This is a genomic window from Herbiconiux sp. FW305-C-125 (assembly GCF_058783455.1).
Genome location: NZ_JBYSYO010000009.1, coordinates 1 through 115,343 on the forward strand (window position 1 = coordinate 1; position 115,343 = coordinate 115,343).

Consider the following 115,343-nt stretch of genomic DNA (forward strand, 5'->3'; position numbering starts at 1 on the left):
GGCCGACACCGACGGCGACGACGACCACGCCATCGCGCAGACGCTCGGCGGCACCGGCCGCATCCGGGGCGTGCTGGTGGCTCGGCGGCCGCGGCCGTTCGACCGCACCGACCTCTCGGTGCTCACCACCCTCACCGCTCTCGCCGAGGTCTCGCTCGAGCAGGGCCAGGTGGTGCGCACGAGCCTGCGCTCGCTCGCGACGCAGCTGTTCGAGCTGCTGCTCGACGGGCAGCAGGCAGTGGTGCGCCGCGCGACCGAGTCGATCCCCGTGTCGCTGCCAGGCGAACGGATGCGCGTGCTCTCGCTCCCTGCCGCACCCGACGTGTCGCCCGGCCTTGTCGACCAGCTCGAGCGCCGCGCCTTCACCCCCGGCAGCGGCCTGTTCCTCGCCCAGCGCGCCGAGCGGCTGGTACTGCTGGTCGACGAGCGGCACTGGGAGCCGGTGCGCGGGATGCTCACCGCCCGCAATGCCCGGGCGGGCGTCTCCGACGTGATCGGCTGGGCCGCGCTCGAGGCCGGGGTCGCTCAGTCGGCCCGCGCCCTCGACGCCGCAGGCGCCGGAGAGATCGGGGATTTCGGAGAGTTGCGCGCGCGCAGCTTTCTCGGCCTTTTCGACGCGGATGCGGTGGCCCAGGCCGCGCGCGTGCGCCTGCACCCCGTGCTCGCCCGGCCCGACGGCGAAGAGCTGCTCGCCCAGGCCACGGTGTGGCTGCAGCACAACGGGCTCTGGGAACCGGCGGCCCGCGAGCTCGGCCTCCACCGCCACAGCCTCAAGGCTCGCATCGCGGCACTCGGAACGCTGCTCGACCTCGATGTGGAGGCCTTCGCCGGCCGGGCGGAACTGTGGGCGCTGCTCACCGCAGCCGCCCCGCCGGTCAGCGCTCGACCAGGTCGGAGGTGATGAGGTCGGCCCCGGCGTGGGCCAGTTCGGCGATGGCGGAGCGCGACACCTCGGGGCTCACCCCGGCCACGAGATCGGTGAGGATGCGCACGTGCCGTCCGTGCTCGATGGCGTCGAGCGCCGAGGCGCGCACGCAGTAGTCGGTGGCGAGCCCGGCGACGTCGATGTCGGTGATCCCGTTGGCGTCGAGCAGCTGGTGCACCGAGCCGCCCTCCTCGGTGATTCCCTCGTAGATCGAGTAGGCCGGTTGCCCCTGCCCCTTGCGCACGTGGTAGTCGATGGCCTCGGTGGTGAGCTCGTCGTGGTATTCGGCGCCGAAGGTGCCGGCCACGCAGTGCACCGGCCAGGTCGAGTAGTAGTTCGGCTCGTCGGTGGTGGCGAAGTGGCCGCCGTTGTCGTTGTCGGGGTCGTGCCAGTCGCGGGAGGCGATGACGAGATCGTAGGCATCCGGATGCGCGGCCAGCAGCGCCGAGATGCCGTTCGCGACCGCGGTGCCGCCCTCGACGCCGAGCGCGCCGCCCTCGATGAAGTCGTTCTGCACGTCGATGATGAACAGCGCCCTGGACATGCCTCGATTCTACGCTCGGCACGGGCAGGCGGGGCGGGCGCCTCCGCCGCCTCAGTTGTTGGAGAGGCCGTTGCCGCACTCGTAGACGCCGGTGGTGAGGGCGTCGATCGCGGTCTTCGCGCTGTCGTCGACGTCGTCGAGGGCGAAGAAGGCGAAGGTGAGCACGGTGCCGTCGGCGGCGTTCACGATGCCCGACAGCGTGTATCCGGTGTCGATCCAGCCGGTCTTGGCGATGACGTTGCCGGCCGCGGGCGACCCGCCGAAGCGCCCGACCAGGGTGCCGCTCTGCCCCGCGACCGGCAGCCCGTCGTAGATCACGCCGAGGTTGCCCTCGCGGGCGTTGATCTTCACGAACAGCTGGGTGAGAAAGGCCGGCGAGACGCCGTTGTCGTCGCTGAGGCCCGATCCGTCGACGATGGTGAGGCCACTCGTGTCCAGACCGTAGGTGGCGAGGGCCTGCGGGATGGCGGTCTGCAGCGCGGCGAAGTCGTTGCCCACGCCGAGCTGCACCGCCACCAGCCGGGCGAGCATCTCGGCCTCGGTGTTGTCGGAGCGCTGCAGCGCATCCGGGATCATGGTGGAGACGGGTGCCGAGAGCACCTGGCCGAGCACCGCCGCGCCCGGGGCGGCGAGCCCCTCGGCCGGCGCGGCGTTCGGGGCGTCGAGCGCGAGGGCGAGCGCCTGGCCGGCGCGGAGCACCGCGTTGTCGCTGCGGGTGCTGACGTTGGCGCCGGGTTCGGCGCGGTCGCCGTCGACCTGGAGGCCGGTCACCTCGGAGGAGTAGCCGTCGGCCTGCTCCTTGCGGTTCCAGGACGGCTGCCAACGATCGCCGGAGAACACGCTGGCGTCGAGCACGATGGAGCTGATGGGAGTGCCCGCGGTCGTGGGGTCGGCGGCCCAGGCTGCGTTCACCTGGTCGGCCAGGTCGAGCATGCTCGCCGAGTCGACGTAGATGTTCGAACCGCCGCTCGCGAGCGTGATGTCGCCGCCACCGACGAGCACGACCTGGCCGGGCTCGGCGCCCTTCACCACGGTGGTGGGCACGCGGTAGTCGGGCCCGAGCACGGCGAGAGCGGCGGCGCTCGTCAGCACCTTCATGACGCTCGCGGTGCGCGCGAAGGTGGCGGCCCCGCGGTCGAAGAGCACCTCGCCGGTGGCGGCGTTGCGCACCGCGCCGAGGAAGGTGCCGAGCCGTGGGTCGGCGGCGAGGTCGGCGACCGAGCAGGTGCGGAGGAGGGCGGGGCCGGGAGCCGCGGCCGGTTGGGCACGCGGGTCGGGGGTGGGGGTCGGGGTGGCCGTCGCGGTGGGGGTGGCTGTGACGCTCGTCGCGGCAGCTACGGGCGCAGGCTCCTGGCCGGTCGAGGCGATGGCGGCGCCCGCGGCGAACGCCCCGCCGCCGAGCACGAGCACCGCTGCGGCACCCGCAGCGGCCGCCCAGGCGCGCGGATGACGGCGCACGCGGGCCCAGAGACCGCCGGTCGACACCCCTGCTCCAGACACCTCAGCCATGGTACCCGCCGGGTGGCGCCCCGTCACTCGCCGGGGTAGCGGAGCCCGATCTGGCGGCGCGCCTCGTCCATCGTGCGCATGATGGCCACCGTCTCGGCGAGCGGCAGCAGGGGGCTCTCCGTCTCGCCCGCGCCGATCAGGCGCTCGAGCTCGAAGGCCTGGAACTGCATGCCGCGCGAGGTGACCTCCTGCTCGAAGCGCTCGACCACGATGCCGGTCGCGTCGTACACCGTGAAGCTCGTCGGGTTGTACCACCAGCGGTCGATCTCGACCCAGCCCTCGGTGCCGATCACCGCGGCCTTCACCGGCCCGGGAGCGTCGAGGGCGCTGTGCGACATCGACTGGCGGCCGCCCTCGTGCTCGAAGATGAGGGCGGTCTGACGGTCGACGCCGGTCTCGGTCATGGTCGCGTTGGCGATGACCGTCGTCGGCACACCGAGCAGATCGACCGCGAACGAGATCGGGTAGACGGCGAGGTCGAGCATCGAGCCGCCGCCGAGGTCGGGGTTGTTGATGCGGTGCTTCGGGTCGGCGGGGAGCTTCTGATCGTGGTCGGCGATGACCGTGCGCACATCGCCCAGGGTGCCGGCGGCGATGATCTCGCGCAGGCGCGCCATGTGGGGCAGGAAGCGGGTCCACATCGCCTCGAGCACGGCGACCCCGGCCTCGGCGGCGGCGTCAGCCACCCGCTGCGCCTCGTCGCCGTTCAGCGTGAACGGCTTCTCGACCAGCACGTGCTTGCCGGCGCCGATGGCGAGCAGGGCGTTCTCGGCGTGCAGCGGGTGCGGGGTGGCGATGTAGATCGCGTCGACCTCGGGGTCGGCGGCCAGCGTCTCGTAACTCGCGTGGGCGCGGGGAATGCCGAAGCGCTGGGCGAACGCATCCGCCGACTCCTGGCTGCGCGAGCCGACGGCGCTGACGGTGAGGCCCACCGCGAGCAGGTCGGTCACGAAGGTCTCGGCGATCCACCCGGTGCCCAGGATTCCCCAACGAACAGGCTGCGACATCGACTCTTCCTCTCGATCGGCGCCTGAGACGACAGAAGCCCGGGGATTCCGGGCTTCTGGTCTCATGCGAGGGCCGCCTCCGGGAATCGAACCCGGGACCTATTCATTACGAGTGAATCGCTCTGCCGACTGAGCTAAGGCGGCCTGGCCGGCACGAATCGCGCGCGGCACAGCAACAAAGCATAGCCGATCCGCGTGGGCTTCGCGGACAGCTCAGACGCGCTCGCGCACCCCGGCGACCTCGCGCATCCGCTCGTACGACCGCATCACGAGCTCGGGCAACGAGGCGGTGTCGGGATGCTCGGCCCAGCTCACCCAGGCCGCTCGCGCCAGCGTGAGCGAGAGCAGACCGATCATGCGCGACCGTTCGGCCACGTCGGCGGGATCGACGGGGTCGCCGCGCTTGACCGCATCGTTCTCGAGCCGGCGGGCGACGGATGCGCAGACTTCCGCCTCGAACTCCCGCATGCGGTCGACCTTGAGCGCGAACAGCTGCGGGTACTGGGTCATCAGCGCACGACGTAGCTCGTGCAGCTCGGGGTCGACGCCGCCGTCTTCGGCTGCCTGAGCGGCCATGATGACCATCAGGTCTTCGAGCGGATCACCGTCGGGGCCGGCGTTCTCGAAATCCTCCGCCACGTCGTCGGTGAGCGCGAACGGCGCGTCGCCCGCCAGCGAGGCCTCCTTCGAGGGGAAGTAGTTGAAGAAGGTGCGCGGCGACACCCCGGCGTCGTTGGAGATGCCCTCGACGGTCACCTGGTCGAGGCCGCGTTCGGCGGTGAGCCTCAGCACGGCCACCTGGATGGCGCGTCGCGTCGCCCTCCGCTTCCGCTCGCGCAGGCCGATCTCTTCGGTGTGCGGCCTCGACCGGTTATCGATGCTCATGCATCAATTGTCGCAGTTCGGGTCGCTCGCGGGCACTGTTCCGTCGAGGAAGTAGGCATCCACCGCATCCGCCACGCAGCGGGAGGAGTTGTAGGCGGTGTGCCCCTCGCCCTGGAAGGTCACGAGGTGCCCGTTCTCGAGCTGCGACGCGAGCGCCTCGGCCCACTTGTACGGGGTGGCCGGGTCGCCCGTGGTGCCGACGACGAGAATGGGCGCCGACCCTGCCGCGGTGACCGGCGCCGGCACCCTGCGACTCGGGTAGGGCCACTGCGCGCAGGTGATGTCACCGTAGGTCCAGTACGGGCCCACGGTCGGCGACGCCTTGACGAGCTCGTCGTTCTGCTGGGCGATGACCGCCGGATCGGTGACCGCCGGGTAGTCGGCGCAGGAGATGGCGTTGAACGACTCGATCAGGTTGTCGGCGTAGCTGCCGTCAGAGTTTCGGCTGTTGTATTGATCTGCCAGCTGGAACGCGAAATCCGCCTGACCGTCTTCGACCGAGCTGAACAGCTGGTCGAGGTACGGCCAGTTCTCCTGGCTGTACAGCGGGTAGAAGATGGCGGTCAGCAGGTTGGAGGCGCCGAGCTCGCGGCCGTCGCTCGAACGCAGCGAACTCTTCTCCACCTGGGCGAGCAGCTGCTGCACCTTGGCGAGCGCCTGGTCGGCGTTGCCGTCGAACCAGCAGTCCGAGCCGCTGACGCACGCCTGCAGGTACGACTTCAGCGCGTTCTCGAAGCCGGCGGCCTGGGAGATGGTGATGTCGAAGCCGCTCGAGGTCGGGTCTTCCGCCCCGTCGAGCACCATGCGGCCGACCTTCTCGGGGAAGTTGCCGGCGTACTCGGCGCCGAGGAAGGTGCCGTACGAATAGCCGAGGTAGTTGAGCTTCTGGTCGCCGACCACGGCGCGCAGCATGTCGAGGTCGCGGGTCGTGCTGTCGGTGTCGATGAACTCGAGCAGCGGCCCGGTGTTCTGGGCGCACTTGTCGGCGAAGTCCTTGGCCGCGGCGGTGTACGCGGCGATCCACTCCTGCGAGCCGCGCTCACCGGGGATGATGTCGTAGAGGTAGGCGTCGCGCTCCTTGTCGGTGAGGCAGTGCACCGCATCCGAGTGCCCGGTGCCGCGCGGGTCGTACCCGATGAGGTCGTAGCTCTGCTGCAACGACGGATGCGCGGCGAAGTCGGCCGACTGCTGCACGAAGTCGAAGGCGGAGCCACCGGGGCCGCCCGGGTTCACGAACAGGCTGCCGAGCTTGGTGCCGCCCGAGGCCGGCTTCTTGATGAGCGCCAGCGAGATCGTGTCGCCGCCGGGATTCGACCAGTCGAGCGGCGCGGTCGCGGTGGCGCAGAGGAAGCCGTTGCCGCACGACTCCCAGTCGAGCACCTGACCGTAGAACTTCTCGAGGCCGGCCGGCACATCCTCCCCGGTCGGCGACGAGGTCTCGGGCGCGGCCGTCGTCTGCCCGGAGAAGCCGTTGTACGGCCCGGTGAACCAGGTGGCGCACCCGGAGAGGGCGAGAACCGCGGCCGTGACGATGCTGAGCACGGCGAGCCCGCGACGGGCGTACGTTCGGGGGCGGATGCGGGGTGGTCGGCTCACGGGGCAACCTTTCGTGATGCGGAGCGGCCCGCCTCGGCGAGCGTGATCAGCATGGCTTCGAGCGCGAGGGCCGGAGCCACGTTAGCGGCAATCCTGCGTCGCGCGTCGGCGATCGCGTCCATCGCGGCGAGGGTCGATGACGAATCGTTATCCTCCGCGCGCCGGCGCACCTCGGCCGAGATCGCCTCGTTGACGAGCTCGACCCGCGCGCCCAGCTGCAGCAGCACGATGTCGCGGTAGAGCGAGAGCAGGTCGGTGAGGATGCGGTCGATGCCGTCGCGCAGGCTCCGGGTGGCCCGGCGCTTCTGGTCGTCTTCGAGCGCCTTGATCTGCGAGCGCAGGGCGGGCGGGATGGCTTGACCCGGCTCGACACCGAGCGACCGCAGGGCTGCGGCACGCTCCTCGGCGTCGCGTTCTTCGGTGATGGCCTGGGCGTCGGCGCCGGCGATCTCGAGCAGGGTCGCGGCGCCGCGCACGGCGTCGCCGACCGTGCTGACGGAGAGGGCGAGTTCGATGGTGTCGGCGCGGCGGGCCCGCGCCTCATCGTTCGTGGCGAGGCGGTGCGCCATGCCGATGTGGCTCTGCGACTCCCGGGCGGCACGCTCGGCGGTCTCGGCGTCGACGCCGTCCCGTTTGACGAGCAGGGCGGCGACGTCGCTCGTCGACGGCACGCGCAGCCGTACCGAGCGCACGCGCGACCGGATCGTGGGCAGGAGGTCGGCTTCGCTGGGGGCGCAGAGAATCCAGACGGTGCGCTCGGGCGGCTCTTCGAGCGCCTTGAGCAGCACGTTCGAGGTGCGCTCCGCCATGCGGTCGGCGTCTTCGATCACGACCACCCGGTAGCGCGCGACGCTCGGCGAGAACTGCGAGGCCGAGACCAGGCGGCGCACCTCGTCGATGGTGATGACCACGCGGTCGGTGGCGAGGATGGCCAGGTCGGGGTGCGTGCGGGCGGCGACCTGGCGGCAGTCGGCGCAGTGACCGCATCCGCCGTCGCGACACAGCAGCGCCGAGGCGAAGGCGTAGGCGAGATTGGAGCGGCCCGAGCCGGGCGGGCCGGTGATGAGCCAGGAATGCGTCATCGAGTCGGGCGCGGCGGCCACCGGCCCGGCATCGCCCGTGGCCGCGGGCACGGCGCTCGTCGTGGGTGCCGCGGAGCTCTCCGCGGCGGCACGGAACACCTCGATGGCGGCCGCTTGGCCCGTGAGGTCGTCCCAGACGGTCATGATGTCAATCTACTGGGAGCGTCTGACAAGGAGCTCTTCGACCCTCGCGCGGATGACCTCGGCGATCTCCGCGGCCGGACGCGCCGCGTCGACCACGAGGAAACGTTCGGGCTCTGCCTCGGCGAGCTCGAGGAACGCTGCCCGCACGCGGGCGTGGAACTCGCCCTTCTCGGCCTCGAGGCGATCGAAGCGCTTGTTCGCGCCGTCGAGTCGGGCTCGCGCGACGTCTTCGTCGAGGTCGAGCAGGATCGTGACGTCGGGCAGCAGACCTTCGGCCGCCCAGAGGGAGAGCTCGCGCACCTCGGTCGCGTCGAGCACGCGACCCGCCCCCTGGTAAGCGACGGAGGAGTCGAGGTAGCGGTCTTGCACGACCACCTCGCCGCGCTCGAGGGCCGGGCGCACCTTCGTGGCGATGTGCTGCGCCCGATCGGCGGCGTAGAGCAGGGCCTCGGCGCGCGGCGAGATGTGGCCGCGGCTGTGCAGCACGATCTCCCGCACCTCCACGCCGAACTCCGTTCCGCCGGGTTCGCGGGTGCGCACCACCGTGCTGCCGCGCTCGGTGAGCCACGCTTCGAGCAACTCGGCCTGGGTCGACTTGCCGGAGCCGTCTCCGCCTTCCAGCGTGATGAACACGCCGGTCACTTCTTCGGGGCGGCCTTCCGTGCGGGCGCTTTGCGGGCAGCGGGCTTCTTCGCGGCACCGGCGCGGGGCTTCGCCGGCCCCTTGGCACGCTTGTCGGCCAGCAACTGCACGGCACGGTCGAAGTCGATCTCCTCGACCGTCTCGCCGCGCGGGATGGTGGCGTTGGTCACCCCGTCGGTGACGTACGGGCCGAACCGGCCGTCCTTCACCTTGATCGGCTTGCCGCTCACCGGGTCGGCGTCGAACTCCTTCAGCGCCGAAGATGCCCGGCGCGCGCCGTACTTCGGCTGGGCGAAGAGCTCGAGGGCACCGGGCAGGTCGATCTCGAAGATGAGGTCTTCGTTCTCGAGCGACCGGGTGTCGGTGCCCTTCTTGAGGTAGGGGCCGAACTTGCCGCCCTGGGCGGTGATCGGCTCGCCGGTCTCCGGGTCTTCGCCCACCGTGCGGGGGAGGTTGAGCAGGCGCAAGGCTGTGTCGAGGTCGATGGTCGCGAGATCCATCGACTTGAACAGGGACGCGGTGCGGGGCTTCACCGCGGCCGCCGACTTCTTCGCCGGCGCTTTCTTCGCCGGAGCCTTCTTGGCGGTGCCGGCGTCGGGTGCAGCAGCGGACGCATCCGTCTGCGCCGCGGCGGGCGCGCTCTCGGGCACGACCGGGTCGAGCTCGGTGACGTACGGGCCGAAGCGGCCGTCCTTCGCCACGATCTCTTTGCCGTTCTCCGGGTTGATGCCGATGACGCGATCGGTCACGACCGGTGCGTCGACGAGTTCGCGGGCCTTCTCGGGCGTGAGCTCGTCGGGCGCGAGGTCCTGCGGGAGGTTCACGCGACGGGGCGGCGCATCGAGGTCGCCCGACGGGTCGAGCACCTCGAGGTAAGGGCCGTACTTGCCGATGCGCAGGGTGATGTCGTCGGTGATCGCCACCGAGTTCACGGCACGGGCATCGATGTCACCGAGGTTGTCGATGACATTGCGGAGGCCGGGGTGGCCGTCGCTGCCGAAGTAGAAGCCGTTCAGCCAGTCGACGCGGTCTTCTTCGCCGTCGGCGATCTTGTCGAGATCGGCCTCGAGCGCGGCGGTGAAGTCGTAGTCGACGAGGTCCGAGAAGAAGTCCTCGAGCAGGCGCACGACCGAGAACGCCGTCCAGCTCGGCACGAGAGCCTGGCCGCGGGGGGTGACGTAGCCGCGATCGATGATGGTGGAGATGATGCTCGCGTAGGTCGACGGCCGGCCGATGCCGAGCTCGTCGAGCGCCTTCACCAGGCTGGCCTCGGTGTAACGCGGCGGCGGCGTGGTGTCGTGGCCGGCGGCGTCGATCGCGACGGCGGCCAGCACCTGACCTTCCTTGAGCGGCGGAAGCTTCGCATCCGCCTGCTCGCTGGAGGCGTTGCGCTCCTCGTCGCGGCCCTCCTCGTAGGCGTGCAGGAAGCCACGGAAGGTGATGACGGTTCCGGATGCGGAGAACTCCGCCGTCGTCTGGCCGCCCAGCTCGGGGACGGTGACCGGCCCGGCGCTGATGGTGACCGAGGCGGTCGACCCGCGCGCATCCGCCATCTGGGAGGCGACCGTGCGCTTCCAGATCAGTTCGTAGAGCTTGAAGTCGTTGCCACGGAGCGCCGACGACACCTCGGCGGGGGTCTTGAAGACTTCGCCGGCGGGGCGGATCGCCTCGTGCGCCTCCTGGGCGTTCTTGCCCTTGCCGGTGTAGAGGCGCGGCTTGTCGGGGATGGTGTCGGCGCCGTAGAGCTTCGTGGCCTGCGCGCGCGCCGCAGTGATCGCCTGCTGCGAGAGCGAGGGCGAGTCGGTGCGCATGTAGGTGATGTAGCCGTTCTCGTAGAGCGACTGTGCCACGCTCATCGTCTGCCGCGCCGAGAAGCGGAGCTTGCGCGACGCCTCCTGCTGCAGAGTCGAGGTGGTGAACGGGGCGGCGGGGCGGCGCGTGTAGGGCTTGGACTCGAGGTTGGTGACCGCGATGGCGACGCCGTCGGCCGCGAGCGCGTCCTTCAGGGCGGTGGCCGCGGGCTCGGCGAGCGCGATCGCCTTGCTCTTCAGAGCACCCTTCTCGTCGAAGTCACGACCGGAGGCGACCCGCTCACCGTTCAATCGCACCAGGCGGGCTTCGAACGCGTCGGTCTCGGGGGCCGCTGCGCTCGGAGCGAGCTGCGCGGTGAGATCCCAGTAGTTCGCGGAGGTGAAGGCCAGGCGCTCGCGCTCGCGGTCGACCACGAGGCGGGTGGCGGCGGATTGCACGCGGCCGGCCGACAGGCCCGGGCCGACCTTGCGCCACAGCACCGGGCTGACCTCGTAGCCGTAGAGACGGTCGAGGATGCGCCGGGTCTCCTGCGCGTCGACCAGGGCGTCGTCGATCTGCCGGGTGTTGTCGCGGGCGGCCTCGATGGCCTCACGGGTGATCTCGTGGAAGACCATGCGGTGCACGGGCACCTTCGGCTTCAGCACCTGCAGCAGGTGCCACGCGATGGCTTCGCCTTCGCGGTCTTCATCAGTGGCGAGATAGAGTTCGTCGGCGCCGGCGAGTGCCTTCTTGAGTTCGGCGACGGTCTTCTTCTTCGCGTCGGAGACCACGTAATAGGGCTCGAACTTGTTCTCGACATCGACGGAGAACTTGCCGAGCGAGCCCTTCTTGAGTTCGGCGGGCAGGTTCTTGGGTTCGACGAGGTCGCGGATGTGCCCGACCGATGCCATCACGTCGAAGCCGTCACCCAGGTATTGGGCGATCGACTTCACCTTCGTCGGCGACTCGACGATGACGAGCTTTCTCGGGCTGGACAACTGTTCTCCTTATATATATGTCAGACGATTGGTCGTCAGGCACACCATACACATACCCTCCCGGGGTGAGCCTAATCAGGGCCCCCATTGCGCCTGCAGCGTAAGGGGGGACAATGGTCGTGACCACGTCTCGTGGCACTCGATGGAGAGGAGCTGGGCACAATGGCGACGACCGACGATTCCCGCGGCACGGAGAGCTACACGGCGAAGTTCACCGACGGGCCGCTCGAGGGTAAGACGATCCGCACCGACTTCACGGGCTCCGGCGAACCGCAGCCGCAGTTGACCATCCCGGTGGCCGCAGGCTCGAAGAAGTACCTGTACCGTCGCTCGTCGGGCCTCGAGTTCGGCGAGACCGAACGCCCGAGCGCGGTCGACTACCGCTACGTGGAGGCCATCGTCGGCTGACCGCCGAGTGCGGTCGGCGGACCCGCGCGCGGTCGCGTCGATCTCGATGCCGAATGCGGTCGGCGGACCCGCGCGCGCAGTCGCGGCAACACCGAGGCCGAGTGCGGTCGCCGTGACGCGCACGGTCGCCACGCCCTCGGCGTCGACCTCGCACGAGCTGACCGTGGCCCCGTCGGCAGCCGCCACGCTCGCCGCCACCTCGCAGGGTGTGCCCGGTACCCTGCCCGACGCGGTGTCGGCGGCGGCGAGCGCCGCGGCGTCGGCCGCCCCTTGCAGCTGCTGACGGGTGGCGAGCGCGCCGCCGATCGGTGCGATGCCGACGAGCAGAGCGCACAGGACGCCGAGGACCGCGATACCGGCGATGCCGCCGCTCCCAGTCTCGTTCGCGAGCCCCGGCTTCCGCGCCGAGACCGGCAGCGACCCGCGCCGGAGCGTCACGTCGCCGGCGCCGTCGTGTCGTCGAGAGCGCACCCTCGCCCTGCGAACGGAAGCGCCGTACCGAGAACGCCGACCGAGGCGTCGGCCCACGCCGTCACGCACACCACCAGCCCGAGGTGCTCCACGCTCAGCCGCGCTCCCGGCTGCGCCTCGCTGACCCGCGTCGCGGCCGCAGCGGAGTCGCCCCGGCCGATCAGCCGGGCGGCGTCGGCCGCTGCATCCGTCAGACGCACCTGCACGGCTCCGAGCTGACACACCCCCACCCCCAGGGCGAGCACGACCGCGATCGCGGGGAAGATCATCGCGAACTCCGCGGTGACCGAACCGGACTCGTCTCGCCATCGTTCAGATCGAGATCGACAAGGCATGGTGGATGATGTCGGTCAGCATGCCCTTGATGTCGTCGCCCCGCAGCACGACGACGAGCAAGCCAGCGAATCCGACAGCCGCGAGGGTGGCGATGGCGTACTCCGCGGTGGCTGCTCCGGACTCGTCGCCGAGGACGGCGGCAGCGCGGCGGACGGCGGCGGCGCGGCGGACGGTGGCAGCGCGCCGGCCGAAGGCCGGCCCGCCTCCCCACCGGTCAGGGAGCTGAGCGGCGGCGTGTGTTGTTGTGTTCATGGTGTTCCTTTCGGGTGGGGGCTGGAGTGATGCAATGAGTCGCGGGGAGGCGCGTCGAGCTGGTCAGTGCGGCGGTCAGATCGACGAGGTGCTGCTGAGGATGCCAAGCAGCACGGGAGCAACCGCGAGGAGCATGAACGCCGGGAGAACGCAGACACCGAGCGGCAGCATCAGCCACGTGCCGAGGGCTGCGGCTCGCGACAGGGCCTGAGCCACCGCGTCGCGCCGCACCCGAACAGCCTCCCCGCGGAGGAGTTCGCCGGGCGGTGCACCAGAACGGGCCGACAAGGAGAGCACTGACTGGATCGCTGTCTCGTCGCGCGAGGCATCCAGACCCGCCCGGTCGAGGACCTCCGCGACGAGACGTCGCGCGTGCGGCAGCGAGCCCCCGCCCGCCACGGCGACCGAGACGAGGTCGAGGGCGAGACCCGGAGCCGGGTCGATGCGTCGAGCCCGCCGCAGCAACGCATTGCTCCACAACCGCCCTGCCGCCATCAGGGTCAGACCAAGCCCGAGACAAGCGAGACCCGCGGGAGAGCCGAGCAGCGCAGCTCCCGTGTCGATGCCGAGGAGCCAACCGGAGGCCAGCGAGATCAGCGGCAACACCGACACGAGCTTGGTGGTGGCGGCCGGCCCGGCCAATGCGGCGTCGGTCTCGCGTTCGACCTGGCCCGCCGCCCGCAAGGAATCCGCGATCTCGCCGAGACAGCGGGCCAGTGGCGCTCCGGCCTCGGTCGCGACCGACCACGCGGCCGCGAGCACCCACCAGGCACTCACGGAGGAGTCGCGAGAGGCAGACATCGACCGTCGATCACCCATGCCGTCCGCCGGTCGTCTGCCAGCACCCGCGGCGCGGCCGCCGATGCTGGCCGCGATGGCGTCGGCGACCGCAGCACCATCGGCGATGCGGCGCGCGGCGGCGAGCAGGACGGGATCGTCGGCGCCCTCGGCGGCGTAGCCCCACACGGCTGCGGGCGCGACACCCGCACCGATCAGGACAGCTACCCGTTCGACGGTCGCGCCGATCCGCTCCGCCTCAGGTCGCCGCACCCCGCGCCCGGCACGCCGCTCACGCCCGGCTGCCATCACGACCCTCCTCCGGCCCAGGCGGGGTCGAGGCGTCGCGCCCAACCACCTCCGGGTCAGCCGAGGTCGAAGCGTCGCGCCCCGCCACCTTCGGGTCAAGCGGGGTCGAGGCGTCACGCCCCACTACCTCCGAGTCAAGCGGGGTCGAGGCGTCGCGCCCCACCACCTTCGGGTCAAGCGGGGTCGAGGCGTCACGCCCCGCCACCCCCGCGTCGGCGCCTGCCCGAGCAGAGCCACCGCTCCGCGGCCGGACGCGACCGGGTGTGGAGGACTGCCGCCGTCGCCCCAAGCGGGTCTCGCTCGGCGGCGTCTCGGCATGCTCGAGGACGCCGGCGATCGACGGCACTTCGACGCCCTCGACAACGCCGTCCCCCGGCCGCGCGCGCCCTCGACCGGAGAACTGACCCTGAGTCGACGACCGGGCATCGGCCGCCGGCGTCTCGAGGCTAACGAGCGCCTGCACACCGAGGTGGTCGCGGGCATCCAGCACCAAGCGCCCGAAGCCCTCGATCTGGCGGCCGGCGGACGTTCGGCGGAGGTGGCAGACCAGGCCGATGGCGCTCACCGCCTGACGGGCGATGGCCTCCGCCGTGAGGCCGGCGAGCGCGCCCAGGGCTTCGAGCCGGGCCGGGACGTCATCGATCGAGTTGGCGTGCAGCGTTCCCGCGCCGCCGTCGTGCCCGGTGTTGAGGGCCGACAGGAGCTCCCGGATCTCGGCGCCGCGGCACTCCCCCAGCACGAGCCGGTCGGGGCGCATCCGCAGTGCCTGGCGCACGAGCTCCGCGAGCCCGACCGCACCCGCCCCTTCGAGATTGGGTTGCCGCGCTTCCAGACCGATGACGTGCGGATGCTCGACCCGCAGCTCACTCACGTCTTCGATGAGCACGATGCGGTCGGCGGCGTCGGCCTCGGCGAGCAGCGCCGACAGCAGCGTCGTCTTCCCGCTGCCGCCGGCGCCCGAGATCAGCAGGTTCGTTCGTTCGCGCACCGCCTCCTCGATGATCACACGTCGCCAGGCGCCCGCCTCACCCGCCCCGAAGAGCCCGCGGCGGTCGAGCTCATCGAGGCGCGGATGCCCCCGTTGCGGCGCCCGCACGGAGATGAGGGTTCCGCCGGTCGAGATCGGTGGCAGCACCACGTGCACCCGCCGCCCCTCCAGCCGAACGTCGACGCACGGCGTCGACTCATCGATGTGCCGGCCGCCCCGCGCGACGAGCCGCACCGCGAACTCGCGCAGCCGCTGCTCGCTGGGACACGACCACGACGGATCCCGCTGGGCACCGCCTCCGCGATCGACCCAGAGTTCGCGGTGCCCGTTGACGAACACATCGGTGACCGAAGGATCGGCGAGGTAGCTCGCGAGTGGGCCGAACGCCGGAGCGCCCGACGAGGCGGCCACCGGCGCAACTGCGGACGCGGAGGCGGATGCGGATGCGGAGGGCGAATTCATGCCCCGAATCTACGAACCCGAACCCCCGCGCCGGCGGCCTCGCCGAGATCGGTGGAGAACCACGGCCGCGCATCCGCCTGTGGACAACGAGCGAGTCGTTAAAAAGAAGGGGGCGGCACCCAATGGGGGGAAAGGGTGCCGCCGCAGCAACGCTGGATTGGGGGGAATCACTAGTGCGTTGCATCCAAACGCGAGGCTTGGTAGGTCTGAGTTTACCCGTTGGAAACATGCGTGCAAATCACTCCAGCGAATTCCCAGCGACCTCGCTATGGTCGAAGAAGTCGGCGGGCGAAGGAGCACGGGAAGCATGGCCACGAACAACATCGACAACCTCCTGCACGAGTCGCGGCGGTTCCCGCCGAGCGACGACTTCGCCGCCCGATCGGAGTCCGCCCGACAGCTCTATGCCGACGCCGACGCCGACCGGCTGGGCTTCTGGGCCACCCAGGCGCGCCAGCTCGTGCACTGGCACAAGCCGTTCAGCCAGACCCTCGACTGGTCGAACCCGCCCTTCGCCCGCTGGTTCGCCGACGGCGAGCTCAACGTCGCTTACAACTGCCTCGACCGCCACGTGCTGGCCGGGCACGGCGACCGCGTCGCGCTGCATTGGGAGGGCGAGCCGGGCGACACCCGCACCCTCAGCTACGCCGAGCTCACCGCCGAGGTGAAGAGGGCGGCGAACCTCCTCGCCGCCCTGGGCATCGAGGCTGGCGACCGGGTGGCGATCTACCTCCCCGTCATCCCCGAGGCCGTCATCGCGATGCTCGCCGTGGCCCGGCTCGGCGCCATCCACTCGGTGGTGTTCGGCGGGTTCAGCGCCGAGAGCCTGCGCGCCCGCATCGACGACGCCGAAGCCAAGCTCGTCATCACGGCCGACGGCGGCTACCGCAAAGGCAAGGTCTTCCCGCTGAAGGCGGCGGTCGACGACGCACTCGCCCTGAACGGCGGCGACAGCACCGTCACCAACGTCCTCGTCGTCCGGCGCGGCGGGAACGAGGTCACCTGGACCCACGGCCGCGACCTCTGGTGGCACGACGAGATCGCGCAGGTCGACGCCGAGCACACCGCGAAGCCGTTCCCCGCCGAGAATCCGCTCTTCATCCTCTACACCAGCGGCACCACGGGAAAGCCCAAGGGCATCCTGCACACGAGCGGGGGCTACCTCACCCAGGTCGCGTTCTCGCACAAGACCGTCTTCGACCTGCAACCCGAAAAGGACGTCTACTGGTGCACGGCCGACGTCGGCTGGATCACCGGCCACAGCTACGTCGTCTACGGCCCGCTCGCGAACGGCGCCACGCAGTTGCTCTACGAGGGCACCCCCGACACTCCGCATGCGGGCCGCTGGTGGGAACTCGTCGAGAAGTACCGCGTCACCATTCTCTACACCGCACCCACCGCCATCCGCACCTTCATGAAGCTCGGCCGGCAGATCCCCCAGCAGTTCGACCTGTCGAGCCTGCGCCTCCTCGGGAGCGTCGGCGAGCCCATCAACCCGGAGGCCTGGATCTGGTACCGCGAGGTCATCGGCGGCAACCGCACCCCCGTAGTCGACACCTGGTGGCAGACCGAGACCGGCGCCATCATGATCTCCGCACTCCCCGGCGTCACCACCCTGAAACCCGGCAGCGCGCAGGTGCCGCTCCCCGGCATCTCCCTCGACATCGTGACGGATGCCGGCACCCCGGTCGGCCGCGACGAAGGCGGGCTGCTCGTGGTCACCGAGCCCTGGCCCTCGATGCTGCGCGGCATCTGGGGCGACCCCGAGCGCTTCAAGGAGACCTACTGGGAGAAGTTCGGCGACAAGTACTTCGCCGGCGACGGCGCGCGCTACGACAAGGAGGGCGACATCTGGCTCATGGGCCGGGTCGACGACGTGATGAACGTCTCAGGCCACCGTCTCAGCACGGCCGAGATCGAGTCGAGCCTGGTGGCGCATCCGATGGTCGCCGAGGCCGCCGTGGTGGGCGCGAGCGACGAGACCACCGGACAGGCCGTCGTCGCCTTCGTCATCACCCGGGCCAGCCAAGCGGATGCCGCCGGCCAAGCCGATGCCGTCGCCGTGCTGCGGGCGCACGTCGCGCAACAGATCGGCGCGATCGCGAGGCCCCGTCAGATCTTCCTCGTCTCCGAACTCCCGAAGACGCGAAGCGGCAAGATCATGCGCCGCCTCCTCCGCGACGTCGCGGAGGGCCGCGAGATCGGCGACACCACCACCCTCGCCGACACGTCCGTGATGACCCTCATCTCGGAGACGATGCGCTGACCCTCCGGGCGCGGGGCTACGCGAACTCGACGATGAGTTCGACCTCCACCGGGGAGTCGAGGGGCAGTACTGCGACGCCCACGGCCGAGCGGGCGTGCACGCCGCGCTCGCCGAAGACCTCGCCCAAGAACTCCGAGGCGCCGTTGATCACGCCCGGCTGACCGGTGAACGACGGGTCGGATGCGACGAAGCCCGTCACCTTCACCACGCGCGTCACGCGGTCGAGCGAGCCGAGCACGTTCTCGACCGCGGCGAGCGCGTTGAGGGCGGCGATCTGCGCGAACCCCTTCGCGTCGGCAGGCGAAACGAGCCCTGTGCCCTCGCCGACCTTGCCGGTCTCGGGCAGCGCTCCACCGACGAACGGCAGCTGACCGGCGGTGAACACCAGGTTCCCCGAGATGAGCGCCGGGATGTAGGCACCGGCCGGCGCCGCCACCTCCGGCAGGGTGAAGCCGAGCTCCTGCAGACGCTCCGAGATCTCCCCCACCGGGCTCACTCCCCCGACCCGGCGACGGGCCGCTTGAGGTAGGCGACGAGCCCGCCCTCGGGACCGGTGACGACCTGAACGAGCTCCCACCCGTCCGACCCCCAGGTGTTCAGGATGGCCGCGGTGTTGTGGATCATCAGCGGTGTCGTCACGTATTCCCAGGCGGGCACGGGCGCCCCTTTCTCGGCTTTTTATAGGTTTGTCGCTTACCCTGGATTCTATGTCTGCCCCGAAAGCCACGGCTAGCGGTGTGGTCGGGGCCATTCTCGGCATAGTAGGGATGAGCGCAATCGCGGGAATCCTCGTCACTGCCATGGTCACGCCCGCGCTCGCTGTCACCGGCATTGCCGCGAACAACTCCATCGGTATGTTCGAGAACCTCCCGAGCTACATCAAGCCGGATGCGCTCGCCGAGAAGACCAACATCTACGCCACCAAGAGCGACGGCACCCCGGTGCTCCTCGCCTCCGTTTTCGAGCAGAACCGTGAAGAGGTGGGCTGGGACCAGATCTCCCAGTACGTGAAGGATGCGGTGATCGCCACCGAAGACCCGCGCTTCTACAGCCACGGCGGCGTCGACATCGCGTCGACCCTGCGTGCAGCGGCGGGCAACGCCCTCGAGACCTCCGCCAGCGGCGCGTCGACCATCTCGATGCAGTACGTGCGCAACATCCTCGTACAGAAGGCCGAGGCCATCCAGGACGAGGCGGAGCGTGACGCGGCGTATGCCGAGGCCACCCGCACCTCGGTCGACCGCAAGCTCAAAGAGATGAAACTCGCGATCGGACTCGAGAAGGAGTACTCGAAAGACGACATCCTGCTCGGCTACCTCAACATCGCGCCGTTCGGCGGCCGGGTCTACGGCATCCAGTCGGCCGCGCAGTACTACTTCGGCGTGAACGCCTCCGACCTCACGGTCGCCCAGGCCGCCAGCCTCATCGCGACGGTGAACGAGCCGAACGGCCTGCGCATCGACCAAGAGGAGAACATCCCCGACAACCAGGCGCGCCGCGACAAAGACGTGCTGCCGGCGATGCTCAAAGAGCACAAGATCACCCAGGCGCAGTACGACGAGGCCATCGCCACTCCGGTGACGCCCAACATCGTGCAGCCCTCGACCGGCTGCCAGACCGCCAACCCGCTCGGCGCCGGCTTCTTCTGCGACTACGTCACGCACATCGTGAAGAACGACCCGGCCTTCGGCGCCGACGAAGACACGCGGTGGAACAACTTCAAGACCGGCGGCTATCAGATCTACACGACGCTCGACGTCGACCTGCAGGGCGCCGCGAAGAACGCCATGGACAGCTGGGTGCCCTACACCTACGACTTCGACCTCGGTGGTTCGCTCGTCACGGTTCAGCCCGGCACGGGCAAGGTGCTCGCGATGGTGCAGAACAAGGACTTCAGCGATGACCCGGAGGTCACCGCCACGAACCTCGGTGCGAGCGCCATCAACTACAGCACCGACTACGAGTACGGCGGATCGACCGGCTTCCAGGTGGGATCGACCTACAAGATCTTCACGCTCGCCGAATGGCTGAAGACGGGGCACTCGCTCGGTGACGTCATCAACGGAAACGCCGGCACGCTGAACCTCGCGCAGTTCAAGGACAGCTGCACGGGCGGCAACGGCGGCACCTACTCGGTGAAGAACGACGGCGGGTCGAACCCCGGCAACGTCACCGTCATGCAGGCCACCGCCCAGTCGGTGAACCTCGCGTTCCTCCGCATGGCCCAGAAGCTCGACCAGTGCGAGATCCGCAAGACGGCCGAGGCGTTCGGCGTGCATCGGGCCGACGGCAACCCGCTGGGCGAGAACCCGGCCGACGTGCTCGGCACGAACGAGATCGCGCCGCTCACCATGGCCGCCGCGTTCGCCGCAGTTGCCAACCAGGGCACCTACTGCTCGCCGATCGCCATCGAGAAGATCCTCGACTCGTCGGGCAACGAATTGCCGGTGCCCACGTCGACCTGCTCGCAGGCCGTCGACCCGAGCATCGCCGCCGCCATGGTGACCGCCCTGAAGGGCGTCGTCAACGGCGGCACCGGGTCGCAGTCGAACCCGAACGACGGCATCCCGCACTTCGGCAAGACCGGAACCACCGACTCCGAGAAGGACACCTGGTTCGTGGGCGCTTCGACGAAGCTCGCCACGGCCGTGTGGATCGGCAACGTGGTGGGCACCGTCTCCATCCGCAACACCTCCATCAACGGGGAGAGCGGCGGAAACGTGCGCCACGACGTGTGGAAGCAGTACATGACGGATGCCGACGGCAAGTACGGCGGAGACGAGTTCCCGACCGCAGACAGCACCCTGGTGAACGGCGTGAAGGTCGCGATTCCGAACGTGGCCGGCATGTCGGTCGACGACGCGAAGGCCGCCCTCACGAGCGCCGGCTTCGACTACGAAGACGGCGGCGTCATCGACTCGACCCGCGCGGCGGGCGTCGTCGATAGCAGCTCGCCGAGCGGCAGCGCCACGAAGGGGTCGACGGTCACCGTCTTCACCTCGAACGGCGAACTGCGCACGGTGCCGAACGTGGTCGGCATGAGCCCCGACGACGCGAAGAAGGCCATCACCGGCGCCGGGATCGACGCGGGCCAGATCGCCTTCGACGGCCCATCGTCGGGCAACGCCAAGGTGACCGCGACCAACCCGGGGGCAGGCCAGCCGATTCGCTTCGGCACCGACAGGCTCAGGGTCACCACGAAGGCCGGCTAGGGTGACGGCAGTCACCAGGGCCACCGCGTCGGCGCTCGGCGTCGTCGCGGTGGCCGGAGCCTCCGCGTTCGCCTACGGCACCTTCGTGGAGCGCAAGCTCTACACCTTGCGCCGGGCCCGGGTGCCCGTGCTGCCACGCGGCGCAGCCGACATCCGGGTGTTGCACATCTCCGACCTGCACATGGCCCCCTGGCAGGCCGACAAGCAGGCGTGGCTGCGCGGCCTCGCCCGGTTCGACCCCCACCTCATCGTCGACACCGGCGACAACCTGGGGCACCGCGACGGCATCGAAGGCGTGGAGGCCGCGCTCGGCGTGTTCACCGGCGTGCCGGGGGTCTATGTCAACGGCTCGAACGACTACTACGGTCCGTCGTTCAAGAATCCCCTGCGCTACTTCATGGGCCCGTCCAAGCACAAGGCCACCACCGAGCGGCTCGACACCGAACGCCTCGAGGCCTACTTCGACTCGCTCGGCTGGAAGAACCTCAACAATCGCGCAGCCACGCTCGAGGTCAACGGCACCATCATCGACTTCTTCGGCGTGGATGACCCGCACCGGCACCTCGACAAGCTGGAGCGCATCCCGGGCGCGCTCGACGAACTGCGCGAAGAGGATGACCGGGGCCCCCGAGTGACCATCGGCGTCGCCCACGCGCCGTACCAGTACGTGCTGAACTCGTTCGTGACCCACGGCGCCGAGGTGGTGTTCGCCGGTCACACGCACGGCGGACAGGTCTGCGTGCCCGGGTTCGGCGCCATCGTCACCAACTGCGACATTCCGCGCAAGCAGGTGAAGGGGCTGAGCCTGTGGCGGCACGGCTTCCACTCCGCCTACCTCAACGTCTCCGCGGGTCTCGGCACGTCGATCTACGCGCCGTTCCGCTTCGCCTGCCGGCCCGAGGCGACGCTGCTCACCCTCACCGCGCGCCCCTGATGGCGATGCGGTCTCGCGGCGCCCGAATATCAGCTATCCTTGTTGAGGCCTCAGCCGCGGCGACGCGGTGAACCACTTCGGGGTGTGGCGCAGCTTGGTAGCGCGCCTCGTTCGGGACGAGGAGGTCGTGGGTTCGAATCCCGCCACCCCGACGAAAGAGAATCGGCCGGAGACAGTGTCTCCGGCCGATTCGTCGTCTCGGGTCGTTGTCGCTTCTACGGGCTCTCCAGGTCGAAGCGATCCACCTCGTCGGGCTCCACCGCTGCAGCTCGCGGCAGGTCGAGCCTGCGGATGCGCAGATTCAACGTATCGAGGATCTCCTGGTCCTGCGGGTCGTCGAACGGCGATTCGACGGGTCTGCTGATGAACTGACTCGCGGGACCCACGACCAGCTGCACGGAACTCAGCCGTCCGCTCTCCTCGACCACCGGGATGTCGATCGTCTCCGCGCGCTCGTTCTGCCCCAGCGCCGCGGCCAGCTGCAGCAGCGCATCGGCGATCACATCGGCGGTGGCGAACGTCAGACCGGCGTACGAGACAGACTTCATCTCTCCACCATGCTCCCGCACCCGGGAGGCAGCAACCCCGAGGTGGGGTCGGCAGCTACTTCGCGGCGGCCGTGACCGTCACCGTGAACGACACCTTCGCGTCGGTGTCGGGGTTCGACATCACGACGTCGGTGGTGCCCTCCGCCAGCGGCTTGAGGCCGGGGTTGAACTGGGCACTCCCGTCGTCCTTGCCCGGCACGAACTCCACCACGCTCTCGTCGGCGATCTTCGCGGTCCAGGCCGCGACATCCTCGTCGTCGCCCGTCACGAGGTCGACGACGTTGTCGAGCGGGACCTCGACGGTGGTGCCGTCGGCTTCGCTCAGCTCGACGATGATCGGGGGCAGCACCGAGTTCGACGACGAGGCCGAGGTGGCCGGCGTCGAAGATCCGCTGTCGGATGAGCAGGCCGCGAGGCCCACGGCGGCCGCGCCGACGATGGTGAAAGCGGCGAGGAATCGGGTCGTCTTGCTGTGCATCATTGCCCCCTTGTGCTGAGGACTACAACGTAGCATCGCGTCGCCGAGATCCGGCTCAGTCGCGGCCGAGCACGCCGTGGGATTCTTCGAGGTAGCAGGCGCCGCAGAGCGACTCGTAGGTCACGTCCTCGCCGTCGATGGCGACCTGGGCGCCGTCGAAGACGTAGCGGTCGCCGATCTTACGGGCATTGAAGATCGCCTTGCGACCGCAGCGGCAGATCGTCTTCAACTCTTCGAGGCTGTGCGCCACCTCGAGCAGACGGATGCTCCCCGGGAACCCGGCGGTCTGGAAATCGCTGCGGATGCCGTACGCGAGCACGGGCACCCCGTCCATGATGGCGATGCGCAACGCGTCGTCGACCTGCGCGGGGGTGAGGAATTGCGCCTCGTCGATGAGCAGGCAGCTCACGTCGACGCCGGTCGACAGCACGACCTCCTCACGCCTCGCCGCGAACTCCACGCGCACGTCGGTATCGGGCGCGATGAGAAAATCGGCGTCGCGGGTCACCCCGAGGCGCGACACGATCTGCATGTCCCCCTTGGTGTCGATGGCGGGCTTGGCGATGAGCACCTGCTGGCCGCGCTCCTCGTAGTTGTAGGCCGCCTGCAGCATCGCGGTGCTCTTGCCGCTGTTCATCGCCCCGAACCGGAAATACAGTTTCGCCACCCGAATACCCTATGCCCCTTCTCCCGGCCGCTGCGGAGGGTGACCCTGAGGGTGAATTGCCCGCCATCCACCCCACGGGATGTCGCTGACAGCGCACCATTGACTCATCAGTTCACCCGAATTGCAGACCGGTCGCAGATTCCCCATCCTCGTGACCGGTCGACCGACCGGCCGCACGGTTCCCCATCCACGCGGCCGGTCTTTTTTTCGTCCCGGCCCCGACCGCATCGGCCCGGCTCAGAACAGCATCGGCTGGGTGTCGCCGGCCGGCCCGAAGCTCGGCAGCCGGGTCACCTCCAGCCGGCCGACCGGCCGCCCCGGCGGCGCCACTCCCCCGGTGACCCTCGATGGCGCCGCGCGGTCGAGCCGGTGCTTGCGCACCAGCGGTCGCATCCGCTCGCCCAGCCACTCGCGGTACTCCTTCGGGGCGTAGGTGCCCTTGGCGTAGATGCGGGCGTACGCCGACACGAGCTCCGGATGCTCACGGCTGAGCCACGCCATGAACCACTGCTTCACGCCCGGCTTCAAATGCAACGCCGAGTAGACCACGCTCGACGCACCGGCCGCCGCCGCCTGCCCGAGCGCGCGGTCGAGGTGCTCGACGGAGTCGGTGAGCAGCGGCAGGATCGGCATGAGGAACACCTGGCACTCGAGTCCCGCCTCCCGCACCGCGGTGACGGTGGCCAGGCGCGCCTTCGTGCTGGGCGTGCCGGGCTCGATCGACTGCTGCAACTCGTCGTCGTAGACCGCTATCGACATCGCGAGACTCACCGGCACCACCTCGGCGGCCCTCGCGATGAGCGGCAGATCCCGGCGTAGCAGCGACCCCTTGGTGAGAACGGAGAACGGCGTGCCCGAGCCGGCCAGCGTCTCGACGATGCCGGGCATGAGCGCGTAGCGACCCTCGGCCCGTTGATAGGGGTCGGTGTTCGTGCCGAGCGCGACCGACGGATGCTCCCACGACCGCCGCGCGACCTCGCGGCCCAGCACCTCGGCCACGTTCACCTTCACCACGATCTGCTGATCGAAGTCCTTGCCCTCGTCGAGCTCCAGGTAGGCGTGCGTGGGCCGCGCGAAGCAGTACACACAGGCGTGCGAACACCCCCGGTAGGGATTGATCGTCCACGCGAACGGCATGGTCTTGCTCGCGCCGGGCACGTGGTTGAGGGCGCTCTTCGCGAGCACCTCGTGAAAGGTGATGCCCGCGAACTCGGGCGTCTGCACCGACCGCACGAGGTTGTTCAGGCGGGCCAGTCCGGGCAGGGTCGACGGGGTCTCGGAGTCGAGGGTCTGTCCGTTCCAGCGCATGCCTCATTCGAACATATATTCGAATGAGTCGCAAGACCGGCAGGCCGGCTCAGCGCTCGTAGAGCTCCAGGGGCAGGCCGTCCGGGTCGCTGAAGAACATCATGGCCTTGCCGGTGTGCGGGTCGGTGCGGAGTTCTTCGCAGGGCACGCCGCGTGCCACGAGCTCGGCCCGGGCATCCGCCACCGAATCGACCTCGAAGGCGAGGTGACGCAGGCCCGTCGCCTCCGGATGCGTGGGCCGCGGCGGCGGCGACGGGAAGGAGAACAGCTCGATCAGGTACTCGCCGTTCAGCGCCAGGTCCCCCATCCAGGAGTCGCGTTCGGCGCGATAGACCTCGGTCAGGAGCGTGCAACCGAGCACATCGAGGTAGAACGCCTTGGAGCGTTCGTAATCGGTGGCGATGACGGCGATGTGGTGCACGCGGTTCAGTTTCACGCCCCGATTCAAGCATGAAATGTTTAGCGGGATGAGAGGACCCGATACTCTCATCCCGCAAGGAGACGTCAACGTGCCGGTCACGATGTGCCGTTACCCTTACGGCCGCGATCCGGGCCCGCTTCCGACGTCCCCGTTGGCCTCACATTACACCGTCATCGCCCCGAACGAGGGACGCGGCGGAAGGTTGGCGGGCAGATTTCGTCAGATGTCGTCGTCGTGAGCAAATCGTCTTCCGGCCGTAACACGCCGATAACCTGTGCTGGCTAGTCTCGGCACTGTGAACGAGATCGTGATCCTCAAAAAGACGAGCACCATCGCCATTCTCGGCCGCGCCGGCGACGACCCACGGACCGCTGCGCCGCTTGCCACCGTGTACCTGCTGAAGGACGGCTGGTTCATGAAACTCACCCATCGCCACGACCGCTTCGCCTGGTCGGGCCCGTTCGCGGCGCCCGAAGAAGCGATCGACTACTACACGCCGGCCGACGCGACCGGGCCACTGCAGCGCATCTCGGCCTGACCGCGGGGGCACAGCCGCAGGGTCACAGCCCTGGAGTCACAGCCCGCAGGGTCACGGGCGCAGATACACGCGCGCCCGGTTCAGCACGCAGGCGAGCAGCACCCAGAACGCCAGCAGCAGCACCGACCAGGTGAGTTGCACTTGCCCGCCCACGGCGATCGACTCGGCGATGGCCCGCGCCGGCGACAGCGGAGGCCCGTCCCCCTCCGGCACCGCACCCGACGGCAGCACGATCGGGCGCAGGAGCACGCTCATCACGACGTGCGAGCCGAAGTACACGAGCAGACTGTTGCGGCCGAGCGCGAGCAGCGGATAGACCAGCCACTGCAACCAGGCACCCACGCGGCGTCGATCGAGCAGCACGTGGCCGGCGAGCAACCCGATCACCACGAATCCCGCCACGCGAAGCGCGAACGGCGGCGTCCACAGCCGCTTCATGACGAGAGGTGTGCTCCCGGTGAGCCAGTCCGGCACCGCGATGGCGAGCTGGGCCAGCAGGAGGAGACCGGCGGCGAGCACGAGAAGCGGAACGACGGCGGCACCCACGCCCTCGGTGAACCACCGCGCACCGACTCGGCCGCGCAGCCAGCCCCGGTCGCGCAGCCGTAGCAGCAGGTGACCGGCGGTCGCACCCGCCGAGGCGCTGGCGAGCGCCCCGAGACCCGCGACCAGCCCGACCGGGTCGTACCCCCACTCACCCCGATGGTAGATGTGCGCCGCACCGAACACGGCCGGGTCGACGACGCCCGAGGGATTGCAGTGCTCAGCCAGCACGCCGCCCGGGCACCCGGTCGACCACGCCGCCAGGATGGCCGTGTATGCACCGGCGAGCACGACCGTCACGATCAGCCACCCCCACCACGACTTCGTGATCAGGTGGATGAGCCCCACCGCAGCGACGAGCATGGCGTAGAGCTGAAGCACCCCGGTCACGCACCAGGTGCCGAACTCCCACGAATCGAGCGTGATCGCGCTGTAGAGCAGACCGACCGCGAACAGCACCACCACTCGCCGGGCCAGCGGCCAGAGCGCCACCCGTCGGTGCATCGCGAACGCGAGGCCGCACCCGGAGAGCGTGACGAACACGGGGAAGACGAGATCGAGCGGATGCACGCCATCCCACCGCGCATGGTCGAACCACGGCGGGTCCTCGAGCAGCGAGTTCGAGGCGACGCTCGCGATGAGCATCACCCCACGCGCCCAGTCGAGACTGCGGATGCGGGGCGCAGGCTGAACAGACATCGATCTCCAAAAAGATCGAGTTTACCTCAGCTTTCCGTGTCGCGGCGACGGGCGATGTCGGCGTGGGTGTAGCTGCCCTGCGGGTTGCGGCCGAAGCGGTCGCGCACCGCCGCCACCAGCACGTGCCGGAGATGCGTCGCGCGACCGGCGCGCAGCACCCGCGCCCGCACCGCGTAGGCGTCGAGATACGCCAGGCGCGGGGCCCAGATCGGCCGGCGGCGGCGATTGGCGACGCCGGCCGTGAGGTGGAGGAAGGCCTGGGTGGTGCCGATCGCGCTGGCGAGGTCGACGCCGGGCGAGATCGACGGAAGGGAGACGCTCGAGCCGTCGGGCGCATCCGTCGTCATGGCGACGAGGCCGCGGAGATCGCTGTACGGCGGGATATAAGGGAGGAACCGGGAGTAGTCGACCTTCGACGCCGCGATCTCCTCGAGCGACGCATCGGCGGGCAGCCCCATGAACCGCTCGAAGGTGAAGCGGCTGCGCGGGTGGAACGAGGTGACCTGGGCGGCGAAACCGACGTTCACCACCAGCAGGTCGGGGATGCCGAGCGCTCGGGCGTGCCGGGCGATGGTGGTGCCGATCTCCGGATGCGTCGTCTCCGACTCGTCGAACACGAGCGACGCGCCCTCGAGGAACTCACCGACGTTCTCGGTGGTCACCCCGTCGCGGTAGATGTGCACGACGGCGGTGGGGTTGATCTCCCGCACCTGCTCGCGGAACACTCCCGCCTTCGACCGCCCGTACGTGGCCGTGGTGGCGCCGGGCACCCGGTTCGCGTTCTGCGGCTCGAAGTCTTCGGGGTCGGCGATGCTGAAGCTCCCCACGCCCATGCGCGCCAGCTTCGTACCCACCTGGAAGCCGACGCCGCCGACCCCCGCGATCGCGACGCGCGCCGCCAGCAACGCCTGCTGTTCCGCCTCGCTCCAGAAGCCGTAGTTGCGACTGAACTCCGGCGAGGCGACCGATCTCATCCGCCTTCGGGCACCGCGTCGACCACGGCGGCTGCGCGCTGGGTGCGTGAGACCCGGCCGAAGTACTCCAGCGCGCCGTCGGCGGCCTCGAGGGTGCCGAGGATGGTGGCGTTGCGCTCCTCGATGCGGGCCGCCGACCCGGCGAGGTCGAACTCGACGGGGAGGTTGTAGTCGAGGTAGTGCTCGATGTAGCGCGGCTCGCCGATGCGCGAGATGGCGAGCACCCCGGCCAGGAGCCGCTCGAGCCAGGGCTCGATGATGGCGAAGGTGCGCCCCACGTCGTGCGACGAGAAGTAGGCCGACATGAGCGCGAACAGGTGCCACTGCACCAGTTCTTGCATGGCGACCCGCTCGTGCCGCGCGATCACCCGCGACACCTCGACGCTGCCGAGATCGAGCGGATGCTCGGCGAAGAGCTCGGGGCAGAACTCCTCCACCGGCAGCGGCCGGTCGCTGCCGTCGGCGCCCTTGATGATGGTGCGGGCAACGCCGACGATGCGCACGCCCTCGGGGGCGTTCTCGAGCACCGCGAAGGTGACCGAGCGGGCGTCGTCGGCGTCACGATCCGTTCCGTCGTCGGACAGGTCGGAGGGGTCGAGTTGACCGGTCTGCTCCACGTAGACTCGGCGGCGGAACTCGAAATGCTGACGGTAGACGTCTTCGAAGCCGGGGAGGGCCACGCCATTGACGCCGATGATGCCCGTGGCAAGCCTCGCGTCGGGTTCTGCGACGAACGCGGGAGAGCCCGCGATGACCGGAATGACCGCCGCGTTGCTCACCGAGCGATCAATGCGTGACACCGCTCAACTTCCGCGAGGTCGCCACCACGGCGTTCTGCATCCGGAGCACTTCGAATCCTCCGTTTTCAGGGGGTGGGTGGCCGCCCGGCGTGTCTGCGCGAAGCACGCTGCCGTTTTTCTGAGCATAGAAGCGCGGCAGGTCGTTTGCAACTTGGGACATTATGTCTCAAAATGGTGCTGAGAGGGGCAACAATGTCTGAGAACAGCTGGACGAAGTCCGGGCCGGGCCGCACGCGCGTGCCCAAAGACGAGGTGCGCGCGAAGCTCCTCGACACCGCGATGGCCCTCGTGCAGACCAATGGTCTGACCGTCGGATTCGAGCACCTCTTGATGGACGATCTCATCAAGGAGGCCGGCGTCCCGCGCAGCTCCGTGTACCGCATCTGGGAGTCGAAGGAGGCCTTCTTCGAAGAGCTCCTGAGCGAGGTGGCCAACCAGGTCTCCCCCGGTCGCGCCGACGAGGAGTCGCTCGTGGCCACGTGGGAGTACCTCGGCTTCCGCGCCGATGAGCTGCGCACCCCAGAGGGCCGGCGCCGCATCCTCGTGGATGTGACGGGTCTCGCCGCCGAGCAGAACTTCGAGTCGGTCACGTCGTCGGTGCAGTGGCGCACCTACGTGGCCCTCTCCTCCACCGCCCTCTCCTACCCCGACTCGCGCGTGCGCGAGCGCATCATCGAGGCGCTGCGCAACTCCGAACTCGCCTTCCTCGACCAGATGGAGGTGTTCTACCGCAACATCGTGCCCGCGGTGGGCTACCGCCTGCGGCCCGACCTCAACGACGACTACCGCCCGCTCGTGGTCGCCGCCGCCGCCATCATCGAGGGCCTCGGCATCGCACGCACCACCATCCCCGATCTGGTCGAGGCCCGCTACGAGGTCGACAACGAGGGGCGCCCCGCCGAGGTGTCGCTCGCGGCCATCTCGTACCACGCCATCATCCAGTCGTTCATCGTGCCCGACCCGGCCTACGACGCCGAGGCCGCCATCGCGCGCCTGAGCGGCGGCATCGACGAGATGCCCCTCGTGCAGCCCCGCAGCCGCGACTACGACGGCATCGACGACTGACCCGCCGGCGATCCTGCCGGGGAGCTGAGCGGCGGGTCGTAGGCGAAGAGCAGGCGTAGCTCGCCGTCGGCGACGGTGACCGAGGAGCGTCCGAACACCGCGTTCATCACGGTGATCGACGCGCCGAAGCGCAGGCGCGCGGTGGCCTCCCCCGCCTCGAAGGGCGCCCGCAGGAGGATGCTGCGGTGCCGGCCCACCGCCCGCAGCACGACGGTGACCGTGCCGCCGGGCGCATCCGCCACCCGGCTCACGAGAGCGGTGATCAGGGCCCGCAGCGCGACCTTCTGCTCCATCCCGAACGCGTCGCCCAGGGCGCCGGGGTCGTCGACGGCGAGCGCCGACGGATGCGCCCGAGCAAGCCGCTCGAGCCACGGCAGTCCCATGTCGGTGATGATCACCGAGCGCAGCACGGCCGAGATGCGACGGGCCTCGGTGGCATCCGCCGCCGTCACCGAACCGCGTTCGAGCACCCCCGTCAAGAAGGGCACCAGCTCCACGGCGAGCGCCTCCCGCCCCGACTCGCGGAGCTGTTCGCGCAACCGGATGCGCACCCGCCGGCTGAGCCCGCTCTGCTCGCGCGCGGCCGACTCGGCGGCGCGCGAGAGCAGCAGGCTGAGCCGGTACGAGAAGACGGATGCGCCCACCCCGAACAGGAGCACCGGCGCCATCGCGATGACGGCCGAGGTGACCGGCGAGGCCAGTTGCGGCATGGCGGAGGTCTCGAGCGCGGCGGTCGCGCCCAGCACGAGGGCGCTGACGGCGGTGACGAGCGCCAGGTCGCGGCCCGGCCGGAACTCGGCGAAGACAAGGATGACGATTCCCACGACGAGCGGACCCCAGTTGTCCCAGAGCACGTTCGACGTGCCCCAGGTGCTGATGCTCGAGGTGACGCTCGCGAGCAGCGCGGCTCCCACGGCGGCGGCGAGCCCGGCGAAGCGCACGGGTGTGCGCACCGGGTCGGTGACCACCAGCACGACGACCGCCGAGGCGGCGATGAACCCGATCGCCAGACCCGCCGCGACCGGGCCGCGGATCTCGCCGGAGGACACGATGGTGCGGATGATCGCCCAGCTCAACGAGGCGACCGCTGCCGCCCCGACGAGCGGGTAGATCGACCGGGCCACCACCGGGTCGAGGCGCTGTGGTGTGCCGCGCCAGGCGAGGAAGCCGATCACCGCGGTTCCCAGGCGTGTTCGGGCGCGACGGGGAGGGTGAGCATGTAGGTGGTGCCGTAGCCGGGCGAAGCCCAGAGCTGGGCCTGTCCGCCGGCGTCGCGGATGCGGCCGCGAATGGATTGCGAGACCCCGAAGCGGTCGGGCGGCACCGCAGCCGGGTCGAAGCCGCGGCCGGCGTCGGCGATCATCACGACCACCGCATCCGCTTCGCCGTCGACCACGATCTCGGCACGGTCGACCCCGGAATGCTGACGCGCGTTGACGAGCGCTTGCCGGAGGGCGAGGGCGAGTGCCGAGCCCACGGCGGGGGTGAGGCGGTGCAGCGATGCGATGTCGCCCGAGACGTCGACGGCGAAGCCTTCGTCGCGGCTCTGCGCCACGACGGCGCCGAGCTCCGGCGGGAGGGCGTCGGTGCGGGCATCCGCCGCCGTGGCGGCGCTCTCGTCGGGCCACCAGGCGCCCTCGGCGATGAGCGCGAGGTCGCGGCGGATGGCGGCGCGCTGCGGTTCGCCGAGCGGCCCGGGCGGCTGGTTGGCGAGCACGGTGAGTTCGCTCAGCACGGTGTCGTGGAAGAGGGCGACCACCTGCGATTCGAGCTCCTGCTGGTAGTGCATCGCATCCGCATCCCGTCTGGCCCGGACCACCGCGCGGTGGTCGGCGGCGGTGTGCCGGCGCAGCAGCAGGTCGGTGGCGCAGATGGCCAGCACCACGACGGCAGCGGCGGCGGTGAGCACATCGAAGGCGGGGAACCGCCCCGACTCGAGCGCAGCCGCGTACACCGCTGCCTGGCCGAGCAGGTAGGCGCCGGCCATCAGCACGAGCGACTGCACGCCCAGCAATCGCGGCGCCACGGTGTAGATCACGGCGATCTGCGGGAGGGCGAGGATGAAGGGCGACTCCACGATGGCTTCGGGGGCGTTGGAGATGAGGATGGACGCGTAGAACCCGATGCTGATCGCGGCGATGACGAGGTAGGCGAGCCCGGCGAACAGCGTGTCCTGCAGATGGCGCAGCACCATGAGGGCGGCGATCGGCACGAGGAAGAGCATGGCGAGCCACACGTCGTAGGGCGAGTTGATGTTGCGCAACAGCACCATCACCGCCGCGATGACCAAGGCAGTGGCCCCGACGGCGAGCGACGCGCCGGAGAGGGCGCGCACGACGACGCGGCCGCTCGCTTCACGCGGCATCCCCAGGCTCATCGGCACCCCCTACGATCTGCTTCGATCCTCGCACGCCCGGTCGGCCCACACCTCGGGGCGGCTCGGCGCATGCCGGGGCTTCGCGTTCGTAAACACTCTGTTGCGATCATGTTTCCTCGACGGATGTGGCCTGCGCCGGCCACTAGGTTGGCAACGGCCCACCGGCGGGATCTGAACCATTCGCCGTTGAATCCGGCAAGAAAGCGCCCGTGTGCGAACTTATCCGTCACCGAATCAGGAGCATCTTGTCCAGATCACCGAGAGCGTGGAGGAACGCGGCAATCGCCACGGCACTTCTCGTCGCAGCAACACCTGTTCTGCTGAGCGCGCCGGCGTATGCGCAGAGCGCACCCAGCGCATCCGTCATCACCGCCGCCGACCCGGTCGCCTCGGGCGCCGACTGGTCGGTCGTCGAGGTGCCGGGCGGCTACGAGGTCACGAAGACCCTCGCCGAGCCGCTCGAGATCCGCAGCGACGCCCCCACCCTGTGGGCCGACGGAGTGGAGCTCGGCCTCGCGCTCCAGTCGCTCGACGGTCTCACCCTCACCCTCACGACGCCCGATCCCGCGGTGGCGGACGCCACCTCCATCGACCAGGGCTGGTCGGGCGCCGGTGACCCGACCATCGCCGCGCCGGTCGACCGCTCGGAGCTGCACTCGCTCACCGACCAGCTCCCGCTGGCCGCGACGGATGCGCCGACCCTCAGCGAAGACCCGTCGGCCGCCGGCCCGTACACGGTCGAGCGCGACGACTACGATCTGGGCGACGAGGCGGAGGACATCCGCGGCTTCGGTCGTAAGGGTGAGATCCGGGCGGCGGTCTGGATGCCCGTGGGGGCGCCCGGGGAACGCCCCGTCGTCGTGTTCCTGCACGGGCGGCACACCTCCTGCACGGGTGGCACGCGCAACCCGAACGCCTGGCCGTGCAACCCCGACCAGATCGACGTCGAGAGCTACCTCGGCTACAACGACGCCGCGCAGATCCTCGCCTCGCAGGGCTACGCCGTGGTCTCGATCTCGGCCAACGCCATCAACGCCCTCGACGGCTCGCTCGCCGACGACACCGGCGCTGCGGCCCGTGGTCAGCTGGTGCTCGACCACCTGTCGCTCCTGCGGGCGACGAACGCCGGCGAATCCGTGGGCCTGCCCGCCGACCTCGCCGGCCGGCTCGACCTCGACGACGTGGGCCTCATGGGCCACTCCCGTGGCGGTGAGGGCGTCGTGCGCGCCGCGCTGCTGAACGCGGAGCAGGCGCAGCCGTTCGGCATCAAGGGTGTGCTGCCGCTCGCGCCCACCGACTACTCGCGCATGACGCTGCCCGACGTGCCGACGGCCGTCGTGCTGCCGTACTGCGACGGCGACGTCGAAGACCAGATGGGCCAGAAGTACATCGACGACTCGCGTCACGCCTACGGCGACGACGTGCTGCGCTCGTCGGTGCTCGTGATGGGCGGCAACCACAACTACTTCAACACCGCGTGGACGCCGGGCAAGTACCCGGTGGCCACCAGTGACGACTGGGCGATCATGGATCGCAACCAGACCGACCCGACCTGTGGCGCATCCGCTCCCTCCCGTCTGACGGCGGACGAGCAGTACGCGTTCGGCAACGCCTACATCGCCGGTTTCTTCCGGCTCACGCTCGGCGGCGACCAGCAGTTCCTGCCGATGTTCGACGGCTCCGACGCCAAGCCGGAGTCGGCCGGGCGGGCGGATGTGCGCGTCTCGGCGACCCTGCCGCCGTCGGATCGTGTCGACATCGCTGACTTCGACACCCCCGACACCTCGGTGCAGGCGGTCGGGGCGGGCACCTACCAGTTCTGCGAGAGCATGAGCCCGCTCGACGTGCCGGCGACCCTGCCGTACTGCGTCACGCAGCTCGAGTTCGCGCAGGCGCCCGACTACGGGTTCACGAGCCCGATCTACGGCAACGGCCGCGCCACCTCGGTGCCCTCGGCTCCGTCGCTGCACTTCAGCTACACCACGCCGGCCTCGCCGTCGGCGGCGGCGGGCGAGCTGCGGGTGCCGGTGCCGGCTGCGGCGACGGACTTCTCGGGCTCCGAGTCGCTGTCGTTCCGCGTGTCGCCCGACGACTCGGTGGCGATCGACGGCAGCACCGACCTCACGGTGACGCTGGTCGATGGTTCGGGCGGAAGCGCATCCGTCACGGCGTCGGAGTACGGCGACGCGCTCTCGGTGCTGCCGGGTTCGACGAACCCGCTCCGCAAGGTGCTGCTGCAGCAGATCGCGGTTCCGGTCGGCGCCTTCGAGGGCGTTGACCTGACGGATGTGCGTCAGGTGCGCTTCACGGCGCCCCGCGCCGACGGCGGTGTGCTGCTGAGCGACCTGAGCCTGTTCGGCGCTCCGACGCTCGGCACGCCGGCCGTCTCGACCCGCCCGGTCGTGTCGGTGCCGGATGTCGCGGTGGAAGAGGGCGCGGGCGTCGGCTCGGTCGACGTGCCCGTGGTGCTCTCGCGGCCCGCTGAGGAGCCCGCGACGGTGTTCGTGAGCGCGATCCCGTCGTCGTCGAGCAGCAAGGTGCTCTCGGCGATGGAGAAGGTCGAGTTCGCGCCCGGCGAGGTCTGCCAGACGGTGACCGTGCCCGTGCAGGGCGACTCGGCCACGTCGACCAGCGCGGCGGCGACGTTCATCACGAACGCCTCCAACACGCAGGGCGGCGCGACCATCGGCGACGCGTTCGGCAAGATCGTGGTGCGCGAAGACGACGGTGTCGTCGACCGAACCGGCGCGACCCTGCCGTCGCTGCCCGAGGTGGGCGTGCAGGGCGATGCCTGTGCGGAGGCGGCAGCGCTCGCCACGCCGGGCACGCTCGAGGCGTCGTCGACCGCGCTCAACCGCGGCGACGTGGTGACGGTGACCGGTTCGGGCTTCCGGGTCGGCGAGTCGGTGGCGCTGACCCTCGGCACCGCGACGGTCGGCACCGTGGTGAGCGTCGACGGAACGGTCTCGTTCGAGGCGACGGTTCCGGCCGACGCGTCGTTCGGCCCGGCGGCCTTCACCGCGACGGGAGCCGGTTCGCGGTTCACGGCGTCGGTGCCCGTGACGGTCGGCCCCGCGGTCGACCGCATCGGTGGCGCAGACCGCTACGAGGTCGCGGTGAACGCGTCGAAGGACGGGTTCGCGCCCGGTGTCCAGGCCGTGTACGTCGCATCCGGCGCGGTGTTCCCGGATGCCCTCTCCGCAGCCCCGGCGGCCGCGAAGTCGGGAGCACCGGTACTGCTCACCCCGGCCGATTCGCTGCCCGCAGCGGTGAAGGCCGAGATCGAGCGGCTCGACCCTTCGTCGATCGTGATCGTGGGTGGAACGTCGAGCGTGAGCGCGGCGGTCGGCACGGAGCTCGGCACCACCGCACCGGTCACCCGGCTGGGCGGCGCGGATCGCTTCGCGGCCTCGCGGGCCGTGGCAGCAGCCGCGTTCCCGTCAGGCGCGAGCACCGCAGTGCTGGCGACGGGCCGCAACTTCCCGGATGCCCTCTCCGCCGGTGCCGCGATCGGCGCCGCCGGCCCGGTCATCCTGGTCGACGGCGCAGCCGACGGCCTCGACGCCGACACGACGGCGCTCTTGACCGACCTGGGGGTCACGTCGATCGTGATCGCCGGTGGCGAGGCATCCGTCTCCCCCGCGATCGAGGCCGACGCGCAGCAGATCGCAGCCACGGTGCGACTCGGCGGCGCCGACCGCTACGCCGCGTCGCAGGCGATCAACGCGCACTTCTTCACCGCAGCCGACCGCGTGCTGCTGGCGACGGGCGCGAACTTCCCCGACGCGCTGGCCGGTTCGGCCCTGGCGCCGAAGGTGGGCGGCCCGCTGTTCACGGTGCCCGGCACTTGTGTTCCGGCGGAGACGCTGGCGCAGATCGCGGCCCTGGGCGCGACGCGGGTGACCCTGCTGGGCGGCGAGAACTCGCTCTCGGCAGCAGTGGAGTCGCTCACGGCCTGCGCCGCGGGCTGACCCGGCGCTGACGAGGTCCCGGCCCTCCGCTCCGGTGGAGGGGCGGGACTTCGTCGTTCAGCCCACGCCGTGGTGCTTCTTGATCCAGAGGTCGTCGGCGCAATCTTCTGAACACGCCAGGGCGTTGTAAACCATGTCTTCGCGACGCACCCGGATTCCACAGTTCCGGCACCGGCGCAGCCGCCGCGTGAACCGCACGGTCGGATGCGCCGTCATGCGGCTTCACCCCGAACGTACGCCCGCAGGTACTCGGTGATCACGGTCTCCAGGTCATCGCCTCGTGCCGCGGCAGAAAGACGAGCCCGCATCTCGAGCGAGTCGGCAGCACCCACGCTCCGCTCTGTTTCAGTGGCTGTCATAGTCACGATTGTACTAGGTGACGCAACACCTAACCAGATTTTTGCTCAACTATTTCATGCCAATATGAGATCTGTGCCCAATCAACCGAAGACACCCGTAAAAGGCTTCCGCATCCCGATTGACCTCTACGACGCAGCACTAGCAAAAGCGCAGAGCGAGGGCCGCACCCTCACCGACGTCGTGCGCGAGGCTCTCCAGCGCTACATCGACGCCGAGCCTATATCGGCAGGTAGCCTCGAACCTCGCACGGCAGCTCGGTAGTATCGAGTCTCAATCCATTGACTCCTGCAGGAGGCGTCCTGTACCGATCACCCGCTGTGCGTCGAGTCGCTGCCGTGCTGCTGGCGCTCTACGGCGCGGGCGTACTGTTCGTCGTGGCCTGGCCGACTCCAGTCGACGGGGGTTCGAAAGGAACACTCTTTCGGGTGCTGCGGTTGTTGCACCGCCATGGCGTGCCGGACTTCATCAACTACGGCACGGTGGAGTTCGCAGCCAACATCGCGATGTTCGTGCCCCTCGGCTTATTGCTTGCCCTGCTTCTCGGCCCGCGCTGGTGGTGGACGGCCACGTTCATCTGCGCCGGCCTTTCCGTCTCAATCGAGTTGTATCAGCACGTCTTCCTACCAGCCCGTTTCGCGACCGTCCGGGACGTGATCGCGAATTCCACCGGTGGTCTCATCGGCACGCTAATTGCGGTCGTCTTGATCGCATGGCTCCGAGCGCCCACCCCATTTCTGTTGGCGAATAGCGGCCCGCCCCCGCGAGCCTCCCATTAAGGGCACTTTCGCACGACGCCGTACGCCCAATACTGTGGGCCTACACCTGTCGCGCAAAGGTCGCGGCGGGCTCACCGATCGGGGGACGGGCATGACACTTTCGACGAAGGACTTCCCAGCTGTACAAGCGTTGTCAGGAACTGACACCGATGCGACCGCCGCACTGAAAGGACTACTGGACACGTATCCAGAGTTCATCATCGATGGTGATTTCCGAATCTGCGAGAGTTCGGATCTCGATTTGAGCACGAGCGCGATCGAACACCTCACACTCGCACCGGGAGCTCACCTTCGTGTGATCGGCACCGGTCAGATTCTTCGTTCCGGCAAGTGGAAGTACGAGGAGCCGGTCGCGGGCCCGTTGCCGATCAAACCTCTGAGGACCGTTCCGGTGCACGACGCCGGCGTTTACACCCCCGGCGAGTGGATCATTGTAGGGTCCGGTACCCGGTTCCCGACGAGCGATGTCAACTACGTGGCTGTGCTTCGCCAGGTCATTGAGGTCGACGAGGTTTCGCAGTCCCTCGAGTTGGACATGTCGTTTCCGTCGCATCTCCCGATGGTCCTCGGCCGACGCGTGCTCGCCTACGTGAGGTCCGATGTCGTCGGCCAGACCGTCATACCCGTGACCGATTCGACATCGATTGCGACCGGCCTCGTGGACATCGTCGACGCGTTCAGTCGGAGGGTTGACCCGAGCAGGAACAACCTGACCGTCGTGTCCGTCGACACCACCCCGGGCGCAATGTCCGTGACGCTCTCCGCCCCCATCGACGCCTCGGTCGATCAGTACCTCATCGTGAACACGGGTGTGTACGACTACATGCCCGGCCCGTGGATCGTCCGCACTCAGCTGGCTGCGCCTCTCACGATTGAAATGGGCGAAGGGTCGCAGATCACCGGCCAGGGCTACAAGAGCCCGACGAACCCGCCGGTCGACGCCAAGCCACTGATCTTGGCGCAGTTGGCGGACGATTTCAGGATCGTCGGTCCAGGCTACATCGGCAGCCACGTGCGGGGAGCAGTCGTTCTCACGCACTGTGTTTCGCCCGTGATCGATACGACGATCGGTGACATCTGGGACACCGATCTGGACACTGAGGGCGACAGCGGCTCGGGTTACGGCGTCAATGTCGTCGGAACGACTCGCGGCCTGCACGTCGCCGGCAATACTCGCTTCTTCCGGTGCCGCCACGGATTGACGACCAACGTCGGACCGAACATGTACCTCAACCTGACCGATCCGGCATTCGGCTTTCCTGCCTCGTCCACATCCACTAACGTGTACAACCTCGGTGCGCAAGGCGGACCCGAATACGCCGTCATCGAACCGGCGGAAGTCGCATACTGCACGAATCACGGCCTGGATACACACCGTGCCGGATGGGCGTTCACCTTCCGCCCTGGTGTGGTTCGCGACTGCAAGGGTGGAATCCAGACGCGGTCAGACGCCACAGTCATCGAGGACTGCCTCATCGACGGGGTGAACTATGCCTCAGCGGTCGTCGTGTACCCAAACATCGTCGTGGGGCCGACCATCCGCAACGTCCGGGTCCGAGCGATTCGCGAGAACGCCGGCCCTGGCGGCATTCGACAATACGGATTCTCGATTTCGAGCCCAGCGGAAGTCATCGATTGCGAGGTGTCGGACGCCATGCCGGGTGAGCTCGTCGGCGGGTTGATCATCAACGAAAGCCTGGCAGGCCAGGATGCTCACGTCGTCCGCTTCCGCGCTTCGAAGATCTCGCGCGCCTTCCAGTTCGCCGGCGGTCGGGCAACCATCACGGATCCCATCATCGACCCGTCGGTTGCCGAGTTCTACAGCGAGTCAGGAACCGGAGTCACGGCGGACAATCAGATCATCTGGACCAACGAGACCTTCGGTGCCCCCTCGACCGCCCTGACCTACTTCACGCCCGAAGGGTCTGGGCGCCAGACCGCAACCCTCCTCCAGAACACGCAATGGGTGGCACCGATCTACCTCCCCGCTGGCGTGGTGCACTCCTTCGGAGTGGAGGTCGCGTCCGCGGCAGCCGGAGCCACGATCACGGTCGCTTTGAATCGCGCCACCCCATCCTTGGCAGCCCTCACAGACACCCGATTCGCCGAAGGATCGATGACGGCCGCGTCGATCGGCGTCAAAGAGGTCACCCTCTCAACACCATTCGACACTGGCCGCGGCGGGACCTACTGGATCGCTCTTCGCGTCGACGGCGCAGCAATCGGCGTCCAGGCCACTCAACTGAACCAAAGTCGGAACGTGAAGTCGCTGGCGCGACTCACGGGGGCAACCGGCTTCGGATACACGCGGACCACGTCGGCCGGAACATGGTCCAACTGGACCGGGACGCTTACGGACGCCCCGGTCGTCCCTCGAATCGGCGTAGGCATGAAGCTGCGATGAGTCGCTCGGATTGGAGTGCATCCATGACACGTGCCACAAGCAACCAAACACGAGTCCGCCTCAGGCGCTGGATTGCGGCGATTCTAGGGTTGGCGTTGATCATCAGTGTGATCGCGGTCGGAGAAAGCCCCGCCATTGCGGCAAAGAATGGGCGGCTTTCGGGCAAAATCACGTGGGACACGGCGGACGGTATGCCCGCCGCCGGAGTAGTCGTCGAGGTCTACCTTCGCTACGACGATCCTCAATGGTACGCGGACACTGAGTCCCAGACGGCGACCGCGAAAACGGGAGCCGACGGGACGTATCTCATCGAATCCCTAGAAATCGGCTCCTATCTTGTCGTGGCCATACCGCCCACAGGGGACGCGCACGCGGTGGCCTTCGAGGCACGAGTCGCCGTCACGGCTGATACCGAAAGTCTCGATCTGACCCTTGCCATGCCGAGCGTGGTCTCCGGAAAAGTTGTGTCGCAGTCGGGGGTTCCTGTACCGGCGGCAATTGTCTATTTCACCGTGCTGGACACCGGCGGCCGGCTTAGTTGGTACGCGAGGACCGATTCCGATGGCGACTATGTGTTTGACTCACTACCCGCCGGCGAGTATAGCGTAAGGGCGGTTTCCAACGACTACGAGGATGCCCAGACGACGGTGGGCATCGGCACCACCCATATAGTCGACAACTTCACCATCACCATGCCCTCCCATGCCTCCATTTCAGGTCGGGTCACGTCGGCTGCGGACCTGGCCCAAGGCATCGAAGGTATCGTCGTCACCCGGAACGGAGCGAGCACAACGACAGCAGCGGACGGCACATGGACCTTGAAAGAGAACCAGACAGGAGTAGGCAGCCTTGCGTTCTCGGATCCGGAACAGCGATACCTCCCCCAGTGGTACTCAGATGCTAGCGGGGTACCCCTCGCAGTTGTTGTCCATCGAGCCGAGCAGGCGACCGGCTATGACGCTCTGCTCGTGCCCGCGGCGACGATCAGCGGTACCGTGACCGGATTCGGAGACGGCATCGGCGTCGCGAATGTCTCCGTAAGCGTGACCGCTCCCGGTACCGAATGGAGCGGTAGGACTGTTGTTACGGATTCGGCGGGCAGATACGCAGTTAAAGGGCTGTATGCCGGCAACTACACTGTCCAGTTCCTGCCGCCTGGGTCTCAGTTCGTTCGGAAGACCACCAAGAATCTAATGGTCCCTCGCGGCGGCACGATCACCGCGAATGCAGTGCTAGATCGGACATCGGGAATCGTCGGCACCGTGACCTTTGAGGGCTCGGGACCCTCAAGTCTCAGTTCCGTTCGACTGCGCATGAATGATGACAAGACCGTGCGGCCCGACGCGAATGGCAACTTCTCCTTCTCCGGACTTGCGGCGGGCTCGTACAGCTTCGAAGTGATTCCGGACGACGACGTGACGTATGCCGACCGGTGGTATGAGAATGGCAGCGACTATCAGAGCGCCACACGCATCGCGGTGCACTTGAACGAGCCGTCGGTGCACGTCAACGTCGTGGTGCCGCTACGGAAGCAACCGAAGACCACAAGGGTCTCAGGTGCCGACCGTTATGCGGTTGCAGTGAATGTGTCGAGACAGGCATACCCCGGCGGAGCCCCTGTCGTTTACATCGCCACCGGTGAGACCTATCCGGATGCATTGTCGGCCGGTGCCGCCGCGGTTGTTCAGGGGGGTCCACTTCTGCTGACCGCGAGAAGTACCCTGCCTTCCGAGGTCAAGGCAGAGATCCAGAGGCTGAAGCCCGCACGGATCGTGGTAGTCGGGGGTCCGAATTCGGTTTCACCTGCAGTATTGACGATCTTGAAGGGTATGCAGCCGAAAACAGTCAGGGTCGACGGCGCTGATCGATTCGCTGTCTCCCGAAGTCTCGCTCTCGACGTATTCGGAGACTCTGGTGCCGACTCGATCTACGTTGCCACCGGACTGAATTTCCCAGACGCGCTAGCCGCCGGTGGCGCCGCTGGCTCTCAGGGCGCCCCGGTCCTCCTCGTGAACGGCCAGGCGGAGACTCTCGACGCTGCGACTGAGTCGGTGCTGCGTAACCTTGACCCGGGTCGTATCTATATAGCAGGTGGCCCCGCTTCGGTGAGTCCCGGTGTCGCTGCGGCACTTGCGACGTATGGGACGGTTGAACGCTTAGGTGGCGCAGACCGCTACGAGGCGTCCGTGGCAATCAATCTGAGTGCGTACGCCAGTTCTGCGGACGCATACCTCGTCACGGGTAGTAACTTTCCCGATGCGCTCTCGGGTTCAGCCTGGGCAGGCCATGTCGGCGCGCCACTCTACGTGAGTCGCCCGGACTGCGTTCCCCAAGTGACCCTCGACGCAATCACGCAGCAAGGAGCTAGAAAGGTGACACTGATCGGCGGACCGAGTTCACTTTCTGCCGCGGTCCTCGCGCTGAGACCGTGTGACTAGACACCGAAGCCGGATCTGGATTGCCACCGCGCGCCGACCCAGGCCGTCTTGCTTCTCTTCTTCGTGAGGGTCGCGGCCTTTCACCGTTGGTGGTGGTGCCATACTGGGCGCATGCCTGATGTGACGGTCGTGGGGGGCGGGCCGAATGGTCTTGCTGCAGCTGTCACCATGGCGCGCGCTGGCTTGTCGGTAGAGCTGCACGAGCAGGGCGCCACCTTGGGTGGAGGCGCGCGCACGCTCGAACTGACGCTCCCTGGCTTCCTTCACGATGTCGGGTCGGCGGTCCACCCGATGGGGCTCGCGTCGCCGTTCTTCCGCGCCTTCGAACTCTCCAAGCGTGTGAACTTCATCGTCCCAGACGTGTCCTATGTCCACCCGCTTGAGCAGGGACGCGCTGGGGTCGCCTACCGGAATCTCGATCTCACCGCCGAGCACCTCGGCGTCGATGGTCGGGCGTGGCGATCGCTGTTCGCCCCGCTGGTGAACAACATTCGGGGGCTGACCGACTTCACCGGTTCGCAGCTGCTACGGCTGCCTCGCGACCCGGTCACTGCGGTCAGGTTCGGGCTCCGCACTCTCGAGCAGGGCACAACGGCATGGACTCTCCGCTTCCGGGAGGATGCCGCTCCGGCGATGCTGACCGGGGTGATGGCTCACTCCATCGGTCGGATGCCGTCGCTCGCCACCGCAGGCGCCGGGCTGGTTCTCGCCGCGCACGCTCACGCCCGCGGTTGGCCCGTACCGGCCGGCGGCAGTCAAGCTATCATCCGGGCACTCACAGACGATCTCCTCGCACATGGTGGTCGTGTCTTGACTGATTCGCGAGTAGAGGACGCACGAGACCTGAGCGGCAGCACAGCGGTGCTCTACGACGTGTCAGCCGCATCCCTCGCTGACATCGTGGGCGACTCGTTTCCGGCCGGATATCTGTCGTCGCTGCGGCGGTTCCGATTTGGGGATGGAATCGCGAAGGTTGATTTCGCGTTGGACGGGCCGGTGCCGTGGCTGAACGACGAGGCGCGGGTAACGGGAACTGTCCACCTTGGGGGCAGCCGCGAGAGCGTGAAGGCGTCCGAGACAGCGGTGGCGCGCGGCAAGTACCCGGGCAATCCGTATGTTCTTATCTCTCAGCCCAGCGTGCTCGACCCATCGCGCGCACCGAGCGGCAAGCATGTGCTGTGGGCTTACATCCACGTCCCCGCCGGGTCGACTGTCGACCCGACTGAGACTGTCACTCGGGCGGTGGAAAAGGTAGCGCCGGGCTTTCGGGATCGGATCCTCGCGAGCGCGTCCATGAGCGCCGCGGAGCTGCAACAGTACGACCCCAATTTCGTAGGCGGCGACATCTCGTCTGGTGCGCTGTCTATCAAGCAAATGGTGATGCGACCGGTTCTTTCGTCGACTCCGTGGCGGACACCCCTTAAAGGCACCTATCTCGCCTCCTCGTCGACTCCCCCCGCGACTGGCGTTCATGGTCTGTGTGGTTTCTACGCGGCGCGCACAGCGCTGCGAGATGTGTTCAGGCTGCCGGTGCCTCGGCTGGGCTTGTAGAGGCACTGCGCGTTCGTCCTCGACGCAGCGCCGCGATCTCCGGGAACCATCCGGCGATCGGTAGGCAAAAGAACCCGGCGTAGGCCCAGATGTTGTTGAAGAAGTCGATGCCAAGCGACAGATACACGCCGATGTGGAATGCGGTGACTATCGCGAGTCCTATGCGGAACAATCCCGGGAAGAACACCGCGACGATCAGCCAGCTTTCGGCGAAGAGGGTGCCGAAGTCGAGAAGTTTCCAGAGAACGGTGTTGTCGATGCTGAGCAGGAACTCGCCGAGTGGTCCCGGAATGGGGCCCGCGAAGCTGTCGCGCGCGACGTACAGACGGGTGGCTTCCCGCGCCGGATTCCACCAACCGCCGCGCAGCTTCGGGACCGCCGCAGTGAGCAGGGCGAATGCGGCCACAATCCCGAAGAGGAACATCGGGTATCCGTGGGTGCGGGACCGCCTGCGCAAGGAGTCCAGCGACAAGGTTGCTCCCCATCCCGCGAGACCGAACGCGAGTGGAGCAAGGTCGTAGAGGATGAAGTGGTCGACCTTGCTATAGGAGTATCCAAGGCCGCTGCCGATGAGTAGCACCAAGGTCGTCGCGACCGACGCGTAGAGGGTCCTCCACCCCACCAGCAGCCACACTGCAATGACGGCTCGTATGACCGTGAGCGACAGGAGCACTTCGGGTGACGGCTGATCGCTGATGAGCGAGAAAGGTCCGGGCGGCGGGTTGAAGAATTGAGCCGGCACCTCGCCCACCCACAGCAGATCACGGGGCACAAACAGCACCTGCAGGGCGAAGAGGATGCGGAGAACTGCAAAGGGCTTCGGATGAGGGCGATACCCGTCACTGATCCGGGTCACGGTGCGCCGCGCCCAGTCCGCAACGCCCGTCACAGCGCTACCTTCGTCACTTGCGCTTCGCCCACCGGCACTCCTTCAACACTTCTCACGTCGAGGTCATAGGGCTGCCAGGTGAACGTCAACAAGACCGGGGTAGCGCCGTCCCCCATACGGGCTGCTTGCTCGCGCAGCCAGTCGATCGTCTCGTCGTCGAGTTCGGGCGGGTTTTTCAGCAGGTGATCGATCGAGAAGCGAGCGCTGGAGTAGTGGAACTGCTCGAACAGAGCCTCAGCGTCAGGCTCACGTACGGTGCCGTCATCGTAGGTTGCCTGGATGGTGAGTTTCTCGATCGTCCGGTGCCCATCCGGGTTCGGGGCGCCTTCGAAACTGGGCATGCTGATCGTAGGAAACGCCTCAGTCGTCGAGCGGAAGTCGACCACGCCCTGCGCGACGAGCGCGACAAGGAGGCCCACGACTCCGAGGACCATCGCCGACTGACGCCTCTTGCTCAACGTTTCCCCCGCCCCCCACCAGGGTGGAACCCTACCCTTGATAACGGGGCGCCCGCCACCCCTGATGGAACATGCCCCGTCGTGCGATGGAGCGTCGCGCACTACTCTCGCGCCGCCCCTCATTCGTCCGTCGATACCCATCCTCGGGCCCCGATAGGCTTGCGTTACACACGACGGGGGTAGTGCATGCCATCTGGCGCATCGTTCAATTCGACGCGTGCGTCGAAGCGCACACAGACAAGATCGACAGGCAAGAATCTGCGCCTGGACATCCAGGGACTTCGCATGATCGCGGTCGTGGCGGTGATCCTCGACCACTTGGTTGCGTGGCCATCCGGCGGATTCGTCGGAGTCGACGTCTTCTTCGTGATCTCGGGCTTCCTGATCACAGGCATTCTCATCCGAGAGCACGAGAAGACGAATCGAATCTCCTTCCTGGGCTTTTACCGCCGGCGGCTAAAGCGTATTGTTCCGGCGGCAACGCTGACCCTGCTCGTCACCGTCGTCGCAGCCTTCTTCATTTTCTCAACGAGTCGCTATCAACAGACCTTTTGGGATGCGATCTACGCCTTTTTCTTCAGCGCAAACTGGCACTTCGCCGCAGCGGGAACCGATTACTTCCAGGCCGCCGATCCGCCGTCGCCTCTTCAGCATTTTTGGTCCTTGTCCGTTGAAGAGCAGTTCTATTTCGTCTGGCCGTGGCTCATGGTCGCGGTGCTCGCTGTCGCCGGTTTGAGCAGGCGATTCTCTCGCCGGCGCACGCTCACTGGAATCGTGATGCTGGCCATCATTGTGGCGTCTTTCGGCTGGGCGATGATCGACTCGGTCTCAGACCCGACCGTTGCTTACTTCTCCACCTTCACGCGAGCATGGGAGCTTGGGCTGGGCGCCCTGCTTGCCATCGCGTCACCGTGGTGGGCGCGGATTCCGGATGTCCTTCGGCCCGTCTTCGGCTGGGTCGGGCTCATCGGAATTCTCGCCTCGTATTTTCTCATCAGCGAGTCGCTGCCTTTTCCCGCTCCGTGGGCCGCATTGCCCGTCCTCGCAACGGGCCTCGTTATCATCGGCGGAACCGGTGGACCCCAGCGTTTCCTGTGGCCGTTGACCAACAGATTCAGTGTTTACATCGGAACAATCTCGTACTCGCTGTACCTCTGGCATTTTCCGGTGATCGTCATCGGCGCAGTCGTCATAGGAAGCAATCCGTGGATCTACTTTCCAGTCACGGTCACACTGATCGCAGCATTCTCCCTTGCCTCCTACTACCTTGTGGAGGAGCCCATTCTGAGGTCACCGTGGCTTGAGTCCGCCCGGGAGTCGGCGCGGCGGCGCAATTGGGAGACGTGGAAGCGCCAGTTCGCTCCGCGCCTGCGATACGGCTGGCTCGGAGTCCTGGCCACCGTCAGCGGCGGCCTGGTCATCCTCGGTTTCACCATGAATGAGCACGTCGAGGCACCGGTGACTTCGTTCGCCCGTCCTACGGCGGTTGCAACCGATTCCGCACAGCCGGAGGCCGTCGCCACGGCTCTCGGCGCCGAGCAAGCTGCAATCGAGGAAGCCTTGAAGGCACAGGAATTTCCGGAGTTGGTGCCGGCAATCCCTGAATTGGGGCTCTCAGGTTGGTCCGACACCCTGCGTTCGACTGCTTGCTTGAACGTTGACTCCTCCAACGTCGACTCCTGTGTCTTCGGCCCCGCCGACTCGGTCAAGGATGTCGTCCTTTTCGGTGACTCATTCGCGATGGCGTGGCTTCCGGCCGTCCGAACCGCATTCGAGGCTGACGGCTGGCGAGTACACCAGCTCACGCGAGGGGAATGCCCGAGTATCGACGTCGAGGTTTTTCGCGGAGACAAGACGGCATACCCCGAATGTCAGCGCTGGCGCGGGTGGGCGCTGGACACCATCGACCAACTGCAGCCTGAACTGACCATTCTCGCCAACTCCGATACGACAATCGACCGCATCGCCTCGAGGTCGACCGGTGATGAATTGCGCGCCGAGATCAAAGCGGGCGTCTCCTCGGTCATCGGCAGAGTCGCGCCGGCGTCCGACCGAACCGTAGTTCTTGGCGGGCCCCCTCGCGGTACACCGTTCCGGACATGTGCCGTCACTGGTGCGGTGCCGCTCGATTGCGCGACGAAGCCCGCCCACCCCTGGACGGCGTTTGAGGCGTCTCAAAAGGCAGCGGCGGAGGAAGCGGCAGTTCAGTTCATTGGTACTCGGGAGTGGTTCTGCGGCCAGAACGGGTGGTGCCCGTCCTTCGCGGCGAACACACCCATCCGCACGGATGGCACGCATTTGACCATCGAGTACTCCACACTCCTCGCGCCCGTTCTTTGGGAAGCATTGAACGCTGAGCCACAGGACGCGGCGGCGCAATCCGGTACGTGAACGGGGCCGCGAAGAACAGATGACACGACTCCAACACCTCCGCTCTACTAGTGTTGAGGTGCGTCTAATCGACCAATCGGACCGACGGGGGATGTTCGCGATGCGAGACTGGGCCATTTCTTTACGTGTGCGGCGGCTAATTGCGGTAGTTCTCACGCTTTTGCTCACATCGGCAGTGACAGCAACTGCTCAGAGCGCATCGGCGGACACCTCCGATGTGCAGTTGTCAGGGAGCGTCACGCTGTTCGACGGCGCCCCGGCCGAGGGCATTCTGATTCAGGCGTTTTGGCAAGGCACGGCCCCGGGCTGGAGCGTCGATTCAGACTACCCCGAAGCTACGGCAACCACAGGTGCCGACGGCTCGTATACGCTCAGCGCTCCGAGCACGTCGCTGTACCTGGTTGTGGCTCTGCCGCCGACCGGAAGCGGACTCGGGCCCGCGTACGAGTCGGCAGTTCCTGGGCGTTCGAATGCCAGTGACCTTGACTTCGTGATGACGCCAGGAGCTTCCGTGTCCGGCAAAGTCGTCTCGCAGTCGGCTGCTCCGCTAGAAGGTGCGTCGGTTTACTTGCGAGAAGTCAACACGGGTGAGTTTTTCGGTTGGTCCGCAAAGACGGACGCGAGTGGCGCGTACGACTTCAATTCGCTCCCGGCTGGCGACTATCGCGTGACCGTATACGCTGATGGATTCGATACCACTGAGCAGACCTTTTCACTCGCGGCGTCTCAGACGCTTGCTGACTTCACGATCACAGCGCCTCCACACGCCTCATTGTCCGGACGCGTGACATCGTCCACGGATTCCACCCAAGGCATCGAGGGGATAGTCGTCACCCGCAACGGAGAAAGCACCACCACGGCGGCCGATGGCACGTACACGCTGGCCGAGGACCAATACGAAACCTACGATGTGCTCGCGTTTTCCGACCCTGAGCAGCGATACCTGCCGCAGTGGTGGAATGGCGCGTCTTCGAGGGTGAACGCCAATGGGATCCACCTCAGTGCCGGACAGCAGGCGACCGGTTACGATGCGGCCCTTGTCCCAGCTGCCACCGTCAGCGGCCGCGTGACTGCCTTCGGCGATGGCGCGGGCATTCCGAATGTCGCGGTGACCGTGTTCGTTCCTAATTCGGGGTCCGCTGCCACCACGGTGTTCACAGACTCGGCGGGCAACTATTCCGCTCGGGGCCTTGTTGCAGGAACGTACTCCGTCGGATTTGATCCCGCCGGTTCCCAGTTCGCGCGCAAGACTGTGGCGAACGTCGTCGTCTTGCGCGGCAAGAGTGTGACAATCGATGCGATCCTGGATCGAACCTCCGGCATCGTGGGGAAGGTGACGTTCGAGGGGACTGGTTCGGTCGATCCCACCTCGGTCAGGCTAAGAATGACGGGCCAGACGGTGCGCCCGGATGCGCAAGGCAATTTCGCATTCACCGGACTTGCCGGCGGATCGTACAAGTTCGAGGTGATCCCTGATGACCGCGTCACGTATGTCAGCCGCTGGTACGAGAACGGCAGCGGACCCGAGTCGGCTACGCCCGTCGTAGTCAGGGCGAATGACCAGCCAGTGACGGTGGATGTCTTCGTGCCCCTTCAGACGTATCCCAAGACGACCCGGGTGTCCGGCGCGGATCGATATGCGGTCGCATTGGCGGTGTCGCGGAAGGCTTTCCCGGGGACCGCGCCAACTGTGTACATAGCGACTGGCGAGAATTATCCGGACGCCCTCTCAGCCGGAGCGGCAGCCGTAGTTCAAGGCGGCCCGCTCTTGATGACGCCGAAGAACTCCTTGCCGGCTGACGTCAAGCAGGAGATACAGCGCCTCAAGCCCTCGAAGATCGTTGTTGTGGGTGGCCCTAACTCCGTGTCACCGGCCGTACTCTCGGCGCTGAAAACCCTGCAGTCCAACACCATCCGCGTCGACGGCGAGGACCGGTTCGCCGTCTCTCGGCAGCTTGCTGTCGACGTGTTCGGCACGAGTGGAGCCGACGTGATCTACATCGCAACCGGACGTAACTTCCCAGATGCGCTCGGTGCCAGCGGTACGGCGGGATATCAGGGGGGACCGGTCCTGCTGGTCGACGGCCAGGCGAGCGACTTGGACAGCAAGACGAAATCCGTTCTTGCCACACTCCATCCCGACAGCATTGTCATCGCGGGAGGACCCGCTTCGGTCAGCCCTGGGATCGCCCAGGCACTCTCGGCGTTCGGTTCGGTCGAACGCCTTGGCGGCGCCGACCGGTACGAAGCGTCAGCGGCCATTAACCTCAGCGCGTACACGAGCTCATCGGAAGCCTTCTTGGTCACCGGCAGCAACTTCCCGGATGCACTCTCGGGCTCCGCATGGGCCGGTCACTTGGGCGCGCCTCTCTACGTCAGTCGTCCCGATTGCGTGCCCGAGGTGATTCTTGACGCACTCCATTCGCAAGGAGTGAAGAAGCTGACTCTGATCGGCGGCCCGAACTCTCTTTCCAGCGACGTCCTGGCTCTCACGCCCTGCGGGTGAACGGGGTCGTCTACTCCGGGCTCAGCACGTGAACGCGAGGTCAGTCACCGTCGGCTGCACCAGAAGAGGAGCGACAATCGTGTCGACATCCTTCTGCGGAAGCGCTGATACGTCGATGTCTACAGTGACAGTCTGGGTCTCCCCCGGTGCCGCTTGAATGACTCCGCGCGCGACAGGGTAGTCCTGGTCGGTGCCTGTTGTTGAATCCGCCTGGCTGGTACTGCCAGTTATGCTCACCACGGAGGATCCCGGTGGCGCGTAGACGTAGGTGAAGATTCGAAGGTCGCCGACCGGCACCCCGAATCCGTTGCCGCTGTTTCCCGTCACGTAAATGGAGAGACCGTCTACGGCGGCTGGGTCGAGTGAATTGTTTGCGGACACTTCGACACGGACTCGACGAGACCCATCAGTGCACTGCTGCTGTCCGACAGCCACAGCTGTACGCAAGTAGTAGTCCATCTTCGAACCCTGAAAGTCGCTGACATAAACCCCGATTTCGTGCGTGGTGTCAGTCTCGCGCGGCATGCGCCCGTTGAGTCCGGCGTCCTCGAGTAAGCCCTGCACAGTTGCATCAGTACTCGATGCCACGATGCGACGCTCCTGTCCGCTCTTTTCCACCGCCGCGACGAACTTCGGCACATCAACGTTTCCGTTCATGATGGCTCCGAAGGTGGCTGACGCGACTCCGGAGAAATAGGCGTCCTGGAGGTCTGGTGCATCCGAGTTCGCCTTACCTGAAAATTGCTGGTAAACGCCATTCAGGAGCACATCGGCAGCGTTGTCAGCGGTGAGTTCTGTTCCGTCGGGTAGAGAAATCGCGCCTGTCGCCGTCAGGACATAGCTGAGCGCTGTCGGGTCCACGAAGATCACAGTGTCAGCGCTCACCCCCTTCTGGTTCTGCCACATGGAACGCGTCAGGTCCGCGGCGACCTCAACGCGCGGCGTCAGAGTGTTGTTTTGGCTTTGGACGCCGAACGGAACAAGGAAGAGCTGCCGCGCCTCTGCCGGCACATGAGCGTTCGCGAATTCCTCGGACTCGAAGGCGAACTCGCGGCCGGATGCCTGTTGAGCGATACTGACCCGGCCCTGGTCCGCTGTAACCAGCACCTGAGCCCCCGCGATCCCACCCAATGGACGAGCCTCGGCCGAGTTCTCGAACACGAGCAGGTAATTCTTGGGCCCGTCGGCGCCAAGCAGACCGGGCAATTCCGGGGCGATGGCCTTCGCAGCTGAGAGAGGCGGTTCGAGTTCGGCCACGATTCCGTTGACCTGATCAACAGCGGATTTGACTGGTCCGATCAACGCTGTTGTGTCGATGGCACTCATCGCACCCTTCGCCTCGGTGAGAGACGTCCCGGACTGATCGAGCACCGGCAACACAGCCTTGATGGCCTCGAGGTTGACCACCCCATCGACTGGTTTGAAGACCGATGGAGAGAGGGTGTCACCCAGCCCGACCGCCGGAACGACCGCACCGTCGATTACATTCGAGACCGTTTCTGCAACGATGCGCACGGCGCTCAAGTTCGCCCCGAGACCGGGCACCTGCTCGGCCAGCCACCATGCAGGTCCAGAGGCAGCCTCTCGCGCCTTTTCGGCGTGCGCCGAAAGCGCATCGACCTCCTGTTGCGCGCTTCCAGCCTGGCCGGACAGAACCTTCTCCTTGACCGACGACAGCAAGGGCTGTGCCGCCTCGAGCTCGTTCTTGACCGTGATGGCCTTCGACCCGACCCAGATGGCCCCACCCACGACAACAACGAGCAGCAGAAGCGTTCCACCCAAGACCCACGGCCAGCGGCGACGCCTCACGCGCTTACGTGGCGTGGTGCGCCTCGTGGACTCATTCTTCAAAGATCGGCGGGTCGGAATCTCGTCGGTCACCCGCCAAGCCTACTCGTGCGCACCACGACAGACCTGTGTGAACGACGAGTGTCAGGCCCGCGCGTCTTCAGTCAGGCCCAAGGCGTGCGCGGTGGCAGCTAGGGATCTTTCGCTCGAGCGTCTGTCCGTATTGAGCTTCGTGCCAAGGGACGGGATGAGCTTCCGGAGCTTCTTCTCCCAGTCCGGGTAGTCGGATGGAAAACACTTCTGGATCAGGTCGATCATGATCGGAACTGCGGTGGACGCGCCCGGCGACGCTCCGAGCAGACCGGCGATGGATCCGTCAGCAGCAGTCACCACCTCTGTACCGAATTGAAGAACGCCACCGCGCTTGTCGTCCCTCTTCATCACCTGTACGCGTTGGCCCGCGGTGATCAGGTACCAGTCTTGAGAATCCGCTGTCGGCATGAACTCGCGCAGCGCCTTGAGCTTCTTCTTCCGACTCGCCAGCAACTCACCCACCAGATACTTCATGAGGTCGAAATTGTCTCGCGCGACGGCAAGCATGGGGCCGATGTTATGCAAACGAATCGATGCCGGGAGATCGGTCCACGAGCTCGACTTGAGGAACTTGGGGCTGAACCCGGCGTACGGACCGAAGAGCAATGAAGACTGCCCGTCGACCACGCGAGTGTCCAGATGCGGCACGGACATCGGCGGAGCGCCTACCGAAGCCTTGCCGTAGACCTTTGCTTGGTGCTGAGAAACCACGGCGGGATTATCGGTGCGGAAGAATTGCCCGCTGATAGGGAAGCCACCAAAACCCTTGATCTCGGGGATTCCGGACTTCTGCAACAGAGGTAGTGCGTGGCCGCCGGCACCGACGAACACGAACTTCGCGTTGATCACGTGAGGCGTGTTGCCCACGCGGTCGCGGGTCACCACGTTCCACGTCCCATCTTTCTGCTTCTTGAGTTTCTTCACCTCGGTCTCGGTACGAAGCACCGCGCCTCTTGCGACGAGTCCGTCGATGAGCTGGCGAGTGAGCGAACCAAAGTCCACGTCGGTGCCACTGGCGATCCTCGTTGCCGCTATCGCTTCGTCTTTTCTTCTCTCGCGCACCAACAAAGGCGCCCACTCGTAAATGACCTTCGGATCATCTGTGAACTCAATACCTTCGAAAAGTGGCTCGGATCTCAGTAATTCGTATCGACGGCGCAGATAGTCAACGTTCTCCGCCCCACGGACGAATGTCATGTGCGGTGTCGGATTGATGAAGGACGCCGGGTGAGCAAGCACTCCTTGAGCGACCAGTGCTGCCCAGAATTGACGGCTCACCTGGAACTGCTCATTGATATTGACGGCGCGAGACGACTCGAGCGTCCCGTCAGGCGCCTCTGGCATGTAGTTGAGCTCGGCGAGAGCCGCGTGCCCAGTGCCCGCGTTGTTCCACGGGTTTGAACTCTCCTGGGCGACATCACTCAGCTGCTCGAAGATCGTGATTGACCAGTCCGGCTCAAGCTGTTTGATGATGGTTCCGAGGGTGGCGCTCATGATGCCACCGCCGATCAGGACGACGTCGACGCTCTTAGTGCTCACGAATCAAGCTTACGCTGCTTGTATACAAGGGCGAGTCAGACAGCCAGTCAATATCGTGCGTTCTTTACGGACGGCCCATCGCACGATACTCCCACCCCGCCGCACGCCAGCTCGCTGAGTCGAGCACGTTTCGACCATCGATGATCTTCTTGGCCGCCACTAGCGACTCGATATCCGCCGGGAGGAGTGAGCGATACTCTTTCCACTCCGTCAGGAGGACCACGACCTCGGCATCCTTGACCGCTCCTGCAACGCCGTCAACGAAGTGGAGCTGAGGATGTTTGGCGCGCGCATTCTCGATCGCCTCCGGATCGGTCGCACTCACCACTGCGCCCAAGCCATGCAACTGCACGGCGACGTCAAGCGCCGGGGAGTCCCGGATGTCGTCGGAGTCTGGCTTGAAGGCCAGACCGAGCACCGCGACCTTCTTCTCGAAGGCATGCCCCTCGAGGAGCTCCACGACCAGATCGACAACGCGCTGGCGACGGCGGAGGTTGATGGCATCGACCTCCTTGAGAAATGCTAGCGACTCGCCGCGACCCAACTCCTCCGCCCGGGCACCGAATGCTCGAATGTCCTTCGGCAAGCAGCCCCCTCCGAATCCCACACCAGCGTTCAAGAACCGGCGCCCGATACGGGCGTCGAACCCGATGGCGTCCGCGAGTTCCGTGACGTTCGCGCCGGTCACTTCTGAGATCTCAGCGATGGCGTTGATGAAGGAAATCTTCGTCGCCAGGAATGCATTCGCCGACACCTTGACGAGCTCGGCTGTGGCGTAGTCGGTGACGACCAGAGGCGTGCCCTCGCTGAGCGCCCTCGCGTACACCTCGTCGAGAGTGGACTTGGAGCGAGAAGCCACCTTGGCGTCAGGCGAAACACCATAGACGAGCCTGTCGGGGGAGATCGTATCCTTGACGGCGAAACCCTCTCTGAGAAACTCTGGGTTCCAGGCCAGGTTTGCTCCAGGTGCTGCTTCCTTCAGTCGATCAGCAAGTCGTGCGGCTGTCCCGACCGGGACCGTCGACTTGCCGACAACAAGGTCACCCTCCTTCAGAAACGGGATCAGGGATTCCATCGCGGCATCAACGTAAGTCATGTCCGCGCTGTACGAACCAGGCTTCTGGGGCGTTCCGACTGCAATGAAATGAACCGTCGCATCCTTCACAGCGGCCATATCGGTTGAGAAAGAAAGCCGCCCGGACGCACTGGCGGAGGTCAAAATCTCGGGTAGTCCCGGCTCGAAGAACGGCGCGTCGCCCACAGATAGCGCCGCGATCTTCCGCTGATCCACATCGACGCCGACGACTTCATGACCGAGCTCGGCCATCGCTGCCGCGTGAACCGCGCCGAGATAACCGCAGCCAATGACGGAAACCTTCATTTTATTCGCCCCATAGATCTCTGTGTGCGATCACGTCACTGTGCCAACGACACCATTATTAGCAGACGCAGATGTCTCAACCGAACTGCGACGTTACAGCAGTGTTTCCGGATCCCGCACGATTGCGTTGGCGCTCGCGCCGAATGCGATACTCGTACCGGGTCTGGACACGATCAGCGATCGGTCAGAGGGATGGGAGCATAACTGATGGCATTTTTCTGTGGCTAGACGAATCTTCGTGAGGGGCACTGGCCAAGAAGACAACATCGGGGATGTCGTTCTGCGGCGCGCGATGTTCGACCGCCTCAGGGAAGCAGGGGAACTCCACATCTTCCTTGCTGACGCGAGCCCCGATTTTGTCGAGGGTCTTCGACTGAAGACGAACGATAGCGTCTATCGCGACATGGGCTTGTGGAAGAGGGCCGCTCTGCGCTCGGTGCTCCGTCGGTCGACCTGGTTCGTCGACAAACCGGGTGAGATCTTGCTGACCGAGGACATCTACAAAGGTCAGCGCAGCCTGCTGCCTATTGTGCTGGCTGTACGGGCGCGGGGCGGTCGAGTTCTACGACTCGGCGTCGGGCAGCGCTCTCCCTCACCACAGCTGACGGCCAAATTTCGCCGACTGTACCGAATGTCCAACTCCGTGTTGTGGCGCGATTCGGAGAGCGCTCGCGCTTTCGGCATCGGGAAGGTCATGCCCGATTGGGGATTCGAGCCTGGGACACCGCGAATCGAGCCAGAACATCGAAACCTTCTAATCGCGTCCTATCGCGGAGACCGCCCGCCCTTGGGAGAGGACGCCCTCGCCGCGCTCAGGGCGTTTGCGCGCGATTCCGGCCTTGAGATCATGGTGGTGACCCAGGTCGGCCGCGATGACGTACGCACTGCAGAACTCGCCGAGCGCCTCGGCGCATCAGCACTGCATTGGGAAGCCGGTGTCTCCCACGCCGACCAGGAGGCGAGACTCCGAGCGGTGTTCCGGCGTGCTGCTGTGGTCGTTTCCGATCGTCTCCACGTTCTCATCGTGGGCGCCACCGAAGGAGCCGTTCCCGTCAACTTGGTAGCACAGCCGGACATCAAGGTCGTTCGGCACTTCGATGTCATCGGGTACAGCGCTTTTTCCATCGTCAGCGACGGAATGAGTATGGCTGAAATCGAAGCGGGAATAGTGGCGCAGTCAGGCCGGCGCGGAGAGCTGGTAACTGCGGTAGCCCAGGCTCGCCGACAGATCGAATCGTTGACGGCAGAGGCCCTGTCCCTGAGTTCCCACGGGAACGCACGCATTGGCTGACTCGCTCGGTCACCGCGCACTGGGCGGCGTCAGTGCCACCTTGCTCTGGCAGGCCATTCGCGTAGGGCTGCTCGGAATATCAATCGTCGTACTGGCCCGGCTCCTCTCACCGGAGGACTATGGGCTGCTGGCAATGGTCACCGCGGTCATCGGAGTCGGTGAGTTACTCCGCGACCTCGGGCTCTCAGTCGCAGCAGTTCAGGCCAAAACCCTTGACCCGGCGGAAAAGACGAATCTCTTCTGGGCGAACACGCTTACTGGCTTCGTACTGATGCTGGTGGTCTTTCTTCTCTCGTGGCCCATCGGTGCGCTCTATTCGCAGCCGGAAGTCGTACCGATCACTCAAGCTCTATCGGTTACCTTCCTGGTGAACGGAGTGGCAGCGCAGTTCAAGGCTCAGATCAACCGCGACCTGCGGTTCATGATGCTCGGGATCTCGGAGGCGCTCCCGCAAGCAATTGGGCTCGCACTCGCAATTTGGCTGGCCGCGACGTTCGGGAATTACTGGGCGCTCGTAGCGCAAGCGCTGACGGTGGCCGCGGTCGCACTGGTATTGGACATCATGTTCTCGCGCTGGTTCCCTGGCTTACCCCGGTTTGATGTGTCGATCAGACGATTCCTTCGCTTCGGAGGTGCGCTCGCCGGAACGCAGGGCCTGGCATACGTCGCCAAGAACATCGACAACGTCCTTCTCGGCGTCTTCTACGGTTCCGGTCCACTTGGTTTCTACAGCCGCGCTTACCAGCTGATAGTACTTCCACTCAACCAGTTGACCGCCCCGCTTTCCCGGGTCGCGATCCCCATTCTCGCCCGTCTGCAGGATGACCGGCCACAGTTCCTGCGGTACCTCCGCTCCGGTCAGTTCTTCACCGTGTCGCTGTCTTCCGTCTTCTACGCCAGCATGATCGGGCTGGCGGCCCCGATCGTTCTCGTCGTTCTCGGCGAACAATGGTTGCCTGTGGTTCCGATCCTTCAGGCGCTTTCGGTGTCGGGGATCTTCCGCGCTATGGGCCAGGTTCCCTACTGGATATTCGTTGCGCTCGGACTGACCGGCAAGCAGTTCAGGATCTATCTGATCTCCCAACCGCTCGTCGTCGTCGCCATCCTCATCGGAGTGCCCTGGGGCGGTGTCGGTGTCGCCATCGGTTGCTCCATCGGCTACTTCGTGTTCTGGTTCATCCAAATGTGGTGGGCCGGAAGGGTGTCAGGACTTCCTGCCGGTTCGCTCATCCGATCGGGCCTCGCACTGCTTGCCGTACTCGGCATCCCGGTCAGCCTGATCGGATACGGGGCGACGGCATTCATCCCGAATACGGTGCTAGCGCTGGTGGTCGGTCTCCTCGCCGTGGCTCTCTATACCGGTGCGGTATTCGTCCTGATTCCCCCGTACCGACGGCAGCTCGCAACAGTCAAGGGAATCGTGGCTCGTCGACGCAACCGATGATCAGGACGACGGCCGCGCATACTCCTGAATGAGGTTGCCGAAAGCAGCGCCCCACCAGCCGATTCCACGAGTGATGTAACGAGTGTCCACCAATCTCAGACCTTTGCCCCGCACCAGAGCGAATGCCGTTTTCGGTACCCCGTAGGCGATGCTGGCCACAGCGCGCAAAGCGAGACGGGGGCGTGAGGTCGTCTGCAAGAGGAGTCTGCCCGACACGTTATTGATGCGGATGTACCTCCGCATCACCCACTTGAAGGTCAGTCGTTCAAGCGGAACGACCTCGGAGACTCGCGCCTCCGGGGCCCAAGCGACGGTCGCGCCGGCCGCGATCAGGCGGCTGAAAAAGTCGGAATCACTTCCTCCGGTTTGTGAGAAGCTCTCATCGAATCGGATGCCACCCGCCCGCTCGATTGCTTGCACCGTCACAATCGTGTTGTTCGTGGCGGGCAACCGCGAGGTGATGCCTTCTGGCTCGTCCGAACGTTGAATGTACCCGCCCTTCACGATCCACTGCGGAGTTCCGTCAAGGAAAACCGAATCGACAGGACCGCACGCGATGTCGACCTTATAGCGCTCCAGCGCATCCACGAGTGCACTCATCCACGTTGGTCGAACCGTCTCATCATCATCTACGAACACAACATGTGTCGCGTCTTTCGGTAGGCACTCCAACGCAGCGTTTCGGGCAGCAACGATGCCCGGAGTCGGCTCTACCTGATAGGTGATCGGCAACGGTGACTCCGCGACGACGGAGGCCGCCGAGCCGGTCGCGTCGTTGTCGATCACAATCAGCTGAAACGGCGCTGCCTCGTGAGCCTCTTCGAGAGACGTCAGCAATTCCGCAAGGAGAGCTGGGCGCTTATATGTGGCGATCGTGACGACGATGTTCATCGTCGCACCGCTGCTTTCGCGGTGGCAGCCACGGCGTAAGTCACGGCGCTGATGCTTGGGCGGCCGCGACGCAGCCCGGATGCGAGCACTTCGATCATCGACCGCACCGAGCCATTCCGTCGGGCGAACCCGAGCGACTGAGTCAGAATGAAATCCCCCATGGTTCGGCGATCTCCGGCAAGGCGCTTCTCCGCCCACTCGATCGAACCTTGTGGATCAATCTTTTTGGACACCGACCCCGCCGTCGAGTTGTACGTCACGAGCGGTTCCCAGACCTGCGAGACTTTCACCTCCGGGTACGCAGCTGTCACGTCGACGAGCCAGCTGATGTCCTGATGAAACTTCAGCGAGCGATCGAACGGGACCTGCATCGCCAGTGACCGCGGAAACAAGAGGGTGGATGCCTGGATGAATCCGTGGCCCGCTCGGGGGGACGCCTTTCTGAACATGTAGTGGAGCAGGTTCTCTGAAGGACGAATCGGGGCATTGGGTTGAACCAGCGTTTCCGTCTCCGATCGACGCATGAGAACCCGGGACGTGGCGATCCACGTACCATCGCCAATGGATTCGACGAGCGCGAGCTGCTTTTCAATCTTGTCAGGATGCCATTCGTCATCGTCGTCGAGCAGTCCGATGACCTCGCCCCGCGCACTCTCGATGCCCGCCTGTCGTGCCGTGTTACCTCCGGCAAACGGCCCGACGCGCAAGAGTCGAACTCGATCGTCATCGGGAAGAGCGAACTCCTCGAGAGTGTCCGCGATCACGAGCACCTCTAGCACCGGCACCGTCTGATCCAGCGCTGAACGTACAGCGCGGCGGACATGATCGCGGCCGATGGTCGGTATGACGACCGAGACGGTGGGTGCGCTCACGTGGGCTCCTGAATTGAGGTCGACGAGATAGGGCGCCACGACATCGGGACTGCCGGGAACTCCGGCGCTTCATTGTACATTCGCTCGCGCCGCAAGATCGTGGTTGAATCGTAGCCACAGGGGTTCGATCGCAATTCGTTCACGGCGCTTTGGGGGCGTCGTGGAATTCGTTCCCTGCACGTTTTTTGGGGAAGCGATGCACACGCGACGAATTTTGTTTTCGACCCTCTCGGTCACCGTGACTCTTGCCGTGGCGGCCGCGGTGATAGTCCCTGGGCAGACAGCCTTTGCTGACGAATCAACAGCACTGGTCGAGTCATTCGATGACGGCGCATCGTCGTGGACCGCCGCCAAGGGTTCGGTGACTGCGTCGACATCGACGGATATCACAGAAGGCACTGCGGCCCTCAAACTCAACTACGACCTCAGCGCAGGTTCGGTCGAAGCCGGTCGATCCAGCACCCAACCGACCTGGAACCCCCTCGCCTATAGCGCCCTCAAGCTCGACTACAAAGGCGATGGCACCTTTAACACCCTCTACCTCCGCCTCCGCGACGCTACCGGCGAGATCCTCTACTACCGGCTCGGCAACCTCAACACCACTACCTGGATCACCACGACGCTCAACCTCCGCAACCCTCCCGCCGCCACCACCGGCGGAAATGCCAACGGAGTACTCGACGCCCCAGTCTCGCTCTATCGATTCGTCGTCGTCCGCAACGGCACCCAACCCACCACCGGCAACGTCACCATCGACAACCTCCGAACGGTCTCCGACGGGTGGGGACCCGCCAGCGCCGACCCCGCCTACTTCGCACCTGCGAACGGCCAGACCGCCACCATCACCATCCCCGCCGCCACCGCCGGCGACTACACCCTCACGCTCACCGACCCCGCCGGTCACACACGGACACTCCTCGGCACCGCCCCCGACGCCACCCCACAAACGCTCACCTGGGACGGCACCGCCGACGACACCACCCTCATGCAAGGAAACGTATCCGCCGTCCTCGCCTACGACACCACACCCGACGGGACGCTCTCCAACTCCACCCGGATCGGCACACCGCTACTCACCACCGTCGCTGAAGGTGACCAACCGACCGGATCTGAGACCATCTCACTGGCCGAGTCCTTCGACAGCGGGGCCGACACCTGGGCCGCGGCAGTGGGTTCGGTGACTGCGTCGACATCGACGGATATCACAGAAGGCACTGCGGCCCTCAAACTCAACTACGACCTCAGCGCAGGTTCGGTCGAAGCCGGTCGATCCAGCACCCAACCGACCTGGAACCCCCTCGCCTATAGCGCCCTCAAGCTCGACTACAAAGGCGATGGCACCTTTAACACCCTCTACCTCCGCCTCCGCGACGCTACCGGCGAGATCCTCTACTACCGGCTCGGCAACCTCAACACCACTACCTGGATCACCACGACGCTCAACCTCCGCAACCCTCCCGCCGCCACCACCGGCGGAAATGCCAACGGAGTACTCGACGCCCCAGTCTCGCTCTATCGATTCGTCGTCGTCCGCAACGGCACCCAACCCACCACCGGCAACGTCACCATCGACAACCTCCGAACGGTCTCCGACGGGTGGGGACCCGCCAGCGCCGACCCCGCCTACTTCGCACCTGCGAACGGCCAGACCGCCACCATCACCATCCCCGCCGCCACCGCCGGCGACTACACCCTCACGCTCACCGACCCCGCCGGTCACACACGGACACTCCTCGGCACCGCCCCCGACGCCACCCCACAAACGCTCACCTGGGACGGCACCGCCGACGACACCACCCTCATGCAAGGAAACGTATCCGCCGTCCTCGCCTACGACACCACACCCGACGGCGAAGCCGCCGCACGGACCGCGGTTGGAACGCCGCTGCTTACCACCGTTGCCGAGGTCGATGCGACTTCACCGGCCGTCGTCACACTTGCGGAATCGTTTGACGCAGGCGCCGACCCATGGGTGCAAGCAATGGGTTCAGCTACGGCGACCGCTTCGGCCGACAAGACCGAAGGCTCCACAGCATTGAAGTTCGGTTACGACCTCTCGTCTGGCACTGTCGAGCTCGGTCGTGCCACCACTCCGACGCCATGGGACGCGACGGCATTCAGCATCCTTAAACTCGACTACAAGGGCGACGGCACTTTCAACACCCTCTACCTCCGCCTCCGCGACGCTACCGGCGAGGTCCTTTACTACAGAGTCGCCACATTGAACACCACTACCTGGACGACGGCCACGGTGAATTTGAACTCACCGACAGCCACTTCGGGAGGAAACGCCAACGGCGTACTCGACGCGCCAGTCGCTCTCTACCGATTAGTCGTCGTTCGCAACGGTACGCAGGCAGCTACCGGATCGGTATTGCTCGACAACCTCCGTGCGATAGGCGATGGATGGACTGCGCCAACGGCCGCCCCCGCATACTTCTCCGCAGCAGCCTCCCAAACCACCGTGCTGTCGGTGGGAGCAGCAACTCCTGGCGATTATGCGGTGACCGTCACCGACGCAAGCGGTCACTCCCGCACACTGACAGGAACCGCCAATAGCGCGGGCGTTCAGTCCCTTCCATGGGATGGACGGACTAGCGACGGCACCCTATTTGAAGGAAACATCTCAGCCACCCTGGCCTACGACACTGTCCCCGACGGAAACCTCAGCACACCTACCACCGTCGGGATGCCCTATCTGGGTGGGGTTACGGCACGAATCAAGACTTCCTCTGGGGCATCGACGGTGGGGGTGAACAGTTCAATGTCGACCTACGACACTCTCGCGTCCGCCGATGCGGACGCGAAGCTCATGGAGAGCGCCTACGTGCGTTATGCACGCGAAGAGTTCGACTGGAACCGAATCGAGCCACGCCAAGATTATTTCGACTGGGCGAAGTTCGATCAAGCCGTGGCAGCCGCAAAGGGTCGCAACCTTGATGTGATCGGAAAGCTCGGCTACACAGCCGATTGGGCGACGTCGGCGCCTGCCGGCACACCCAGTTCCGATGCACGCTATTTTCCGCCGTCGAACCTGGACGATTGGGTTGACTACGTCACTCAGACTGTAGGGCGCTACAAGGACAGCGTCTCTGTATGGGAGGTGTGGAACGAGCCCAATATCGACAAATACTGGAAGCCGGGTCCAGACCCGGCCCAGTACGGGGCGTTGCTCACGGCGACCTACAGCGCGATAAAGGCCGTGCAACCCAACGCGACAGTATTGATCGGCGGCCTTGCGAATGGCTTTCCGGAGACCTTCCTCAATGCGCTCCTCGCGAATGGCGCAGGAAGCTCCTTCGATGGGATCGCCATGCACATGTACGTGTCCGGCGCCCCGGAGCCCAGCACTATCGATTCCTGGATGGGCGCCGCCCAGACATTCGTAGCGCGCAAGACTCCAGGTCGCTCGCTCTGGATCACCGAAATCGGTTGGACTACCTGTGACAGTTGCACAACCAAGGTGAGCGAGGACCAGCAAGCTCAATTTCTCTCGCGCTTCTATATCGACGCGGTGACTCACGGCATCTCGGGCGTGGTCTGGTTCAATCTCCGCGAATCGGGAACATCAGGCAGCTCCATCGACAACTACGGACTCGTGGAACGAACCGGACGCGTTAAGCCGGCCTACACCGCACTCGCGCGCTTCGCGGCTGCCACGGTGCAGTCAGCGGCTGCAGGCGTCATCAATCCCAGTTCGAATGGGACGTCCACAGTGGTTGATGATTTCGCGACGACGAGTGGTATATCGAGTTCGTCGCTCGGCACGGGTGGGTCTACATCACTGCAAGTGACCACCGGAAGGATCGGCGGGGCTGGCGCCATCGCGGTCAACTACAACTACACGGCCTCGACTGCAACCGGCAGCTTGATCTCGATGAACAAGCCCATTGCGGGATCTCCGACGTCCCTCTCCCTCTGGGCCTACGGAGACAACAGCAACAATTCAGTGTTCCTCAAGTTCGTTGACGCAACCGGAGAGGCTTTCGAGGCCAAGATCGGGAATGTCGGCACCCCGAAGTGGGCACGAATGGTGTTCTACTTCGACGGGAACAATCCGAACTATACCCACAGCGGGGGGAACAATGACGGAGTGGTCAATTACCCGATCACCGTGACCCAATTGCACGTCTACAAGTCGGCCAACGACGTCAACAAAGGCCAATTCATCATTGATGATCTCACTGCTCACTATGGCGCCCCCGTGCGCGGGGCCATCTTCTTTGGACGAAGCTATAACACACAGGCGATCTATACCATCAGCGCTCGTGACACAAAGCTGGCCGTTCCCAACACGACCGCATACATCTACGATCGCGGCACCGTCTCCTCGCTTCCGGTCTCCGGTGGCCTAGCGAGCGTCACGATAACCCCGACGCCGAAGTTCGTCATCGCTACGCCCGCAACTAACCCCGTCAACGGGCCGAAACAGTCGCCCGTCACGTTATCGCTCGTCACGGGTGACCGGTCAGTGCTGACCATTCAGGTCTACACGAAGGCCGGTGCCCTCGTCAGAACTCTCGCAGCGAACCAGTCATATCTTTCCGGACCGCGCACAGTCACGTGGGACGCTCGTCTTGCAAATGGCGACTGGGCCGCTGCGGGCGCGTACATCTTCCGGATTCAGACGACCGGAGCGGATGGCACAAGCACAGTGGTCACACGGAACTTCACCCTCAACTGATTACGTCGGTTTTACTGCTTTCGGATGGCGAGAGAGGTGAAAATATCCTCATCGGTCTCGACGTAGTATGGCGCGACGAGGTCACGCTGAAGATTCACGGCAGCGCCGCGGGCACCGCGCAGCACGTTTGCGGCTATCCGTATGTTCTTTGAGCCGACTGCCACGAGAATCGCGTTTTCCATCTTTGACGATTCCGAGTCGCTTGCAATCACGTTGTCGGTGATCACGAATTCCGACGCAGGAGCTCCGTTGGTGGCCGTCAGCGCTATCCCGCAGCGCCACGATTCTTTCTGGTCATCACGCGTTCCTGGATCGAAGATCAAATTGCTCGCGATGACGACGTCACTCACTCCCTCCACTTGGATACCGGACTTTCCGGTAGATACCAGGTGATTTTGCGAGACGATCGTCCTGCTAGAAGACCCTTCTCGATCGAAGAGGTGAACACCAAAATCGCGCGCCGATTCGAGGCTGTTGCCGATGACCCTTCCGCCGGTCGCCCCTGTGCCGTAGTAGACGCACACGAGAGTTGTGCGAAGCGTATTGCCAGCCACCAGCACATTGCTCGTCGCGCCGCCGGCTACCAGCACGCCGCTGTCTTCCGAAGAGAGGACCGTGTTCCCCACCACAGTGACATCTTCTCCCCGAACATAGAACGCGGCCGGGCTTGGCGCCTTGACCTTCTTTACGTCGTCGACGATGTTCTGTTCGATGCGTACACTCTGAGCGCCGTCGCCGACACGCACGGCGAAGTCAGCGACGTGAGAGAATCGATTACTGCGCACAACGACGTTCGATGTAGGGTTCAAGGTCGTCGAGTAGATGTGCACCGCATGGCTCATTCGCGTGAATGCGCAATTCTCGACAACGACGTCCGTGCAACCGTCTATCTGGAGCGCGACCTCATCGAGAGATTGCGAGCCTCCATCGAAGGTGATGCCGGCGATCCGCACACCAGTCTCGCCCGATAGCAACACGAACGTGGTGTCCGCACCATCCGCCAGGCGGATAGTGGTCACATCTGCGCCTGCTCCGAGTAGGTTGACACCAGACCGCAGTCGAAGTCGTCCCGCCACGCGGAAGTCGCCCGCGGGGAGCACGACGTCATACCCCGTCGGAATCGAGCTGATCAACGCGTTGAGCGCTGGCGCATTGTCAGTCGCCCCGTCGCCGACGAGCCCGTACTCGGAGGCATCGAAGGACGGGAGGGTGCCCTCTCCCGCTATGGGGGTCGCCGGCACCGTCGAACTCGAGGGATTCACCGATTGCGGCCGGAAGCCATAGAGCCCCGCACTGACCCCGCCGCCAGCCAGCCCGCCAGCCAACGCGCTCACTGGAAGACTGGCCAAGACGGCGCGTCTCGAGATCAGATCTCTTTTACCATCCTGATCAGACACAGACGATCAATCCGATCTCCGCTTGCGCCAAACTGCCGTCGCAAAACGCTCAAACCTCTGGGCTCGAGCCTTGTACTCGCGGTTCCCGGGGCCAGAGCCTGCTCCCCGCACTCGGAGCAACAGCGCCCGAGAGAGCAGGCCGCCGCTGAAGACGGCACGCCAGGCGAACCTCCGGACCGGGCCAGGGTGGAATTCCTGCACGTAGTAGTCGAAGGTGTTCTCGGCCCACATCGTGGACACCCGGCCTCCTGACTTATTCACGGATGAACCGATCAGGTGCGTGGCCGTCACGGACGGTGTGACGATGACGCGATATCCCGCCTCGGAAACGCGGTGCGCGAACTCGATGTCCTCGCCGTACATGAACCAGCGCTCGGAGAGCAACCCGACGGATTCCCGGGCCTGCTTTGTCACGTAAAGGGCGCATCCCGAGACCCACTCGACATCCTGAGTTTCGGAAGAATGATGACTCATGTAGAGGTGACGACCGCGCATGGCACGCCACCGGGGGAACGCACGGGCGAGACCACTGAAGTGCGTGAATAGCGGCCAGAGCGTGGGTTGCCGGCCGGCCGCCATCACGGCGACCGTTGGGCCGCTCTCGACTAGTGGAGCGATTATTCCGATCGAGGCATCAGCACGTGCCAGGTCTCGCAGCCGGCCGAGGCTCTCGCCATCGATCTCGGCGTCGGGGTTGAGAAGGAACACGTCGGCACCGTGCGACGCACGGATTCCTCGGTTGACGGCCTTCGCAAAACCATCGTTCGAAGAAGACAGAACGAGCACGTCGATCAGGCCCTCGCGCTCGAGTTCTCGCAAAAGCTCAGGGGTGCCGTCGGTTGAGTCGTTGTCGACGACCACGACCTCGTTCCCGCGGCCGGTCGCAAGCCGCTCCAGGCAGGATCTGATCTCGCCCATCGAGTTGTAGGTCACGATGACGACCGATGTCTCAAAGCCTTGACTCATGCTGCATGCTCCACGTTGCCGCGACGGGCTCGTGACGCGGCAGCGGAATGGACCGCCTCGTTGATCCGGCGCCCGTAAGTCTGTGTCGAGAATCGCTGCAGAACACTCCGTCGGCCCTCGCGAGCCAAAAAGCCGGCGAGCGCATCGTCCGCTATCAGCTCACGACACACTTCTGCCAGAGCCTGCGCATCACCGACCGGGAAGGTGCGACCCAGGCTCCGGTCGCTCACGATCTCTACGAGGCCTTGGACGTCAGACACAATTGTTGGACGTTCAGCCGCCATACCTTCAGCTGCAACTGTACCAAACGGCTCGATTCGGGACGGCACCACCACTATGTGTGCCTGGTCCAGAAAAGGCGCAGCATCTGACTGGAAGCCGGCGAAGTGCACCTTCTCTTCCAGACCGAGCTCGACGACCATTCCTCGAAGCTCTTCCGAGTACCATTCATACCCGGGGAAGACGGAACCTACCAAGGTCAACCTCGCGTCGACCCCCCAATCGATCAGGCACTTCAAGGCCCTGATCGCCACATCCGGGCCCTTACGGGGATTCAGTCGGCCAATGAAGAGCAGTTGTGCGGGTATTCCGGTGCCGGCGAAAGCAGATCTGAAGTAGGGCGCCCAGTCTTTGCCGTTGTAGATGACGGTGGTCTTTTTGCGCATGCCGATACCGCGCGCCATTACATGCGCTCGCGTGTACTCGGAATTGGCGATAGCGATATCGGCTACCGATAGCGGGGCGAGAAGAATTCGCTGCGCGATGACTGGGATCTCAGTCTCCGCCTCTCGCACATGAACCACGGCGCGGCGACGCGTCAGCTTCGCGGCCAAGAGCCACCACGGCTGGGTGATGGTGTTGGCAAAAACCACATCCGCCCGTTCACGAAGAATGAGCCGACGACTCAGGCCCAGAGTTCTCGGCATACGCACGATGAGCGCGAGCAGTGCGCGCGGGCGAAGGAGAGCTTTACGCAGGACGGGCAACTGAATCACCCTGACCGTCGCTCCGGTTTCGACGAAGCGAGCCTGGAGTGGACCCTCTTCCGGGATCACCACAGTTACCTGGTGTCCGCTCTCAATGAGAGCTTTCACCGTGCCGACTGCCATACGGTCGCTGCCGTAGAGCTCGCTTCCGGGATGGCCAAACAGAATCCTCATCGCGGTCGCCTTGCGATCAGGTCTTCGAGCGACTGCTCGTACGCGGAGCAGACGCCCTCCCACGAATAACGAGTCTGAGCCCTTTCGACCGCACGCAGACTGAGTTCTGCCTGCGTTTCGGGCTTGGCCAACAGATCTCGGATCGTCGACTCAATGTTCGTTGGATCTGGCTGAGCGAAAACGCCTGCCTCTCCGAGCACCTCCCGGTTGTAGACAGTGTCGCGGGCAACCACGGGCGCCCCGCATGCCATTGCCTGTACGAGTGCTGGGTTAGTTCCTCCAACACTGTGCCCATGAAAGTATGCGCCTGCGTGCTGCCACAACGACTGCAAACGCCGGTCGTCCTTGAGGTGACCGAGCCACGTGACGTTGTGGTTCGCATCCGCGAGTGCTTGCACTGCCGCATCCAACTCACCACCGTACCCGGAGGACCCGACTATCACGACGCGGGTGTCGACCGCCAATCGGCGTGCCGCCTCCAGGAATTCCGGGATCGTGTTCTCCGGCACGAAGCGGGCGACCACCAACACGTAAGCGCGATGTTCGAGTCCCTCGTCGACGGGAAGCGGTTCAGGGACATCGCCTCCATAGGGTATGAAGACCCCTCGGTTCACCCGGAAGTCTGAGCGCCACCGGCGCCCGATCTCCTCGGCGTCGTAGACGAGTTCATCCCCGAACCGCGCGGTCATCTTGGCCCCGCCTACGAAGATAGATTTGGCAGCTCGACCCCATTTCTCGCGGTCCCATTCGATCCCATCGACATTGATGAGTGTCGGAATGCGCCGCGATCGGAGCACCGGGAGCCAGTACCCGTTTGCCACGTTCATGATCAAGGCTACTTCTGGTTTCCTTCGCCACGCATCGAAAGTGGCACTCAGTCCGTACGTCAGGGTGCTGACGGACTTACTCTCGATTCCCCAGGTCACCTTTGTGGCGACCCGGGAATCGCGCTCGCTGTCCGCGTCCACCGTGGCGCCGCGCCTCCCATAGACAGTGACATCCCAGCCTTTCTCCGCAAGGAAAGGCGCCAACTTGCGAACTGCTGTCTCGAACCCTCCGTAATAGCTCGGGTAACCCCGCGTCCCGATAATCGCCACCGACCTGCGAGCGTCCGCCAACTGTGATTCCTCCGTCATCGCCAAATCGGCCCCATCAACACAGATTCAGCGCTTCATGACTTCCGACGGCAACGGCTGCGCGCCGATTCCCGCATAAGCGCAGCTCCGCTAACTTCTCCATCAGCTTATCTCTCCGATTCCTCGACCAGCGGGCTACGCACGAGGGGGTGGCAACACTTAATCGGATGGTAACGAGAAGGCAGCACCTCCCGGGCGCGGGTCGGGTTCTGGTCAGCCACACGGCGGACAACTTGCCCGTAGCATTGGTGGAACGCGTGTGAGGGGTGGGCAAGTGATCGGGAACCTCGGATAATGACAAGTCGTCAGACCTTTGGGGTGGTGGCTGGAACGGTCGTGGCCGCCGCGCTCTTCGTGTTCATGATCGTGTTCCTTGGGCCGGTGAACACGTTACTGGCGTTGGTTTTCGTGATAGCAGCGATCGTGCTCCTGCGGTTTCCGATCGTCGGCATCTACGCGCTCGTCGTTCTTCTTCCATTCAACGGCTTGGTCAGCCAAGTCACTGCTGATACGAGCATTCCGGGAATCTATGGAGCGGCGAAAGATTTCCTGCTCCTAGGCATCTTGCTCGTCGCACTGATTTCCGGCCGGGTTCGCCGAGTTCCGGCGACGGTCGTTTCACTAGTGGTGCTGATCGTCACACTCGCTTTGGTCTCCGGCATATTCACGCCGACACTCCTTCAAGCTAGCTACGGTTGGCGAAACGACTATGAGCCTCTTCTGCTCCTGATTGCGGTTCCCGCGATCGTCGATGTCTCGTCAGTTCGGCGACTTCTTGGGCTGGTCATTCTGATGGGTCAGGTTTCTGCCGCTATCGCCGTTGCGAGCTGGTCCCGGGGACTTGACTGGCTCTTCGACATCGGACGGCTTCCGGTCGCAAACCAGAGTGACTTCCCGACGTCATTGTTCTCATCGGGCAGCCTCAGGCCGCGCGCGTTCAGCCCGTACGTTGCTCCGAATGAGATGGCGGTAGTGATGGCGGCCCTGATCGCCGTTATCTGGGTGATCCCCAAGCTGTCGCCTTGGCAGAGAATCTTACTTTCCATCCTTCCGGTTGCAGCCGTGGTCCTCTCCGAATCTCGCAGCGGCATCCTTGGCGCCATCGTCGTTGCCTGTGTTCTCGCGGCACGCGGACTCCACAAGCGATCCGCAGTCCTCGCCGCCGCGTTCCTCCTGATGGCCGTGGTCGGAGTCGTTGCTGGAGCCGTTCTGTACATCACCAACAAACTTGGAGACGGGGGCGATCCGTCAATCGGTGGCCACTCTTTGAGCCTCGAATCAGGTATCGCGACTCTCATCCAGAACCCATTCGGTCTCGGGCTCGGTAAGGTCGGCCCGCGTGCGGCCCAATACGACGATTCGTATCACGTGGAGAGCTTTTGGCTGCTCATCGGTCTTGAATCGGGCATAGTCGTCATGACGCTCTACGTGGCATTGATGGCATACCTGGTGACCAAGGCCGTGCGTTCGAAGTCGGATCTCTCGTTCCTGGCAGCAGCCGTGCTTTCCGCCAGCCTGGTGAGCCAAATCGTTCTTCCCGCTTTTCAGGAAGGAGCGGTTAGCTTCACAGTCTGGCTACTCGTCGGGCTTGCACTGGTCGCAATGAAGGCGGAATCCACCGACAGCGCGAACTCTAGTCAACTGCCAGCTCTCACAAGCGCACTACGCTGACGTCGAGCTCGAATCAGTAGGCGCCTTCTCGCTCGAATACAGCCTTGGCCGTACGCCAGAGGATCACTACGTCTCCGGTCAGTGACCAGTTTTCCACGTAGTAGAGGTCAAGGCGCACCGTGTCCTCCCACGACAGATTCGACCTGCCGCTGACCTGCCAGAGACCGGTAATGCCAGGCTTGACCAGGAACCGGCGGTGAACATGGTCTTCGTACTGCACCACTTCGCGCTGCAAGGGCGGGCGCGGCCCGACGATAGACATCGAGCCGCGGAAGACATTGAACAACTGCGGTAGTTCGTCCAGGCTGAATCGGCGAAGGATTTTTCCGATCGGGGTGACTCGAGGGTCGTCCCTCATCTTGAAGAGCACTGAATTACCTTCATCGCGCTGCTCAGAGAGCAGGTTGGTCAGCTGCACTTCGGCATCGACGACCATCGAGCGGAACTTGAGCATGTCGAACCGGTCGCCGTTGTAGCCAACCCGCTCCTGTCGGAACAATACCGGCCCAGCGGAGCTGAGACGGATGATGGCGGCAATGATCCCAAATACCGGGAGCAGGATCACGATTCCGATCCCTGAAGCGAGAACGTCGAACGCGCGCTTAGCGAACTTCTTTCCCCCCTCGTAGCGCGGTGTCTCGACGTGAATCAAAGGAAGGCCGGCAACTGGGCGAGTATGAATACGTGGCCCACCGATGTCGACGAGGCTTGGAGCCACAACCAGGTGCTGGCGGCCCGGCTCAAGACTCCAGCTCAACTCGCGGACGCGCTGAGGCGAGAGCTCGTCGGCGCTAGTGATCACCACAGTGTCGGCACCGCTCGCGTTGAGAGCCTGCACGACCTTGTCAAGGTTGCCGAACGTGGCAACTTCGGTACCCGGCAGAACGTCCCCGATGAGCGTTGTCGGGACACAGGCGCCGATGACGCGGTACCCACTTTCGGGGTGACGCTCGAACTCGCGCGCGATATGCGTCACCGACTCCATCGATCCGACCAGAAGCACCCGAGATGAGTAGGCACCTTGCCGCCGCTGATTGGCCAGCCACGTGCGCCACATCCAGCGATCGAGGATCAGGCCACCGAGCCCGACCGGAAGAGCGATCAAGATATAGCCACGAGCGATATCTAGTTGAAACAGAAATGCGGCAATTGCGATTAAACCGAAAAGGCGCAACGTGGCGTCGGCAATCAATCGGTACTCCTGGGTGCCCGAGCCAAGTACCCGGTAGTCCCGCGACCCATATATCTGGAGAGCGGCCAGCCAGAGGAGAACGATCAAGAGAGAGATCAGTGAGTACTGGACGAGGACACTCCCCGCAGGCGAGGTACCCAGGGCATCGCTGATTCCCAGACCGATCCAGGTGTATTGCACTCCGAAAACGACGAAGAGCAAAACCCCGAGATCGGTGAGAAACAAGCGCATCGTGTAGCTACGCTGCCACTGCGCGGCAGAACGAGCAGATCGCGTCATCAAGCTGGCGCTTAGCACGTTACCTACCACGTTTCCCCCATCGAACACTCGGCAATTCCCTTGTGCTCACGCGGTGGACCAGGTACGTCAGCCACTGTGGAGCCACGGTGCGCACAAGTCCTGCGCCTTAATCTACCTGAGCCCAGGTCGCTCCGCCATCACCGGAGCCAAGCACACCTGAGTCCGACCATATCCACGCCATCGAATCCGCGACGGCCAATGTCGCCCTGCCACCGACTTCGGCGTCCGGAATACACCCCCTCGCACTGGGTGCCTGTGAAATAGTGTCGAACCCCACAACTAGGAGACCGTCGCATTGCTCCGGATCTGAGACAAGCACCAGCGCGGACCCGTTGGACGAGTCAGCGGCAACCGCGATGAGATTGCCTTCCACCGCGGTCGACCACGTCGATGCAGACGACGAGTAGACCAACGCTCTGCCAGGGCAGAATGCGACGAATCCAGAAGGAACCGGCCACGAGTCGACGACCCCCTCACAGGGGGATGTGATTGTGCCAGTGGAAGATTGCAGATCGGCGGGCCGCAGTGGATCGACATAAGACTGGCTAGGCAGGGCCTCTGGATACTCTGCCCAAAACTCTCCGCCGGTGTATGTCGAGAGGACTGTCGGCGCACAATCTCCATTTCGACGCACCACCGCGTCCGTGTGATCCGGATCGATCACTGTCAACGCGACGATGACCTGGGGAGCAGGATTTCCTAGGTCCACAGCCGTCCAGCTTCGTCCTCCATCCGTCGTGCGCTCGATCGCTGCGCCGCCGGTCGCGCAGGTCCCACGAACAGCGCGATACCCATCGCTTTCATCAAGCATTCGGAAGACCTGGGCGTCCGGCGTTCTCGCAACTGCTGTCGGCACCGGCCCCGAGGGAACGCTCGGACTCGGCACATTGGGTGGTTCCGACCTCATCGTGGCAGTAGGAGATCGTTCAGCCAGCGATCCGCTGGCGGGAGCGACGGCTCTGACCTGAAACGCGAGCACCACCAGCGACACGGCAGCGATTGCGAGTGCGGCTAATCCCGCCCCGGTCCATAGTGCGCGCCGCCGCCTCGGGTTAGTCACTTCGCTGCTTTCGTCGAACCCTCGCTCACGTCAGTCTCGCCGTACCCGTAGCCGTAGCCGTACCCGTAGCCATATCCGTACGAGTCAGGTCCCTTGGTAGGAAGCATCGTAATAACTACACCTGCGATGTGAGCATTGACATTCGCCAGCGCGCTCAGTGCGCCTCGCACTTGGTTTTTGTGCACTCGTCCGGCCGCAACCATCAGCAGGGCCCCTGACGTCCGTGTCGCAAGAACCGCGGCGTCCGTAACGGGAAGCAGCGGTGGCGCATCGAAGATCACCACGTCAAATGACTTCTCGAGGGACGAAATCAGAGTCTCCATCTTGGACGACCCGAGAAGCTCGCTGGGGTTGGGCGGGATTTTTCCCGCGGGCAGAACGTAGAGGTTCGTCTCGCCCCAACGCTGGATGACCTCACCCGGTTGCGCGCGGCCGACGAGGATGTCAGTGAGCCCGGCCGCACCCTCAAGACCCAGGTAGTCTGCAACCCGCGGCTTGCGAAGATCCGCGTCGACGATGAGCACCTGCTGACCCGAGAGGGCCATTGCGATGGCTAGATTCGCAGACGTTGTGCTCTTCCCTTCACCTGGCACCGATGAAGTCAGCACGAAGCTACGATGACCCTCTCCGATCGCGACGAATTGAAGGTTCGTTCGGAGCGTTCTGAATGCTTCGGCACGCGGGCCCCGGGGATCGTCGCGCACGACGAGGGGTTGGTCCGACGTGAGCGGATCGAACTGTATTCCACCCAGGATCGGGGAATCCACGATCCCATGCACGTCGTGCTCGTTGCGAACGCGAGTGTCGAGCACCTCCCGAAGAACAGCGGCGGCCACGCCCGCGACTAGTCCCACGAGACCACCGAACAGGATGTTCAAAGTCACATTCGGGGACGACGGTGCAGTCGGAGGGACCGCCTCTTGGAGGATGGTGATCTTGACCGGAGCGGTCCCGTCTGCAGCCGGCGGAACGAGGGCGGACACAGTGTCCTCAAAACTTGATGACACTGCGTTCGCGATCGAAGCAGCAGAGGTCGGATTCGGGTCTGATACCGAAATATCCAGCACCACTGTGCCCTGCGGCGACGTGGCCGAAACGCGAGTCGCCAGTTCGCTCACGGTGGTCTTCAGCTCCAGCTTGTCGATGACCGGCTGCAACACCAACGATGACGTCGCCACATCGGCGTACGACTTGACCTGGCCTTGGGCGAAACTCCCGCCCTGTGTCAGATCGCTAATCGTCCCGGTCGACTGGACCGAGACAAAGACTTTCGCAGTCGCTTGGTAGACCGGCGTTTGCACGATCGTGAATGCCGCTGCTGCCGCGATCCCAACGAGCGCGAAGACGACGATGAAGATCCATCCCTTGCGAAGGACTCGCACATAATCTCGAAATTCCACTCGATCAGCCTCTCCACCCGAACACTCTTCTGGCCCCAGTCCGAGTTCACATGCTCTCACACGCCCTCGCGCCACGAGGAATCGCTCGCCGACCCGGACTTCTCAGATCGCGGCGGGTGTCAACTTCGAAGCAAGCGTGGAGACCAACTCGTTGATCCGGTTTCCAACCCGCTCATGCGTGGCCTCCGAACGTCGATATGGGTCTTCAATGTCATCATCTGGCCCCATGACGATCATCCCTCGGTATCGTGATGCGGTGATCGCCGTATCGAAAAGGCTGATACCGGCCATTCCCGCAGGAGGAGTCACATGGTCAGGAACCTCTTGGAGTATGCGCAAGAACTCGACGAGCGTGAAAGTACGTTTCAGCGCGAATGGGAACTCCTGGGCGAGTTCCCCCCGTTGCTCGCGAGTCATGGTGAGTACAACTGAAGATGATCTCAGCAGGCCTTCCGTGACCTGCCGGCCGATGTGACTCGGGTTGCCCCCGTTGCGTGCGGCTATCGCCGCAGGATGCAGGTCCATGGGCGCTCCGACCAAAGCATGGAGGCCTGCGCTTTCCACTTCCAACGCCTGTTGGCCAAGCTCGTCCAGACGAGCTCGCATGAGCTTCTCGGCGAGCGGCGAGCGGCAAATGTTGCCCGTGCAGATGAAGGTTATGCGCGGCGGACCGGCCGGAGGTGTGGGCGCAGCAAACAGATCATTGAGCACGTCAGTTCGACTTTCGCAGACGTGCCCTCATCTCACGGCGCGTCAAGACGTTGTCTGGCTCTTCAAGTGGCGCTAGTCCGGAGCTCGCTGAGACTTCGCCAATTCGACCACGGTCGTCGATGTCGTACGACGCGCCTGAGAGCAGCAGAGCATCGAACTCAGACATTTCCGCGGACACCGGGGGCTCGGGCTGCAGCACGAGGTCCCGCTCTGCTCGCTTTATCTCCGAGGAGGGGGCCGCGGACGGCACGGGCGCCTCGGTCTCGGTCCGTTCGTCGTCTCGGGATCGACTGCGGTACGTCGAACCGTAACCGTATCCGTACCCGTAGGCAGCACCGACCCCGCGCCGCGGCATCCGGTTGAGAATGATCCCCAGCGGTCGCCCATTTGCGCGCTTCAAGTTGGCTAACGCCTTCGACAGTCCTTCGAATGTCGTCTTACCAACCCCCGCGACAACTAGGGCTCCGTCGGTGTTGTGCGAGAGCACCGCTGCGTCTGTCACAGGAATAAGGGGAGGCGCGTCGATGAGGACAATTGCCTGCTCAGCGAGCTCGCCGAGCAGTCGGTGCATTCGCTCGGAGCCGAGTAGTTCGCTGGGGTTCGGTGGAATCTTTCCTGCGGTCAGGATGAAGAGCCGTCCCGAATCGCCCCACGGCTGCAGCACGTCTTCAACCGCCGACCTTCCGGCTAGCACGTCGGTGAGACCTGCGCCGTCAACGAGATTGAACGTCTTCGACACTGTCGGTCGCCGAAGGTCGGCGTCAATCAGCACCACCGGCTGATGCCCGGCCGCGAGCGCTATCGCGAGGTTAGCCACCAACGTCGACTTTCCGTCTCCCGGAAGCGGACTCGTCACCACCATCACTCGAGGCGGACTATCGACGTCCATGAACTGTAGGTTGGTTCGGATCTCTCGTAGAGCCTCGGCCACGGCCACGTCGTCATCGTCGCGCTGCGTGTAATCGGTCGCTCCATCCATTGACACGAGGCGTTCGGCGTCAGTGAACCTCCGGTCGACGGGCACCGAGCCAATGACGGAAATTCCGAACTCTCTCTCGACCGCTTCCGCTGTGCGAATGCGCCGGTCGAGCGCATGTCGAAGTGCCGCATATGCGAGCCCCACGACGAGCCCAGCGATCAGTCCTATCACGATGGCAAGCCGGGTGTTCGGCGATGTCGGAGAAGTCGGCAGGACTGCGGAATCAAGCGGTATCAACTGCACGACTCCTGACCCTCCACCGGAGGAGTCCGCGCCCTCGATGGTTTTGATCTGCTGCGCGATGCCACGCAGCCAGGACTCCGCAAGATCTCGAGCAGCGGTGGGCGTGGAACCAGTGGCGGAGACCTTGATAAGTACCGTTCCGGAGGGATTGGATACTGTCGTCCGGGTCACGAGTTGTTCCGGTGCAACCTTCAATCCCAGTTCATCAATCGCATACTGAGCAACCGCCCGAGATGTCCCGATATCAATATACGACTTGACTTTGGACTGAGCGAGGTTGTCTCCTACGAGAGCGTTGCCCGTATCTGAGTTGTCCCCCGCCGAGAGGTAACCGCTTGAGTCCGCCGAGTAGACCTTCGGCTGGAGCAGCGACCAGCCAAAAGCTGCTGCTCCTCCTACCAAGACGAAGACGACAATTGCAATCCAGTGAGCGCGAAGGATCGGCAAGAACGATCTGAACTCCATGTGCCTGCCTCAATCCGGTCGATAAGGTGCTGACTCATCGACGACTTGTACGAACCGCCCCCAACTGCGGCATGGTCTGACGATATTGTAGTCGGCGAATGCGCCGCCGACTTTCGGAGCGGTCGCGAGCACGCTGGTAGCGTGGTGTCGGTGACCATGAACGCGCCTGAACTCTGTTCCGGTAAATGGCATGTTCGGGACGATGTCGCGGCAGTGGAGATGGATCGGTCCGTTTTCGCATTAGCGCTGAGTTCCAGAAACCCTGTTCCGCATGCTCTTGAGGGTTCGGCGACAACGATCTGGCGGTCCATAGATGGCGAGCGAGACGCCGAGCAGATCGCCGCCCGAATTGTCAGGGAATATGGCGCCGACTTCGCTGTGGTATTTCCACAAGTCTGCGTGTTTCTTGTCGAGTTGGAGCAGGTCGGTTTGATCGAGAGATCACATCCCGAGGGCGGTGAGCAGCCGTAATGACCACCGTTCCCCTAGGGCAGGCCGCCGCGGTCGCACTCGGATGCGCCTTAGCGGCATTCGTCGCGGAGAGAGACGGCATACGCGCTTTCCTCATCAAGGGTCACGCCGTCGCCGAACAGGGACTCCGAAAGCCCCGCAGATACGCCGACGTGGACGTGTGGGTCGATCCACTGTCGGTGGACCGTTTCGTACTACTGCTCGAGGAGCGTGGCTGGCGCGAGAGAGGCCCGAACTGGGTGATCGATCGCGTGGGGAGCCACTCAGTTACGCTTGTGAATGAGTCATGGCCTTGCGACATTGACGTTCATCGCCGCTTCCCAGGGTTTCTAGCACCCGACGAGGTCGTGTTCGATGAACTTTGGCGACGACGCACCACGATCGTTATCGGGGGTCGAACTATCGTCACGCCCGATCGTGCAGGCAACGCAGCCATCCTGGCACTGCATTCGATGCGTCACGAACGAAGTCCACGCGGGGACGAAGAGCTGGACTATCTGGTTGGGCAACTCGCGAACGATTCAGAGACGGTCGAAGAGATCCTGAAGCTCGCAGCGGCAACTGGCGCCAATGAAACCCTCACTCCGCTTTTGAAGCGACTGGGCACGGCCCCGCGACCAGGCCTGTCTCCGACGGCTCGGGCGCTCCGCGAGTGGAATGCGCGCCAGGCCCACATGTCTCGCACCGGCCGATGGCTGGCATACTTTCGTGACATGCCTCTCCGCGCTTGGCCGCGAGAGATGCTCATCGCTGCGTGGCCTTCAGCAGAGCTCTACCGGCAGGATCATCCAGAAGTCGCCCCAACCAGAACGGCAATGTTCTGGGGCCGAATTCGACGACTCATCAACGGCGCGACAGGATTGCTGCGAATTGCGGCGTCGCACCTTCGAGGCACAGGAAGGCACCGCTGACGCACAGGCGCTCGATTTGCGATTGGTCATCCCCTTCTGAGGACACCCGCCTGTACCAAAGCTTCGACAGCCGCCGAGACGCGTTCGCGGACCGTCCCGTCGGAAGGACTCCCGTGCTGGCGTACCACGAAAGAGCAAATGTCGTCGAGCGTTGCGGAGGACCGAGTCGCCGTCCAAATCGATGGGCCGATTCCATCAAGGACTCGAACGGTAGCTTCATGAAGCAGCACGAGTCGCGACCCGATCACCAAGCCGTCGGTCGGGGGAACCTGTGCGAACCGCCCGCCGCTCGGTGTGTCGGCAGCAGACCAGACCAGGCGCTGCCAATCGTCCTTATGCGACAAGGAGAGAAGTTCTTCGAGAACCTCCTCATCGACGGAATCCGCTTCACCATACACAAGGCGCTTCACCCCGCCCGTGGCTGCAATCAGGGCCGCGAGCCGCTCGAGCGGGCGTTCCAAAGCAGGAAGGTAACTTAGCTCAGGAACGAGCAACGGCAACGCTTCGGCGAGGCCCACCGCCTCGCTCCGTGGTGATCCGCCGTAGTCGGCTCGTCGGTCGATCAATACGATACTCGCTACCCTCAGGGGCGCGTCGGGCACGGGACGAAGACCCAGCGTCGACGGAGCAAGTTGCTCCTTCGGGCCGGCGGAAGAGACTCGCGACAGCGGCTTACGATATGGCAGCACCTCGTTGTTGGGAGTGACGCCGATCGTTTCGTCGGTGACGTAGCCGAACTTTCTCCCCAGGCTGGAAGCAAGGGTTGTCTTGCCACGTCCCGACGGTCCAACGAATGCAACCACGTCACCGCGCTCAGTTGCCACCCCGCACGCGTGAAGCATGACCAGTTGCGCCTTGCGGAGTTCGATTGCCGCCAACGTCACCTTTGTGGATAGTTGCGCCAACGCGTCTTGCATCCGAGATGCCGCCACATCGAACAACCCAGCGTCTGCGGCGGCTGTAGAGCCCACGGTGACCGTGATCCGGGCGTCCGCAACTGCGGTATCGGGCTGGATAGCGGCATCCGCCCACGCCTCTGCGATCCGCTTCGCCTCGACCTGGGAGAGTCGCGGATCAACTTCGATCTCAATGCAGACACCTAGGGCGCAGATGAAGAATGAGGAGGGCATAGGAAAACGCTAGTGCAGGCTCGAAGAGTTTGTTGGCGCACAGCACTTGGGGCAGGGAGGGTGTGAGATTCGGCGCCCGCGAACCCCTTGTCACAAACTAAAAGGGGAAGCCCCGCCTTCAGGCGGAGGGCTTCCCCTCATAGCAAACCGGCGTCTACGCGGGGTAGCGCTTGATGTTGCCGTCGTAGATCGACTCACCGTTGCTGTAGACGGTGAAGTTTGCGATCGCCTGCACGCGGCGTGCGGAGGTCGCGGTGTTCGTCAGCGTCGTGGCGTACGTCACGGGAGGGTAGGGCAGCACGGCGGAGCCGTTTGCCGGAACCACGATCGGCTTCGGCGCGAGCAGGGCGAGCTCGAGGTAGCCGGCCTCATTGGCGACGACCGACCAGGTGTATCCACCGCTGGTGATAGTGCTGCCGATCGGCGAGCCATTGAACTGGAACTCGGCGTCGGCCACGGGGCCGGAAACCTGGAAGGAGACTGACGCGTCGTCGATGTCCCAGCCGGGGCCGCTGTTTGAGACGGTAGCCGAACCGCCGAACGCGGCGTTGACGCTGCCACCCACGGCGTTGTTGCCCACCGTGAGGTTTCCGTTGTTCGAGACACCGATGCGGGTGTTGACGTTGTTGATGCTCGCGGCGGCGAGCGGGGTGGCGACGGCCACAGCGATGACGGGAGCCGACCAGGCTCCGGCCTTCATCAGGGTGCGGCGGCTCATGCCCCGCTCTTCGGTGTTCTTGGGCTTCTCGATGGTCATTCTGCTCCCCCTAAGGCGCGTTTTAAAGGTGAGCTGCATCCCCACCGTCCGGGTTGGACGAGTACAGCCCTGTCAGCTTCGGCTATTCAAGAGGCCCGGCCGCGCCAGGGCACGAGCCCCGACGCACTCGGTATCAATCTCGGCGCATTCGGTATTGCTCCGCGCTCTGGCGGCGCACCTCCGCCGGTGACGGATGCCCGGTCGCCGCCATCGCCCGCGCGAGACTCGACCCCGTCGAGAACCCGGAGTGCCGCGCGATCTCGCCGATCGAGAGCTCGTCGTAGTCACGTGTGCGCAGCAGCTCGAGCGCGTGCTCGATCTTCTCGCGGCGGATCTCGCGCTCCACCGTGGTACCACGGGACTGGAAGACCCGCTGCAGCTGGCGCGGCGACAGGTGCACGTCACGCGCCAACCCGGCCGCGGTCAGATCGGGATCGGTGCGCTGCGCCGCGATGATCGCGAGCGCCAGGGCGAAGGTCTCCGGCGCCGTGGGCGCGCCGACCGAGCGATGCGCGTCGACGAGCAGGCCCACGATCATCTCCTGCAGCAGCCGCTCCAGGTAGTAGTGCGCGACGCTGCTCTCGGACTCCGCCGGCTCGAGTGCCGACAGCATGAACGCGCGGATCGGCGCGATCAGCTGCGAGCTCGCGCCGTCGACCACCAGCAGGCGGTCGCTCGACATGGCGGCGTGCAGGAGGGCCGACGGCAGCGTCGCCGACACGGTCGTCGCTCCCCCGGCGCTCACGACCGAACCGATCAGCGCATCCGACAGCACGAACGCGTCGCCCGTGCGCACCTCGGTGGCCGACCCATCGGGCACGGTCACCTTCACCGTTCCCGAGGTGACGATGTGAATGGCGGTCACCGGATCGGGCTGGCGCCAATGCGCCGTGAACGGCACCGGAGAGTCGAACAGATGCCGCTCGACCGTGACCGAGCCGTAGAGCACGCGGGTGCGCCGGCGCGGGGGTGGGTCGACGGCCTCACTGCGGGACGGTCGAGCACTCACGTCCCTTAGAGTGACAGGTGTAGATCAGGCTCGCCCTAGCAAGCGCTCAGTTTTCTGCAAAGATCTGCTCAAGATGGCACCTCGACGCATCCGTTAGCCTGAGGATGTGACGACCACGGGAGAGCAGGCCACCGCGCGTCCGCCCCGCAGTCGGCTCCGGCGCATCACGGGCAACCCCTTCGTGCACCTCGTCGCCGCATTCCTCGTGCTCGCGCTCGTGCAAGCCTTTCTCGTCAAGCTCTACTACGTCCCGTCCGGCTCGATGGAGCAGACGCTCGACACCGGCGACCGCATCCTCGTCAACCGGCTGGCCTACCTCGGCGGCGAGCCCGTCACCGGCGACGTCGTCGTGTTCAACGCGTCCGCCGCCTGGGACGGCGAAGGCGCCGAGCCCAGCTCCAACCCGCTGAGCGCCGCCTTCCACTGGGTGGCCGGCGCCCTCGGCATCGGGCCGAGCGGCGACCACACCCTCGTCAAACGCGTGATCGCAGGGCCCGGCGACACCGTGTCCTGCTGCGACGCCGAAGGCCGAGTGCTTGTGAACGGGGAGCCCATCGACGAGCCGTACGTGTTCGAAGACCTCGCGTTCGCAGCCGGCACCCTCGACTGCGACAGCGTTCCCGCGTCGTCGCGCTGCTTCGACGAGTTCACCGTCCCCGACGACCGCTACTTCCTGCTCGGCGACCACCGCTCGGTCTCCAACGACTCGCTCGGCTCCTGCCGCGGGCTCCCCGGGCCGATCGACGACTGCGTCAAACTCGTGACGCGATCCGACATCGTGGGCCGGGTCTTCCAGATCGTGCTGCCGTTCGGACACTGGGGTCCCGTCTGAGCGACGCCACAGGTACACTTGTCGAAACCGACATCCACCAATCGAGGGGGAAACGATGCTCGGCAACCTCAACGGATGGCATCTCGTCATCATTCTGGTCGTCATCCTGTTGCTGTTCGGCGCAACCCGCCTGCCTGCTCTGTCGAAGAGCCTCGGCCAGTCGATGCGCATCTTCCGCAGTGAGACGAAGGCCATGAAGGACGACGACGCCAAGGCCCAGGTCGCCCCCGAAGCACCGGCCGCGCCCGCTGCAGCAGCACCGGCTCCTGCTGCCGCACCGGCTCCCGCGGCCACACCGGCACCGGCGCCGGTGAGCACCGAAGCGACGACCTCCACCGACGCCAAGTCCTAACCGACGGTGACCCGCATCGAGCGCGCGCCGCGCAGCGCCCGCGCGCCCAAGGCGATGACGCCGGGCGGCACGACAGCGGGCAGCAAGCCGAAGACCAAGACGAAGACACCGAAGGCCAAAGACGGCCGGATGTCGCTCGGCGCGCACCTCGTGGAGCTGCGCAAGCGCCTGTTCCTCGCCGCGCTCGGCGTGGTGGTGGGCATGATCCTCGGCTGGATCGCATCCGACTGGGTGCTCAATGCGCTGCGCGTGCCGATCGAGCAGCTCGCCGCCGAACAGGGGCGGGTGGCGAGCCTCAACTTCACCGACATCTCCTCGGCCTTCGACCTGCGCCTGCAGATCGCGTTCACCGTGGGCGTCGTCATCTCCTCCCCGTTCTGGCTCTACCAGATCTGGGCCTTCCTCATGCCGGGGCTCAAGCGCAAAGAGAAGCAGTACGCGGTGGGCTTCGTGCTCTCGGCCGTGCCGCTGTTCCTCCTCGGCTGCGTCGCCGGGTGGCTGGTGATGCCGCACATGGTGGTGCTGCTCACCGGGTTCGCGCCGCAGGACACCACCGCGCTCATCTCCGCACGCACCTACTACGACTTCGTGCTGAAGCTCGTGCTGGCCATCGGCATCGCCTTCGTCCTGCCGGTCTTCCTCGTGCTGCTGAACTTCGCCGGGGTGCTCTCGGCGAAAGCCATCCTGAAGTCGTGGCGCATCGCCATCCTGGCCATCACCCTCTTCACCGCCATCGCCACCCCGGCCGCCGACGTCATGTCGATGTTCCTCCTGGCGATCCCCATGGTGCTGCTGTACTTCGGTGCGGCGGGCATCGCCTTCCTCAACGATCGCCGGCGCGCGAAGCGTGCCATCGACCTCGACGCAGAATTGGCCGTGTGACCCCATGAGCGAACAACCCGACCTCACCCGCCGCACCGTGCTCGCCGGAGCCGCCTGGTCGGTGCCCGTCGTGGCCCTCGCCGTCGCCACCCCGGCCGCCGCCGCGAGCGCGACCGTCACCGTCACCTTCGTCGCCACTTACATCGAGCTGCGCCGCTCCGACACCTTCGCCGCGCTCATCGCCATCACGAACGACTCCGACACGGCCGCAGCGCCCGAGACCCTGCAGGTGAGCCTCACCGGGCTGCCGACCAGCGAGGACGACTTCGACGTCGAGTTCCCCGACAGCGCCACGATGGCCGACGACCAGAACTCGTCGCTCACCGTCGACAACACGGCATTCGTCGCGACCGACCCGAGCACCGGCTCGATCGTCATCACCTCCGAGAGCCCGATCGCGCTCGCCGCTCACCAGACCGTCGTGATCGGCCTCTACTTCCGCCGACCCGCCCGCAACCCCACGCGCCGCATTTTCGTGATCGCGGGTTCGTTCAGCTTCGGCACCACCACGGGCGCCGTGAGCGGCACCACCGTCGAACTCACCGACGAGCCGGGCTAGCCTCAGCCGCGCGCCCAGCCCCGGATGACCGGATCGCCGCACTCCGCCGCTTCGCCCCACAGCCGAGCCGTGAACTCGTCGCCTGCTTCGGCGCCGCTCGGCTTCACGATCGTGATCACCGGTAGCGCCGCTTCACGGTGCCCGGCGTCGAGCGCCGCACGCTGCAGCTCGAGGAACACGGGCCCGACCGACGTCACCGTCCACCCGTCACCGAGCGCGTCGCCCTGGCTCAGTCCATCGGCCCGATACCCGGGCGACCACCGCAGGGTCAGTGTCAGCACACCGGATGCCGGCAGCGAACTCCCCCGCGCCAGCCGCACCAACCCGTTGCCGAGGCTCACACTGGCGGCATCGCTCTTCGCGTTCACCGCGAACTCGGCACGGAACTCCAACGGGCTGACGATGCCGGGGAGGGCGTCGCGCTGCCCGCCCGAGGCGCGCGAGACGACTGCGGCCGCCCAGGCCGCGACGTGCTCGAGATCGGTCCGGCGAGCCGCGTCGGCGTCGTCTTCGGGTGCGGAAAACGGGGTGGTCACAGGGTGCTCCGGGTCGTGGGTAGGGGCGCACGTTCCGCGGGCGATCGGGTAATTCGCCGGATGATGGAGGGCACCGGGTGTCGTTAGAGAACATACCCCACTTATGTGGTACAGCCTCGTCGCCACTCGTTCCAATCCGTCGACAACAGTAGAATCAGGGGGCCGCGATTGCGCGGTCGGTGGGGGCTGTGGAGGCAAGGTGGACAACGCACGAATCCCCCCTGGTGGCGCCCGCGCCGCTCACGTCCTGCTCGACGCCGTGGTGTCGCAGAGTTCGGGCCAGACGGTCGAGGCCAACGTCGCCGCGATGGTGACAGCGCTCTCAGCGCTCACGCTCGACGACTCCGCCTCCCCTGAGCAGGCGCCCTCGGCCAGCGACGTCGTCGGGTCCGCGGTGGTGTGCATCTCGTGGCTGGCCACGCGACTGGCCGATTGCACGGGCCGCGACGTCGAAGACGTGATCGTCGACCTGCGCGGCTTCCTCGAATCGGTCATCGATCCCGAGAACTGACCGACGGTCGGCGGGATGCCCGTCAGCGCGCCGGCGCGCCCCGCACCTCTGATGGGGTGCGATAGCCGAACGCCTCGAACGCACGCCGCAGATCGGCCGCATCCGCGAATCCGCTGTGATGCGCCACCTGGGTCACGCTGAGCACCCGGTAGGCCTCGTTCGTGAGCATCGAGACGGCCAGGTCGGCGCGCTGCCGGCGGATCTCGCGCGACGGCGTCGAGCCGATGCCGGAGAACACGCGCTGCAGCTGCCGCATCGAGATGTTGAGGGCGTGGGCGAGCGTCGTGGGGGTGAGGGTCTGATCGGTGCGGTAGGCCGAGATGTGGGCCATCGCGCGGTCGAGGATGCCCAGGGTCGGCCGGGCGAGACTGGCAGCGCCCCGGCTCTCGAGCATGAGCGAAGCCATCATCTCCCACACCAGCTTCTCGATGAAATAGGCGGGCAGGCGCTCGAGCTCGTCGTGACTCTCCATCACGCCCACCAAGAACTTCTTCACCGGGGCGAGCACGGCCGAGTTGCGGATGTGGCCCACGTTCCCGGGTTCGCCCGCGTACTCGTCCACCGCGGCGAGCGGAATCGCGACCGCGAGCGCGAGGCCGCCCTGCGTGGAGAACACCGAGTACCGGCGATGAGCCACGAAGTAGACCGACTCGTCGGGTCGCACCACGCGCTCCTCGCGGGCGTCGGTACGCACCACCACCGTGCTCTCCAACGGAAACAGCACTTCCACCGACGGCTGCGGCGTGGAGCGGCAGATCTTGCGCAACGGCGCTCCCTGAGCGGGCACCTCCAGCAGCGACACCTCCGTGTCGCCCACCTGGAGGTTGCTGCGCAGACCGGTCTGACCGGCGCGCAACGCCATCGGCCGACGATTCGTCGACTCCCCTGGTGCCATCTCCCCATCCCCTTCGAACACGTGGTGCGTTACGACGTCCTGGTGGGTGCCGGCACCACCGACGCGACAGCGTCCGCCAACCCGATGACCTCGTCGAGGCCTTGCGCCGGCCCCGCCGCCACCGTGCGGTCGGTGCCGAGCAGCACGGCGCTCGGCACGCCCTGGATACCCGCGGCCGCCATGAGAGAACGGTAGCCGTGGAACCGGCGCCCGCCATGCTCGAGCTGCGGGTACCGGCCGGCGAACTCCTCCGGTGTCTCGGAGGTGAGCACGGCGACCTCCACCGCGTCGCCCAGCCGCTCACGCCAGCCGGGCATCCGCTCCGCCACCTCGGCGCACGGTGTGCAGTGCGCCGAGAGCAGCACGAGCAGCACCGGGCGATCGCGCGCCACCCCGGCGAGCTCGACCGAGCGGCCTGCCGCATCGGTCACCTCGAGGTCGGGCACCGGCCACGCCGCCACCGCCGCCGACGGCGTCACCGGAGGCGCTGCAGATGCTGCGGTAGGGCGAGGTGCAGCGCCCGCCGAGAGCGCCCCTCTTCGGGCCCGCAGGACGAGCAGCACCGTGAGGGCGGCAGCGAGTGCGGCCGTCGTCACCCCGAAGAACACCGCCCAGTCGGCGAGCGCGAACCCGCGCATCCGGAGCACCGCACCCTCACGCGAGCCCACGGTGACCGCCACCGCACCGGCGAGCAGCAGCGCATTGCGTGCCACCGCCAGGGAGTCGATCGGCCGCGTCGACTGCACGCCGAAGCACGCGCACACCACCTGTTCGCCACGCGCCACCACACCCAGTGTCAGTGCGAAGAAGACGAGGAAGAGAGCGGATGCGCCGAGCGCCGCGACGGTGAACAGCGGCGCCGGCGCCAGCGCCAGTGCGACACCGACCACGATCTCGACGATCGGCACGGCCACCGCGACCCCTCGGCGGCGCACCGCTCGAGGCACCCGGAGCTCGTCGAAGGAGCGCAGCAGTTCGGCGGAGTGACCGATCTTCAGCGCACCGCTGACCACGAGCACGAGCGCGAGCGCCCATTGGATGAGCACGACCAGTTGCGATGCCACGGTGCCTCCACACCCCAGGGAAGACGTCGATCGGATGCCGAAGGCCGGGCCCCGCCGTGAAGCGGGACCCGGCCGACAGGGTGCACCGGATCAGGTGGTGGAGCAGAGCACCAGGGTCGAGGTGACCGAACCCGCAGGCTTGGCGCCCGTGGCCACGTAGCCGGTGGGCAGCGTGGTGGTGCCGTTCAGCGTGAAGGCCACGGTGATCGACAGCGTGGTGCGGAAGGCGATCGTCGCCCCGGCCGGAACCGCCGAGGTGAGGGTGATGAGGCGGCTGGTGCCGCTCAGCACGCTGACGGTGGCGGTGCCGCCGGTGACGCTGAACACGCCGATGTTGGCAACGCCCGAGCCGTTGATGAGAACGGTGGTGCCGGCCGGGATCGGCTCGGTCGGGCCGGCGGTGAGCGTGAAGCCGGGACCGAGAAGGCCGAGCGTGCCGCACGAGCCGTTGAGGGCGTAGGCGCCGAGGTCGACATCGGAGGCCGCCGCGGCGGGCGTCGCGACGGCGAGCGCGATCACCGGAATGGACCACGCGGCACCCTTCATGATGGTGCGACGTTCGAGCGTGGGCTCGACCTCGGTGCTGACGGAGTCCTTCTTGAGCATACTTTCCCCCTGAATAGGCGTAAGAACGGGCTGCGCATTGGGGGCGACCCCAACCGCTGCATCAGCCTCGCCGCTCGCGCCGAGTCACCGCCGGCGGGGACGCGATCCTGTCGTTCTCGTGACGTGTTGCGTCGCGAAATCGACGTTCAAGTCGTCGACGCATGTCGGATGTCGGGGGTGTCGGTTACCATTCGGAGATGGGGAATCTGCACTACGAGAGCACCGACCGTGCGATCGTCCACACCGGCGACATCGAGAATCCGATCGCCCGGCTCTATCTGCTCAAAGACGGGTGGCACGCGAAGCTCGCCAACCTGCACACCCGGCAGGCCTGGTCGGGCCCCTACCCGAGCCCGGAGGCCGCCGTCGCCGAGTTGCTCGGCAGCTCAGTCGTCGAGTGACTCCGGCTGCGGCTCCACCGGGGCGTCGCGCTCGGCCTTCAGGCCGCGCAGCATCGACATGGTCGCCTCGGCATCGAACTCCGGGTCCGGCTCGAGGAACCGCTCGAGAATGGCCACCAGAGCGATCGCCGGCAGCGCCCACTCCGGGTCGCCGGAGGTGATGGTGGCGGGGCCGCGGTAGCTCGCATCCACCACTCCCGGGTTGCCGAGGTGCCGGAGCCCCAGCCCTTCGACCATCGCCGAGATGACGACCGCGTACGGCCGGTAGTCACCGTCCCATTCGGGGCGGATGCGGTAGCCGAGAATGGTCGAGAACCACTTGTGGAACTCGGCCATGCGCTCGATGAACGAGTCGCTGCCTGCCCGCAGAGCTCGCTCGATCTCCTCCCGCGCCGATGACTCCAGGTGGCTCAGCAGCGTCGCCGAGAGCCCTACGTACGACTGCCAGGCGACCGACGCGATCACCGCCCGGTAGTTGTGCTCCAGCGCGACCCGGATCACCTCGTACATCACCCGCTGGCGCTCCGCCGCGTCCCCCAGGCGATCGATGTTCTCGAACAGGATGCGCTCGCTGATCTCGAGCGTCTCGGCGTCGGCCAGGCGGGTACTCGTCTCGGTCGCGATCTCGATCAGCAGATCGGAGACGAACGCCTCCTTCGAATCCCACAACCGATAGGTGGAACTGCGCGGGACACCGGCCTCACGGATGAGGTCGTCCATCACCAGGTGCTCGAAACCGATGGTGAGACCGATGCCCTCCACCCGCTCGAGCGCCGTGTCCAGCACCCGGCGGCGCACCTCGGCGGCGCGGATGCGGGACCGACGGCGCGCTACATCTCCCGAGCTCGACTGTTCGGCCACCGACTGCACCCCCAGACGACTCTCCGACGACACGACCTCCCGGGTTCATGGAGGCGCGTCGCTGTCCACTGCCAACACTAGTGAATCGCCGAGCCGGAACCGTCACGCGGCGTGCCAACTCACCCGCGAATCCACCCCCGCTTAGCTCAGGCGGTCGATGTCGAACTGCACCAGCAGCGTGTCGCCGGTCACCTGCTCGCTCGCCCGCCGGAACATCAGCCGCGCCATTCGGATGAACGGCAGCACTTCGGCGCGCAGGGCCCGCACGTCGTCGGAGCGGCAGCGCACCACGCCGAAGCGGTCCTCCTCGCCCTCCACGAGTTCGAGCGTGATGCCATCGGGAGCGGCGTACGCCGAGTTGCCGAGCGCGATCAGGAGGGCCCGAAGGGTGGCCCGGTCGTCTTCGTGCAGTCGCGGCGACAGGCCCGACTCGTCGATCAGCGCCGCGACGTGGTCGCCCAGCGAATCGGCCTGGCGAGCCTCGACGATGGCGGCGTGCAGCGTCTGCGCGAGCACCCCGGCGCGCACCCGGTCGTCGACCGTCAACACCCCGCTCTGCCGCACGCGGGCCAGGAACGGCACGATCTCCTCACGGAGCGGCCCGATCGAGCCCACCAGGTCGTCGTCGACGAAGGTGCGCCGGAGCTCATCGAACTGGCGCTCACGACTCTCCGCCTGGTCGAGACGCTCGGCGTAGATGCCGAGCAGCAGCTGCCGGGCATACGCCACCGAACCCAACCCGAAGGCCAGCGCCGGCGCCGCCGCGACCAGCACGATCACCGCGCCCGGGATGCCCGGGTCGAGACTCGTGAACGAGTGCAGCACCGCCAGCATCGCCGCGAGCGCCGTGGAGATGGCGGTGTAGGTGCCCAGCTCGGTGAAGGTGCGGAACGGCGCAGCGGCCATCAGCACCAGCCCGATCGTCACGAGACCCCAGTCGTCGCGGATCGCGACGTTGGTGCCGAGGCAGCTGAGTGAATTGAGCACGGTCGCGATGGCGACGAGGGCGTAGGCGACCGCGAACCGGTCGTTCGTGACGCCGAGGTCGAATCGGAACGCGCTCCGGATGAACCAGGCGTAGCCCGCGGCCAGCAGCACGACGGCGAGCACCGCGAGCGGCCAGGACGAGATCTGGCTCGTCGTCACCACCGTGAGCCCGACGGCACAGATGAGGGAGACGGCGGCCACCACCACGAGGAACCCGCGCGCGCTGATCGCAGCCAGCGGATCGAGTTCGAGCGCCGTGAGCGTGCGCGGCGGCCGCAGCACGCGTCGAGCAGCGGCCGGCAGCTTGCGGTCGCCGCTCACGACGCACCGCTCGGCACGGTCATGAACACCGCCGTGCCGGCCCCCGGATGCGACCAGATCTGCACCGAACCCCCGATGTCAGCGATCGGGTCGACCACGCGGTACCGCAGCCCCTCGCTGTCGTCGGCGGTCTCGTTCACCTCGAACCCCACACCGGAGTCGGAGACCATCACACTCACTTCGGAGCGGCTCGACATCACCGAGATCTCCGCCTCCCGCACGCCGGAGTGGCGCAGCACGTTGTCCAGACACTCGGCGATGCCACGCTCGAGGCTGCGCGTTGCGGCGAATGCGAGCGTATTGATGTCGGCGACGTCACCGGTCACCCGCACGGTGAGACCCTTCTGCTCGGCGTCGCGCACCAGCCCCACCAGCGCGGGCACGGTCGCGAAAGCACGCGTGGCCGACCCGCCCAGCCCCGGGGCGTCGAGAATCAGGCGCACGTCGGCGAGGTTGGCCAGATCGCGATCGAGCGCCTGCCGGTGGGCATCGCTCAGCTCACCCGGATCGCTCGACGACAGCGAGCGCAGATCGTTCAGCACTGTGTCGTGCAGCCAGCTCGAGGCCCGGGTCGAGAAGCGGCCGATCGCGACATCCCGCTCCTCGGCGAGAGCCGCACCCGACATCAAGGCGGTACCGCGCGCGGCGTCACGGCGGCCCAGCCAGAGCGAGGTGACGAACAGGCTGAGCGCCACGAAGGCGGCCAGCACCGGCACGTCGGCGGCGAGCGGCATGCCCTGCTGCCAGGCCGCGAGCTGAACCCCGCCCGGGCCGAGGATCAACGCGAGCGTGCCCAGCACGAGCGCGCGCGGCAGGGAACGCCCCGAGACACCCACCACGAGCACCGCGAACTCGGGCATCGAGAGCAGCACGAAGTCGCTCGACGGAGTCGGAGTGGGGTCTTGCACCGCTATCTGGCTCGTCACCAGCGCATAGGCGTACAGGCCGGCGCAGGCCAGCACGGTGAGGAGCACCGCCACGGCGAACCGGCGCACGTGCAAGGCGCCCACGACGGCGGCCCCGGTGATGGGCAGGGCACTCACGCCGAGGAGTATCTCGGCGCGCCCGGTGACCGGGATGAACAACGCAGCCGCCGCGATGGTGGCCGCGAGGAAGATGCAGGCCAGCCAGGCCCCCGCCCGGGCCAGCGCCCGGCTGGTCGCGACCCCGTCGACATCCGCAGCGATCTGCAGCGTCACGAGAGGTACCCGTCCTCCGCGGCGCGCAGCACGAGATCCTGCTTCTTGTCGGCCAGCCGCCCCTCCGCCGCATACTGCTCGCGGATGCGCTCCAGCGCGTTCTTCACGGCCTGGATGTTGGTGCCGAGGATCATGGCGACCTCCACCGGACTGTGCCCGGAGGCGTACAGCCGCAGCGTCTCCTCCTCCTCCTCGGTGAACCGGATGCTCGGCGCCGCGCCGCGCACGACCTGCCGGGGCGCGTCATCCCAGGCACCGCGTGCGCCGCGGGCCGGCACGACTCCGAGCACCGACCGCGCGGTCTGCACCAGCTCGCTCGCGGGGCGGGTCTTCGAGACGAAGGCGGCTGCACCCGCATCCAGCACCCGGCGCACCGAGTCGGGCGCGTCGAGAGCGCTCATCACCACCACCTGGGCACCCACCGAACGGCAGATGCGGATGCGCGCCTCCACCGAGATGGGCTCCTTCAACTGGAGATCCATCACGACGAGATCCGGCGGGAATCTCGGGTGCCGCGCCATGTCGACCCAGCCCGACGAGCGGATCACGACGTCGAGGTCGGCGGCGTGCGCACCGATCCAGTTGGTGAGCCCATCGAGGATCATTTCGTGGTCGTCGACGATGCCGACCGTATACGGCCGGCCGGCACCCGCGTTCACGACCCGATTCACCCGAAACCCCTCTTTGGATGATAACCACGGCGGGATCGCCCGGTCCAATCGCGGGGCGAGCGGTCGCGCGCTGACCTGAGCGGTAACCTCGATCCATGAGCCCGGGGAGCGACGCTGCAAAAGCCGACCGCCGTGCGCGCATCGACCGGGCCGTGTTCCAGTCGCAACTGCTGCTCGCCGCCGCCCTTCTCCTCCTGGTCTGCGCCGCCTACATCTTCCAGCCCGACGCGGTGCTCGACTTCCGCTTCTTCGGCGGGGTGGCCGTCGTCTTCGTCCTGACCGGAGCCGCCGCCGTGGTGCCCTGGTCACGGTTGCCCCGGCAATGGATCGCGCTGCTGCCGATCGTCGACATCATCGCGATCGTGGCGGTGCGGCAGGGCAATTCGTCGCTCGGCGCCGGACTGCTGCTGGTGTTCCCCGTGATCTGGCTGGCGGGCTACTTCGGGCTCACGGGCGCGGTGACGAGTGTGGTCATCTCTTCGGTGCTGCTCTGGACGAGCGCATTCCTCGTCGGCGACCCACTCACTCTCAACAGCATCCCGGGCTTGCTCGTGCTGCCCGTGACGCTCGCGTTCATCGCCACCACCACACTCACGACCACCAGCAGAACCAGCGCGCAACGGGGCCTGCTGCGACAGCAGGCCGACCTGCTCGAGGTCGCGCTGCGCCGCGCCCGCCGGCAGGAGCAGACCCTCGACGAGGTGCTCAACGCGGTGACCTTCGGCGTGGTCGCCTTCGGCAAAGACGGCGTCGAGTCGATCGTGAACCGCGCCCACCGACAGTTCCAGACCCAGTTCGGTCTCCCCGAGACGAGCGTCGAACCGCCGGTGCTGTACCAGCCCGACCGCACCACGCCGTACCCGGAGGAGGAGCGCCCGTTCCACCGGGCCACCTCCGGCGAGCGCTTCGACGACCTCGTGGTGTGGCTCGGCGAGCCCGGCCAGCACCGCATCGCGCTCTCCGTGAGCGCGCGGCCGCTCACCACGGCCGAGGGCGACCCCGACGGCGGGGTGATGGTGTCGCGGGACGTGACCGCCGAGATCAACGCGATCCGGGCTCGCGACGACCTCGTCGCATCCGTCTCCCACGAATTGCGCACACCGCTCACGTCGATCCTCGGCTACCTCGAGCTGGCGCTCGACGACGAGACGCTGGATGCCTCGACCCGCTCCATGCTCGAGGTCGCCTCGACGAACGCCGACCGGTTGCTCGCGCTCGTCGCCGACCTGCTCACCGCGGCGAGCGAGAAGGACCAGCAGATCGTGATGTCGTTCAACCAGTGCGACCTGGCCGAGATCGCGGCGCAATCGATCCAGGCACAGCGGCTGGCGGCATCCGAACGCGGCATCGTGATCGAGAACACCATCACGGCGCCGGTGCTGCTCGAGGCCGACGGGTTCCGGCTGCGGCAGGTGATCGACAACCTCATCTCCAACGCCATCAAGTACAACGTCGAGAACGGCACGGTCTCGGTGGGGGTGCGCGGGCTCGACGGGCACGTCGAGCTGACGGTGAGCGACACCGGCATCGGGCTGAGCGAGCTCGAGCAGACCAAGTTGTTCGAGCGCTACTTCCGGGCCGAAGGGGTTCGACAGTCGACCATCCACGGCTCCGGGCTCGGCCTCACCATCAGCCGCGACATCGTGCGACGGCACGGCGGCGACCTCGTCGTCTCCAGCGCGCTCGGCGTGGGCACCACCTTCACCGCGACGATCCCGCGCTCGCGGTAAACTCCGACTCACGCACCTAATCGATCGAGGGGGTCTCGGGGTATGGCACTCGACCAGGGCACCCTGCTCGTCGTCAGCGGGCTCGTCATCATCCTCTGCGGCATCTCGTTCGTCCTCAACACCGCCATGCGGCGCAACGACGCGTCGGGTCGGCTGTGGAGCATCTCGTTCATCGCGGGGATGCTCACGGCGCTGTCGTTCCTCGTGTGGGGCGTGTCGCCGGCGCTCTGGTGGGTGCTCGCGATCGGCAACACCGCCTACGTCATCTCGGTCGGCGCCATCTGGTCGGGCGCGCGCGTGTTCAACGGGCGCAAGAGCTACTTCTGGGTGGCGCTGGCGGCGGGTGGCCTGGTGGCGCTCTTCACCGGGCTCGAGGGCCCTGGCGGCGGCATCTGGACCGGCTCCACCGGCCTGTTCATCGGCATCGCCGTCTTCGCCGGGCTGGGCGGTGCGGAGACCATCCGCTCCCGGATGCGCCGCAACCTCAACGCGCGCGTGCTCAGCTTCTGCCTGTGGATCGTGTGCGCCTTCTACGTGCTGCGCAGTTCGATCTTCGTGACCCTCGGACCGCTCGATCCGATCTTCACGACCTACTTCAGCTCGCAGATCACGACCATCATCACCATGCTGCTGGTGCTGCTCGGCACCATCTCGATGTCGATCCTGCAGGCGGAGCGCTCGGGTGCCCGGGCACTCGGCGACGTGACCGTGGGGGTGCACTCGGTGGTGGGCGTGCTCTCGGCGGCGCCGTTCATGCAGCAGTGGGCCGACTGGGTGGAACGGGCATCCTTCAACGGCGACCGGCTCGCGATGATCGCGATGGACGTCGACAACCTCCCGCAGATGAACACCGCTTTCGGGCGCACCTTCGGCGATGCGGCCATCCGGTCGGTGGCGCAGATCGTGCGGCACTACGCGCCCACGGCGTCACTGCTCGGGCACACGGGGGCCGGGCGGTTCGTGATCGTGGTGGTGACCGTCAACCCGAACGAGGCGGAGCGGCTCGCCATCCGGCTGCAGACGGCGCTCGTCGACGAACCGATCGACCCGCAGCAGTCGCTGCGCGCGACCGCGAGCTTCGGGGTGGTCGACACCGACACCTTCGGCTACAGCCTGCCCGCCCTCCGCCGCGCCCTCGACGACGCCACCCTCCGCGCCCGCGACGACGGCGGCAACCGCATCGAGCTCGGCCGCCCCACCCCCGCCGCCTAGCTGGGGGCGATTGCGATTGTGAGGGTGTCGGCGGCGGTCTGCTTGGCGTAGTCGGTGGAGCCGGGGGCCGTCTGCTGCAGGATCTCATAGGTGAAGTCGAGTGTGATCGACGTGGCCGCCGGGTCGAGGGCCGGGAGGATGAAGGTCTGCGTGTAGCTGTAGGGCGCCTTGATGTAGTAGCCCTGCGGCTGCGTCGACTGGTCGGTGATGGCGGCCGGGGCCGGCAGGTTGCCGGTCGGGCCGTTGACGGCGGGCGTCACCGACACCCTCGACAGGTAGATGCTCTGCCCGTCGTCGGTGCCGAGCGTGCCCTTGAGGGTGAAGGTGATGGGCTTGTTCGCCCCGGCCGTCCACTGGTCCATGCTGAGGGTCGAGTAGTAGTCGACGGTGAGCGAGATGTCGCCCGCCGTCAACTGGTGCTGGGTCGATCCGCTGGCGAGCTCGTTCACCACCGGGGTGATCGTGGCGGGCGCGGTCGGCGTCGGCGTGGCCGACTTCGTGGGGCCAGCCGACGCGGTGTTGAAACCGGGCTGGTCCCAGGGGGCCGTTCCGCAGGCGCTGAGGCCCACGACGAGGGCTCCTGCGACGGCCGCGACCCCCACGATTCCGCGTGTTCGGCCGGCTCGCGCCCCGTGCATCCGTCTCATCGGCCCACCCCTTCGATCACCCTGAGCCAATCTTAAGGTGATCCTGACGAGACGCTGGCGCATTGCCGCCGAGAACGCTTGGGCACGTGCTCCAGACTGAGGACATGCCAGAGATCACCAACCCGTACGTCACGGACCGCACCGGCCTCAGCGCCGAGTCCGACGGCCTCACGAACGACTTCATCGAGTCGGTCGAAGCGCTCCCCACGTACCGCCCGACCATCGGGTGCATCATCCCCGCGTACAACGAGGCGGAGTCCATCGGCGCCGTCATCGAGTCGCTGCTCACGCAGACCCGCCTCCCCGACGTCATCCACGTGGTCGTGAACAACACCACCGACGACACCGTAAAGATCGCGGCCCAGTACGCGGGCCCGCACCTCAAGGAGATCGACGGCATCGAGCAGTTCACCGAGGTCTACGTTCACGACATCGGCAAGAATAAGGACAAGAAGGTCGGCGCGCTCAACTACGGCTACCAGCTGGTCGAGGGCTGCGACTTCCTGCTCGGCGTCGACGGCGACACCACGGCGGCACCGGATGCGGTCGAGCGGCTCGCCGAGGAGATCTCGTCCGACAGCCGCATCGGTGGCATCTCGGCCATCTTCTCCATCGACGACAAGCCGATCAAGGGCTTCATCGCGAAGTTCCTCATCACCGGTCAGCGCTTCCAGTTCGCCGCGTTCAACATGCAGAACATGCTGAAGGGCCGCAACATGGCGGTGCTCGGCGGCCAGTTCTCGATCTTCTCCACCAAGGCCCTCCGCCAGATCATGGTCGAGAACCACCAGGACACCCCCTGGGTGAAGGACTCCGAGGTCGAGGACTCGCTGCTGTCGCTCCAGATCAAGAGCGCCGGCTACCTCACGAAGATCTCGGCCCAGGCCCGAGCGGATGTCGGTGGCATGACCACCCTCCGCGGCCTCGACGCCCAGCAGGTGAAGTGGAACTTCGGCGCCATCGAGCTGATGTGGCCGGGTCAGCGCGGCGACACCAAGGGGCAGCCCTTCCACCCGAACCTGCGCCTGCGCTGGCTCGAGAACCTCTCGATGCTCACCAACCTGGTGACGCGCGTGCTGTTCTTCATCCTCCTCTTCGCGTCGCTCTCCATCCACGCCTTCGTGTTCTCGCCGATCTGGCTCATCCCGCCGGTGATCGCCATCCTGCTGAACCTCCGCACGGCGCTCTCGATGCAGAACCGCAACGGCCGCGACATGTTCTTCGCGCTGTTCCTCTTCCCCGCCGAGATCTACATGTGGGTGCGCCTCGGCCACTTCCTGCGGGCCTGGACCAAGTTCCTCAGCCGCAAGCAGACCGACAACTGGGCCGCTCAGGCCAAGGCCGAGCGTGGTCGCGGCAACGGCTACCTGGTGCCGCTGGTCATCCTGGTGCTGGTGGTCGCCGTGATGGTTCTCGTCTGGTTCCAGCTCGACCCGTTCGTGCAGTCGACCATCCTCTGGATCGGCTGGCCGGTGCTCGGTGTCATCACCATCATCCAGACCCTCGGCATGTTCGCCAAGGTGCTGCGGCGCTACCGGGGGTACAAGGTTTGACGCCACCCCGTTACGTCGAACCGGACGTGACGCTCGCTCTCCTTCAGTCCATCGGAGACGCGACCAGCGGCCGGTTCGTGACCGACTTCATCAACCTCTGGGAGACCCGATCCCAGAGGTTGATGAACGCGCTTAACCGGAGCGACTTCGAGGATGCCGATGTCGTGCTGTTGAGCATCCGTTCGAGCAGCACCATGCTCGGCGCCTGGGCCCTCGAGGCCATCGCCGGCATGGTGCATTCGGCCGTGAAGCGAATGGACCTCTCGGCGAGCGTGGCCCACCTCAACCGGCTCCGCGAAGTGGGCGCGCAGACCTGCCGCGAACTGCTCGCCCTGCTGGAGCGCCTCAGGCCCGCTCAGTTCCACCCGGAGGTGGGCTGACCGGATGCCGTCACTCGTCTTCGGAGGCAGCCAGCCGGTAGCCGACCCCGCGTACGGTCTCGATCCAGCGCGGGGTCGTGATGCTGTCGGCGAGCTTGCGCCGGAGATTGGCCATGTGCACCTCGATGGCGCGCTTGTCGGCCTCGCTCACGAAGTGGGCGGTGACATAGCTCTCGCCGCGCAGCAGCAGCGCCAGGTCGGCCTTGCTGCGCACCCGGCGCTTCGACTCCATCAGCGCGTTCAGCAGATCGAACTCGCTGCGGGTGAGTTCGACCGGCACTCCGGCCTTCTCGGCCAGGCGCATCTCGGAGTTGACGAACAGGCCGTTGTGCTCGAGCCAGCCCTCCTCGGGGTCGTAGCTCTTGCGGGCGACGGGCTCCGGGGCGGCCGCGGCCGGAGCCGCGGGAGCCGCCGGGGCGGCGGCCGGCGTCGGCACGGTGGGAACGGCGGTGGCCTGGGCATCCGGCACGCTGGCGGCGGCCACCGGAGCAGCGGCGACCGGCGGGGCAGCGGCCGGCGCGGGCGCGGTCGCGACCGGAGCGACCGGGCCCGAGCCGTCGCTCGCCAGCACCTGGCGGGGGCGGCGCATCATGGCCTCGATGCGGGCGCGCAGCTCGCGCGGCCGGAACGGCTTCGTGAGGTAGTCGTCGGCGCCGGCTTCGAGGCCCTGCAGGGTGTCGATCTCTTCGTCGCGCGCCGTCAGCATCACCAGGTAGGTGTTGCTGAAGGTGCGGATGCGCTTGGCCGCCTCGAACCCGTCGATTCCGGGCATGCTGACGTCGAGAGTGGTGACCGTGGGGTCGTAGGCGCGCACGGCCTGCACCCCGTCGAGGCCGTTGCCGGTGGCCACGACTTCGAAGCCTGCCTGGGTGAGAACAGTTTCCAGCAGGTGGCGGATGTCAGCATCGTCTTCGATGATCACCGCGACGCGTCGTTCCGCTTGAGTGTCCATTGCCACGATCGTACCAACGGATGGGGATCTTGATGAGTGTTTCGCCGACCGAAGGAGCCCAGGTCGCGATCGTCAGCAACGACGAGATGTTCACCCTGGGCCTCCGGCACTGGCTCGGCTCGAACGACCCCGAGCTGCCGGTGGTGCTCACGGTGACCAGCTGGGGCGACCTCCTGCACGACGCCCGCTTCCCCACCGACCTGGTGGTGCTGGATGCGGCGTCGAGCACCCGCAACTCGGTCGAGTCGCGGGTGCGGACTCTCCGTGCATCCGGCACCGCGGTGATCGTGATGACGACGGTCGCCCTCGCCGACGACCCGCAGCGCGCCATCTCGGCCGGCGCCTTCTGCGTGCTCGACAAGAGCGTGCCCCTCGGTCTGATCGACGAGATGGCGCGCGGCGCGGTCGGCCTGCCGATCGTGCCGTCGCGCGGCTAGGGCGCGGTCACCAGCCGGCACCGGCCGCCAGCTCGAGGGCGCCGGCGTCCCACCACTCCCCCGCTGGGGGGCCGCCGTTGCAGGTGCCGTCGCTCTCGCCGGGGGGCTTCACCCACAGGTTCGCGTCTTGCGCCGTGCCCGAGGGGCTCGTCGAGGGCGTGGCACCGAGGGCACGGCCGGGTGGGTTGCACCACTGACCGTCGGAGCCGTTGCCGTTGCGGGAGGTGTCGATCACGTAGTGCGCGCCGTTCGTGAGCGCGGAGATCTGCTCGGCGTAGGCCTGCTCCCGGTCGGTCGCGTTGTAGTTGGAGACGTTGGTGGCGAAGCCCCGGGCGCGGTCGACGCCGGCGCGGTTGAGCAGGTCGGCCATGTCGGCCGCCGCGCCCCAGTTCGAGTGACCGGCGTCGATGTAGACGGTGAGTCCGGCTCCGGCGAGGGCGTCGACGGCTCCGCCGATCTCGCCGAGCCGCTCGTCGACGTTGTCGCACTCGGCGGCGAGAGCCAGCGCATCCGGCTCCAGGATGATCACCGCGCGGCCGCCGGTAAGTCCGTCGGCGATCTCCTGCACCCACACCGGGTACTGGCCGGCCGGGAGGCCGCCGCTGGATTGGTTGCCGCAGTCGCGGTTCGGCACGCCGTACACCGTGAACACCGGCACCTGGCCGTGGGTCTTCGCGTCCGTCGCGAGCCCGGCGACGTAGCCGCCCACCTCGCCCACCGGATGCTTCTCGGGCGTCAGCCAGACGGCGGTCGGCACGTCGGCGATGCGCCCGAACGTCGCAGCCTCGGCCTCGTCGCCCGCGTCGGCCGCTGCATCCGCCGCGGCCTGAGCCTTCGAACCGGGGTCGACGTAGAACGCCGTGCCGGCGAACGGGTTGTCGCCTGCCACCCCGCCGCGGGCGTAGATCGATCCGACCCCGACCACCATGGCGGCGAGCGACCCGGCGATCGCGACGATCGCCACGCCGAGGCCGACCCGCGGCAGAACCCTGCTCACAACGACGCCTCCCCCGGTCGGAATGCTCCACTCTAACCCGCGCACCCGCGTGCCGGCGGAAGCCGATCAGCCGGCCCGCAACCCCGCGCCCGAAACCGGGGTGGCGCGCGACACGGTGCCGGCGGCGCCGTAGGTCTTCAAACGCGACATCGTCTGCGCGAACGGCAGCGGGCGCCCGTAGAAGAAGCCCTGCGCGTGACGCACGCCGATGCCCACCAGCACGTCGACCGCATCCTGCGTCTCGATCCCCTCCACCACCGTGGAGTAGTCGAAGGCGTCGCCGAACCCCTGCAGGGCACGCACCACCTCACGCTGCCGGGTGTCGTCGAGGTTGTCGACGAGCGAGCGGTCGATCTTCAGGATGTCCATCGGGATGCGCACCAGCGCCCCCACACTCGACGCCTCCGACCCGTAGTCGTCGAGTGCGATCAGCATGCCGAGCTGCCGGAAGTGCTCCGCCTGCGCCCTGAGGTCGTCGTCGATGTCTTTCGTGGAGCGCTCGTTGAGTTCGAGGCAGAGCGAGACATCCGGGTACCGCGGCACGATGTCTTTCAGGAACGCCCCGACGTGCTCGTCTCGGATCTGCTCCACCTCGAGGTTGATGGTCATCACCGAGATGCCCGGCACCACCTTGCGGAACTCCCGGGCCGCCTTGAGCGAGGCCTCGATCACCTGCTTCGTGAGCAGGTCCATCCGGCCGAGGCCCTTCGCCTTCTCGATCAGCGACGACGTGGAGATGCGGCCGAGTTCCGGATGCGTGTACCGCACCAGCGACTCGAACGCCCAGATCTTGTCCTCCACCGTGTTGACGATGGGCTGGTAGACCACGTTGAGAATGCCGTCGTCGATGGCCTTCGCCACGATCTCGTTGATGCGGCTCGAGCGGTGCGGCGAGATGCCGATGCTGCTCTCGAACGCGGGCCCGCCTTGGCGGCGCGACTTCTTGATGGCGAGCATCGAGTGGTCGGCGTCGACCACGATCGACTGCGGGTCGGTCTCCTGATGCCCCGAGTAGGCCAGGCCAACGCTCACCAGCGGGCGGTACTCGCGCCCGCCGAGCGTGGCAGGGGTGCCGACGTTGGCCACGATGCGGTCGGTCACGGCCTTCGCCTCGGCGAGCGACTGCAGCTTGGTGAGGATGATCACGAACTCGTCGCCGCCCACCCGGGCCACGAAGTCGTGCGGCCGCACGCTCGCGCGCAGCCGGGTCGCCACCGTGGAGAGCACCTCGTCGCCGATGTGGTGGCCCTCGGTGTCGTTCAGCCGTTTGAACTGGTCGAGGTCGATGAACAGCACCGCGATGCCGGATGCGTAGGTGCGGTCTTCGTTCAGGCGTGCGAGAGAGCGCTGGAAGGCGTTGTAGTTGGGCAGCCCGGTGAGGGAGTCGCGATCGACCCGGTCGAGGAGGGTGTCGTAGGCGCCCCGCACCCGGGCGGTCTCGGAGGCGATGTGGCCGATGGCGTCCAGCGCCAACTCGTCGTCGGGCGTGAACGGTGCGCCGCCGTTCTTGCGGCTCGCCACGAGGTACTCGGTGGGCTCCACCGCGTCCTCCTGGTGCTCGCTCGACACACCCTCCTCCCCCGGCACCATCGACTCGGGGTTCAGCTGCGGGTCGGCGGAGTTGATCGCCGAGAAACGGGCGCCGATCTCGTTGCGGCCGGGTGGGGTGCGCCGCACGTCGAATTCGGCGGCGTCGATGGCCCGGCGCGCGAACTCGACCATCGTCTCCTTCGGGTCCTGCTGCACATCCCACGGCAGGGCACGCGCCGCATCGACCACCCCGCTGAGGCGCCGTTCGCTGTTGCGCGTCTGACGGCGCTTCGCCGCGCCGTAGAACAGCAGCGCCACGATGAGCAGGGGGATGGTGTCGCGGGCGAGGCGCAGCTCCTCCTCCGGCCCGTCGACGATGCCGAACAGACCGGTGGACGAGCCGTAGACGGCAATGGCCACGGCCGAGCAGAGGGCGAGCACGCCGAGCAGTCGCCCGGGACTCAGGGCCGAAATGCCGAAGCTGTGCTCGATGCTCCATCGGCCCCGGTCGCGCGCGAACTCGAGCGCGAGCACGATGAGCATGTAGGCCGCGATGCTCAGCACGATGACCGCCGGCGGGTACCAGCCGAGTGAGATCAGCCAGCGCGAGAGCGCCACGAACCCGATCCCGCCGAGGGCGGCGACTCCGGTCCATTGGGCCGACATCCAGACCGCGCGGGTGGTGAACGCGCGGGAGACGAAGTAGGCGATGACCCACAGCCCCACCTCGAGGCCCGGATTCGCACCCACTGTGCCCACCACCAGCAGAGCGCCGGCCACGCCGAACGGCGGCAGGCCCGTCACCCGGCCGATGGGCATCTGGTAGACCGCCGTCACCCCGACGCTGATGACGAAGACGACGCAGGTGATCCAGCTCGGCGGCCGGTCGGCCAGGCCCGCGAGGATGCCCGCCGCAGCGGTGGCGACGGCGACCACCACGAGCAGGCCGGAGACCACGGCGTTCGCCGTCGTTCGCTGCTCGGACTGCGCTGACATGCCGTGAGTTTATCCGCTGGCCGGGCGGAAGCGGGCGAGTGCGCGACACGGCGCGCGGCCGCGGCGTCAGAGCCCGAGCTGCGCCAGAGCCGCGTCCATGCGGCGCGCCATCTCGGCGTAACCGGCGTCGTTCGGGTGGAGGCCGTCGGCGGCCATCCACTCGGGGTGCCCTTCGATCCAGTGCGACGCATCCGGAATCCATTCGGCGTCGATGCCCTCCGCGCCCTGGCGAACGTGGTCGATCACCCACGCCACCGAGTCGGGGCGCTCATCGGTGTACCAGAACGGCTCCACGACGATGATGCGGGCGTCGGGGAGCTCGGTGCGGAGGGTGTCGAGGTCGGTGCGGATGGCGTGCTCGATCGCCTCGGCGCGCGCGGGCATCGAGAAGTTGTCGTTCAGCCCCATCGTCACGAACACGATGTCGGGGCGCTGGGCGATGATCTGCGGGATCTCGTCACTCGGCAGGTAGTCGGGCGGAGTGCTGGCGCGATTGTTCACGAAGCCCAGGCCGTTGACGCTGGGGTTGAACTCGGTCCACCCGCGCTCGGCCGCGATGATGCTCGACCAGCGGTTCGCGGGGTCGGAGGCACCGGTGCCGAGAGTGTAGGAGTCGCCGTAGAACGCGACGAGGGGCTGGGTTCGCGTGGCGGGGTCGGTGGCCGCGGGCGCCGCGGCCGACGCAGGCGCGCCCGCCGGGGCGGGCTGGGCGCTCGGCGCCGTGGTGACGACCGACAGCCCCACCATCACGGCGATCAGCCCCGCGGTGCCCGCGATCGCGGCGCCGACGGCGGCGATGCGGCGGGTTCGGGTCGACATGCCTCGTATTCGGTGCCCGTCGCGTCGCCGGATTGCCGGCGTCACGGTGTCGCGCCGAACGGTGTCGCGCCGGCTTCTCCGAACGAAACGGCGACCAGCAGCCCAGGGCCGGCCGGTCGCCATCTCGTTCGGAGTTGTCCGCGTCAGACGGCGGCTGGAACCTCGGCGGCGGCCACGAGAAGTGACGCGTCGGCGGCGATGAGCTCGGCGATCTGCACGGCGTTGAGCGCCGCGCCCTTGCGCAGGTTGTCGTTGCTGATGAACAGCGCGAGGCCGCGCTTGCCGGGGGCCGACTGGTCCTGACGGATGCGCCCCACGAAGCTCGGGTCGCTACCGGCGGCCTGGAGCGGGGTGGGCACATCCGAGAGCTCGACGCCCGGGGCATCCGACAGCAGTTCGGTGGCGCGCTCCGGCGTGATGTCGGCCGCGAACTCGGCGTTGATCGACAGCGAGTGACCGGTGAACACGGGCACGCGCACGCAGGTGCCACTGACTAGGAGCTCGGGCAGCTCGAGGATCTTGCGGCTCTCGTTGCGGAGCTTCTTCTCTTCGTCGGTCTCGAGCTCGCCGTCGTCGACGATCGACCCGGCGAGCGGGATGACGTCGAACGCGATGGGCCGCACGTACTTCACGGGCGCCGGGAACTCGACCGCACCGCCGTCGTGCACCAGGGCGAGCAGCTTCTCGGGGTCGGCGGTCGCCGCCTCGGCCTGGCCGGCGAGCTCTTCGGCACCGGCGAGGCCCGAGCCCGACACGGCCTGGTACGTGCTCACGATCAGGCGCTGGAGTCCGGCTTCGGCGTCGAGCACCTTGAGCACGGGCATGGCAGCCATGGTGGTGCAGTTCGGGTTGGCGATGATGCCCTTGCGCGCCTCGCGGATGGCGTGCGGGTTGACCTCGGAGACGACGAGGGGCACATCCGGGTCCATGCGCCAGGCGCTGGAGTTGTCGATGACGGTGACGCCGGCCGCGGCGAAACGCGGCGCCTGGGCGCGGCTGCCGGTGGCTCCGGCCGAGAACAGGGCGATGTCGAGGCCCGTGGGGTCGGCGGTCTCGACGTCTTCGACCACGATGTCCTGGCCCTTGAACGGCAGCGTGGTGCCGGCCGAACGGGCGGTGGCGAAGAAGCGGATCGACTCGATCGGGAAGTCGCGCTCCTCGAGGAGACGGCGCATGACCTTGCCGACCTGACCGGTGGCGCCGACGACGCCGACGTTGAGTGCCTTGCTCACGGGGGTTCCTTCGTTCATGGGAGGTGTAACTCCTGGCGACCCGTCAAAATTCGCCGTAAAACTGCCATTTTAGGGCCAAAAATGACGGGTCGCGGGGAGGGGGCCAGGGGGTTGAGGGCGGGGGTCAGCGGCCGGTGCCGGCGTGGACGACAGCCTCCTCGGAGGCGTCCAGGCCGAAGGCCGTGTGCACCACTCGGAGGGCGTCGTTGATGGTGTCGGCGCGGGTGACCACCGAGATGCGGATCTCACTCGTCGAGATCATCTCGATGTTGATGCCCGCCTCGAACAGCGCCGTGAAGAGCTTCGCCGAGACGCCGGCGTTCGTGCGCATGCCGGCGCCGACGAGGGCGAGCTTGCCGATCTGGTCGTCGTACTGCAGGCTCACGAAGCCCACCTCGCCCTGTTCGGCGCGGAGCGCGGTGAGCACGCCCTGCCCCTCGCTCTTCGGCAGGGTGAACGAGATGTCGGTGAGACCGGTGGATGCGGCCGACACGTTCTGGACGATCATGTCGATGTTCGCGCCGGTCTTGGCCACGATGGTGAAGATCTGCGCGGCCTTGCCGGGGATGTCGGGCACCCCGACGACGGTGATCTTGGCCTCGGACAGGTCGGTGGCGACCCCGGCGATCATGGGTTCTTCCACGGCGCCCTCACTTCCGCTCTCGGTGTTCGACGTGCTCGATGTGGTCGACGGCGTGCCGGCGTCGGCGTCCGTCGGGTTGTAGACGATGGTTCCCTCGTTGTTGTTGAAGGAAGAGCGCACGTGCAGCGTCACGCCGTGGCGGCGGGCATATTCCACGGCGCGAATATAGAGCACCTTGGCGCCGTTCGCGGCGAGCTCGAGCATCTCCTCGCTCGTGATGCGATCGATCTTGGATGCGCGGGGCACGACCCGGGGATCGGCGGTGAAGATACCGTCGACATCGGTGTAGATCTCGCAGATGTCGGCGTCGAGGGCTGCCGCCAGTGCCACGGCGGTGGTGTCGGAGCCGCCGCGCCCGAGGGTGGTGATGTCTTTGGTGTCCCGGTTGAAGCCCTGGAAGCCGGCCACGATCACGATCGCGCCCTCGTCGAGCGCCTCACGGAGGCGCACCGGGGTGACGTCGACGATGCGGGCGGCGCCGTGCTGGGCATCCGTGATCATGCCGGCCTGGCTGCCCGTGAAGGAGCGCGCCGTGTGCCCGAGGGACTCGATGGCCATCGCGAGGAGGGCCATCGAGATGCGTTCGCCGGCCGAGAGCAGCATGTCCATCTCGCGCGGGGCCGGGATGGGTGCGACGGCGTTGGCGAGGTCGAGCAGGTCGTCGGTGGTGTCGCCCATCGCGGAGACCGCGACCACGACCTCGTTGCCCGCCTTACGGGTCTCGACGATGCGCTTGGCGACCCGTTTGATGCTCTCCGCGTCGGCGACGGAGGATCCGCCGTACTTCTGCACGATCAAGCTCACGTGGTACTCCTGCTGGCGCTGCGCTGGGTTCGGGTGGGTTCGGGGCGACTCGGCCCTCGCAAATCCCGACTGCCCACTATATCGCGCGGCCCGTGAGGGAATTCTGCGAGCGAACTCCCGGCATCCGTTCACGGACCGTTCACGCTCTGCGCTTAGCGTCGCATCCGTGAGCACTCATTGGACCAAGAAGGCGCTCAAAGCCCGGCTGCGCGCCGATATCGCCTTCGACACCGCCCTCCGGCCCGTCACCGCCGATGTCGCCACGCGCCGGCTCGAGTACTACAACATCGTGACCGGGGTGGATGCGGGCACCATCACACCCGAGGCCGGGGCGCTGCTGTTCGACGAGCTCGTGGAGACGCTGGCGGCCTGAGTCCCTGCGGCCTGCGGCCTGAGGCCTGCGGTCGGCGGTCGGCGGTCGGGGCCCTACTTGGCCTGGTCGTAGCTGTCGACGATCGCGACCGTGACCGGGAACTGCACGGGGGCGTCGCCGAAGATGAGGCGGCCCGCCTCGGCGGCTGCGGCACGGAGTTCGTCGGCGACCGCCTCGGCGAGGTGCGCCGGCGTGTGCACCATCACCTCGTCGTGCAGGAAGAACGCGAGATGCGGGCGCTCGGCGAGCGGGGTGGCGGTGGGCCCGTCCGTGGGGGCGGCCGGTGACGCGGCCGCGGCTGCGGGCTCGGCGACGGGCTCAGCGACGTCGAGCGCCCAGAGGCGACGGCGGATGGCGCCGAGCCAGCACAGCGCCCACTCGGCAGCGGTGCCCTGCACGACGAAGTTGCGGGTGAACCGGCCCCAGCTGCGGGCGGCCGACCGTGCGCGGGCGCGCGTCGCATCCGTGGCGCCGTCGGAGGTCGCGGCGTCCTGCACGTCGAGCCACCCGTCGCTCGGGCGGGGCGAGGTGCGGCCGAGCCGCGTGGTGACGAGGTTGCCGGCCTCGCCGGCACGAGCGGCGGCCTCGACGAAGCCGATCGCCGCCGGGTACGCGCGCGCCAGACGCGGCAGCATGCGACCGCTCTCGCCGGTGGTGCCGCCGTACATCGCGCCGAGCATGCCGTACTTCGCCTGGGCGCGGGTGTCGACCGCTCCCGCCGCGACCATCCCGTCGTAGAGGTCTCGGCCGCGGCCGGCTGCGGCCATCGCGCGGTCGCCGGAGAGCGCCGCCAGGATGCGCGGCTCGAGCTGTGCGGCATCGGCGACCACGAGCAGCCATCCTGGGTCGGCGATGACCGCGCCGCGCACCTGCTTCGGCAGTTGGAGGGCGCCGCCGCCCTCGGCGGCCCAGCGCCCCGTGACGACGCCGCCAGGGATGTAGTTCGGGTGGAAGCGCCCGTCGCGTACCCAGGTGTCGAGCCAGCTCCAGCCGTTGGCGGTGAGGAGGCGGGAGAGCTTCTTGTACTCCAGCACGGGCGCGATGACGGGGTGGTCGACCTCCTTGAGCTCCCAGGAGCGGGCGCTGGCCACGTTCAGGCCGGCGCGGCGGAGCGACTTCACGAGTTCGGCCGGAGAGTCGGGGTTGACGGCGGGGTCGCCGAGGAGCTGACGGATGCGTGCGAGCAACTCCTCGAGCCGCGCCGGGCGGGCGCCTGGAGCCGGACGCGGGCCGAGCAGCTCGGTGAGGAGTTCGTCGTGGCGGTCGGCGTTCCAGGGGAGGCCGGCGTGCTGCATCTCGGCGGCCACGAGGCTGCCCACGGACTCGGCGGCAAGCAGCAGTGCGATGCGGCTCGGGTCGGTCGCGCCGGCGGCTGCGGCGCGCTGCCGCCGCCACTCGGCGAGTTCGGGCGGCTCCGCGTCTGCAGGTGCGTCTGTGTCGGCGGGTGCGGGTGCATTCACCTCGAAGCCCGTCGTGAGGTCAGCATCGGTATCGAAGAGTGTCGCCGCCTCCGCCGATGCAGTTGGCGCCGAGTTGCCCGCTGGCGCGGCGAGGGGATCGAGGCGGGGTGCGGTGCTCCAGGCGTCCGGCGGCGACAGGGCGAGTGCCGATGCGGCGGTGAGCGCAGAGTTGCGCAGGATCGCGTGCGAGAGACGCAGGTCGACGCAGCGCTCGACGCGCACGCCTGCGGCGAGCAACGCCGGGTACCAGCGGGTGGTCTCGCTCCACACCCAGCGCGGGTGGTCGCGCTCGAGCTGGGCCACCGCGGCCGCGAAGTCCGCTGCGGCCACGTCGATCGCGCGTTCGGCGGAGGCCAGGAGGTCGGGCGAGACGCTCTCCGCGCGCGGGCCAGGCGAGTTCGGCGGAGGAGTCGGGGCATCCACCGGGATCAGGCGCACCCGGCCGGGAACAGGTTCAGTGACGATGACGAATGTGCTCATCTGCGCATCCGCGCGGGGGTATGGCCGGTAACTCTGCATTTCGGGCCGACCGACGCCCTATATGGGGTCGGTCGCGCTGAAATGCAGAGTTGCCGGTCGTGAAGGGCGGCGGACGGCACGGGCCGTCAGCTCTCGACGAGCCGGCGCCCTTCGAAGGCGCGGCCGAGGGTGACCTCGTCGGCGTACTCGAGGTCGCCGCCCACGGGGAGGCCGGACGCGAGGCGGGTGACGCGGATCTCGAGCGTGGTGAGCAACCGCGAGAGGTACGTCGCCGTGGCCTCGCCCTCGAGGTTGGGGTCGGTGGCGATGATGACCTCGGTGACGGTGCCGTCGGCGAGGCGCTGCATGAGCTCACGGATGCGCAGGTTGTCGGGGCCGATGCCGTCGATCGGGCTGATCGCACCGCCGAGCACGTGGTACAGCCCGCGGAACTCGCGGGTGCGCTCGATGGCGACGACGTCCTTGGCCTCCTCGACCACGCAGATGAGGTTCCGCGCCCGGCGCGGATCGCGGCAGATGGAACAGGTGTCCTGTTCGGAGACGTTGCCGCAGATGGTGCAGAAATGCACCTTCTCGCGCACGTCCGTCAGGATCTCGGCGAGCCGACTCACGTCGAACGACTCGGTCTGCACGATGTGGAACGCGATGCGCTGCGCCGACTTCGGGCCGATGCCGGGGAGGCGGCCGAGTTCGTCGATGAGTTCTTGGACGATGCCTTCGTACATGATGCTCTCTCGCTCCCGCTAGCCGTCGCGGCCCGGGAGCGGCTGCTCTTCGATGAAATTGGCGCCGAGGATCTCGCGCACCACCGCTTCGCCGTACCGGGCCCGGCCGCCCGCGGATGCGTTGGCGGGGGCGGACGGGGGCGCCGTACGTCGAGCGTCGGACGGTGCGGCGGGGTCATCGCCGACGGCCTCGAAGCGGAGGGCTCCGGGGCGGCGCTCGGAGGCGGGCGAGCCCCCGCCCTTCTGGGCAGCAGCGGGCGGTGCGCCCGCGGGGCTGGTGGAGTCGGTTCGGCCGCCCGCCGTCCGCGGGGCGTCGAAGGTGGTGTCGCCGGGCAGGCCGTGCGCGCGGTCGGCGGGCAGGTCGGGCTCGTCGGACGGCATGGGCTCGTCGGCGAACGGCACCTCGTGGTCGTCGGGCTCGGAGGATGTGGGGATGGCGACGACGTCCCACGAGGTGGTGGGCGCCGGCCGCTGACCCGCCTGGGGGCGCTGCGTGTTCGCCGACCGCTCCGGGCGCTCGGCCGGAGCTGAGCCCTGTTGACGCTCGGGCTGAGACGCCTGCGGGGGCGCCGACGGAGCTGCACCTTGCGGACGGCTGTCGGATTGAGGGCGCTTGGTGGGGGCGGAAGCGGCGCCGGCGGCTGTGCCCGGGTTGGTGAGGGCTGCGAGTTGGGCGCGCATGCGGGCGACCTCGGCGGAATCGCTTTCCGTGGCTGGTTCGGTGCTCGCGGCGGTGTTCTCGTTGAGGCCAGGAACCGTCCAGCCCGCGGCATCGACGACGGCAACCGGCTCCGGCGGCAGGTCTTCGGCCGGAGGCAGCTCCTCGAAATCGTCGTCGTCGAAGTCCTCGTCGTCGTCATCGATGTCGGCGTCAGCGGCGGGAGCGCCATCGCCCACGCCGGCCGGAGCGCCGTCACCGCGGTCGGGCACCGCTGCGTCGCGAACGGCATCCCCGGTGGCGGGAGCTGAGGGCGACGCCGATGAAGCCGCGGTGGGTGCAGTGGACGACGTGGCGCTCGCCGGGGTGGGCGCAGCGACCTCAGCGGACGACGTCGGCGCGGCCGACGTCGTCGGCGCGGCGGACGGCGCCGCGCTCGCCGGGGTGGGCGCAGTCACCTCCGCAGACGGCGTCGCACCCGAAGCGGCGGGCGCAGTCACCTCCGCGGACGAGGCGGGCGCGACCGACGGCGTCGCGACCACCGGGGTGGGCTCCGACGAGGGCGCCGGTGCGGGGGCGGATGCGCGAACGTGGGGGCCGACCGCATCCGATGGATCCGACTGCGCGACGGGCGAGTCGGAGGCGGGACGCAGCGTGGTGTCGACGTGGGCGCGGTACATGACACGCACGCCGAGCACGGCGAGGATCGCCTGGCGCAAGTGCTCGCTCACGCCCTCGCCCGGAGCGGAGCGTTCCTTGAAGTTCGCCACGTCGTTCTCGCTCGGGAACGCGAGGGTCAGCACGTCGTCGTCGAACGCTCGCACCTGTGCCGTGTAGACGACGAGCCACGCCGTCATCTTCGTCTTCTGCAACGACTCGAGGATCTCGGGCCAGGCGTCTTTCAGCTGCTGGAGCGACACTCGGGCCGGATTGATGGGGGAAGCGGATGCGGCTGCCTCCGTCGACGTGGCGGCGGGCACGGCGGACTGGGGCACGGCGGCCACATCCGGACCGCTGTCGTCGGAACCTCGCGGCACCGCGGTACCCGGCGCAGCCGCGCCCGGCGACGCGGTGGCAGGCGCGGGTGCAGCGGCCGGCGACGGGTCAGTGGCCGGCGCGGCGGTGTCGGCCCATCGAACCGGACCCGACCCCGGCGCTGCGCCCTGCGTCTCGCCCTCCGTCGCCAGCCCGCCCGCGGCCGACGGAGAAACGCCGGAGCCCCCCGACCGCCCGGCGCCCGCGGACACGGATGAAGTCGCCGCAGAGGCCGGACCTGACGCAGCGGAGGCACCAGCGCCGGTCGCACCCGACGCGCCCGCGCTGCCAGCCAGCGGTGCCGACGAACCAGAACCATCCGCCGCGGCCGCACCTGGTGCGAAGACCGCACGCGGGGCATCCGGCCCGTCGACTCCGATGCGGCGCTCGAGCCGCTCGACGCGGGCGAGCGCACCCCGCTGCGTGTCGTCGGCGGCCGGCACGAGCGTGCGGGCGATCATCAATTCGAGGTGCAGGCGCGGCGAGGTGGCGCCCGTCATCTCGGTGAGGGCGTCGTTCACGATGTCGGCGACCCGCGACAGCTCGGCGTGACCGAACAGGGCGGCCTGTCGGCGCATCCCCTCGATCTCCTCAGCCGGCACCCCGCGCAACACCGAAGCCGCCGACTCGCGCGTGGCCGCGACGATGATGACGTCGCGCAACCGCTCGAGCAGGTCTTCGACGAAACGGCGCGGGTCTTGGCCGGTCTGGATGACACGATCGACCGCGTCGAACGCCGCCGCCCCGTCGTGCGCGCCGATCGCGTCGATGACCTCGGACAGCAGCGCCCCGTGCGTGTAGCCGAGCAACGCGACCGCGCGCTCGTACTCGACGCGGTTGTTCTCGGAGCCGGCGATCAGCTGGTCGAGCAGCGACAGGGTGTCGCGCGCCGAACCACCGCCGGCCCGCACCACGAGCGGCAGCACACCCGGCGCCACCTCCACGCCCTCGGTCTCGCAGAGCTGCTGCACGTACTCGAGCAGCTGCGCGGGCGGGATGAGACGGAACGGGTAGTGATGCGTGCGCGAACGGATGGTGCCGATGACCTTGTCGGGCTCGGTCGTGGCGAAGATGAACTTGATGTGCTCCGGCGGCTCCTCGACGATCTTCAGCAACGCGTTGAACCCGCCCGAGGTCACCATGTGCGCCTCGTCGATGATGAAGATCTTGTAGCGGTCGCGCGCCGGGGCGAAGATGGCGCGCTCACGCAGGTCGCGGGCGTCGTCGACGCCACCGTGGCTCGCGGCGTCGATCTCGACCACATCGAGCGACCCCATGCCGTCGCGGCTCAGCTCGACACAGCTCGGGCAGACGCCGCACGGCTTGTCGGTCGGCCCCTCGGCACAGTTCAGGCACCGGGCCAGGATGCGCGCCGACGTCGTCTTGCCACAGCCACGCGGGCCGCTGAACAGATAGGCGTGATTGACCCTGTTCGTACGCAGCGCCGTCATGAGCGGATCGGTCACCTGCGACTGACCGATCATCTCGGCAAAGTTCTCTGGCCGGTAACGGCGATACAGGGCGGTGACCACGAAGTAAGACTACCTTCGCCCACCGACAGTGTTGGCTGCCGGGCGGCCCGGGCTTCGCTCGGGCTGCCCGGGCGTCGCCGGTCCTTGCCCGGCGCCGCGCGACATGTGAGGGCGCGGTCGAACGGCGCGGCCTTCGGTCGCGCCGTTCGGCCACGCCCTCACCTTGGGTCAGCCGGGAGGGGCCTGTTGCGGTCGGTCTCGCCACTCGCGGGTTGGGCGTGGGGGGGGGATGGGGCGGGCGCGGCGGTGCGGCGGCTGACGGGGGCGCGTCAGAGGTCGCGGGCGTAGCAGCGGGAGAGGGCGGAGCCGACGTAGGGGCCGAAGAGGGGGATGGGGGTGTAGCCCTCGCGCTCGTAGAAGCGGATGGCGTCGGGCTGGCCGTCGCCCGTCTCGAGCAGCAGGCGCGTCTCGCCGAGGGAGCGCGCCGCATCCTCGATCGCGCGGAGGAGGGCGGTGGCGACGCCGGTGCCGCGCGCCGCAGGATCGACGTACATCCGCTTGATCTCGGCACCCCCACCCGCGAGCGGACGCAGACCACCGCAGCCGATCGCCCGCCCGTCGGCGTCGCGCGCCACGAAGAACACCGGCACCGACGCCGCCGTGGGCACCTCGCCCGGCTCATGGTCATCGCGGCCGTAGCGCGCATCGAGTTCGTCGCGCTGCGCCTGCCGGAGCGCCGCGGAATCGGGCGCATCGAAGGGCTCGCGAGCGATCGTGAAGGGGGAAGGCACGGGCATCCTCTCGTCGTTGCGGACTCGTAACGAAGGTTACCGTAACGCTTGTTATGCTTGTAGGCAAGTCGCCCACCGGCCGCCATGGAAAGGAATCGGATGAGCCGCCCCCGCAATCTTGTCGACCAGCAGCAGCGACTCTCGGAGGCGACGTGGTCGGTGCTGACCGAGCGCGGACTACCGGGCCTCACCATCCGCGCCGTGGCCGAGCGCGCGGGCTGCACCACCGGCCTCGTCATGCACGCGTTCCCGAACAAGGAGGCGCTGCTGCTGCACGCCCGGGACCTCCTGCACAGCCGCACCGGCGAGCAGCTCGACGCCGCGGCCGCCGGTGCGGGAGCCGATCCGGCAGCGGTCTTGCGCTCGGTGCTCTTCGCCGCGATGACCCTCGACGACGAGAGTGTCGACGAAGCCCGCGTCTGGATCAGCTACCTCGCCGCCGCCATCGCCGACCACGCCCTCGCCGAACGCCACGTCACCGGCAACCGGCGCATGATCGCGCGCATCACTGCCCTCGTCGCGGCCTGCCGCCCGCACTGGGCCACCGAGCGCAGCCGCCACGAGGCGCTCGCGCTCATCTCCCTCGCCGACGGCGCGAACACGCTCAGCACCATGGACCCCGAGACGTACTCCCCGGACGCGCAACGACGCATGATGACCGAGGCGATCGACCGGATGCTCGCCAGCGACCCCGCCCCGATCGCGCTTTCACCCACCAGTCCCGGCGCCGCGGACGACGCGAACGAGGCCGAGGACAGCGCGGGCGACAACGCGCCGCGCATCCGCCCCTTGCGGCCGGCGGACACCGAGGCTGTGGTCACGCTCTGGCAGCAGTGCGGGCTCACGCGCCCGTGGAACGACCCGCGCAAGGACATCGCCCGCAAGCTCACCACCCAGCCCGAACTGTTCCTCGTGGCCGAGACGGCCGGCCGCCTCGTCGGCACCGCCATGGCGGGCTACGACGGCCACCGGGGTTGGGTGAACTACCTCGCGGTCGACCCCGCCGAGCAGGGGCACGGCATCGGCCGCCGGCTCATGACCGTCATCGAAGGCGAACTCACCGAGCGCGGCTGCCCGAAACTGAACCTGCAGATCCGCGCCGGGAACGAGGGCGTGATGGCCTTCTACGAGGCCCTCGGCTACGCGCCCGACGGTGCCGTCTCGTTCGGCAAACGCCTGATCGCCGATGTGTGATGAGTTACTACCGATCTGAGCATGACCGACCCCGTATAGCGCACCGGTGCCTCTGAAAACCGCAGTTTCTCGGGGACCCGAGAGACACCGCGGTCACGACACCGCCGCGAGCGACTGCCGGGCGATCTCCAGCTCCTCGTTCGTCGGCACCACGAGCACGGCCACCCGCGACGACTCCGGCGAGATGTACCGCGGCGAGCGGGATTCCACCTCGTTCAGCGCCGGGTCGACCGAGATGCCGAGTTCGGCGAGCCCCTCGAGCGAGCGCGCCCGCACGAGCGGGTTGTTCTCCCCCACCCCCGCCGTGAACACGACCGCGTCGAGGTGCCCGAGCTGGGCGTAGTACGCCCCGATGTACCCGCGGATGCGGTGCAGGTACACGTCGAGCGCCAACGCGGCCGCCGCATCTCCCGCCGCGGCCGCCTTCTGCACGTCGCGCATGTCGCCGTGCCCCGACAGGCCGAGGAGCCCCGAGCGACGGTTCAGCAGCTCGTCGAGCTCTGCGAACCCCATGCCCGTCTTGCGGTTGAGGTGGAACAGCACCGCCGGATCGATGTCCCCCGACCGCGTGCCCATCACGAGCCCCTCGAGCGGCGTCATGCCCATCGACGTCTCGACCGAGCGCCCGCCGTCGATCGCCGCCACGGAGGCGCCGTTGCCGAGGTGCAGCACGATCATCTTCAGATCCGACACCGGCCGCCCGAGGAACTCCGCCGCCGCCCCCGACACGAACTTGTGCGAGGTGCCATGGAAGCCGTACCGCCGCACGCGCTGCTTCTCGGCCAGCGCCGCATCGATCGCGTAGGTGTAGGCGGCCGGCGGCAGCGTCTGGTGGAACGCCGTGTCGAACACCGCCACCTGCGGCACGTCGGGGAAGGCCTTCTGGGCGGCGGTGATCCCTTCGAGGTTCGCCGGGTTGTGCAGCGGCGCCAGCTCGGCGAGGTCTTCGATGTTGATCTTCACGAGGTCGGTGATGACCGTCGCCTCGTGGAACCGCTTGCCGCCGTGCACCACCCGGTGTCCGACGGCGGCGAGCGGATGCGCGTCGAGACTCGGCCCGTGCTCCGCGAACGCGCGCAGCATGGCTTCGAACCCGGCGGTGTGGTCGGCGATCGGCTCCTTGCTCTCCCAGAGCCCCACCTGCGTGGTGTGCCGGGTGTGCCCCGACTCCTCGCCGATGCGCTCGACGAGACCGGAGGCGAGCACCGCCTCGGTCGCGGCGTCGATCAGCTGGTACTTGAACGACGAGGAGCCGCTGTTGACGACGAGGATGGCGCTCACGACTGCGCCGCCGGAGTCGCCGCCTGAATGGCCGTGATGGCGATGGTGTTCACGATGTCCTGCACGAGTGCTCCTCGGGAAAGGTCGTTGATCGGCTTGTTGAGCCCCTGCAGCACCGGCCCGATGGCCACGGCGCCGGCGCTCCGCTGAACAGCCTTGTAGGTGTTGTTGCCCGTGTTCAAGTCCGGGAAGATGAACACTGTGGCACGACCAGCCACCTGCGAACCGGGCATCTTCGCGGCGGCGACCACCGCATCCGCTGCCGCGTCGTACTGGATCGGGCCCTCCACCAGGAGCGAAGGCCGCAACGAGTGCACGAGCGCCGTGGCCTCCCGCACCTTCTCGACGTCGGCGCCGGTGCCCGACGAGCCGGTGGAGTAGGAGAGCATCGCCACCCGCGGCTCGATGCCGAATTGCTCGGCGGTCTCCGCCGACGACACGGCGATGTCGGCCAGCTGCGAGCTCGTCGGGTCGGGCACGACCGCGCAGTCGCCGTAGACCAGCACGCGGTCGGCGAGCGCCATGAGGAACACGCTCGACACCACCGACACACCGGGCTGCGTCTTGATGATCTCGAAGGCCGGCCGGATGGTGTGGGCGGTGGTGTGCGCAGCCCCCGACACC

97 protein-coding genes, 2 tRNA genes and 1 pseudogene (1 of these 100 running past the window's edge) are annotated in these 115,343 nt (G+C 66.8%); 34 read left to right on the plus strand and 66 right to left on the minus strand.

Features of this window, described 5'->3' with window-relative positions; genetic code table 11:
• The coding region (locus AC3WLB_RS18490) for a helix-turn-helix domain-containing protein (protein ID WP_492508518.1) at positions 1-901 on the plus strand (901 nt) is incomplete at its 5' end.
• Here the strand turns inward: AC3WLB_RS18490 and AC3WLB_RS18495 are convergent.
• From AC3WLB_RS18495 to topA, 9 genes are all read right to left on the minus strand, one after another.
• Positions 876-1,469 carry an isochorismatase family protein gene (locus AC3WLB_RS18495; protein WP_492508520.1) on the minus strand — a complete coding sequence of 198 codons (594 nt, stop codon included), beginning with the start codon at positions 1,467-1,469 and terminating at the stop codon, positions 876-878. The genes AC3WLB_RS18490 and AC3WLB_RS18495 overlap by 26 nt on opposite strands.
• A 51-nt stretch (positions 1,470-1,520) precedes the next feature.
• Positions 1,521-2,978, minus strand: coding sequence for a D-alanyl-D-alanine carboxypeptidase/D-alanyl-D-alanine endopeptidase (gene dacB, locus AC3WLB_RS18500; protein WP_492508522.1), 1,458 nt, complete (start codon positions 2,976-2,978; stop codon positions 1,521-1,523).
• Between the two features lie 23 nt (positions 2,979-3,001).
• Complete coding sequence (locus AC3WLB_RS18505) at positions 3,002-3,985, minus strand: Gfo/Idh/MocA family protein (protein ID WP_492508524.1); 984 nt, start codon at positions 3,983-3,985, stop codon at positions 3,002-3,004.
• Positions 3,986-4,056: 71 nt separating this feature from the next.
• Positions 4,057-4,129: transfer RNA gene (locus AC3WLB_RS18510), tRNA-Thr, on the minus strand.
• A 69-nt stretch (positions 4,130-4,198) separates the two neighbouring features.
• Positions 4,199-4,870, minus strand: a complete 672-nt coding sequence (locus tag AC3WLB_RS18515; protein ID WP_022898254.1) for a TetR family transcriptional regulator — start codon at positions 4,868-4,870, stop codon at positions 4,199-4,201.
• 3 nt (positions 4,871-4,873) lie between these two features.
• The gene (locus AC3WLB_RS18520) at positions 4,874-6,466 is read right to left on the minus strand and encodes an alpha/beta hydrolase (RefSeq protein ID WP_492508527.1); all 1,593 of its coding nucleotides are present in this window, start codon (positions 6,464-6,466) and stop codon (positions 4,874-4,876) included.
• Positions 6,463-7,692, minus strand: coding sequence for a DNA polymerase III subunit delta' (locus AC3WLB_RS18525; RefSeq protein ID WP_492508529.1), 1,230 nt, complete (start codon positions 7,690-7,692; stop codon positions 6,463-6,465). Before AC3WLB_RS18525 ends, AC3WLB_RS18520 begins: the two co-directional genes overlap by 4 nt.
• 9 nt (positions 7,693-7,701) lie before the next feature.
• On the minus strand, positions 7,702-8,334 hold the full coding sequence (gene tmk / locus AC3WLB_RS18530) for a dTMP kinase (protein WP_492508531.1): 633 nt from the start codon (positions 8,332-8,334) through the stop codon (positions 7,702-7,704).
• Entirely contained in the window at positions 8,331-11,123 is a 2,793-nt protein-coding gene (gene topA, locus AC3WLB_RS18535; RefSeq protein WP_492508533.1) for a type I DNA topoisomerase, read from the minus strand. The genes tmk and topA overlap by 4 nt, the downstream gene beginning before the upstream one ends.
• 162 nt (positions 11,124-11,285) lie before the next feature.
• On the opposite strand from topA, the gene AC3WLB_RS18540 reads away from it, so the two are divergent.
• On the plus strand, positions 11,286-11,531 hold the full coding sequence (locus AC3WLB_RS18540) for a hypothetical protein (protein WP_022897922.1): 246 nt from the start codon (positions 11,286-11,288) through the stop codon (positions 11,529-11,531).
• A 123-nt stretch (positions 11,532-11,654) separates the two neighbouring features.
• Here the strand turns inward: AC3WLB_RS18540 and AC3WLB_RS18545 are convergent.
• The 5 genes and pseudogenes from AC3WLB_RS18545 to AC3WLB_RS18565 form a co-directional block, all read right to left on the minus strand.
• Positions 11,655-12,071, minus strand: a pseudogene (locus AC3WLB_RS18545) (Rv3654c family TadE-like protein); the annotation flags it as partial.
• Positions 11,966-12,337, minus strand: coding sequence for a TadE/TadG family type IV pilus assembly protein (locus AC3WLB_RS18550; RefSeq protein ID WP_492508535.1), 372 nt, complete (start codon positions 12,335-12,337; stop codon positions 11,966-11,968). The pseudogene AC3WLB_RS18545 and the gene AC3WLB_RS18550, both read right to left, overlap by 106 nt.
• Positions 12,315-12,590 carry a DUF4244 domain-containing protein gene (locus AC3WLB_RS18555; protein WP_492508537.1) on the minus strand — a complete coding sequence of 92 codons (276 nt, stop codon included), beginning with the start codon at positions 12,588-12,590 and terminating at the stop codon, positions 12,315-12,317. The genes AC3WLB_RS18550 and AC3WLB_RS18555 overlap by 23 nt, the downstream gene beginning before the upstream one ends.
• Before the next feature lie 75 nt (positions 12,591-12,665).
• Entirely contained in the window at positions 12,666-13,676 is a 1,011-nt protein-coding gene (locus AC3WLB_RS18560) for a hypothetical protein (RefSeq protein ID WP_492508539.1), read from the minus strand.
• Positions 13,660-15,126: a TadA family conjugal transfer-associated ATPase gene (locus AC3WLB_RS18565; protein ID WP_492508541.1), complete on the minus strand. Its 1,467-nt coding sequence runs from the start codon at positions 15,124-15,126 to the stop codon at positions 13,660-13,662. Before AC3WLB_RS18565 ends, AC3WLB_RS18560 begins: the two co-directional genes overlap by 17 nt.
• Before the next feature lie 307 nt (positions 15,127-15,433).
• On the opposite strand from AC3WLB_RS18565, the gene acs reads away from it, so the two are divergent.
• The gene (gene acs / locus AC3WLB_RS18570) at positions 15,434-17,392 is read left to right on the plus strand and encodes an acetate--CoA ligase (RefSeq protein ID WP_492508543.1); all 1,959 of its coding nucleotides are present in this window, start codon (positions 15,434-15,436) and stop codon (positions 17,390-17,392) included.
• A 16-nt stretch (positions 17,393-17,408) separates the two neighbouring features.
• Here acs and AC3WLB_RS18575 read toward each other — a convergent pair whose 3' ends face one another.
• On the minus strand, positions 17,409-17,879 hold the full coding sequence (locus tag AC3WLB_RS18575) for a RidA family protein (RefSeq protein ID WP_492508545.1): 471 nt from the start codon (positions 17,877-17,879) through the stop codon (positions 17,409-17,411).
• A 5-nt stretch (positions 17,880-17,884) separates the two neighbouring features.
• On the minus strand, positions 17,885-18,049 hold the full coding sequence (gene sp36 / locus AC3WLB_RS18580; RefSeq protein WP_022895231.1) for a Sp36 family protein: 165 nt from the start codon (positions 18,047-18,049) through the stop codon (positions 17,885-17,887).
• A gap of 110 nt (positions 18,050-18,159) precedes the next feature.
• Here sp36 and AC3WLB_RS18585 point away from each other — a divergent pair, with 110 nt between their 5' ends.
• The 3 genes from AC3WLB_RS18585 to AC3WLB_RS18595 all read left to right on the plus strand — a co-directional run bounded on the left by AC3WLB_RS18585 (position 18,160) and on the right by AC3WLB_RS18595 (position 21,690).
• Positions 18,160-20,604, plus strand: coding sequence for a transglycosylase domain-containing protein (locus tag AC3WLB_RS18585; RefSeq protein ID WP_492508547.1), 2,445 nt, complete (start codon positions 18,160-18,162; stop codon positions 20,602-20,604).
• A 1-nt stretch (position 20,605) separates the two neighbouring features.
• The gene (locus AC3WLB_RS18590; RefSeq protein WP_492508549.1) at positions 20,606-21,538 is read left to right on the plus strand and encodes a metallophosphoesterase; all 933 of its coding nucleotides are present in this window, start codon (positions 20,606-20,608) and stop codon (positions 21,536-21,538) included.
• A gap of 78 nt (positions 21,539-21,616) precedes the next feature.
• A tRNA-Pro gene (locus AC3WLB_RS18595) sits at positions 21,617-21,690 on the plus strand.
• Between the two features lie 63 nt (positions 21,691-21,753).
• Here AC3WLB_RS18595 and AC3WLB_RS18600 read toward each other — a convergent pair.
• From AC3WLB_RS18600 to AC3WLB_RS18620, 5 genes are all read right to left on the minus strand, one after another.
• Entirely contained in the window at positions 21,754-22,086 is a 333-nt protein-coding gene (locus AC3WLB_RS18600) for a hypothetical protein (protein WP_022895228.1), read from the minus strand.
• 55 nt (positions 22,087-22,141) lie between these two features.
• The gene (locus tag AC3WLB_RS18605) at positions 22,142-22,564 is read right to left on the minus strand and encodes a hypothetical protein (protein ID WP_492508551.1); all 423 of its coding nucleotides are present in this window, start codon (positions 22,562-22,564) and stop codon (positions 22,142-22,144) included.
• A gap of 55 nt (positions 22,565-22,619) precedes the next feature.
• Positions 22,620-23,231: a thymidine kinase gene (locus tag AC3WLB_RS18610; protein WP_022895226.1), complete on the minus strand. Its 612-nt coding sequence runs from the start codon at positions 23,229-23,231 to the stop codon at positions 22,620-22,622.
• Between the two features lie 237 nt (positions 23,232-23,468).
• Positions 23,469-24,539, minus strand: coding sequence for an Rv2578c family radical SAM protein (locus AC3WLB_RS18615; RefSeq protein WP_492508553.1), 1,071 nt, complete (start codon positions 24,537-24,539; stop codon positions 23,469-23,471).
• A gap of 49 nt (positions 24,540-24,588) precedes the next feature.
• Complete coding sequence (locus AC3WLB_RS18620; RefSeq protein WP_492508555.1) at positions 24,589-24,975, minus strand: VOC family protein; 387 nt, start codon at positions 24,973-24,975, stop codon at positions 24,589-24,591.
• A 280-nt stretch (positions 24,976-25,255) separates the two neighbouring features.
• Between AC3WLB_RS18620 and AC3WLB_RS18625 the strand changes: the two genes are divergently transcribed.
• On the plus strand, positions 25,256-25,498 hold the full coding sequence (locus AC3WLB_RS18625) for a hypothetical protein (protein WP_022896140.1): 243 nt from the start codon (positions 25,256-25,258) through the stop codon (positions 25,496-25,498).
• Positions 25,499-25,549: 51 nt separating this feature from the next.
• Here AC3WLB_RS18625 and AC3WLB_RS18630 read toward each other — a convergent pair whose 3' ends face one another.
• From AC3WLB_RS18630 to AC3WLB_RS18640, 3 genes are read right to left on the minus strand one after another with little or no spacing between them, the layout of a single operon-like run.
• Entirely contained in the window at positions 25,550-26,740 is a 1,191-nt protein-coding gene (locus AC3WLB_RS18630) for a heparan-alpha-glucosaminide N-acetyltransferase domain-containing protein (RefSeq protein WP_492508558.1), read from the minus strand.
• 26 nt (positions 26,741-26,766) lie between these two features.
• Complete coding sequence (locus AC3WLB_RS18635; protein ID WP_492508560.1) at positions 26,767-27,714, minus strand: ThiF family adenylyltransferase; 948 nt, start codon at positions 27,712-27,714, stop codon at positions 26,767-26,769.
• The gene (locus AC3WLB_RS18640; protein ID WP_492508562.1) at positions 27,711-28,493 is read right to left on the minus strand and encodes a hypothetical protein; all 783 of its coding nucleotides are present in this window, start codon (positions 28,491-28,493) and stop codon (positions 27,711-27,713) included. The genes AC3WLB_RS18635 and AC3WLB_RS18640 overlap by 4 nt, the downstream gene beginning before the upstream one ends.
• A 213-nt stretch (positions 28,494-28,706) precedes the next feature.
• Between AC3WLB_RS18640 and AC3WLB_RS18645 the strand changes: the two genes are divergently transcribed.
• Positions 28,707-29,579: a TetR family transcriptional regulator gene (locus tag AC3WLB_RS18645; protein ID WP_022896137.1), complete on the plus strand. Its 873-nt coding sequence runs from the start codon at positions 28,707-28,709 to the stop codon at positions 29,577-29,579.
• Here AC3WLB_RS18645 and AC3WLB_RS18650 read toward each other — a convergent pair.
• Both AC3WLB_RS18650 and AC3WLB_RS18655 read right to left on the minus strand, forming a co-directional pair.
• Positions 29,558-30,754 carry a hypothetical protein gene (locus AC3WLB_RS18650; RefSeq protein ID WP_492508564.1) on the minus strand — a complete coding sequence of 399 codons (1,197 nt, stop codon included), beginning with the start codon at positions 30,752-30,754 and terminating at the stop codon, positions 29,558-29,560. The genes AC3WLB_RS18645 and AC3WLB_RS18650 overlap by 22 nt on opposite strands.
• Entirely contained in the window at positions 30,751-31,956 is a 1,206-nt protein-coding gene (locus AC3WLB_RS18655; RefSeq protein WP_492508566.1) for an ATP-binding protein, read from the minus strand. Before AC3WLB_RS18655 ends, AC3WLB_RS18650 begins: the two co-directional genes overlap by 4 nt.
• Before the next feature lie 245 nt (positions 31,957-32,201).
• Here AC3WLB_RS18655 and AC3WLB_RS18660 point away from each other — a divergent pair, with 245 nt between their 5' ends.
• The gene (locus AC3WLB_RS18660; RefSeq protein ID WP_492508568.1) at positions 32,202-35,927 is read left to right on the plus strand and encodes a cell wall-binding repeat-containing protein; all 3,726 of its coding nucleotides are present in this window, start codon (positions 32,202-32,204) and stop codon (positions 35,925-35,927) included.
• A gap of 212 nt (positions 35,928-36,139) precedes the next feature.
• On the opposite strand, the gene AC3WLB_RS18665 is transcribed toward AC3WLB_RS18660, so the two are convergent.
• Positions 36,140-36,286: a hypothetical protein gene (locus AC3WLB_RS18665; protein WP_492508570.1), complete on the minus strand. Its 147-nt coding sequence runs from the start codon at positions 36,284-36,286 to the stop codon at positions 36,140-36,142.
• Positions 36,287-36,622: 336 nt separating this feature from the next.
• On the opposite strand from AC3WLB_RS18665, the gene AC3WLB_RS18670 reads away from it, so the two are divergent.
• From AC3WLB_RS18670 to AC3WLB_RS18685, 4 genes are all read left to right on the plus strand, one after another.
• The gene (locus AC3WLB_RS18670) at positions 36,623-37,063 is read left to right on the plus strand and encodes a VanZ family protein (protein ID WP_492508572.1); all 441 of its coding nucleotides are present in this window, start codon (positions 36,623-36,625) and stop codon (positions 37,061-37,063) included.
• A gap of 91 nt (positions 37,064-37,154) precedes the next feature.
• Positions 37,155-39,467, plus strand: a complete 2,313-nt coding sequence (locus tag AC3WLB_RS18675) for a hypothetical protein (RefSeq protein WP_492508574.1) — start codon at positions 37,155-37,157, stop codon at positions 39,465-39,467.
• Positions 39,468-39,562: 95 nt separating this feature from the next.
• Complete coding sequence (locus tag AC3WLB_RS18680; protein WP_492508576.1) at positions 39,563-41,905, plus strand: cell wall-binding repeat-containing protein; 2,343 nt, start codon at positions 39,563-39,565, stop codon at positions 41,903-41,905.
• A gap of 111 nt (positions 41,906-42,016) precedes the next feature.
• Positions 42,017-43,456: a phytoene desaturase family protein gene (locus tag AC3WLB_RS18685; RefSeq protein WP_492508578.1), complete on the plus strand. Its 1,440-nt coding sequence runs from the start codon at positions 42,017-42,019 to the stop codon at positions 43,454-43,456.
• Here AC3WLB_RS18685 and AC3WLB_RS18690 read toward each other — a convergent pair.
• Positions 43,425-44,345 (minus strand): HTTM domain-containing protein, encoded by a 921-nt coding sequence (locus AC3WLB_RS18690; RefSeq protein ID WP_492508580.1) that lies wholly within the window; start codon positions 44,343-44,345, stop codon positions 43,425-43,427. The genes AC3WLB_RS18685 and AC3WLB_RS18690 overlap by 32 nt on opposite strands.
• The gene (locus AC3WLB_RS18695) at positions 44,342-44,779 is read right to left on the minus strand and encodes a hypothetical protein (protein ID WP_492508582.1); all 438 of its coding nucleotides are present in this window, start codon (positions 44,777-44,779) and stop codon (positions 44,342-44,344) included. Before AC3WLB_RS18695 ends, AC3WLB_RS18690 begins: the two co-directional genes overlap by 4 nt.
• Positions 44,780-44,989: 210 nt before the next feature.
• Here AC3WLB_RS18695 and AC3WLB_RS18700 point away from each other — a divergent pair, with 210 nt between their 5' ends.
• Together AC3WLB_RS18700 and AC3WLB_RS18705 are read left to right on the plus strand one after the other, a co-directional pair.
• Entirely contained in the window at positions 44,990-47,194 is a 2,205-nt protein-coding gene (locus tag AC3WLB_RS18700; protein WP_492508584.1) for an acyltransferase family protein, read from the plus strand.
• Positions 47,195-47,285: 91 nt separating this feature from the next.
• Positions 47,286-49,700, plus strand: coding sequence for a cell wall-binding repeat-containing protein (locus AC3WLB_RS18705; RefSeq protein WP_492508586.1), 2,415 nt, complete (start codon positions 47,286-47,288; stop codon positions 49,698-49,700).
• Between the two features lie 21 nt (positions 49,701-49,721).
• Here AC3WLB_RS18705 and AC3WLB_RS18710 read toward each other — a convergent pair whose 3' ends face one another.
• The 3 genes from AC3WLB_RS18710 to AC3WLB_RS18720 form a co-directional block, all read right to left on the minus strand.
• A complete protein-coding gene (locus AC3WLB_RS18710) occupies positions 49,722-51,581 on the minus strand; it encodes a DUF4012 domain-containing protein (protein WP_492508588.1) in 1,860 nt (619 codons plus the stop codon).
• Between the two features lie 51 nt (positions 51,582-51,632).
• A complete protein-coding gene (locus tag AC3WLB_RS18715) occupies positions 51,633-53,120 on the minus strand; it encodes a malate:quinone oxidoreductase (protein WP_492508590.1) in 1,488 nt (495 codons plus the stop codon).
• A gap of 64 nt (positions 53,121-53,184) precedes the next feature.
• Positions 53,185-54,501, minus strand: coding sequence for a UDP-glucose dehydrogenase family protein (locus tag AC3WLB_RS18720; RefSeq protein ID WP_492508592.1), 1,317 nt, complete (start codon positions 54,499-54,501; stop codon positions 53,185-53,187).
• Positions 54,502-54,739: 238 nt separating this feature from the next.
• On the opposite strand from AC3WLB_RS18720, the gene AC3WLB_RS18725 reads away from it, so the two are divergent.
• Entirely contained in the window at positions 54,740-55,792 is a 1,053-nt protein-coding gene (locus AC3WLB_RS18725; RefSeq protein ID WP_492508594.1) for a polysaccharide pyruvyl transferase family protein, read from the plus strand.
• Positions 55,785-57,236 (plus strand): lipopolysaccharide biosynthesis protein, encoded by a 1,452-nt coding sequence (locus AC3WLB_RS18730; RefSeq protein ID WP_492508595.1) that lies wholly within the window; start codon positions 55,785-55,787, stop codon positions 57,234-57,236. The genes AC3WLB_RS18725 and AC3WLB_RS18730 overlap by 8 nt, the downstream gene beginning before the upstream one ends.
• Here the strand turns inward: AC3WLB_RS18730 and AC3WLB_RS18735 are convergent, their stop codons facing one another.
• Both AC3WLB_RS18735 and AC3WLB_RS18740 read right to left on the minus strand, forming a co-directional pair.
• Positions 57,237-58,127: a glycosyltransferase family 2 protein gene (locus tag AC3WLB_RS18735; protein WP_492508597.1), complete on the minus strand. Its 891-nt coding sequence runs from the start codon at positions 58,125-58,127 to the stop codon at positions 57,237-57,239.
• Entirely contained in the window at positions 58,124-58,999 is an 876-nt protein-coding gene (locus AC3WLB_RS18740; protein ID WP_492508599.1) for a glycosyltransferase family 2 protein, read from the minus strand. Before AC3WLB_RS18740 ends, AC3WLB_RS18735 begins: the two co-directional genes overlap by 4 nt.
• A gap of 160 nt (positions 59,000-59,159) precedes the next feature.
• Between AC3WLB_RS18740 and AC3WLB_RS18745 the strand changes: the two genes are divergently transcribed.
• Entirely contained in the window at positions 59,160-63,683 is a 4,524-nt protein-coding gene (locus AC3WLB_RS18745; protein ID WP_492508601.1) for a FlgD immunoglobulin-like domain containing protein, read from the plus strand.
• Positions 63,684-63,694: 11 nt separating this feature from the next.
• On the opposite strand, the gene AC3WLB_RS18750 is transcribed toward AC3WLB_RS18745, so the two are convergent.
• From AC3WLB_RS18750 to AC3WLB_RS18765, 4 genes are read right to left on the minus strand one after another with little or no spacing between them, the layout of a single operon-like run.
• Positions 63,695-65,080 (minus strand): right-handed parallel beta-helix repeat-containing protein, encoded by a 1,386-nt coding sequence (locus tag AC3WLB_RS18750; RefSeq protein ID WP_492508603.1) that lies wholly within the window; start codon positions 65,078-65,080, stop codon positions 63,695-63,697.
• Positions 65,081-65,086: 6 nt separating this feature from the next.
• A complete protein-coding gene (locus tag AC3WLB_RS18755; protein ID WP_492508605.1) occupies positions 65,087-66,046 on the minus strand; it encodes a glycosyltransferase family 2 protein in 960 nt (319 codons plus the stop codon).
• Entirely contained in the window at positions 66,043-67,206 is a 1,164-nt protein-coding gene (locus AC3WLB_RS18760) for a glycosyltransferase family 4 protein (RefSeq protein WP_492508607.1), read from the minus strand. Before AC3WLB_RS18760 ends, AC3WLB_RS18755 begins: the two co-directional genes overlap by 4 nt.
• Positions 67,203-68,342 carry a glycosyltransferase gene (locus AC3WLB_RS18765; protein ID WP_492508609.1) on the minus strand — a complete coding sequence of 380 codons (1,140 nt, stop codon included), beginning with the start codon at positions 68,340-68,342 and terminating at the stop codon, positions 67,203-67,205. Before AC3WLB_RS18765 ends, AC3WLB_RS18760 begins: the two co-directional genes overlap by 4 nt.
• Positions 68,343-68,636: 294 nt before the next feature.
• Here AC3WLB_RS18765 and AC3WLB_RS18770 point away from each other — a divergent pair, with 294 nt between their 5' ends.
• Entirely contained in the window at positions 68,637-70,013 is a 1,377-nt protein-coding gene (locus tag AC3WLB_RS18770) for an O-antigen ligase family protein (RefSeq protein ID WP_492508611.1), read from the plus strand.
• Between the two features lie 13 nt (positions 70,014-70,026).
• Here the strand turns inward: AC3WLB_RS18770 and AC3WLB_RS18775 are convergent, their stop codons facing one another.
• From AC3WLB_RS18775 to AC3WLB_RS18790, 4 genes are all read right to left on the minus strand, one after another.
• Complete coding sequence (locus AC3WLB_RS18775) at positions 70,027-71,436, minus strand: sugar transferase (protein WP_492508786.1); 1,410 nt, start codon at positions 71,434-71,436, stop codon at positions 70,027-70,029.
• 1,125 nt (positions 71,437-72,561) lie between these two features.
• Complete coding sequence (locus tag AC3WLB_RS18780; RefSeq protein WP_492508613.1) at positions 72,562-73,965, minus strand: tyrosine-protein kinase domain-containing protein; 1,404 nt, start codon at positions 73,963-73,965, stop codon at positions 72,562-72,564.
• 102 nt (positions 73,966-74,067) lie between these two features.
• Positions 74,068-74,676, minus strand: a complete 609-nt coding sequence (locus AC3WLB_RS18785) for an arsenate reductase/protein-tyrosine-phosphatase family protein (protein WP_492508615.1) — start codon at positions 74,674-74,676, stop codon at positions 74,068-74,070.
• A 1-nt stretch (position 74,677) separates the two neighbouring features.
• A complete protein-coding gene (locus AC3WLB_RS18790; RefSeq protein ID WP_492508617.1) occupies positions 74,678-76,363 on the minus strand; it encodes a tyrosine-protein kinase domain-containing protein in 1,686 nt (561 codons plus the stop codon).
• Between the two features lie 156 nt (positions 76,364-76,519).
• On the opposite strand from AC3WLB_RS18790, the gene AC3WLB_RS18795 reads away from it, so the two are divergent.
• Together AC3WLB_RS18795 and AC3WLB_RS18800 are read left to right on the plus strand one after the other, a co-directional pair.
• Positions 76,520-76,834 carry a PqqD family protein gene (locus AC3WLB_RS18795; protein WP_492508788.1) on the plus strand — a complete coding sequence of 105 codons (315 nt, stop codon included), beginning with the start codon at positions 76,520-76,522 and terminating at the stop codon, positions 76,832-76,834.
• Positions 76,834-77,745, plus strand: a complete 912-nt coding sequence (locus tag AC3WLB_RS18800; protein WP_492508619.1) for a nucleotidyltransferase family protein — start codon at positions 76,834-76,836, stop codon at positions 77,743-77,745. Before AC3WLB_RS18795 ends, AC3WLB_RS18800 begins: the two co-directional genes overlap by 1 nt.
• A gap of 26 nt (positions 77,746-77,771) precedes the next feature.
• On the opposite strand, the gene AC3WLB_RS18805 is transcribed toward AC3WLB_RS18800, so the two are convergent.
• The 3 genes from AC3WLB_RS18805 to AC3WLB_RS18815 all read right to left on the minus strand — a co-directional run bounded on the left by AC3WLB_RS18805 (position 77,772) and on the right by AC3WLB_RS18815 (position 80,641).
• Complete coding sequence (locus tag AC3WLB_RS18805; RefSeq protein ID WP_492508621.1) at positions 77,772-78,875, minus strand: hypothetical protein; 1,104 nt, start codon at positions 78,873-78,875, stop codon at positions 77,772-77,774.
• A 154-nt stretch (positions 78,876-79,029) separates the two neighbouring features.
• On the minus strand, positions 79,030-79,632 hold the full coding sequence (locus AC3WLB_RS18810; protein ID WP_492508623.1) for a hypothetical protein: 603 nt from the start codon (positions 79,630-79,632) through the stop codon (positions 79,030-79,032).
• A gap of 133 nt (positions 79,633-79,765) precedes the next feature.
• On the minus strand, positions 79,766-80,641 hold the full coding sequence (locus AC3WLB_RS18815; protein WP_492508625.1) for a helix-turn-helix domain-containing protein: 876 nt from the start codon (positions 80,639-80,641) through the stop codon (positions 79,766-79,768).
• Positions 80,642-80,747: 106 nt separating this feature from the next.
• Between AC3WLB_RS18815 and lepB the strand changes: the two genes are divergently transcribed.
• The 4 genes from lepB (at position 80,748) to AC3WLB_RS18835 (ending at position 83,266) form a co-directional block, all read left to right on the plus strand.
• On the plus strand, positions 80,748-81,473 hold the full coding sequence (gene lepB / locus AC3WLB_RS18820) for a signal peptidase I (RefSeq protein ID WP_492508627.1): 726 nt from the start codon (positions 80,748-80,750) through the stop codon (positions 81,471-81,473).
• Between the two features lie 55 nt (positions 81,474-81,528).
• Positions 81,529-81,825, plus strand: coding sequence for a Sec-independent protein translocase subunit TatA (tatA, locus tag AC3WLB_RS18825; RefSeq protein WP_492508629.1), 297 nt, complete (start codon positions 81,529-81,531; stop codon positions 81,823-81,825).
• A 129-nt stretch (positions 81,826-81,954) separates the two neighbouring features.
• Positions 81,955-82,707: a twin-arginine translocase subunit TatC gene (gene tatC / locus AC3WLB_RS18830; RefSeq protein WP_031282841.1), complete on the plus strand. Its 753-nt coding sequence runs from the start codon at positions 81,955-81,957 to the stop codon at positions 82,705-82,707.
• A gap of 4 nt (positions 82,708-82,711) precedes the next feature.
• Positions 82,712-83,266 (plus strand): hypothetical protein, encoded by a 555-nt coding sequence (locus AC3WLB_RS18835; RefSeq protein WP_492508631.1) that lies wholly within the window; start codon positions 82,712-82,714, stop codon positions 83,264-83,266.
• A gap of 2 nt (positions 83,267-83,268) precedes the next feature.
• Here the strand turns inward: AC3WLB_RS18835 and AC3WLB_RS18840 are convergent, their stop codons facing one another.
• Entirely contained in the window at positions 83,269-83,802 is a 534-nt protein-coding gene (locus AC3WLB_RS18840; RefSeq protein WP_492508633.1) for a hypothetical protein, read from the minus strand.
• A gap of 199 nt (positions 83,803-84,001) precedes the next feature.
• On the opposite strand from AC3WLB_RS18840, the gene AC3WLB_RS18845 reads away from it, so the two are divergent.
• A complete protein-coding gene (locus tag AC3WLB_RS18845; protein WP_492508635.1) occupies positions 84,002-84,313 on the plus strand; it encodes a hypothetical protein in 312 nt (103 codons plus the stop codon).
• Positions 84,314-84,335: 22 nt separating this feature from the next.
• Here AC3WLB_RS18845 and AC3WLB_RS18850 read toward each other — a convergent pair whose 3' ends face one another.
• The 3 genes from AC3WLB_RS18850 to AC3WLB_RS18860 form a co-directional block, all read right to left on the minus strand.
• Entirely contained in the window at positions 84,336-85,175 is an 840-nt protein-coding gene (locus AC3WLB_RS18850; protein WP_492508637.1) for a helix-turn-helix domain-containing protein, read from the minus strand.
• A 62-nt stretch (positions 85,176-85,237) separates the two neighbouring features.
• The gene (locus AC3WLB_RS18855; RefSeq protein WP_492508639.1) at positions 85,238-86,272 is read right to left on the minus strand and encodes a MauE/DoxX family redox-associated membrane protein; all 1,035 of its coding nucleotides are present in this window, start codon (positions 86,270-86,272) and stop codon (positions 85,238-85,240) included.
• 90 nt (positions 86,273-86,362) lie between these two features.
• Positions 86,363-86,878, minus strand: a complete 516-nt coding sequence (locus AC3WLB_RS18860; RefSeq protein ID WP_492508641.1) for a hypothetical protein — start codon at positions 86,876-86,878, stop codon at positions 86,363-86,365.
• Positions 86,879-87,075: 197 nt separating this feature from the next.
• Between AC3WLB_RS18860 and AC3WLB_RS18865 the strand changes: the two genes are divergently transcribed.
• Complete coding sequence (locus tag AC3WLB_RS18865) at positions 87,076-87,279, plus strand: hypothetical protein (RefSeq protein WP_492508643.1); 204 nt, start codon at positions 87,076-87,078, stop codon at positions 87,277-87,279.
• Here AC3WLB_RS18865 and AC3WLB_RS18870 read toward each other — a convergent pair.
• From AC3WLB_RS18870 to AC3WLB_RS18885, 4 genes are all read right to left on the minus strand, one after another.
• Positions 87,265-88,140: a TetR/AcrR family transcriptional regulator gene (locus tag AC3WLB_RS18870; RefSeq protein ID WP_492508645.1), complete on the minus strand. Its 876-nt coding sequence runs from the start codon at positions 88,138-88,140 to the stop codon at positions 87,265-87,267. The genes AC3WLB_RS18865 and AC3WLB_RS18870 overlap by 15 nt on opposite strands.
• A 141-nt stretch (positions 88,141-88,281) precedes the next feature.
• Positions 88,282-89,448 (minus strand): hypothetical protein, encoded by a 1,167-nt coding sequence (locus AC3WLB_RS18875; RefSeq protein ID WP_492508647.1) that lies wholly within the window; start codon positions 89,446-89,448, stop codon positions 88,282-88,284.
• Positions 89,445-90,647, minus strand: coding sequence for a sensor histidine kinase (locus AC3WLB_RS18880; protein WP_492508649.1), 1,203 nt, complete (start codon positions 90,645-90,647; stop codon positions 89,445-89,447). The genes AC3WLB_RS18875 and AC3WLB_RS18880 overlap by 4 nt, the downstream gene beginning before the upstream one ends.
• Complete coding sequence (locus AC3WLB_RS18885) at positions 90,644-91,318, minus strand: response regulator (protein WP_492508651.1); 675 nt, start codon at positions 91,316-91,318, stop codon at positions 90,644-90,646. The genes AC3WLB_RS18880 and AC3WLB_RS18885 overlap by 4 nt, the downstream gene beginning before the upstream one ends.
• 95 nt (positions 91,319-91,413) lie before the next feature.
• Here AC3WLB_RS18885 and AC3WLB_RS18890 point away from each other — a divergent pair, with 95 nt between their 5' ends.
• Positions 91,414-93,048: a sensor histidine kinase gene (locus tag AC3WLB_RS18890; RefSeq protein WP_492508653.1), complete on the plus strand. Its 1,635-nt coding sequence runs from the start codon at positions 91,414-91,416 to the stop codon at positions 93,046-93,048.
• A 42-nt stretch (positions 93,049-93,090) separates the two neighbouring features.
• The gene (locus AC3WLB_RS18895; RefSeq protein WP_492508655.1) at positions 93,091-94,260 is read left to right on the plus strand and encodes a GGDEF domain-containing protein; all 1,170 of its coding nucleotides are present in this window, start codon (positions 93,091-93,093) and stop codon (positions 94,258-94,260) included.
• Here AC3WLB_RS18895 and AC3WLB_RS18900 read toward each other — a convergent pair.
• Positions 94,257-94,907: a hypothetical protein gene (locus AC3WLB_RS18900; RefSeq protein WP_492508657.1), complete on the minus strand. Its 651-nt coding sequence runs from the start codon at positions 94,905-94,907 to the stop codon at positions 94,257-94,259. The genes AC3WLB_RS18895 and AC3WLB_RS18900 overlap by 4 nt on opposite strands.
• Positions 94,908-95,011: 104 nt before the next feature.
• Between AC3WLB_RS18900 and AC3WLB_RS18905 the strand changes: the two genes are divergently transcribed.
• On the plus strand, positions 95,012-96,460 hold the full coding sequence (locus AC3WLB_RS18905; protein ID WP_492508659.1) for a glycosyltransferase family 2 protein: 1,449 nt from the start codon (positions 95,012-95,014) through the stop codon (positions 96,458-96,460).
• 26 nt (positions 96,461-96,486) lie between these two features.
• On the plus strand, positions 96,487-96,840 hold the full coding sequence (locus AC3WLB_RS18910) for an Hpt domain-containing protein (RefSeq protein WP_022897619.1): 354 nt from the start codon (positions 96,487-96,489) through the stop codon (positions 96,838-96,840).
• Positions 96,841-96,850: 10 nt separating this feature from the next.
• Here AC3WLB_RS18910 and AC3WLB_RS18915 read toward each other — a convergent pair whose 3' ends face one another.
• Positions 96,851-97,792: a response regulator transcription factor gene (locus tag AC3WLB_RS18915; RefSeq protein WP_492508661.1), complete on the minus strand. Its 942-nt coding sequence runs from the start codon at positions 97,790-97,792 to the stop codon at positions 96,851-96,853.
• Between the two features lie 32 nt (positions 97,793-97,824).
• Between AC3WLB_RS18915 and AC3WLB_RS18920 the strand changes: the two genes are divergently transcribed.
• Positions 97,825-98,229, plus strand: coding sequence for a response regulator (locus tag AC3WLB_RS18920; RefSeq protein WP_492508663.1), 405 nt, complete (start codon positions 97,825-97,827; stop codon positions 98,227-98,229).
• A 7-nt stretch (positions 98,230-98,236) separates the two neighbouring features.
• Here the strand turns inward: AC3WLB_RS18920 and AC3WLB_RS18925 are convergent, their stop codons facing one another.
• The 5 genes from AC3WLB_RS18925 to AC3WLB_RS18945 all read right to left on the minus strand — a co-directional run bounded on the left by AC3WLB_RS18925 (position 98,237) and on the right by AC3WLB_RS18945 (position 105,250).
• Positions 98,237-99,226: a glycoside hydrolase family 6 protein gene (locus AC3WLB_RS18925; protein ID WP_492508665.1), complete on the minus strand. Its 990-nt coding sequence runs from the start codon at positions 99,224-99,226 to the stop codon at positions 98,237-98,239.
• 66 nt (positions 99,227-99,292) lie between these two features.
• On the minus strand, positions 99,293-101,752 hold the full coding sequence (locus AC3WLB_RS18930) for a putative bifunctional diguanylate cyclase/phosphodiesterase (protein ID WP_492508667.1): 2,460 nt from the start codon (positions 101,750-101,752) through the stop codon (positions 99,293-99,295).
• 66 nt (positions 101,753-101,818) lie between these two features.
• Positions 101,819-102,571: an SGNH/GDSL hydrolase family protein gene (locus AC3WLB_RS18935; protein WP_492508669.1), complete on the minus strand. Its 753-nt coding sequence runs from the start codon at positions 102,569-102,571 to the stop codon at positions 101,819-101,821.
• Positions 102,572-102,714: 143 nt separating this feature from the next.
• On the minus strand, positions 102,715-103,821 hold the full coding sequence (locus tag AC3WLB_RS18940) for an aspartate-semialdehyde dehydrogenase (protein WP_492508671.1): 1,107 nt from the start codon (positions 103,819-103,821) through the stop codon (positions 102,715-102,717).
• 106 nt (positions 103,822-103,927) lie between these two features.
• Positions 103,928-105,250 carry an aspartate kinase gene (locus AC3WLB_RS18945; RefSeq protein WP_492508673.1) on the minus strand — a complete coding sequence of 441 codons (1,323 nt, stop codon included), beginning with the start codon at positions 105,248-105,250 and terminating at the stop codon, positions 103,928-103,930.
• Positions 105,251-105,416: 166 nt separating this feature from the next.
• Between AC3WLB_RS18945 and AC3WLB_RS18950 the strand changes: the two genes are divergently transcribed.
• Positions 105,417-105,623: a hypothetical protein gene (locus AC3WLB_RS18950; RefSeq protein WP_022897661.1), complete on the plus strand. Its 207-nt coding sequence runs from the start codon at positions 105,417-105,419 to the stop codon at positions 105,621-105,623.
• Positions 105,624-105,676: 53 nt separating this feature from the next.
• On the opposite strand, the gene AC3WLB_RS18955 is transcribed toward AC3WLB_RS18950, so the two are convergent.
• The 4 genes from AC3WLB_RS18955 to AC3WLB_RS18970 all read right to left on the minus strand — a co-directional run bounded on the left by AC3WLB_RS18955 (position 105,677) and on the right by AC3WLB_RS18970 (position 112,244).
• Positions 105,677-107,563 carry a bifunctional 3'-5' exonuclease/DNA polymerase gene (locus AC3WLB_RS18955; protein WP_492508675.1) on the minus strand — a complete coding sequence of 629 codons (1,887 nt, stop codon included), beginning with the start codon at positions 107,561-107,563 and terminating at the stop codon, positions 105,677-105,679.
• 125 nt (positions 107,564-107,688) lie between these two features.
• Positions 107,689-108,288, minus strand: coding sequence for a recombination mediator RecR (recR, locus tag AC3WLB_RS18960; protein ID WP_022897663.1), 600 nt, complete (start codon positions 108,286-108,288; stop codon positions 107,689-107,691).
• Between the two features lie 18 nt (positions 108,289-108,306).
• The gene (locus AC3WLB_RS18965) at positions 108,307-111,513 is read right to left on the minus strand and encodes a DNA polymerase III subunit gamma and tau (RefSeq protein WP_492508677.1); all 3,207 of its coding nucleotides are present in this window, start codon (positions 111,511-111,513) and stop codon (positions 108,307-108,309) included.
• Between the two features lie 269 nt (positions 111,514-111,782).
• Positions 111,783-112,244: a GNAT family N-acetyltransferase gene (locus AC3WLB_RS18970; RefSeq protein ID WP_492508679.1), complete on the minus strand. Its 462-nt coding sequence runs from the start codon at positions 112,242-112,244 to the stop codon at positions 111,783-111,785.
• Positions 112,245-112,343: 99 nt separating this feature from the next.
• On the opposite strand from AC3WLB_RS18970, the gene AC3WLB_RS18975 reads away from it, so the two are divergent.
• Positions 112,344-113,438 (plus strand): GNAT family acetyltransferase, encoded by a 1,095-nt coding sequence (locus AC3WLB_RS18975; protein ID WP_492508681.1) that lies wholly within the window; start codon positions 112,344-112,346, stop codon positions 113,436-113,438.
• A 93-nt stretch (positions 113,439-113,531) separates the two neighbouring features.
• Here the strand turns inward: AC3WLB_RS18975 and AC3WLB_RS18980 are convergent, their stop codons facing one another.
• Together AC3WLB_RS18980 and pta are read right to left on the minus strand one after the other, a co-directional pair.
• Positions 113,532-114,719, minus strand: a complete 1,188-nt coding sequence (locus AC3WLB_RS18980; RefSeq protein ID WP_022897778.1) for an acetate kinase — start codon at positions 114,717-114,719, stop codon at positions 113,532-113,534.
• Positions 114,716-115,343: the 3' portion of a phosphate acetyltransferase gene (pta, locus tag AC3WLB_RS18985; protein WP_492508683.1), read on the minus strand. It continues 1,595 nt past the right edge of the window; only the last 628 of its 2,223 coding nucleotides appear in the window; its start codon lies beyond the right edge, outside the window; its stop codon occupies positions 114,716-114,718. Before pta ends, AC3WLB_RS18980 begins: the two co-directional genes overlap by 4 nt.

What these genes read in the sequence shown, in the direction of transcription:
- AC3WLB_RS18495 (WP_492508520.1), bottom strand. Translation starts at nt 1,469, where the DNA reads ATGTCCAGGGCGCTGTTCATCATCGACGTGCAGAACGACTTCATCGAG.
- dacB (WP_492508522.1), bottom strand. Translation starts at nt 2,978, where the DNA reads ATGGCTGAGGTGTCTGGAGCAGGGGTGTCGACCGGCGGTCTCTGGGCC.
- AC3WLB_RS18505 (WP_492508524.1), bottom strand. Translation starts at nt 3,985, where the DNA reads ATGTCGCAGCCTGTTCGTTGGGGAATCCTGGGCACCGGGTGGATCGCC.
- AC3WLB_RS18515 (WP_022898254.1), bottom strand. Translation starts at nt 4,870, where the DNA reads ATGAGCATCGATAACCGGTCGAGGCCGCACACCGAAGAGATCGGCCTG.
- AC3WLB_RS18525 (WP_492508529.1), bottom strand. Translation starts at nt 7,692, where the DNA reads ATGACCGTCTGGGACGACCTCACGGGCCAAGCGGCCGCCATCGAGGTG.
- AC3WLB_RS18540 (WP_022897922.1), top strand. Translation starts at nt 11,286, where the DNA reads ATGGCGACGACCGACGATTCCCGCGGCACGGAGAGCTACACGGCGAAG.
- AC3WLB_RS18550 (WP_492508535.1), bottom strand. Translation starts at nt 12,337, where the DNA reads ATGCCTTGTCGATCTCGATCTGAACGATGGCGAGACGAGTCCGGTTCG.
- AC3WLB_RS18555 (WP_492508537.1), bottom strand. Translation starts at nt 12,590, where the DNA reads ATGAACACAACAACACACGCCGCCGCTCAGCTCCCTGACCGGTGGGGA.
- AC3WLB_RS18560 (WP_492508539.1), bottom strand. Translation starts at nt 13,676, where the DNA reads ATGGCAGCCGGGCGTGAGCGGCGTGCCGGGCGCGGGGTGCGGCGACCT.
- AC3WLB_RS18565 (WP_492508541.1), bottom strand. Translation starts at nt 15,126, where the DNA reads ATGAATTCGCCCTCCGCATCCGCATCCGCCTCCGCGTCCGCAGTTGCG.
- acs (WP_492508543.1), top strand. Translation starts at nt 15,434, where the DNA reads ATGGCCACGAACAACATCGACAACCTCCTGCACGAGTCGCGGCGGTTC.
- AC3WLB_RS18585 (WP_492508547.1), top strand. Translation starts at nt 18,160, where the DNA reads ATGAGCGCAATCGCGGGAATCCTCGTCACTGCCATGGTCACGCCCGCG.
- AC3WLB_RS18600 (WP_022895228.1), bottom strand. Translation starts at nt 22,086, where the DNA reads ATGAAGTCTGTCTCGTACGCCGGTCTGACGTTCGCCACCGCCGATGTG.
- AC3WLB_RS18605 (WP_492508551.1), bottom strand. Translation starts at nt 22,564, where the DNA reads ATGCACAGCAAGACGACCCGATTCCTCGCCGCTTTCACCATCGTCGGC.
- AC3WLB_RS18615 (WP_492508553.1), bottom strand. Translation starts at nt 24,539, where the DNA reads ATGCGCTGGAACGGACAGACCCTCGACTCCGAGACCCCGTCGACCCTG.
- AC3WLB_RS18630 (WP_492508558.1), bottom strand. Translation starts at nt 26,740, where the DNA reads ATGTCTGTTCAGCCTGCGCCCCGCATCCGCAGTCTCGACTGGGCGCGT.
- AC3WLB_RS18635 (WP_492508560.1), bottom strand. Translation starts at nt 27,714, where the DNA reads ATGAGATCGGTCGCCTCGCCGGAGTTCAGTCGCAACTACGGCTTCTGG.
- AC3WLB_RS18645 (WP_022896137.1), top strand. Translation starts at nt 28,707, where the DNA reads ATGTCTGAGAACAGCTGGACGAAGTCCGGGCCGGGCCGCACGCGCGTG.
- AC3WLB_RS18655 (WP_492508566.1), bottom strand. Translation starts at nt 31,956, where the DNA reads ATGAGCCTGGGGATGCCGCGTGAAGCGAGCGGCCGCGTCGTCGTGCGC.
- AC3WLB_RS18665 (WP_492508570.1), bottom strand. Translation starts at nt 36,286, where the DNA reads ATGACAGCCACTGAAACAGAGCGGAGCGTGGGTGCTGCCGACTCGCTC.
- AC3WLB_RS18675 (WP_492508574.1), top strand. Translation starts at nt 37,155, where the DNA reads ATGACACTTTCGACGAAGGACTTCCCAGCTGTACAAGCGTTGTCAGGA.
- AC3WLB_RS18685 (WP_492508578.1), top strand. Translation starts at nt 42,017, where the DNA reads ATGCCTGATGTGACGGTCGTGGGGGGCGGGCCGAATGGTCTTGCTGCA.
- AC3WLB_RS18695 (WP_492508582.1), bottom strand. Translation starts at nt 44,779, where the DNA reads ATGGTCCTCGGAGTCGTGGGCCTCCTTGTCGCGCTCGTCGCGCAGGGC.
- AC3WLB_RS18700 (WP_492508584.1), top strand. Translation starts at nt 44,990, where the DNA reads ATGCCATCTGGCGCATCGTTCAATTCGACGCGTGCGTCGAAGCGCACA.
- AC3WLB_RS18705 (WP_492508586.1), top strand. Translation starts at nt 47,286, where the DNA reads ATGTTCGCGATGCGAGACTGGGCCATTTCTTTACGTGTGCGGCGGCTA.
- AC3WLB_RS18720 (WP_492508592.1), bottom strand. Translation starts at nt 54,501, where the DNA reads ATGAAGGTTTCCGTCATTGGCTGCGGTTATCTCGGCGCGGTTCACGCG.
- AC3WLB_RS18735 (WP_492508597.1), bottom strand. Translation starts at nt 58,127, where the DNA reads ATGAACATCGTCGTCACGATCGCCACATATAAGCGCCCAGCTCTCCTT.
- AC3WLB_RS18755 (WP_492508605.1), bottom strand. Translation starts at nt 66,046, where the DNA reads ATGAGTCAAGGCTTTGAGACATCGGTCGTCATCGTGACCTACAACTCG.
- AC3WLB_RS18760 (WP_492508607.1), bottom strand. Translation starts at nt 67,206, where the DNA reads ATGAGGATTCTGTTTGGCCATCCCGGAAGCGAGCTCTACGGCAGCGAC.
- AC3WLB_RS18765 (WP_492508609.1), bottom strand. Translation starts at nt 68,342, where the DNA reads ATGACGGAGGAATCACAGTTGGCGGACGCTCGCAGGTCGGTGGCGATT.
- AC3WLB_RS18770 (WP_492508611.1), top strand. Translation starts at nt 68,637, where the DNA reads ATGACAAGTCGTCAGACCTTTGGGGTGGTGGCTGGAACGGTCGTGGCC.
- AC3WLB_RS18775 (WP_492508786.1), bottom strand. Translation starts at nt 71,436, where the DNA reads ATGCGCTTGTTTCTCACCGATCTCGGGGTTTTGCTCTTCGTCGTTTTC.
- AC3WLB_RS18790 (WP_492508617.1), bottom strand. Translation starts at nt 76,363, where the DNA reads ATGGAGTTCAGATCGTTCTTGCCGATCCTTCGCGCTCACTGGATTGCA.
- AC3WLB_RS18795 (WP_492508788.1), top strand. Translation starts at nt 76,520, where the DNA reads ATGAACGCGCCTGAACTCTGTTCCGGTAAATGGCATGTTCGGGACGAT.
- AC3WLB_RS18800 (WP_492508619.1), top strand. Translation starts at nt 76,834, where the DNA reads ATGACCACCGTTCCCCTAGGGCAGGCCGCCGCGGTCGCACTCGGATGC.
- AC3WLB_RS18805 (WP_492508621.1), bottom strand. Translation starts at nt 78,875, where the DNA reads ATGCCCTCCTCATTCTTCATCTGCGCCCTAGGTGTCTGCATTGAGATC.
- AC3WLB_RS18810 (WP_492508623.1), bottom strand. Translation starts at nt 79,632, where the DNA reads ATGACCATCGAGAAGCCCAAGAACACCGAAGAGCGGGGCATGAGCCGC.
- tatA (WP_492508629.1), top strand. Translation starts at nt 81,529, where the DNA reads ATGCTCGGCAACCTCAACGGATGGCATCTCGTCATCATTCTGGTCGTC.
- tatC (WP_031282841.1), top strand. Translation starts at nt 81,955, where the DNA reads ATGTCGCTCGGCGCGCACCTCGTGGAGCTGCGCAAGCGCCTGTTCCTC.
- AC3WLB_RS18835 (WP_492508631.1), top strand. Translation starts at nt 82,712, where the DNA reads ATGAGCGAACAACCCGACCTCACCCGCCGCACCGTGCTCGCCGGAGCC.
- AC3WLB_RS18850 (WP_492508637.1), bottom strand. Translation starts at nt 85,175, where the DNA reads ATGGCGTTGCGCGCCGGTCAGACCGGTCTGCGCAGCAACCTCCAGGTG.
- AC3WLB_RS18860 (WP_492508641.1), bottom strand. Translation starts at nt 86,878, where the DNA reads ATGCTCAAGAAGGACTCCGTCAGCACCGAGGTCGAGCCCACGCTCGAA.
- AC3WLB_RS18865 (WP_492508643.1), top strand. Translation starts at nt 87,076, where the DNA reads ATGGGGAATCTGCACTACGAGAGCACCGACCGTGCGATCGTCCACACC.
- AC3WLB_RS18890 (WP_492508653.1), top strand. Translation starts at nt 91,414, where the DNA reads ATGAGCCCGGGGAGCGACGCTGCAAAAGCCGACCGCCGTGCGCGCATC.
- AC3WLB_RS18895 (WP_492508655.1), top strand. Translation starts at nt 93,091, where the DNA reads ATGGCACTCGACCAGGGCACCCTGCTCGTCGTCAGCGGGCTCGTCATC.
- AC3WLB_RS18900 (WP_492508657.1), bottom strand. Translation starts at nt 94,907, where the DNA reads ATGAGACGGATGCACGGGGCGCGAGCCGGCCGAACACGCGGAATCGTG.
- AC3WLB_RS18905 (WP_492508659.1), top strand. Translation starts at nt 95,012, where the DNA reads ATGCCAGAGATCACCAACCCGTACGTCACGGACCGCACCGGCCTCAGC.
- AC3WLB_RS18915 (WP_492508661.1), bottom strand. Translation starts at nt 97,792, where the DNA reads ATGGACACTCAAGCGGAACGACGCGTCGCGGTGATCATCGAAGACGAT.
- AC3WLB_RS18920 (WP_492508663.1), top strand. Translation starts at nt 97,825, where the DNA reads ATGAGTGTTTCGCCGACCGAAGGAGCCCAGGTCGCGATCGTCAGCAAC.
- AC3WLB_RS18930 (WP_492508667.1), bottom strand. Translation starts at nt 101,752, where the DNA reads ATGTCAGCGCAGTCCGAGCAGCGAACGACGGCGAACGCCGTGGTCTCC.
- AC3WLB_RS18935 (WP_492508669.1), bottom strand. Translation starts at nt 102,571, where the DNA reads ATGTCGACCCGAACCCGCCGCATCGCCGCCGTCGGCGCCGCGATCGCG.
- AC3WLB_RS18940 (WP_492508671.1), bottom strand. Translation starts at nt 103,821, where the DNA reads ATGAACGAAGGAACCCCCGTGAGCAAGGCACTCAACGTCGGCGTCGTC.
- AC3WLB_RS18955 (WP_492508675.1), bottom strand. Translation starts at nt 107,563, where the DNA reads ATGAGCACATTCGTCATCGTCACTGAACCTGTTCCCGGCCGGGTGCGC.
- recR (WP_022897663.1), bottom strand. Translation starts at nt 108,288, where the DNA reads ATGTACGAAGGCATCGTCCAAGAACTCATCGACGAACTCGGCCGCCTC.
- AC3WLB_RS18975 (WP_492508681.1), top strand. Translation starts at nt 112,344, where the DNA reads ATGAGCCGCCCCCGCAATCTTGTCGACCAGCAGCAGCGACTCTCGGAG.